Below are 115,343 nucleotides of genomic sequence, written 5' to 3' on the forward strand. Positions count from 1 at the left end.
GCCTCATGATAACCGCATCCTCTTGAGGCTCATGATAATAATTTTTTCGAATTCCTAGACTTTCAAAACCAAATTTTCTATAAAGCGCCTGAGCGACTTGATTTGAAGTCCTCACTTCTAGAAAGATTGGCTCACTACGCTCTTCTAAATACTTCATCAGCTGACTGGCATAACCACGTCCCTGATAAGCTTTTAGAACCGCAACATTGGTAACCTCAAGCTCTCCAACTAAATTTTGAAGGGCTAAAAAACCAACGACTTCTTCCTGATCATAAACATAGAAATACTCCGTAGTATCCAAAGCCAAGTCTGCTACCACTTGTTCTATCGTCCACGGAGACTTGTCATAAACATCCGACAAAATCTGGTAAATGATCTGAGCCTGTTCCTGGCAACTCAATCTAGACGCGCTTGATGTAGTTGTCACGGTTAGTCTCCTCATGTGTCTTAAGCCAGTTTTCCTCTGCCTCAACTCGCTTCAAGTAATGTGGGACAAAGGCATCCACATTAACAGGAGGCAATGATAAACCTAAACGACCAATTAACAGGGCTGACGGAAGACTTGACAAGATAGTTGCCTCTGGAAGGCTTTCCTTAATCTGATCCACAAAATTAACTACTTCACCTACAAAAGTTACCTTTTCAAACGTTTTAGCTTGCTCAAGAACATCTGTAAAAGCAGCATGACAATCAGGGACGATAGCTTGGCCGTTTTCATAAAATCCGACGTAAACATTATTACGACGGGCATCCATGATAGGAATCACAACACCGTCAACCGAAAGGTTTGTCAGCGCCTGTAGACTTGAAACTCCCACTAAATCAATGTCAAGCGCATAGGCTAATGTCTTAGCTGTTGCAACAGCCACACGAAGCCCTGTGTAGGATCCAGGTCCTTGAGCAACAACGATACGGTCTAAATCAGCTGGTTGCCAGCTCGCCTGAGCGACCAAAAAATCAATGGTGGGCATCAAACTAATACTGTGATTCTTTTTCACTGTCACGGTTGCCTCTGCCACTAAGTTCTCATCTTCCAACAAGGCTACTGATAAAGCCGTGCTAGAAGTATCAAATGCTAATATTTTCATCTTTTTTCCTTGTTTCCTTTTATGCTTTTCTATTATAACACAAGTAGTTATTTTCCAAAAACGAACATTCCCCAACTTTTTCCGCCATTTTCTTTATCTAGCCCTTATCTTATGGTACAATAATAGTAATTGTTAAACGAATCAAGGCTACTAGCTATTACTCATAAAGTGAATATCATAACGTCAAGTAAATCATAGAAAGATTAACTTGACCGGTTTTTTTATAGAATGGCAGAGCCTTTTGGAAAGAAAGGAAAACCATGATTTATAAAGTCTTTTACCAAGAAACTAAAGAGCGTAATCCACGCCGTGAACAGACAAAATCACTCTACCTAGATATCGATGCAGAAACTGAACTTGAGGGACGTATCCAAGCTCGTCAAATCATCGAAAAAAGCACTGCCTATAACATCGAATTCATCGAGCTCCTCTCAGAAAAAGCCCTTGAATACGAAAAAGAAACAGGCGTTTTTGAAGTAACGGAGTTCTAAGACTATGGCATCAAAAATCAATCTAAAACCTGAAGAAGTTGGGGTTTATGCGATTGGTGGTTTGGGGGAAATCGGTAAAAACACCTATGGTATTGAATACCAAGATGAGATTATCATCGTCGATGCAGGTATTAAATTCCCTGAGGATGATCTTCTCGGTATCGATTATGTCATTCCGGACTATTCTTACATCGTTGAAAACGTTGACCGTGTTAAAGCTCTTGTCATTACTCACGGTCACGAAGACCATATTGGTGGTATTCCCTTCCTTCTTAAGCAGGCAAACATCCCAATCTACGCAGGACCGCTTGCCCTTGCTCTCATCAAAGGAAAATTGGAAGAACACGGGCTACTTCGTGACGCACAACTCTATGAAATTAATGCTAATACAGAGCTTACTTTCAAAAATATGAGCGTGACCTTCTTCCGCACAACTCACTCAATTCCAGAACCTCTCGGAATTGTCATCCATACACCACAAGGTAAAATTGTTTGTACCGGTGACTTTAAGTTTGACTTCACTCCAGTAGGTGAGCCAGCAGACCTTCATCGTATGGCTGCACTCGGTGAAGAAGGGGTTCTTTGCCTCCTCTCAGACTCAACCAATGCTGAAGTCCCAACTTTCACTAATTCCGAGAAGGTCGTTGGACAATCCATCATGAAAATTATTGAAGGCATTCACGGACGTATTATCTTCGCCTCATTTGCCTCAAATATTTTCCGTCTGCAACAAGCTGCCGAAGCTGCTGTAAAAACCGGTCGTAAGATTGTTGTCTTTGGACGTTCTATGGAAAAAGCCATTGTTAATGGGGTTGAACTAGGCTACATCAAGGTTCCAAAAGGAACTATTATTGACCCTAGTGAGATGAAAAACTACCATTCCAGTGAGATTCTTATCATGTGTACTGGTTCTCAAGGAGAGCCTATGGCAGCCCTTGCACGTATCGCTAACGGGATGCACCGCCAAGTGACACTGCAACCTGGTGACACTGTTATTTTCTCATCTAGCCCTATCCCAGGAAATACAACCAGCGTTAACCGCTTGATTAATACTATTCAAGAAGCTGGCGTCGATGTTATCCACGGTAAAATCAACAATATTCATACCTCTGGACACGGTGGTCAACAAGAGCAAAAACTCATGCTTCGTTTGATCAAACCAAAATTCTTCATGCCTGTTCACGGTGAATACCGCATGCAGAAAGTCCACGCAGGTCTCGCTGTTGATTGTGGTGTTCCAAAAGATAATATCTTTATCATGGAAAATGGTGATGTCCTAGCCCTAACAAAAGATTCTGCTCGTCGTGCAGGTCATTTCAATGCTCAAGACATCTATGTCGATGGTAATGGTATCGGTGATATCGGGGCGGCCGTTCTTCGTGACCGTCGTGATCTTTCTGAAGACGGTGTCGTCCTTGCTGTCGCAACTGTTGATTTCAAGTCTAAGATGATTCTAGCTGGTCCAGATATTCTCAGTCGTGGCTTTATCTATATGCGTGAATCTGGTGATCTTATTCGTGATAGCCAACGCATTCTGTTCAACGCTATTCGTATTGCTCTTAAAAATAAAGACGCCAGCATTCAATCCGTTAACGGAGCTATCGTCAATGCATTACGACCATTCCTATATGAAAAAACAGAACGTGAGCCAATCATCATTCCAATGATTCTCACACCTGATAACTAAAAAATGGTAGCCTAACAGCTACCATTTTTTAGTCCGATACAAATCTTCAGTAAATAATAAAGTTCCATAAACGCTGCTTCTCCTTTTATGCACCTGGATAAATGTAAGATACCGCCCCTGGTGTTGTTGAATTTTATAAATTAAACCAAGCATGATAGTTATCAATGTGTTGCTAATTGTTATAGTTCGACTCCAAGATTTGAATCTAACCAACTTGTTTAACATAACCAACGTATCCATATCCACCATCAGTCCAACGTACAATCGAACGAGCAGCAGATATCGAACCAACAGCATAAGCCTTGGCTAGCAATTGAGAAGAACAAGTCTCCATTTTGAACAGTATAAGAATCAGCATCAGTTGTTTGAGCGACTGTAAGACCCGAGCAATAATGTACTTGGGACTATTGCTAAGGCAGCTGTTTTGTTGTTTTTATATTCCCCCCTGAATAAGATTGATATAAAATTAGTTTAACATCTTGATATTTTTATGTAATTAAGAGAGAAAAAAGAAATATGACAAAAGCAAACAAATCTGTTAAAGGTACATAATCTATCCAAGAACTTAATAAACTCCTTTTTAAACAAAAAGAAAACCAGGTAACCCTGATCTTCAAATTATTTTATTAATACAGATCTAAGTAGTTATCAATTTCCCATTGTGAAACGAAAGTAGCATAGCTTGCCCATTCCATACGTTTCGCATCAAGGAAGTTTGTATAGATATGATTACCCAATGCTTGACGAACCACTTCATCCGTTTCCAATGCTTTAAGAGCATTACGTAGTGTTGATGGCAAATCAATGATACCAGCCTCTTTACGTTCTTCTGGAGACATTGAATAGATGTTTGTTTCAACTGGATCTGGTGCTTCAATCTTGTTAAGAATACCATCAAGACCTGCTTCCAAAAGAACAGCAAGTGCCAAGTATGGGTTTGCCATTGGGTCTACTGAACGCAATTCCAAACGTGTACCCATACCACGAGAAGCAGGGACGCGAATCAATGGTGAACGGTTGCTACCTGCCCATGCAATATATACAGGTGCTTCGTAACCTGGTACCAAACGTTTATAAGAGTTAACCGTTGGATTAATAATTGCAGTATAGTTATAGGCATGTTTCATCAATCCACCAAGGAAGTAATAGGCATCTTGAGATAATTGCATACCACGTGGATCTTCTGGATCGAAGAAAGCATTTCCTTCATCAGTGAAGAGAGACATGTTACAGTGCATACCACTACCAGCAATACCGTATTTAGGTTTCGCCATAAATGTAGCATAGAGACCATGTTTACGAGCAATTGTCTTAACAACTAGCTTAAACATTTGAATATTATCACATGCTTTCAAAACATCAGCATATTTAAAATCGATTTCGTGTTGTCCAACCGCAACCTCATGGTGAGATGCTTCAACTTCAAATCCCATTTCTGTCAACACATTAACAATTTCACGACGTGTGTTGTCGGCAAGGTCAGTTGGTGCAAGGTCAAAATAACCACCTTTATCGTTAACTTCAAGCGTAGGATTACCTTGTTCATCTAATTTGAAAAGGAAAAATTCTGGCTCTGGTCCAAGATTAAATGATTTATAACCAACTTCTTCCATATGACGCAAAGCTTTTTTCAAGTTACCACGTGGGTCTCCTGCAAATGGTTCACCTGCCGAAGTATAGATATCACAAATAAGACCAGCGACTGCCCCATTTTCATCACCCCAAGGGAAGACTGTCCAAGTATCAAGGTCTGGGTAAAGATACATATCAGATTCATTGATACGAACAAAACCTTCGATTGATGAACCATCAAACATAGCTTTATTTGAAAGTACCTTATCCAACTGTTCATCTGTCGCAGGAATTTCAACATTCTTCATAACACCAAGGATGTCAGAGAACATTAAACGCAAAAAAGTAACATTCTTCTCTTTGACTTCGCGACGAATATCAGCTGCTGTGATTGCCATAATAGGGGTCTCCTTTATAAAAACCAAAAATAAAAGTTCAAAGCGTAATTAAATACGCAAGTTACCAAATCGTTGTGATGGGGTCGTAAAACGGCCTTGCTGAAGGAGTTCATCATGCAAGATACGTCGAACGTCCGCATCAGTTAAAGCTACTTGTTTTTGTTGCGCACGAACTTTACGTTCCTCATACTCATGCTTAATTGCTGCAATATTGTAACCGTCATTCAAAAAATCTTTGATTTCCAATAAACTATCCATATCATTTAATGAGTACATACGACGATTTCCAGCTGTACGTTCAGGTTGAATCAACCCCTGATCTTCATAGTAACGAATTTGACGAGCAGTTAAATCCGTTAACTTCATAACTGTGCCAATCGGAAAAACAGCCAAAGAACGTCTTAGTTCTTTTTCTCTTGCCATGATCATCCTCCTTTCCTAACAATTATATTCTGAATGTTACTACATGTCAACAGATAATGTTACTTTTTCTTACACAATAAGAAAATCCCGAACATTGTATTGATTATTACCTTATATTCAAGGATTTTATTTTAAAAACCATAAAAAAAGAGCTCAAAAGAACTCTATTATTCTTATTTTAAATGTTTAAGTAACCAGTCATAATCATAATTAACAAGGATTGCAATAAAGACTCCGCAAAACGTTTCAAATACTCTGGCTATCACATAGGTGAAGGTATTATCAGGTGGAATAGACAAAGTAATAATGAGAAGCGCAGCCACTCCTCCAATAACTCCAGAAGCATTATTAAAGGACACATTAATGACAATAGTCAACATTGTTAAAATAGGGACCAATAGCAAAGTCACCCAAACTGAATTGTCAAACCACATATTCACAAAATAGAATAAAAGCGATAAAAGACCCCCAACTGTATTCGCAAAAATACGTGACTTTCCAAATTGAACACTACGGTCAAAATTCTCACGCAAACTAAAAACAGCAGTTAAACAACCAATCTGAAGCCCTTCCCAGCCTAAAGCAGAGAACAAGCCTAAAACAAGAAAAACGGCTATCCCGGTCTTTAGTGTACGCATACCAAACTTAAATTTTTTTGATTCAAATTTCAATCCCATTCTACTATTTTACCATGATTGACTGGCTTTTGGGATATTTCACTGTATAATTAAAAAATAAAAAAGAATGTTGATATTTTACATCTTACAATTGAATAGTCTTCAATTCAACAAAAAAGAACGCCTTACAGAACGTTCTTAATTTACTAAAAATTATTTTTCAGTCAAAGCTGCAAGTCCTGGGAGTTCTTTACCTTCAAGAAGTTCCATAGAAGCTCCACCACCAGTAGAGATCCATGAGAATTTATCTGCACGTCCAAGGTTGATTGCTGCGGCAGCTGAGTCACCACCACCGATGATTGATTTAACGCCTGGTTGTTTCACGATAGCGTCCATCACACCGATTGTACCAGCTTGGAAGTCAGGGTTTTCAAATACACCCATAGGACCATTCCATACAACTGTTTTCGCACCAGTCAAGGCTTTATCGAATTCAGCAATTGATTTAGGACCGATATCCAAGCCAAGGAAACCTGGGTCTACTGCTTCACCTTCAGTGTCTTTCACTTCAGTGTAGTCAGCAAATGCATTAGCTTCTTTTGAGTCAACTGGCAAGATCAATTTACCGTTTGATTTTTCAAGAAGAGCTTTAGCAACATCAAGTTTATCTTCTTCTACAAGTGAGTTACCGATTTCGATACCTTGTGCTTTGTAGAATGTGTAAGTCATACCACCACCGATAAGAACTTTATCAGCTTTTGCAAGAAGGTTTTCGATAACACCAATCTTATCAGATACTTTAGAACCACCAAGGATAGCTACGAATGGACGTTCTGGAGTTTCAACTGCTTCTTTGATGTAAGCAATTTCATTTTCAAGAAGGAAACCAGCAACAGCTTTGTCAACGTTTGCTGAGATACCAACGTTAGATGCGTGTGCACGGTGAGCTGTACCAAATGCATCGTTTACGAAGATACCATCCCCAAGTGATGCCCAGTATTTACCAAGTTCAGGATCATTTTTAGATTCTTTCTTGCCATCAACATCTTCAAAACGAGTGTTTTCAACCAAGAGAACTTGTCCATCTTCAAGAGCATTGACAGCTGCTTCCAACTCAGCACCACGTGTAACACCTGGGATAAATTTAACGTCTTGACCCAATTTAGCAGCCAAGTCAGCAGCTACAGGAGCAAGTGATTTGCCTTCTTTATCAGCTTCTTCTTTTACGCGTCCAAGGTGAGAGAAGAGAATTGCACGTCCACCTTGTTCAAGAATGTACTTGATAGTCGGAAGGGCAGCAGTGATACGGTTGTCGTTAGTGATCACGCCATCTTTTACAGGTACGTTGAAGTCAACACGAACGAGAACTTTTTTCCCTTTCAAGTCAACATCTTTAACAGTCAATTTAGCCATTTGATCAGACTCCTTAATTTTTTAATACGTTTTCATTATATCACAAAATGCATAAAAGAGATAGCAAAATCAGAAGGATTTCTAGCTTATTACTAGTATAAGGCATTTAGCATATAATCTAAATAGAAAGGTCGAATATCCATGAAAAACAGCTAAACACGAAGCAGAAACAAGATGATCATGATCTAAATGTAATCCTTATTCTTACCCTTGTTCCTCTGCTCCTCTTTCTTACTCTTAAACCAACTCTTTTTTCATACACTAACCAAATATCAGTACCGCTATGGCTTCGATTAATCTTATTAGCTAGTTGTCAATTTGCCATCGCAGGCTTAGGAACCAGCACTGTTATGCTTTATTGCAAAGAATCTTTCAGACACTTTGGATTAATCACCAAAAATTTAGTTATCATCCTTTTTCAATCTCTTCTTGTAGCCCTACCACTTATCATATTTAAAGGAATTACTCATCAGATTCATTCCTATCTACCTCTTCAATCAATACAATTAACAAAAGAAGTAATGAGCCAATCATTTCCTAGTAATATCTTGGCATACCTATTCATCTGTCTTATTTGGGGATTCTGGGAAGGCTTTAACTATGCAGTTATCGCTGAAAAGATAGGTATACATTTTCCATCTCCTTACTCTTGGTTAGATAGTGGAGCAATAACTTGTGCGATTTTTTGCCTCCTTATCCATGGAAACATTTTTTTGATGTCTATACCCTATTTGAATCACTTACCGTTTTTATACTTATTTATGGTATGCTAGCTATACAAAAACATAATAAGAACTCCTGGAGTTGTGTCATGCCCTTTCTACTTATTTGGAATACCTTCTAGCTTATTCATAAATCACAATCCTACTGAGATTATAACAGCCTATTTATGCGACTATTTTATTATTTTGGAAAATAAAAAAAGAGCCGAAGCTCTTCTTCCTATACAATTGAATTATTTAGCGATTTTCGCGAAGTATTCAAGAGTACGTACAAGTTGTGAAGTATATGACATTTCGTTATCATACCAAGCAACAGTTTTAACCAATTGATGTCCATCAACAGTTTGAACTTTAGTTTGAGTTGCGTCAAACAATGAACCGAATGACATACCAACAACGTCAGAAGATACGATTGGATCTTCAGTGTAACCGTAAGATTCGTTAGCAGCTGCTTTCATTGCTGCGTTAACTTCATCAACAGTTACTTCTTTGTTAAGGACTGAAACCAATTCAGTTACAGAACCTGTTGGAATTGGAACACGTTGAGCAGCACCGTCAAGTTTACCGTTCAATTCAGGGATAACCAAACCAATAGCTTTAGCAGCACCAGTTGAATTAGGAACGATGTTAGCAGCACCAGCACGAGCACGACGCAAATCACCTTTACGGTGTGGTCCATCAAGGATCATTTGGTCTCCAGTGTAAGCGTGGATAGTAGTCATCAAACCTTGTTTAACACCAAAGTTATCTTGCAATGCTTTAGCCATTGGTGCCAAGCAGTTTGTAGTACATGAAGCACCTGAGATAACTGTTTCAGTACCGTCAAGGATATCGTGGTTAGTGTTAAATACGATTGTTTTAACATCGTTTCCACCAGGAGCAGTGATAACAACTTTCTTAGCACCACCATTAGCGTGCAAGTGTTTTTCAGCAGCTGCTTTAGTTGCAAAGAAACCAGTTGCTTCAAGAACGATTTCTACACCGTCGTTAGCCCAGTCAATTTGTTCTGGGTCACGTTCAGCAGAAACCTTAACGAATTTACCGTTAACTTCAAATCCACCTTCTTTTACTTCAACAGTTCCGTTGAAACGACCTTGAGTTGTGTCATATTTCAACAAATGTGCAAGCATTGTAGGATCTGTAAGGTCATTGATGCGAGTAACTTCAACACCTTCTACGTTTTGGATACGACGGAAAGCAAGACGACCGATACGACCGAAACCGTTAATACCAACTTTAACTACCATTAGTGATTTCCTCCTTATGAAAATCAAATAAATATAATTTTGAGAGCAAGCTCTCCCTATTGTGAAAAGATTAACTTGAGCGCTTTCATTTAACCTTTTAACATCCCTATTATATAATTTTTTTCAGGAAAATGCAAATAGAAAAAGGCACTTACTTTCATAAGCACCTTAACTTAAAAACTTCTAATTAAGCTTCACCAGAATTTTTCTTGATGATTTCTTCTTGAACTGATTTAGGAACATCTTCATAGTGGTCGAATACCATCATGAATGTACCACGTCCTTGAGTTGCAGAACGAAGTGTTGTTGCATAACCGAACATTTCAGCAAGTGGTACATAGGCACGAACGATTTGGCTGTTACCGTGTGCTTCCATACCATCAACACGTCCACGACGAGCAGTAACGTGACCCATAACATCACCAAGGTTCTCTTCTGGAACAGTGATAGTTACAAGCATCATTGGCTCAAGAATAGTTGGTTGTGCAGTCTTAGCAGCTTCTTTAAGTGCAAGAGATGCAGCAATCTTGAAGGCTGTTTCAGATGAATCGACATCGTGGTATGAACCATCATAAAGTTTAGCTTTGATGTCAACCATTGGGTATCCAGCAAGGACACCGTTAGCCATAGATTCTTCCAATCCTTTTTCTACTGCAGGGATGAATTCACGTGGAACCACACCACCGACGATAGCATTTTCGAATTCGAAACCTTTACCTTCTTCATTTGGAGTAAATTCAATCCAAACATCACCAAACTGACCTTTACCACCAGATTGACGTTTGAAGAATCCACGTGCTTGTGTAGCTGCACGGAATGTTTCACGGTATGATACTTGTGGAGCACCTACGTTTGCTTCAACTTTGTGTTCACGTTTCAAACGGTCAACAAGGACATCAAGGTGAAGTTCACCCATACCAGAGATAACTGTTTCACCAGTTTCAGGGTTAGTTTCAACACGGAATGTTGGATCTTCTTCAGCAAGTTTTTGAAGACCAATACCCATCTTATCTTGGTCAGCTTTAGTCTTAGGCTCAACCATCAATTGGATAACTGGTTCTGGAACTTCGATTGACTCAAGAATAACTTTAGCTTTTTCATCAGTCAATGAATCACCAGTTGTAGTATCTTTCAAACCGATAGCAGCGGCGATATCACCAGCGTATACTTGTTCAATTTCTTGACGGCTGTTAGCGTGCATTTGAAGGATACGTCCGATACGTTCACGTTTACCTTTAGATGTGTTCATTACGTATGAACCTGATTGAAGGATACCTGAGTAAACACGGATAAATGTCAAACGACCTACAAATGGGTCAGTCATGATCTTGAAGGCAAGAGCTGCAAATGGCTCATCATCAGATGCTGGACGAGTTTCTTCTTCGTCTGTATCTGGGTTGATACCTTTAATTGCAGGGATATCAAGTGGGCTTGGAAGGTAATCGATAACCGCATCAAGCATCAATTGAACACCTTTGTTCTTGAAGGCAGAACCACAAAGAACTGGGAAGAATTCAACGTTGATTGTTGCACGACGGATAGCTGCTTTCAATTCCTCGTTAGTGATTTCTTCACCTTCAAGGTATTTCATCATCAAATCTTCGTCAGTTTCAGCAACTGCTTCGATCAATTTTTCACGGTATTCGTTTGCTTGATCAACGTAATCAGCTGGAATATCTTCTTCAAGAATATCTGTACCAAGGTCATTAGTATAGATTTCAGCTTTCATTTTAATCAAGTCAATGATACCACGGAAATCATCTTCAGCACCGATTGGCAATTGGATTGGGTGTGCGTTTGCTTGAAGACGATCGTGAAGTGTGCTTACTGAGTAAAGGAAGTCTGCACCGATTTTATCCATTTTGTTGGCAAATACGATACGTGGAACACCATACTCAGTTGCTTGACGCCAAACTGTTTCAGTTTGAGGTTCTACACCTGATTGTGAGTCAAGAACGGTTACCGCACCATCCAATACACGGAGTGAACGCTGTACTTCGATAGTGAAGTCCACGTGCCCTGGTGTATCGATGATGTTAACACGGTGGCCATTCCATTGTGCTGTTGTAGCGGCAGAAGTGATTGTGATACCACGTTCTTGCTCTTGCTCCATCCAGTCCATTTGTGATGCACCTTCGTGAGTTTCACCGATCTTGTGAATTTTACCAGTGTAGTAAAGGATACGCTCTGTTGTAGTTGTTTTACCGGCATCGACGTGGGCCATGATACCGATATTACGAGTTTTTGCAAGTGAAAATTCGCGTGCCATTAGGTTTATTCTCCTATAAATATTTTAGTTTACTTATTTATTATAACATTATTGTCAAAAAACGGATAGGCAGGACCTACCCGTTTTTTCACTAATATTTAACTGGTTTTCAAATGATATGAATTATATTATTTGAATTCAGAGTCAGCCTATTACAAATCCATAATCTTAGCTTATGAATATATGACTGTAATTCAGCTTGAAACTTATGATTACCAGCGGAAGTGTGCAAAGGCACGGTTTGCTTCAGCCATTTTGTGAGTATCTTCACGTTTCTTAACTGATGCACCAGTGTTGTTTGCAGCATCCATGATTTCTTTTGCAAGACGATCTTTCATAGTGTGTTCACCACGCGCACGTGATGCGTTAACCAACCAACGAAGACCAAGAGTTGTACGACGTTCTGGACGAACTTCAACTGGGACTTGGTAGTTTGAACCACCGACACGACGTGCACGTACTTCAAGTACAGGCATGATGTTGTCCATAGCTGTTTCAAATACTTCAAGAGCATCGTTTCCAGTTGCTTCTTTGATTTGCTCGAAAGCATCGTATACGATTGTTGCAGCAGTACCACGTTTACCGTCAAGCATTACACGGTTGATAAGACGTGTAACGATTTTTGAATTGTACAATGGATCTGCCAATACTTCGCGTTTAGGCGCTCTATTCTTACGACTCATTTTATCTTATCTCCCTTCTTATCCTTTAGGACGTTTAGCACCGTATTTAGAACGGCTTTGTTTACGATCAGCTACACCTGCAGTATCAAGTGCACCACGGACGATGTGGTAACGTACCCCTGGAAGGTCTTTTACACGTCCACCACGGATAAGAACAACGCTGTGTTCTTGGAGGTTGTGTCCGATACCTGGGATGTAAGCAGTAACTTCGATAAGGTTGCTCAAACGTACACGAGCGAATTTACGAAGGGCTGAGTTAGGTTTTTTAGGTGTCATTGTTCCAACACGTGTTGCAACACCACGTTTTTGTGGTGAAGATACGTTAGTTTGAACTTTTTTGTGGCTGTTGTAACCAACGTTCAAAGCTGGTGATTTAGATTTAACAACTTTTGATTGACGTGGTTTACGAACCAATTGGTTAATTGTAGGCATCTACATTCTCCTGTGTTTTTTTATTTTTGGTTGATATGGCACTTGGTGACAGCCCATATCTGTGTGTACTTTTGCAACTTATGTCAGCACGTCTCTGTACACTTTTGAGAGACCAAAAGTAAAAAGTACCGTCTAATATAGTATCATTTTTTGATAATTATTGTCAAGACTTTCTTGTTAAAAAGAAAAATTCCTAATCATCAAATTAGGAATTACGTTTTAAGCTTTTGATTTATCGAAAATATTACCTACTTCAACTTCTACTTTTTGTGCTTTTACATCGATGTCAGAAACAGTAAGTAATGATTTATATTCATGGATATCACGATCGCCTTTAGCATTTTCTGCAAATACAGCTACACCTACTAACTCACTATCAAATTCTGAAAGCAAGCTAATCATACCCGTAATGGTACCACCACCTTTAAGAAAATCATCAACAATAAGGACGCGGCTATTAGGTTTCAAACTACGTTTGGAAAGGAACATTTTTTCAATACGATCACTTGAACCACTAACGTAGTTTACCGATACGGTTGAACCTTCTGTGATTTTCAGGTCACGACGAACAATAACAAATGGAATGTTCAAGACATCTGCTACTGCATTTGCTAAAGGAACTCCTTTAGTTGCAACAGTCATTACAGCATCAATTTTTTGCCCTTTAAAAGCACTAGCAATAATACGACCAACATTTTTCAAAATCGAGGGTGTACTCAGTAAATCAGATAGGTAGAGATAACCACCTGGTAAGATACGATCACTCTCGGAAAGACGCTTACAAAGATCTTCAACCAGACTTCTCGCATCTTCATCAGAAATAGTCGGTGTAAACATAACACCGCCAGATGCACCAGTTACTGTTTCGATTTCTCCTATTTGACTTTCCTCAAAAGCTTTTTTAATGATAGCAACATCTTCTGAGATTGAAGACTTTGCAGCTTCATAACGCTCTGCAAAGGTGTTGAGGCTTGTCAATTGATAAGGATTATTAATCAGGTAGTTTGAAATCACTACCATACGCTCACTTCGTTTTAATTTCATATGTTACCTATATTTTCTGTACTTTTTAACTATTATACCATAATACAGCAAAAAACGAACATTTTCATATGAAATGCTCGCTTAATTTCGATTTCAATCAAATTTTGGCTTGTAGAAGGAACGATTATCCATAGCAAAGAGACGATTTGTCATTTCTCCTGGTCCTACTAGGTTAAGGGCTGTCGTCATCATCATCATACTGGCATCAAGATTATCAATCATATGAATAATCTCTGCTTCCATAATACGGGGGCGCACTGGACTACCGTACTCTAGTTGTCCGTGATGGCTGAGAATGACATGACGCAAAACAACGACATCCTCACGCGTATCATCAATATTCAGCTCAACAAGAACTTTGGTGATTTCTTCATCAATCAAAGCAATATGACCAATCAAGTTTCCACGAACCGTATACTCAGTATGTTCAGGACCAGTAAGTTCAATGACCTTAGCTAGGTCATGGAGCATAATTCCTGCAAAGAGCAGATTCTTATTTAGCTCTGGATAAATATCTCCAATGCTATCCGCTAGGCGAACCATAGTAGCTGTATGATAGGCTAGTCCACTTTCAAAGGCATGGTGATTTGTTTTAGCAGCTGGAAAAGTGAAAAACTCTTTATTATACTTACGATAAAGGGCACGAACAACACGCTGCCAAGTTGCTTCCTCAATCTTGAAAATCATTTGCTCTAGGTATTCACGTACTTCGGAAGGATTTACTGGTGGTTTCTCTTTGAAATCAGCTGGATCATTTGGCTCACCAAATGAAGGGAGTCGCAAGGTAATTTGATTGACCTGAGGAGTATTATTATAAACCTCTCGGCGTCCTTCCATATGAACTACCTTACCAGCAGTAAATTCTTCAACATTATATGGCTGAGCGTCCCATAAATTTCCTGAAATCTCACCGGAATCATCCTGGAAGGTAAAGGCAATATAGTCCTTTCCCGCTCTTGTCTTACGTACCTCTGCACGCTTAATCAGATAAAAGCCTTCAAAATACTCGTCTTTTTTCATTTGATTAATCTTCATGCTTGTCCTCGTTTTCTAATCGTGGTAAATCCAACAAACTTTGTGTCGCACTGTCTTGATAGGTTTCAATTGTATCAAGAGCTCTAACAATTGCCCTACTCCTTGTGTTAAGAAGACTATCGACTGTTTTACTTGCCGTATTCAATTGTTTCTGAGCCTTAGCAAGCATGTCTCCAAACTTACCAAACTCTAACTTGACGTTGCCTAAAATTTTACTAATATCATCCGCATTCTTTTGAATATTCAAAGTTCTAAATCCTACAGACAATGAATTTAAAAGTGCTGATAAGGTTGACGGACCTGCGATAACAATATTCTCCTCGCGACGAAGGGCATCAAAGAAGGCTGGTTGGCGTACTACCTCAGCATAAAGTCCTTCCGTCGGCAAAAACAATATGCCAAAATTTGTGGTTTCAGGTGGGTTAAGATACTTCTTGTTAATATCCTTTGCAAATCGCTTAATACTAGTCAAAAGTGACTTACGGTGATTCTCAATTTCCTCTTTATTACCAGATTCATAAGCATCTTCCAGACGATAGTAATCTTCCAAAGGAAACTTAGAATCAATGGGAAGGTAGATATATTCATCTTTATGGTTTCCTGGCATTTTGATTGCATATTCAACTCGTTCACTTGAACCTGATACCGTAGGAAATTCTCGCTCGTACTGATTAACAGTCAATATATCTTCAATAATTTGTCCTAATTGAAGCTCACCCAAAATACCTCGTGTTTTTGTATTTGAAAGAACCTTGTTAAGACTTCCAACATCCTTGGCTACATTTTTCATTTCCCCCAAGCCCTGGTTAACCGACTCTAATTGTCTTGAAACCGTCTCAAAAGAGGCTTGTAAACGTGTTTGTAAGGTTTGCTCAAGTTTCTCTTCAACTGTCTGACGCATTTGTTCCAAACGTTTCTCATTGGAATCCTGCATATCTTTAACAGCTTTGGTTAAGCTTTGGTTTATTTGCTCAAGGCGTTGGTCAGAACGGTCTCGATTATCAGACAAATTTTGATGTAAAACCTCTCGGATATCTGTCAACTGTTGATATAGTTCCATCTGCAATTGGTTCAATTGCTTTGTCGTTTCCAATTGGTTTGTCTTAGCAAAACTTTCCAATTGAAACGAAACTTGATCTGAAAGATTATCTGCATTTTCTTCCAAACTCTTATTAATCTGTTCTTTTAACTCCATATTCTTCAAGAAAAGAGAAATAAGAATCCCCAAGCTTAATAAAGTTAAAAGTGTAAGTAGATAGATCATACTAACTCCTATCTTTAGTCTGGATGACAATCACATATCCATTTGGCACAATCACTTGAATTGGACCATCAACGAATTCATTGCTAGAATAGATTTTCTTCTGGAAATAATTCATATTAGTTAATTCGTATTTTGCTCCCAAAATCGTCAGTTTTCCATCACCTTCATGTAAAAAAGAAACATATGTCATTCCGGGTTCTGGTAAAACTTTATAACTTCCTTCTGGATAATAAGTAATCTTATTTTGCTTATCTCGCAAACAGATACATCTCATAAAAGGAGCTAATTCAGGATCGCCGACCAAAAATATATTTGATAACATATGATCAATTCTGCCACCAAAAGCACCGAAAATAGTTACTTCCGCCTCAGGATATAATTGAAATATAATTTTTAGAGCTAACTCTGTATCCGTATCATCCTTTTCAGCTGGAGCAATCATACAATCTTTGGCAGCTGATTGAATCATCTCTAACTCTGACCGAGATACTGAATCAAAGTCTCCGACAGCTAAATCAATAGGTAAACCTAACTCCAACAAACGTAAGCACGCGCGATCCACCCCAACAAAATAATCAAAATCGGTAGTGAACCACTCTAGCTCACCACCGACAAATAAAGCTATTTTAGGCATCGATAGCATCACGAAGCGTTTGAACTTGCGCTGTCAAATCAGGATTTTTGAAGAGGTAAGAGCCTGCTACAAAAACATTAGCTCCCGCCTTGGCACACGCTGCAATAGTATTATTATCTACACCACCATCAACTTCAATATCGAATGAATAGCCACCTTTTTCACGAAGCTCCACAACACGCTCTACTTTAGACATCATTTCTGGAATGAACGCTTGACCACCAAAACCTGGATTTACAGTCATGATAAGTACTTGATCTACTAAATCAAGTACAGGAATAAGTGCCTCGACTGGGGTTCCAGGATTAATCACAACACCTGCTTTCATACCAGCAGCTTTGATTTTCTGGAGGGCACCATGGATATGTTTAGTGGCTTCAACATGAATAGTCATGATATCTGCTCCTGCTTGTGCATAGGCATCCACATAACGCTCAGGATCAACAACCATAAGGTGGCAATCAAAAACCAACTTGCTATGTTTACGCATGCTAGCGACCACATCTGCTCCCCAACTGATATTAGGGACAAATTGACCATCCATAATATCAATGTGAACATATTCCGCACCTGATGCATCAATACGAGCTAGTTCTGAAGCAAAATTAGCATAGTCAGCAGCTAGGATAGACGGAGCAATTTTATAAGACATGAGAGACCTACTTTCTTTTTACAGTTTTTTTATATGTTTCACGACGGTTTTCAATTTCACTTAAAAATTGAAGGTAATTATCATAACGGACTTGCCATATTTGGCCATCTTCAACCTCATCCTTAACAGCACAAGAAGGCTCATGGGTATGAGTACAAGAACGGAATTTACAGCCATGACTAGCTTGACGGATTTCTGGAAAAGCTTCACTCAAGTCCTCGGCATTATCCACTTCATAATCTAGCGAAGAGAATCCTGGTGTATCAGCAATCTTCCCTCCATGAACATCATAAAGACTTACAGCCCTTGTAGTATGACGTCCACGACCTAAACTGTCTGAAATCTCACCTGTTTCCAACTTCAACTCTGGGGCAATACGGTTCAACAAGGTTGATTTTCCAACACCTGTCTGTCCCATAAAGACTGTTATTTTGTCAGTCAAGAGCGACAATAGTTCTTCCAAACTGAAGACAAAATCAAAACCAATTTTTTGATACTGTTTTTGAATGGCCTTCATTTCTGAATCATCTTCAACCAAATCCATCTTAGAAATATAAATTACAGGTTTTATATTCTTATGCTCTAGTAAAACCAAAAAACGGTCCAGAAGATTACTATTGAAATCCGGTTCCTTAGCAGACATAATGACCACAGCCTGATCTATATTGACAATGGGTGGACGCACTAAACTATTGATTCGTTGACCAATTTTAAGGATATAACCTTCTGAATTTTCCTCTGCTGAAAATTCGACAAAATCCCCAACGTAAGGTGTTTGTCTTTTTTTTCTAAAATTTCCTCGCGCACGCGTCTGGTATACAACACCATCATGCTCTACATAATAGAAACCTGCCAGTGCTTTGATAATTCTTCCTTGCAAGTGAACTCCTCAATCGTTTAATAGCCCTATTATATCACAAATTAAAAAGCTTTTCTGGAACAAAAAAACTGATCTTCCATTTCCCATGAGCCTCCTTGCATTTTCAATAGATTGCAGTATAATAGGCATATCATCTGCGGAGGTGGTGGAATGGCAGACACGCATGCTTCAGGCGCATGTGCTTTTTCAAGCGTGAGGGTTCAACTCCCTTTCTCCGCATAGCTAAAATCCCACTGACATTCAGCGGGATTTTTGAATTATAGACCAGCTTCTCTCAAAGCATCTGAGAGACGTGCAAAATCAGAAATAGACAGCGCCTCTCCGCGAATAGAAGGTTTTATAGCTGCATTTTCCAAAGCCTGCTCAAGCTTGTTTTTAACTTCTTCAGACTTACCAAAATGACTTGTCAGATTATTCCAAAGCGTCTTGCGACGATGCACAAAACTAGCCTTTGATACACGGAAAAAGAAATCTTCGTCTTTAACTTCAACTAAAGGTTGCTTACGGCGTGTCATCTTCAAAATAGCCGAGTCAACATTAGGTGCTGGCACAAAAACTGTACGAGGGACAACGAATGCCACCTTAGCAGTCATATAATATTGCACAGCGATGGATAACGAACCATAGGCCTTTGTATTGGGCTCAGCAGAAATACGATCTGCAACTTCTTTTTGCATCATAACAACAAATTCTGCAAAAGGAATCTTACTCTCAATCAAATGCATTAAAATTGGTGTCGTAATATAGTATGGTAGATTGGCTACAACCTTGATTGGTAGATTTGGATTTTCAAATTCTTTGACACGTGTCTGTAAATCTGCCTTGAGAACGTCTTCATTAATCACTTTAACATTATCATGATCACGCAGAGTATCTTCCAAAATCGGAACCAATCGCTCATCAATTTCAAATGCCATAACTTCCGCAGCATTTTCAGTTAGGAATTCTGTTAATGCTCCAATACCAGGCCCAATTTCGATAACATTGACATTTTTGTCAATCTCGGCCGTATCAACAATCTTTTGTAAAATATTTGTATCTGTTAAGAAGTTCTGTCCAAAAGACTTCTTAAAGGTAAAACCATGACGTTCAAGAACAGCCTTGGTCACGCTATAATCTGCAATTCTCATTTATTCTCTTTTCTTATTTTAATATCAGGATTCTTGTTACTTTAATTCAAAATTAAATCAGATTCTTAATTATCTTAACTGCTAAAAGAAACTATTTAGCAGCAACTTTAGCGACTTCTTAATTTCTAAGAGCACTAATAACCCTAGTATTTCGCCATGACCTCTTCAAGTTCTTCTAAAGTAATTCCAAACAATTCCAAACGTTTTAAAAGCTGCTTTCCATTGCAATAACCAATGCGAAACGCTTCCCCCAAATATTCTCGACGTTTACGGCTATCCGATCCCATCAAAAGTCCTAACTTCATGAGATCTGATTTACTGATATCAAACTGATTATCATCATCGTAACTACCTAGAACTCCAGCCAGTGCCTTCTGAATATCTTCAAAATTTGCATGCTCAACTCCCAAGGAACGACCTCTTGTCTTAGATTTTGGACTTGCTTCACCACGGTTCAAAAAAGCATGCTTTGCTGTCGGAACAGCTTCCATGATGATTTTCCGAATACGTTCTCCATTATAATCTGGATCTGTGAAAACAATCACTCCTCGTAATTCATTAAGCTTATCGATACGCTCTAAGTCATCCTCATTAATAGCAGAGCCCCTAGTCTCATAGGTATCCACCTCATAAAAACGTCTCAAATTTGCCGTATCATCCTTGCCTTCTACGACGATAACTTCTTGAATTTTTATTTTACTCATTCAGACCAAAAATCCTCATCGCATTGTCATAAGTAACTCTTGCAACCTCTTCACTTGTTAAACCACGAAGCTCTGCAATCTTATCCACCACGTAACGTGTATACCCTGTACGATTTTCACGACCACGTTTTGGCACAGGTGCTAGATACGGTGCATCTGTTTCAACTAAAATCTTATCTAAAGGTAAGTACTGAGCAGCTTCTTGGACATCCAAAGCCTTCTTAAAAGTTACAACACCTGAAAATGAAATCATCATACCGAGCTCAACAAATTTTTGAGCCATCTCCAGGGACCCTGAGTATGAGTGCATAATCCCACCACAAGGACCAACCCCAACTTTTTTAATAACCTCGTAAGTATCCTCTAGTGCGTCACGTGTGTGTACAACGAAAGGCAAATTATATTCCTTTGACAAGGCTATTTGACGCTTAAAGACCTCAATCTGAACCTCCTTAGAATCTTCCATCCAATAATAGTCCAAACCAATCTCGCCAAGTGCCACTACGTTCGGATTTCCCAATTGTGACACAATCATATCCTCAATTTCCTGAGAATATGATCCTGCTTCTGTAGGATGCCATCCGATTGTACTATATAGCTGGTCGTATTGCTCTGACAGCGCTAAAGACTTCTTAATTGTCGCTTTATCAAAACCAACAATATTCATTTTAACAACACCAAGTTCAGCTGCAAAATCTACTTCTTCTTGTTCTTTTCCTGCAAAATTATCCACATTAAGATGGGTATGTGTATCAAAAATTTTAATCATAGGTCTATTATAACAAAAAGGAGCGAGCTTAGCTCACTCACCTTTTCATTTTATTAAACAAAGAGTCGCATATATTCTATCTTTGTACAGCGATTCATTACAATATCCTGTCTATTAGCCTGACGAAGAATAGTCTCTGCCTCTTCATTTTCAAGACCGATTTGACTCCAAAAAACTTTGTCCTTCGTTTCAAGAAAATCATAAGCAACATCTGGTAAATACTCACTGCGTCTAAAAACATCAACAATATCTACCGAAAACGGGATGTCCTTAAGATAAGCATAAACATGCTCTCCTAGAAGCTCCTGACCTTCTAGTTTAGGATTTACTGGTATGATACGATAACCAGCAGCTTGTAGGAAATGCGCAACTTGATAAGATGCTGCCTCCTTACGATGAGATAGACCAACGATTGCGATAGTCTTTGCTGATTTTAAATAAGATTCTATAACCTCAGCACTAGGGTTTTGAAATGAATAAGACATTTGACTCTCCTCATCGTTCGAAAAAACTAAACTCTCCCTAAATGGGATTGCGATGATTACTTAGCTAAGCTCAGCAACGATAGCTTTAATTTGTTCTTTTGTATGAACACCTGCAACTTGCTTAACAACCTCCCCATCTTTTTTGAATAACAAAGTTGGGATAGACATAATTCCAAATTTTTGTGCTGTTTCTGGATTCTCATCAACATCAATCTTCACAATCTTTAGTTCATCTTCTGAAATCTCTTCAGAAAGTTGCTCAAGAATTGGTGCTTGCATCAAGCAAGGCCCACACCAAGTTGCCCAAAAATCAATCAAGACGAGTCCTTCAGCTGTTTCTTGTTCAAATGTAGAATCTGTTACTACTTGTGTCATTTAATTATCCTCCTAGATATTATAAAACTTTTGTAGACCTATTCTATATGATTCTAAAGGCCATTGCAAGAATTTGATACATACATAAGAATTTCTTATCAAATATTAGTCATTTCCTATCATGGACATCACTTGCCCATAGAATACCTTGAGAGTATAATAATAAATAAACCAAAAAAATAGAAAAGAGTAAACATGGATAAAGATGCAATGATTACCTATCTCATAGGTGAACTCAAAAAAGAAAATCTAGAATTACATGATTTGATTGTTCCAGAAGAGCTCGAAGAAAAGCAGAAACTCCTAAGAGCACTCTTTAATACACGTAAACCAATGGCAGCATCAACACAATTCTTGACCATCCAAGACCTTTACCTACAAGTTAGAAAAGGTGAACGAGGAATAGTACAACTCAACTCTCTCCAGTCTATTCCTCAAGATGAGAGAATCTATCTATGGAAAGGTGATATTACAAGACTAGAGGTAGATGCAATTGTAAATGCAGCAAATAAAACCTTACTTGGATGTATGAAACCACTCCATAATTGTGTTGATAATGCTATTCATACATATGCAGGTGTCCAGTTACGTCAAGCTTGTTTCGAACTCATCTTAGAACAAGGATATGAAGAACCAGTAGGAATGGCTAAAATAACCCCAGCTTATAATCTCCCTTCTGCCTTTGTTATACATACAGTTGGTCCAAAAATTGAAAACCAACTAACACCAATTGATGAAGATCTTTTGGTTAAATCGTATCTTTCAGTATTAGCACTAGCGGAAAAAAACAATATAGAATCAATATCCATACCATGTATATCAACTGGCGATTTCAAATTTCCAAAACAAAAAGCAGCAGAGATCGCAATCAAAACTGTAAAATCCTTTATTGATCACTCTGAAATTGTTAAAAAAGTTATTTTTAATGTCTTTGATGATGAAAATTTAAATATTTATCAAGATCTCCTTGCAGAATAAAAAAGAAAATCAAAATTGATTTTTTCAGATTGAAGACAAAGTCCTCAGAAGTTATACTTCTGGGGATTTTTCTTGCTTTGAAGGAGTATAATAAAAGAAAAAAGGTATTTGGTGAGGTGCTCCTACGTTTCACACCCCCCCTGAATACAATCGACGTCAAGTAGGATTCTATACGCTTGATGAACTTGTGCCTAAAGACCATTTTCTAAGAAAAGTAGAGGAAACGATTGATTTTTCTTTTATTTATGATCTTGTCGAAGATAGTTATTCCTCGGATAATGGTCGCCCTAGTCTAGACCCTGTTTTATTAGTTAAAATTCCGTTGATTCAATGTTTTTATGGCATTCGTTCTATGCGCCAAACCATCAAAAATATTGAGGTGAATACGGCTTACCGGTGATTTCTTGGCTTATCTCTGGACGATAAGGTACCACATTTTACAACTTACGGTAAGAACTATAGCCGACGCTTTCAAAACAAAGAAGTTTTAGCACACATTTTTAGTCATGTGCTTCATCATGTTTTGGAAGCAGGGCTCATTGATCCCTCAGAAATCTTCATTGATGGGACTCATATCAAGGCAACTGCTAATAATCATAACTACAAAACTGTTGTTGATCAAAAAGCTAAATTCATGAGTGAACAACTGGAGACTGAAATTAATTTAGATAGGAGAAAACACGTAAAAAAGTTCTTAAAGCCCGCAAAAAAAGGCGAGGCTAAACCTAAGAAACAATCAACGACGAACCCAGACAGTGGTTTGTTTCATAAGGAGGGAACATAAGGAAGTCTTCGCTTATAATACTCAGGTAGCTTGTGATAAACATGGTTGGGTCTTGGCTTATACAGTTGAATCAGGAAATATCCATGATAGTCAGGGCTTCCCTGGCCTTTTTGCCAAACTAGAAGCCTTCTCACCTGAATTCATTATTGCGGATTCAAGCTATAAAACACCTAGTATTGCCAAGTTTCTTCTAGAAAAAGGAATTACACCAGTTTTCCCTTACACTAGACCAAGAGGTAAGAAAAATTTTTTACGTCCAAAAGACTTTGTCTATGACGAGCATTTTTATTATTATCTTTGTCCAGAGAATTAGGTATTATCTTATCGTACAACTACACGTGAAGGCTATAGAGAATATAAAAGCAATCCTAAAATTTGTAAGACCTGTCCCTTGTTAGCGATTTGTACAGAAAGTCGCCAGCACCAAAAAGTTGTTGTGCGTCACATTTGGAAAGATGCCTTGGAAGTCTGTGAAGATATTCGCCATCAAAGTGGTATGAAAGAACGGTATCAACACCGTAAAGAAACGATAGAACGGTTATTCAGAACAGCTAAAGAATATCATAACTTACGTTATACCAGAAAAAAGGAAAGTCCAAAATGGAAGATAAGGTTGCGCTTACTTTAGCATGTCTAAATATCAAAAAATTGGTAAAAATGATAGCAGGAAAGACCTATAATTATACCCAAATATCTCAATATTATTGGATTATAGGAGAATTAGGTAAGAATATAAAAAAGACAAACATCAAAAACGATGTTTGTCTTCATTCTCAGAAAATCAAAATTGATTTTCTTTTTTATTATAAAATTGATTGTTCTTTCAAAAATTTAAAGAATGCAGGGTAATCATTTTTTAGATTAACAAAACTACCTTCTTTCGACAAAAAACTATGTTCTGAAAGACCTGTACAAACTAGAACACCATCTTGATTTAGCATTCTATACAGAAAAAAGTTTAGCAGATTTAACACTTTTTACAGAAATTTCTATAGAAATCTGATCTAAGAAAGTCGTTGAAGCTTTATATTAACACGAATGCGTTGGCTCGAAACCAGCTAACCCGGTTATACTTTGCCGGAGTGGCGGAATTGGCAGACTCGCTGGACTCAAAATCCAGTGTTCGCATAGAAATAACAGGAGAAATAATTCCCTCCTCAGAAAAAAAGTTCTAGCCTCTTCCATCCATCGAACATAATTGAATAATGAGTAATGCCCATTCAATCTGTTACATAATACTGGACCTCTTGTTTAGAAATAAACATAAGAACCTCCAAAAAATAACTTAAGAAATAAAATCCAAAATGTCTTCCTCAGAGAGCGAAGAGTCACAAACAACCTTCGCAGCACCTTTTTCTGAAACAAACAGTGCAGGTACAGTCGCAATACCATAGCGTTTACGTAAAGCCTGAATCTCTCCCAGTTCATCACTATTTTCACTATTAATATAAAAAATATTAAATTCAAATTTACGAGCAACATTTGATAATTTAGGCTCAAAACGCTGACAATACGGACACGAAGAACGACCAATAAACAAAATAAATTTTTCAGCTGAAGCAATATTCTCCTTAGCCGAAGAGACAGAAATGGGCGTAAAAGCCGATGCAAAAATTGACATAATAATACCTCTCGAATAAAAAAATCTATTCATATAATATCTAAAAAATTGGTAATTAACAAGAAAATAAACCAAAAAAGCTAGACAATATCTAGCTTAAAAAACTATACTCCGCCAGTAGGACTCGAACCTACGACATCATGATTAACAGTCATGCGCTACTACCAACTGAGCTATGGCGGATAAAGGCTAAGCAACTACCGTATCTAACAGGGGGCAACCCCCAACTACATCAGGCGTACTAGGGCTTAACTTCTGTGTTCGGCATGGGAACAGGTGTATCTCCTAGGCTATCGTCACTTAACTCTGAGTATTCTCAACTCAAAATTGAATATCTATACTGTATCAAGAAACCAAATCGTTGTCAATATGTCTCAGTTACTTTCTTTGGATAAGTCCTCGAGCTATTAGTATTAGTCCGCTACATGTGTCACCACACTTCCACTTCTAACCTATCAACCTGATCATCTCTCAGGGCTCTTACTGATATAAAATCATGGGAAATCTCATCTTGAGGTGGGCTTCACACTTAGATGCTTTCAGCGTTTATCCCTTCCCTACATAGCTACCCAGCGATGCTCTTGGCAGAACAACTGGTACACCAGCGGTAAGTCCACTCTGGTCCTCTCGTACTAGGAGCAGATCCTCTCAAATTTCCTACGCCCGCGACGGATAGGGACCGAACTGTCTCACGACGTTCTGAACCCAGCTCGCGTGCCGCTTTAATGGGCGAACAGCCCAACCCTTGGGACCGACTACAGCCCCAGGATGCGACGAGCCGACATCGAGGTGCCAAACCTCCCCGTCGATGTGAACTCTTGGGGGAGATAAGCCTGTTATCCCCAGGGTAGCTTTTATCCGTTGAGCGATGGCCCTTCCATACGGAACCACCGGATCACTAAGCCCGACTTTCGTCCCTGCTCGAGTTGTAGCTCTCGCAGTCAAGCTCCCTTATACCTTTACACTCTGCGAATGATTTCCAACCATTCTGAGGGAACCTTTGGGCGCCTCCGTTACCTTTTAGGAGGCGACCGCCCCAGTCAAACTGCCCGTCAGACACTGTCTCCGATAGGGATAACCTATCTGGGTTAGAGTAGCCATAACACAAGGGTAGTATCCCAACAACGCCTCACTCGAAACTGGCGTCCCGAGGTCATAGGCTCCTACCTATCCTGTACATGTGGTACAGATACTCAATATCAAACTGCAGTAAAGCTCCATGGGGTCTTTCCGTCCTGTCGCGGGTAACCTGCATCTTCACAGGTACTAAAATTTCACCGAGTCTCTCGTTGAGACAGTGCCCAAATCATTACGCCTTTCGTGCGGGTCGGAACTTACCCGACAAGGAATTTCGCTACCTTAGGACCGTTATAGTTACGGCCGCCGTTTACTGGGGCTTCAATTCATACCTTCGCTTACGCTAAGCACTCCTCTTAACCTTCCAGCACCGGGCAGGCGTCACCCCCTATACATCATCTTACGATTTAGCAGAGAGCTGTGTTTTTGATAAACAGTTGCTTGGGCCTATTCACTGCGGCTGACCATCAGTCAGCGCCCCTTCTCCCGAAGTTACGGGGCCATTTTGCCGAGTTCCTTAACGAGAGTTCTCTCGCTCACCTGAGGCTACTCGCCTCGACTACCTGTGTCGGTTTGCGGTACGGGTAGAGTATAATTAACGCTAGAAGCTTTTCTCGGCAGTGTGACATCACTAACTTCGCTACTAAACTTCGCTCCCCATCACAGCTCAATGTTAGAGATATAAGCATTTGACTCATATCACACCTCACTGCTTGGCCAGACACTTCCAATCGTCTGGTTTAGTTAGCCTACTGCGTCCCTCCATCACTATATACTCTAGTACAGGAATATCAACCTGTTGTCCATCGGATACACCTTTCGGTCTCTCCTTAGGTCCCGACTAACCCAGGGCGGACGAGCCTTCCCCTGGAAACCTTAGTCTTACGGTGGACAGGATTCTCACCTGTCTTTCGCTACTCATACCGGCATTCTCACTTCTATGCGCTCCAGCACTCCTCACGGTACACCTTCTTCGCACATAGAACGCTCTCCTACCATACCTATAAAGGTATCCACAGCTTCGGTAATATGTTTTAGCCCCGGTACATTTTCGGCGCAGGGTCACTCGACTAGTGAGCTATTACGCACTCTTTGAATGAATAGCTGCTTCTAAGCTAACATCCTAGTTGTCTGTGCAACCCCACATCCTTTTCCACTTAACATATATTTTGGGACCTTAGCTGGTGGTCTGGGCTGTTTCCCTTTCGACTACGGATCTTAGCACTCGCAGTCTGACTGCCGATTATATCTCATTGGCATTCGGAGTTTATCTGAGATTGGTAATCCGGGATGGACCCCTCACCCAAACAGTGCTCTACCTCCAAGAGACTTAACATCGACGCTAGCCCTAAAGCTATTTCGGAGAGAACCAGCTATCTCCAAGTTCGTTTGGAATTTCTCCGCTACCCACAAGTCATCCAAGCACTTTTCAACGTGCCCTGGTTCGGTCCTCCAGTGAGTTTTACCTCACCTTCAACCTGCTCATGGGTAGGTCACATGGTTTCGGGTCTACGACATGATACTAATGCGCCCTATTAAGACTCGGTTTCCCTACGGCTCCGTCTCTTCAACTTAACCTCGCATCATATCGTAACTCGCCGGTTCATTCTACAAAAGGCACGCTCTCACCCATTAACGGGCTCGAACTTGTTGTAGGCACACGGTTTCAGGTTCTATTTCACTCCCCTCCCGGGGTGCTTTTCACCTTTCCCTCACGGTACTGGTTCACTATCGGTCACTAGAGAGTATTTAGGGTTGGGAGATGGTCCTCCCAGATTCCGACGAGATTTCTCGTGTCTCGCCGTACTCAGGATACTGCTAGGTATAAAGACTATTTCGAATACGAGGCTATTACTCTCTTTGGCCTACCTTCCCAGGTAGTTCTTCTATAATCTTTAAGTCCACGTTGCAGTCCTACAACCCCGAAGAGTAAACTCTTCGGTTTGCCCTCTTGCCGTTTCGCTCGCCGCTACTAAGGCAATCGCTTTTGCTTTCTCTTCCTGCAGCTACTTAGATGTTTCAGTTCACTGCGTCTTCCTCTACATTACCTTAACAGTAATGAGTGACAGGCATTACCTGCCGGGTTCCCCCATTCGGACATCTCTGGATCATTGCTCACTTACAGCTCCCCAAAGCATTTCGTTGTTAGTCACGTCCTTCATCGGCTTCTAGTGCCAAGGCATCCACCGTGCGCCCTTATTAACTTAACCTTATTTTGGCCTTTCGACCTAACTCATTAAATATTCACAGCGTTTCGGTTTATTTTCTTGTTACTATCTATATGTAATTACTTACATATGGAATTTGATATAGATATTCAATTTTCAATGGACAATACTTGAATCTTTCGATTCAATGGAGCCTAGCGGGATCGAACCGCTGACCTCCTGCGTGCAAAGCAGGCGCTCTCCCAGCTGAGCTAAGGCCCCACAAGACCTCTCAAAACTAAATAAGAAACTCAAGTACATTCCGTTTTTCCTTAGAAAGGAGGTGATCCAGCCGCACCTTCCGATACGGCTACCTTGTTACGACTTCACCCCAATCATCTATCCCACCTTAGGCGGCTGGCTCCAAAAGGTTACCTCACCGACTTCGGGTGTTACAAACTCTCGTGGTGTGACGGGCGGTGTGTACAAGGCCCGGGAACGTATTCACCGCGGCGTGCTGATCCGCGATTACTAGCGATTCCGACTTCATGTAGGCGAGTTGCAGCCTACAATCCGAACTGAGATTGGCTTTAAGAGATTAGCTTGCCGTCACCGACTCGCAACTCGTTGTACCAACCATTGTAGCACGTGTGTAGCCCAGGTCATAAGGGGCATGATGATTTGACGTCATCCCCACCTTCCTCCGGTTTATTACCGGCAGTCTCGCTAGAGTGCCCAACTGAATGATGGCAACTAACAATAGGGGTTGCGCTCGTTGCGGGACTTAACCCAACATCTCACGACACGAGCTGACGACAACCATGCACCACCTGTCACCGATGTACCGAAGTAACTTTCTATCTCTAGAAATAGCATCGGGATGTCAAGACCTGGTAAGGTTCTTCGCGTTGCTTCGAATTAAACCACATGCTCCACCGCTTGTGCGGGCCCCCGTCAATTCCTTTGAGTTTCAACCTTGCGGTCGTACTCCCCAGGCGGAGTGCTTAATGCGTTAGCTGCGGCACTGAATCCCGGAAAGGATCCAACACCTAGCACTCATCGTTTACGGCGTGGACTACCAGGGTATCTAATCCTGTTCGCTCCCCACGCTTTCGAGCCTCAGCGTCAGTTACAGACCAGAGAGCCGCTTTCGCCACCGGTGTTCCTCCATATATCTACGCATTTCACCGCTACACATGGAATTCCACTCTCCCCTTCTGCACTCAAGTTTGACAGTTTCCAAAGCGAACTATGGTTGAGCCACAGCCTTTAACTTCAGACTTATCAAACCGCCTGCGCTCGCTTTACGCCCAATAAATCCGGACAACGCTCGGGACCTACGTATTACCGCGGCTGCTGGCACGTAGTTAGCCGTCCCTTTCTGGTAAGCTACCGTCACAGTGTGAACTTTCCACTCTCACACTCGTTCTTGACTTACAACAGAGCTTTACGATCCGAAAACCTTCTTCACTCACGCGGCGTTGCTCGGTCAGGGTTGCCCCCATTGCCGAAGATTCCCTACTGCTGCCTCCCGTAGGAGTCTGGGCCGTGTCTCAGTCCCAGTGTGGCCGATCACCCTCTCAGGTCGGCTATGTATCGTCGCCTAGGTGAGCCGTTACCTCACCTACTAGCTAATACAACGCAGGTCCATCTTGTAGTGGAGCAATTGCCCCTTTCAAATAAATGACATGTGTCACCCATTGTTATGCGGTATTAGCTATCGTTTCCAATAGTTATCCCCCGCTACAAGGCAGGTTACCTACGCGTTACTCACCCGTTCGCAACTCATTCAAGAAGAGCAAGCTCCTCTCTTCAGCGTTCTACTTGCATGTATTAGGCACGCCGCCAGCGTTCGTCCTGAGCCAGGATCAAACTCTCATTAAAATCTTTAATAATTGTTCGAGCGTTAACTCATTACCGTCGTCTGACGATTTATTCTTGTAAATTGACAGGTTATAATTCTTCTATCATAACCCTGCACTTGGTTTCTTATTCAGTTCTCAAAGGTCTTTGTCTCTCTTGAGACAACTTCTATATTCTAGCAAAGATAGAATATCTTGTCAACACCTTTTTTAAAGTTTTTTTCACTTCTTGGCGTTTGCCGTCCCTTTCGAAATAGCTTATTTATAATATCATCTCTGCTTAAACTTGTCAATAACTTTTTTAAAGTTTTGGAACCTTTACGAGTTAGAGACAAATCACTTAAGACAACTTTTATATCTTAGCACCCTTTTGGATAGCTGTCAAGAGGGTTTTTAACTTGAATATACAATACAAGTGATAAGTACACAATAAAAACTCATAAGATTTTCTTGTAAAATAGAATTGAATGAACTCGTTACGAAGGGAAATCTTATGAGCTACCATCATTTTGTTAAGTCACTTCATCGTTATCCGTCTAGTATTAGTCGTGAGTGGAAGGGACATCTAAAAGAAGGAAGCTATTCTCCAAGTCATGCACAGAAATCTTACCATATGGCTAAATCACACTGTGGGCGGAAACGTATGCTTGAAAGAGATCACAATTTAAGCAATACCGTCAAACATTTATTTCTCGATTACCAATAGTCTCCTGAAGAAATAGAAGGTCAGTTGAGATTAGAGTATGGGAAAACTGTTATTAGTTATCAAACAATCTATCGAGCCATTTACAGAGGGCATTTTGATGATAACTCACTATCTCATCGTGCTCGTGGTGGTATTCGTAAGCACCGCCATCGTGGAAAGACAAGTCATCAGACTATTCAGCTGCAGGAAAACAAACTTAATAATAGGCCACGAAATGAAGTATTCTATGGGGAAAGTATGCACTTAATTTGACAATTCAAGAAGGAAAAAAGCAGTACATTCAATACTGCTAAATAAATTATTTAAAAATTTCTGTTACTCGCATTATATCCATATTTTTCAATAAAGTCTTGACGAAACTCAAGTAAGTTGTCATCAACAATAGCTTGACGCACCTTGGCCATCAAATTTACTAGGAAATAAAGATTATGATAACTTGTCAAACGAATTCCAAACGTCTCATCTGCTTTCAACAAGTGTCTCACATATGCACGTGTGTAATTTTTACACGTGTAACAATCACACTCTGGATCAATTGAGCTAAAGTCTTCTGCATAGGCAGCGTTTTTAACCACTAGACGTCCATTGCTAGTCATACACGTCCCATTTCGAGCAATCCTTGTCGGCAAAACACAGTCGTACATATCGACTCCACGGATAACACCATCGATCAAACTATCTGGCGCCCCTACTCCCATAAGGTAACGCGGTTTGTTTTCAGGAAGTAGAGGTACAGTAAAATCTAGTACGGCATTCATCTCTTCATGAGTTTCTCCAACCGCAAGACCACCAATAGAATACCCTGGAAAATCCATAGAAACCAAATCATGCGCAGATTGTCTGCGAAGGTCTTCGAAACCAGCTCCTTGTACAATACCAAAGAGCCCTTGATCGTGTGGCCGACGATGTGCTTTTAGTCCACGCTCTGCCCAACGACTTGTACGTTCGATAGATTTTTTGACATAATCGTATGGCTGGTAAAATTGCGGACATTCGTCAAAGCTCATCATAATATCTGAGCCGAGATTATTCTGAATTGAGATAGCTTTTTCAGGAGAAAGAAACATCTTACTTCCATTAAGGTGATTTTTAAAGGTTACACCTTCCTCTGAAATGTTTCGCTTTTCCGCCAATGAGTAAACCTGGAATCCTCCACTATCTGTAAGAATGGCTTGGTCCCAATTCATAAACTTATGGAGTCCACCAGCTTTAGCAACAAGCTCATCACCAGGTCTCAGCCATAGATGATAGGTATTTGCCAAAATAATTCCTGAACCCATCTGCTTTAATTCTTCAGGGGATTGCGTTTTTACAGTAGCTTGGGTACCGACAGGCATAAACATCGGTGTTGGAAAGGTGCCATGAGGCGTTATAATTTCTCCCAGGCGTGCTCCTGTGTATTTTTCTTTCTTTATTAGACGATATTTAATAGGAAAATCAGTCATTTATACTCCTTACGTTAGGAAAAACAATCCTAAGTATTTTTTAACAAGCGAACATTATCCACAACTGCTTTAGTGTATCAAATTTTATAAGAATTGTCAGCTCTCTATTTTCAAACTGTCGATTCAAACTCTTTAAAGCCCATCGCCTAACATTTTCAGCAAGTCAAAATCACCCGTACATTTATTTTGTACGACTAAACTTAAAAACAAACACTATTGTTAGGTATTTAAGCTGTCTACTTGACAGGGGCCATATCAGAACGGGCGGCTTGCTCTTCAGCTGAAAGACTCTGCTTCCGACCGATGTCTAGAGGCCTACCGAATGGTTTCCCTTCAGCACCACCTTTGCTAGCTGCCCCGTCTAGTGGGAATCTTTAGGATTACTTTCTTTGATTCTTCTCACCTGTAAACGGATCATATTCCTCGAAAAGATTGAACTGATCTGCTATCATGTCCTCTTGTAATGGATTACGAATATATTCTTCAATTCGCTTCTGATTTTGCCCAACCGTATCAACATAAAAGCCTCGACACCAAAATTTGCGATTCCCATATTTATATTTTAAATTGGCGTGTCGGTCAAATACCATTAAGCTACTCTCACCCTTTAAATATCCAATAAATGAAGAGATACCTAATTTAAATGGTATACTCACCAACGTGTGAATATGATCTGAGCAAGCTGCTGCTTCATGAATTTCAACGCCTTTTCTTTCACATATTAACCGTAAAATTTGACTAATACTTGCTTTGTATTTCCCATAAATTATCTGACGTCAATATTTGGGTGCGAACTCAATATGGTACATAGAATTCCATGTAGTATGTGCTAAACTATTATTCTGTCTCAACAAAAATCCTCCTTTAATATATTAATTAGTGGTCGGGAAACCTTATCTAATAAAACACTTTAGTAGGAGGACTATTTGATACATCGCTAAAAGCTTTACGGAACCACTAGCACAGATAATGGTTCCGTAAAGACAACAAAAAAGCAACAGTCTCGAGCACTATTGCTTTTTTGTTGTCTTAAGCTGAAAGAACTTTACGTCCTTTACGACGACGAGCTGCAAGAACGCGACGTCCGTTTTTAGTTGACATACGGTGACGGAATCCGTGTTTACGTTGACGACGGATTTTACTTGGTTGATAAGTACGTTTCACGTTGAATACCTCCTGATAAATTTTCGTATTCGTTTAGCCGGCTATTTTTGATCAGTTACTAAACATACCATATTATTTTATAGTAATAGCATGCTCTTGTCAAGAAATACTTAGAGATTATTTTCACCATATCTTGAAGTACTAAAAGATTCATTAATAAAAAGAACAGACCAATAACCGTAGTAGAGGGGGTTTAAAAATCTAGTATATATCACCCCTTAGCTATTTTTGCAATTTTTTTGAGCTTTGTTTTTTCGCTTTTGCTCACTCATATATTCAACACGCGCAAACTAAGTGACTTTGACTAGTTTAATGCCACAAGTTGTTTAGGATTTGATATTTTAAAACTTTAGTGTGGTCTTGCGCAAAAGGAAAAAATCTTTGGTGTATTATGTGTAGTAATGATCCGCACCGTATCACCAAGTCTACCTTTTAAACCGCGTACTGTATTATCATAAGCAAAACCAGCAACAAAAACTCGTTCAATATATCCTTTTAAGATTGCTGGCATCCCACTCCTCCAAGTTAGAAATATAAAAATCAAATGAACTGTCCAAATCAACAAGTCTCTATAGACTTTCATATCTATATCATGGGCTAAGTCTCTTCTCCTATACATGGCATCGAATCGTAAAACAGGATCATCTTTGTACAAATTAAAGATTCTAATGCCTTTTAGGAGTGATAAATTCTTTTTTCAGTCTCTAGTATAGAGACATTGTAGCTATTGTTGTTTGGATATGCGTAGATAATCGAGATCTCCATTGTTTAGCTCCTTCCATATAGATATCTAGCATGGTACTCACGTTCTCCTGGATAGCCTTCTCGTTAAAATTATCGCCAATTCGTATAGATAGTTGTTCGATACCTTTTGCTCTTATCTCTCCCGATTCCAGTTGTGATTAACTTTTCCTTTAGTTTGGTAGTATTACGTCTCATTTTGACCCTGTTTTTACTTTGTTAGACAGAGACTACTTTTCATTGTCAAAAAAAAACTAGCCTTAAAATAGGCACTGCACCCATGAAATGAGACACAAGAAAACACTCCTGTTGAAATCTGGTAAACTAGAAACAGTAGTGTAAGAATTCTCAGAAAAGAGACGACATAGCAGACAAAATCACTCTGTATAGAAAATCACTTTATTTATGGCTATCGAACCATCACTCGCTTGCTCAAGAAAATTCATAGTCCTGTCGTTAATCAGAAGAAAGTTTATCGTATCATGAAGGAGAGTGGATGGCTCTGTCGGACACGTCCCAAGAAAGTACCAAATCTAGGTAAAACTTACCACGTAACAGACAATAAGCTAGATCGTGATTTTCAGGTAGACAAGCCTATGGAGAAGCTTGTCACAGACATCACCTACCTTTACTTTGGAAACTGTAGACTTTATCTATCTTCAACCGTGGATCTCTATAATCGTGAAATAGTAGCTTATACCATCTCCGAGTGCCAAGATACGGACTTTGTGCCCGACACTCTTAATCAACTTGAGATACCTCAAGGGGTACTTTTACACAGCGATCCGGGATCTGTCTACACCTCAAAAGCCTACTATCAGGCTTGTATAGAAAAAGGTATCACCCGCTCCATGTCCCGAAAAGAAACACCAGCAGATAATGCCTGTATCGAATGGTTCCATCCTGTTCTCAAGTCTGAAATCTTCTATCTCCATAAATGGAGAAACTTAACCAAAGATAATATAACAGATATTGTTAAAAATTACATCATATTTTATAATGAAACTAGAATTCAACAAAAATTAAATGACCAGTCTCCTGTAGAGTACAGAAAACTGGTCGTATAAGAGGTTTTTTGCTTGTCCCATTATTGGGGTGCAGCACCATAAGACTAGTTTTTGTAAGCAATAAACTCTATTCTAATTATACTTTTGTCACCACAACATAACGATTAGGATCATCACCTTCTGAGTGACTTTCTACACCTTCAATTTGAGAGAGAGACTTATGAATGATTTTACGTTCGCTGTTGGTCATTGGATCCATCACATACTCTCTCCCTGTTTCTTTTACTTTGGCTGCTATTTTTTCTGCTAAGTCAATCAGAGTCTCTGTACGTTGCTCTAAATAATCACGAACATTAAGAACAACACTAGAGCGTTTAGAATGACGGTCGTGCAAATAATTTTGTGCTAAAAGTTGTAAAGACTTAAGAACCTTACCGTGATAGCCAATAACACGTCCTGGCTGGTCTGTCTCAATCTGTATAATGATATTACGACGATTGTGACTAACCTCCAGACTAGCATCAACATCCATTTCATAGATGATTTTTTCAAGGTAAGATAAAACGTCATCTGCAGCTGCTTGAACTTCTTCTAAATTGCTTTCAGAAGATTCATCTGAACTAAACTCAGATGCCACAAAAGAGCTGAAATCATCTTCTGATTCTGAAGTTTCTACAGTCTGAAGTTGAGCAACAGGTTCTAATTTGGGCGCAAGAGAAGTAACCTCAGGTTCTGTAGCATCCTCTTCTGATGACTCGCGCTTAACAGATAAAGGAATGACTGTCGCCTTTGGTTGCTCCTGTATTTTACCAGGCAACTCTTCCCCAAAGGTCTCAGTAGCCACTGGTTGCGTTAAGATTTCCTGTGACTCTTCCTTATTATCTGAAACCGTAACAAGCTTTGTCACTTTCTTGGAAGCAATAGTTTCTTCTTTGGAACTTGTAACAAAATCATCCGGATGTTTTACAGCATCAGGAGCCACTTTAACGGTGTTTTGATCTGCTTCATGAGCTATCTTTTCATTTATTGGTTCAACGCTAACTCGAGCTGGCTTCTTTCCGAACCCTAAAAAACCTTTTTTCTCACGAGAAATAACCTTAATATGAGCCTTCATACGGGATAAATTAAGATCTTTCAAACCTTTTTCGATAGCTTGTTCGACTGTTCGTCCAGAATAGACAACCATAATAAGCCTCCTTATTTACGTTTATGCGCCTTTTTCTTGGCACGACGAATCTTAGCTTCACGTTCTTTTTCTTCTGCTTCCAAACGATTACGTTCTTCAATGATTTTAAACGGATTATTAAAAGCCAAAATCTGAACAACTTGGAAGGCGTTTGAAACTGCCCAGTAAAGTGCTACCCCTGAAGAAATCTGAGTTCCAAACCAGAAAATAAAGATTGGAAGCATGATATTCATAACAAGAAGCATTGCACTACGATCTTTAGCCGCCTTATTTGTCAACCAAGTTGAAAGGAAAGTGAAAGCAGCCGCCAAAATCGGAAGAATAAAGTAAGGGTCTTTCTGACCTAGATCAACCCAGAGAAATGTTCCTTCTCGCAATTCTGGCACTCGCGTGAGAGCTCCGTAAAGAGCCATCAAAATAGGAAACTGAATTATAAGAGGAAGGTGACTTGCGTAAGGATTTACACCATGCTCTTTATAAAGTTCTTGTTGTGCATAAGCAAGAGCTTCACGATTCTCGCGTCCAGGATACTCACTCTGCAAGCGACGTAACTCTGGCTGCAACTCTTGTAGTTCACGGCTTGACTTAATTTGGCGATTATACAGAGGAATCATTACCGCACGAATTAAAATCGTGAAAATAATAATACCTAATCCAATAGAACCACCAAATGAAAGCCCTTGAATAGCCTTCCCAAACATTAAAATAAGACGTTCCCAAAGGCCTGTAGAGTGACTTGTAACATCACTTCGTCCACACGCGGACAAAAGCAAGAGAGCTCCTGCACCTAAAACAGATATATTAAGTTTTTTCTTCACTAAAAACTCCTTTTTAATACGATAAAGAACTGCTTCGCTTCCATTCATTAAGAGTATCTCAAAAATCAGGAGTGATTTTAGTTTATCCTACAATGTAAAGAAGCAAAATAATTTTTTAGCCCTTATACAACTTTGCTATTTTTAAGACATGAACGAGATTGCTATAAATGTCTTGGTAACTTAGGTCTTCAACACCTTTACGAGCAATAACGACAAAATCTTGATGTTCTAACTGAGATGACATGTCCATCAGTGCATGTCGTAGACGACGTTTTACCCGATTCCGAGTAACCGCATTACCAAGACGCTTACTGACCGACAAACCTACTCTAAAATGAGGCAGATCACGATTCAGACTGTAGACAACAAATTTTCGATTAGCAACACTGTGTCCTGCATCAAATAATGCTTTAAAGTCTTTCTCTTTCTTAACGCGATAAGATTTTTTCAAAATGCGACTCCAAACTCAAAATTAGTACTATTATATCATAAATAGCAAAAAAGCCCAAAACCTTATGGTTAGGGCCTTAGAGACTTATTTTTTTAGAGCTTTTTGAGCTTCTTTGATTTGCCATTTAACCTGGTCAAAACCAGTTCCACCAAGGGAATGACGACGCTCAACAGCTGTATGAGATTTGAGTGTCTCATAGATGTCCTCTTCAATTAAATCTGAAACTTCTTGATAACGTTCGAGAGGAACATCCTGAAGATAATAGCCAGCTTTGGTACACTCAAGGACAAGTTTTCCAACAATCTCATGTGCTTCACGAAATGGAAGTCCTTTAGACGCAAGATAATCAGCCAACTCTGTAGCATTTGAAAAATCTTTCTCTGTTGAATCTGCCATATGTTTATCGTTAACAGTCATAGTGTTGAGCATCCCTGCGATGATGTCAATAGCGACAGTAATCGTTTCTACCGTATCAAACATACCTTCTTTATCTTCTTGTAGGTCTTTATTATAAGCCAAAGGTAGTGATTTCATCACAGTCAACAGTCCAATCAGATTACCATAAACACGACCTGATTTTCCACGAATAAGCTCCGCCATATCTGGATTTTTCTTTTGAGGCATAATGGAAGAGCCTGTTGAAAAAGTATCAGATAGAGTTACAAACTTAAACTCGTTAGAACACCAGTTAATGATTTCTTCACAAATACGTGTCATATGCATCATGAGAATACTTGAGTTTGACAAGAATTCGAGAATAAAGTCACGATCGGAAACAGCATCCAAGGAATTGCTATATGGCTTTGCGAAGCCCATTAAGTCAGATGTCATATTACGATCAATAGGGAAAGTTGTCCCTGCTAGAGCGGCAGCACCAAGTGGGGAAATATCGGTATGCTTGATATTAAATTCAAAACGTTCAGAATCACGTGTGAACATGTTGTAGTAAGCCATCAAGTGGTGACCAAAAGAAATCGGCTGAGCATGCTGTAAGTGGGTGTAACCTGGCATAATTGTGTAGGTATGTTTGTCTGCTAGACTTACCAAGGTATTACGTAAATTATCAAGTTTCTCAATAACTTCCACTAATTTGGCTTTCAGATATAAGTGCATATCTGTCGCTACTTGGTCGTTACGTGAACGTGCTGTATGAAGCTTTCCTGCCACAGGTCCAATTTTAGCCGTTAAAAGACTTTCCATATTCATATGAATATCTTCGTTAGAAACATCGAATTCTAGCTTACCAGCCTTATATTCCTCCAGAAGCTCTTCCAAGCCTTGTTTAATTTGTAAAGACTCCTCCTTGGTAATAATTCCTGTCTCACCCAGCATGGTTACATGGGCAATAGATCCTTTCAAATCAAACTCTGCCATCTTTTGGTCAAATGAGATTGAAGCACCAAATTCTTCTACCCATTTTTCAAGACTAGCTTCGAACCGACCGCCCCATAGTTTATGATTTTCTGCCATAGTTTTATGTTGAAGATTGCCCCACGCTGGGATAATCTTCCATCCTTTCTTAATACTTATAACAAGCAACAACCTCTTTGGTCACAATAACTTAAATGAAAAAAGCTAGATAGTATTTGTCTAGCTTAATTTGTCTCTCTGGACACTTGTTTTCCTAAAACCCGATCTCTGTCGTATTTTATTTAGGCTCGTGACGCCTCTCAGAACGTCTTCACGAGAATAATATAAGTTATAAGAAAAGAGTATCAGATGCGTCTCCCTGTCCACTTTTATCTGATATTAAGAATTTTTCTTCTCATATCCTACTTTTCTTATGAAATCTGTCATTAATTGTCAAACGGATGGTTAACTTGTGAATTAACCTGAGTTGGAAGACCCCAAAGCTTGATAAATCCAATCGCAGCATCCTGATCAAAGCTGTCAGCTGATGTGTAAGTAGCCAAGTTTTCATCGTACAATGAATTAGCTGATTGACGTGCTACTACTTGAGCATGCCCTTTGTAAAGTTTAACTTTAGCGATACCATTAACAACTTTTTGTGTTTCCTTAATATAAGCAATGATAGCTTGTGTTGCTGGGCTAAACCACAAAGCATTGTAGATAAGGTTTGACAATTCATTTTCAAGAATTGGTTTAAAATGAGAAACTTCACGTACCAAAGTTAAGTCCTCAATTTCTTTATGAGCTGTCAAAAGGGCAATAGCTCCTGGACATTCATAAATTTCACGAGATTTGATACCTACAAGACGATTTTCAACGTGGTCAATACGTCCTACACCATGCTTACCAGCGATAACATTCATTTCTTGGATAAGGTCAGCCAATTTCATTTCTTTACCGTTAAGAGCAACTGGCTTCCCTTCTTTGAAAGTAACATCGACATATTCAGCTTCATCTGGCGCAAACTCTGGTGAATTGGTAATTCCAAAAGCCTCTTCTGGAGCTTGATTCCAAGGATTTTCAAGAACACCACACTCATTGGCACGTCCCCAAAGGTTTTGGTCGACTGAGTAAGGATTATCAAGGTCTGCCGGAACTGGAACACCATTGGCCTTAGCATACTCAATTTCTTCCTCACGAGACCATTTCCACTTACGCACTGGTGCTACTACTTTAAGATCTGGATCTAGAGCAGCGATGGCAACTTCAAAACGAACTTGGTCATTACCTTTACCAGTACAACCGTGAGCGATAGTTGTTGCACCTGTTTTATGAGCAATTTCAACTAATTTTTTAGAAATAATTGGACGGCTAAGGGCTGAAACTAAAGGATATTTTTGTTCATAGTAAGCGTGAGCTTGAAGTGCTGGAAGCACATAATCTTCCGCAAACTCATCTTTAACATCAAGCACGTATGACTCAACAGCTCCAACTGTCAAAGCTTTATCATGGATAAACTCAAGATTTTTACCTTCACCGACATCCATACAAACGGCGATAACATCGTAATCTTTTTTAAGCCATGTAATAGCGACTGAGGTATCAAGACCTCCCGAATAGGCAAGAATAACTTTCTCTTTTGACATAATATTTTTCTCTTTTCTTATATTTTCTTAGGGTTGCTATCTCTATCAACCTTACGAGATTAATTATATTGCATATTTATTCACTTGTCAATACTTTTTTGTTATTTTTTTATATTTATTTCGTTTTATTTGTTTTTATTTATTCTTTTGACCTAAAAAGTGCTTAAATATTAATTTTTATTCAATTTTATGCAAAAGGTGATGAAAAATAAAAAAATACTTTTGAAACTATACAAATAGATTCAAAAGCATCTTTAACTATTTATCTTCTAAAATGCCAAAAGGCCTGTACAAAGTACAGACCTTTTGAACAACAGCATCATCGGTAGAGAATCCAACAGCAATTTTAGATAGAATGAATGTCGTTTTTTATCCTGAACTGCAATTTCTTAATCTATTTTTTATAAATTTCATCACTAAAAGCCATCTATTTAGTATTTTTACAGAAATTAGTTACTTATAAGATAATCATATACTTTTTTAGACCGATAAATTGCAAAATATAGTGCAACAAAAAACTCATAGCCTTTCATTGGTGTAAACTGTAAGTAACGAAACAAACAGAAGCCGAGAAAAAACTATGAGTTGCCCTCCATCCTACCATAACCGATTGAATAAAGATAGAAACCGACTTGAAATTAGGTTTGAAACCTTGCCAAATTGCAAGTAAACTTGGCGTCCATAAGTCTACCATTTCAAGAGAATTAAGACGATGCCAAAATGGTTATTCCGCAGCCTTAGCACAGGAACAGTATGACCACAGGGCTAAACAAAAAGGTCGGAAGTCTTGTTTGACACCAGAGTTGAAAAAGGAAATTGAGGACAGTTTAAAATCCTCCTGTCGCCTGAACAGATTTGTGGCCGCTATCAGTTTGAACAAGAGCCAATGGTAGCTTTTAAAACCATCTATAACTGGCTCTATGATGGTTTGATTGATCTGGATTTGAGCGTCCTTCGTCGTAAAGGAAAAAGTCGACAGCCCAAAGAAACACGTGGAAGATTTAGAATTGGTACGCCAATTGCCAAACGTCCCAAAGAGGTCTAGAATCGTGAAACTTTTGGCCACTGGAAACTTGATACTGTGGTGTCTTCCAGAGGCAAAAGTAAGAGGTGTTTAGCGACCTTTCTAGAGCGAAAAACTTGTTTTTACTTAGCTTTCAAGATAGCGGACGCCTATTCATCTTGGCAGAAAGGAAGCGATGAGAACGCAAATGGCTTACCAAGAGAATACTTCCCAAAGAAAACGGATTTAGCCACTATCTCTGATAAGGCTTTGAACAAGGCCCTATATGATATCAATCACCGACACGAAAATGTTTAGCTTACAGAACCGCTTGTGAAGCACTATTAGATGAGTTAGAGTAAATGTTGCACTTATTCTTGCAATTTATCCTAAGAAAAGGTAGAAAAGCAGATGTGCTAAAAGCCATCCCGTAATGCCTCCTACAAATAAGCAAGAGACTCCCAACGATAAACCAACATTTACTCTTCCAAGCTTTGAGCAAACCTGACATATCACGACTAACAATTAAAAGAGCCAATAGACGTGGAACCGTAAACAAAACGATCATCTCTAGACTCCCACTTTTCCTTTCAAAAATTAACCTACTTTATTGTAAGATAAATATATAATTTAGCGTCATTCCTATTAGAAAAAACTAAAAATATAAAAAAGAGCCTAGATACCTCAAGCTCTTTAACTGACTGATAACCTCAATTTATGGATACATGTCAATGGCGTAGTAGAAACACCAACCAAATCTTAACTTCTCTCTACTTTTTATTACAAATCTATTATAAAAACACTCTTAACTAAAATCATATGATTGCTGACATACTGCTTATACACCCCAACAAATGTTGGGTTAGTTTTTTTATAGTGTTGCAAGAACTTGATCAATATGTTTAATAGATTTTTCACGACCGAGCAAGAAAATAGTGTCTGGCAATTCTGGACCGTGCATTTCTCCTGAAACAGCAATACGGATTGGCATGAAAAGGTTTTTCCCTTTAATTCCTGTTTCTTTTTGAACAGCCTTAATCTGAGGGAAAATGTTTTCAACAACAAACTCATCATCAGACATAGCTTCGAGTTTGGCTTTAAAGGCCTCAAGTACTGTTGGTACTGTTTCACCAGCCATAACTTCTTTTTCAGCCTCTGTCAATTCTGGGAAATCTTCAAAGAAGAGATCTGTAAGAGGAACAATTTCTTCTGCAGCTGTCATCTGTGGTTTGTAGAGTTCCACTAATTTTTCAGCTTTATCTGTTAAACGACCAGCTTCTTCCAAGAAAGGTTTGCAAAGAGCAAAGATCTTATCGAAATCAGCATTCTTGATGTAGTCATTACTCATCCAATCCAGTTTCTTCTGGTCAAAGGCCGCTGGAGACTTGCTTAGACGGTTTTCATCAAAGAGTTTGATAAGTTCTTCGCGAGAGAAGATTTCGTCCTCGCCACCAGGATTCCAACCTAGAAGAGCAATAAAGTTGAAGACCGCTTCTGGAAGGTAACCTTTTTTACGGTAATCTTCGATAAATTGAAGGGTATTAGTATCACGTTTAGACAACTTCTTACCAGTTTCAGAATTGATGATAAGGGTCATATGTCCAAACTCAGGCGCTTCCCAACCAAGAGCTTCATAAACCATAAGCTGTTTTGGTGTATTGGCAATGTGGTCATCTCCACGGATAACGTGTGAAATTTGCATATCGTGGTCATCAACAACAACCGCAAAGTTGTAAGTTGGGTAACCATCCTTCTTCTGGATAACCCAATCACCACCGATATTGCCACCTTCAAATTCGATATCTCCTTTAACGATATCATGCCATTTATAGATTCCTGACTCATTAACAGCCAAACGAACTGTAGGAATAATGCCAGCCGCTTCACGTTCTGCGATGTAAGCAGCTTTTTCTTCTTCAGTCATACCAAGGAACTCGTTAATATAACGAGGTGTTTCACCTGCTGCTTCTTGACGTTCACGTTCTGTAGCCAATTCTTCTTCAGTTACATATGACTTGTAAGCCTTACCTTCTGCCAAAAGTTGATCAATATATTTTTGGTAAAGTGGCAAACGCTCTGATTGACGGTAATTTTCATGTGTTTCAGGGCTTTCATCCCAATCAATTCCCAACCAACGCAAGTTATCAAGCTGTGAACGTTCACCATCTTCAACGTGACGCTTACGGTCAGTATCTTCAATACGGATAATGAAAGTACCGCCATGATGACGTGCATAGAGGTAGTTAAACAATGCCGTACGGGCATTACCAATGTGTAGTAGCCCTGTTGGACTTGGTGCGTAACGAACGCGGATATCTTTAGCCAAGATAAATCTCCTTTTTATGTTTTATTCTTCAGTCTTTGGATACCTGGTTAGCTTGAAGGCTCTCCCCAAGCTTAAGCATAAGCTTATAAGTACCAATCCCTCTTATTATAACACAATCTAAAGGTGGTTCGAGGAATTTTGTCAAAAAAACGACTACCTAAAGGTAGACGTTTTCGATAGTTTACTTAACGTGTTTTGCAAGATCTTTTTGAGCTTTGTCATTAGATTTTGCTTTCTCTTTAAGCCAATCTTTATAAGCTGAATCATATTGTTTCTTAGTTACAATATCATCTTGAGATTTAATATACTTGAAGTAGTAAGTAGAACCTTTATCACCAGCTTGAGCGTAAGCTCCTGAGAATGGCTGGATGCGAGAAACTACCGTTGCCGCACCACTGTAAGCGGTAGTTGGAAGATAGAGGGCACTATCTGTCAACCATGCTTGAGCTTTAGCATATTTTTCATAACGACGTGTCAAATCTGTAGTTTCCTTAGAAGCATCTTCAACTAATTGGTCATATTCTTTAAGACCTACTTTTTCCACAGCTTGACTATTTGGATTGTCGTAACCCATAAAGGACTTAGTGTTTTCGCTACTAGTCGTTTTCAAAACATCAAGATATGTAGATGGATCGAGGTAATCAGGCTCCCAAGCAACACCAACCGACAAGTCCCAATCCTCTGCTGCTGCATTCGAAGCATAGTAAGTAATATTGTAGAAATCGTCAGCTGACAATTGATGGATATCAATTACAACATTCTCTTTTCCAAGTGTAGCTTCAATAGACTGTTTGAGAGATTGCACTTGATTCACAAAAATTTTACTTGTTTGGTTTACTGGAACGTCCAAATGAATTGGGAACTGAACTCCTTCTGCTTGAAGAGCTTCCTTAGCTTTCGCGAACTCAGCCTTAGCTTTTTCTGGATTGTAAAGACCATCCTGACTATCTGCAAGATTCACACCAGACCACTCATCACCATAAGCTGGAAGTTGATCCATTACCATTGTTCCGAAATCTTTACCATCTGCCTGAACAAAGTCTGGTTTAACAAAGATATTACGAACAGCTGTATTAGCACTTTCTTTACCATTCAACTGAGCCGCATAATTTGTACGATCAATGGCAAATCCTAATGATTGACGGAAATCCTTATTAAGAAGTGCTGCTTTAGTTGATGATTTCTGTTGGTCATTTTCTTTAGAGGTATTATTGTAAGTTTGGCGATCAATATTAATACCAACCCCCTCTACTGATGCTGCTGGTTGAGTAGTATAGATATTATCTTTATACTTTTTAGAAACCTTAGAATAATTTGAGCTATTAGGGAAGAGTCGAGCTAATGTGTAGACACCATCAGTGAACTTACGTTCCAAAGACTCTTGATCTGATCCATCATCATAAGTTAATTTGATATTGTCAAAGTAGACATTATCCTTATCCCAATAATTTTCATTCTTGGTGAACTCAATAGACGATTTAGTTGTCAAAGCTTTAAGAAGGTATGGTCCGTTATAAAGAATAGACGTTGGATCCGTTGACTTACCAAAATCTTTTCCTTTAGATTTCAAAAATCCTGCGTTAACAGGCCAAGTGACAGAGTAAGTCAATTTTGAGTTCCAGTAAGGTTCTGGTTGACTAAGCGTATATTGCAAAGTGTAATCATCAACTGCTTTGATACCTACATTTGAGAAGTCCTTGTTGGCACCTGAAAGGTAATCATTCAAGCCCTTAACTGAGTTTTGTAGCAAATAAATCGCTTCAGAATTAGTATCAGCAGCATGCTTAAGACCTGTTACAAAGTCTTTAGCTGTTACATTGGCATATTCTTCGCCGTCTGAAGTGTACCATTTGACACCCTTACGAATCTTGTAAGTATAAGTCAAACCATCTTGAGAAACAGACCAGTTTTCAGCGACAGAAGGTTTTAGATTCCCGTATTGGTCATTTTCAAACAAACCATCAACACCATTACTAACGGCTGTTGTCATATTTTTCTTATTTGTAGAAACATAGTCTAGGGTTGCAGGATCGCCACCGTAAACATAATTATAAGTCTTCCCAGACGTCTTACTTGATGACGAGCAAGCCGTTAATACACCTACAGATAACAGGCCTACGGCTACCAGTAAAAATACCTTACTCTTTTTCATTCATTACCTCCTTAAATTGTAACGTAAAAAGTTTTAAATCAAAAATTATGTGTATACGCGTAAATTATACCATAACCTCCAACAATCAACACTACTTTCTGAAGATTTTTTATTTTCTACTCAAGTATTCCTATCTAGCTCAATTAAAAAAACCTATCCGAAGATAGGTTTTTACTATTCTTACAATGAGTTAGGATCAACTTTGATACCAGCACCTTGTGTAGTAGTGATTGAAAGGTTTGTGATATAAGTACCTTTCGCTGTAGCTGGTTTAGCTTTTTGAATAGCATCGTTAAATGCTTTAAAGTTTTCAACCAATTTTTCAGATTCGAATGAAACTTTACCGATGATAGCTTGTACGTTACCTGCTTTATCAGCACGGTAAGTGATTTTACCACCTTTAGACTCTTCAACTGCTTTAGCAACGTCCATAGTTACTGTACCAGTTTTAGGGTTTGGCATCAAGTTACGTGGTCCAAGGACACGTCCAAGACGACCAACGATTGCCATCATGTCTGGTGTTGCAACAACAACGTCAAAGTCAAGCCATCCACCGTTGATTTTAGCAACGAGTTCGTCTTCACCAACGAAGTCAGCACCTGCTGCTTTAGCTTCTTCAGCTTTAGCACCACGGGCAAATACAAGAACACGTTGAGTTTTACCAGTACCGTTTGGCAATACCATTGCTCCACGGATTTGTTGGTCAGCTTTCTTAACATCAATGTTAAGATTGTATGATACTTCAACAGTAGCATCGAATTTTGCGAAGTTAGTTTCTTGTGCAAGAGCTACAGCTTCTTCTACGCTGTAAGCTTTTGTGCTGTCGATTTTCTCAAGAGCAGCACGCATTTGTTTGCTTTTTTTAGCCATGTTAATTATTTCTCCTTGTGTAATGTGGTCATAACGACTTTCATCTTCCACGTCACTCAGCGAAGTGAGACGACGTCTGTGGTTTTCTTGTTAACTGAATTAGTCAGTAACAGTGAATCCCATTGAACGTGCAGTACCTTCGATCATACGCATAGCTGATTCGATGTTTGCAGCGTTCAAGTCAGGCATTTTAGTTTCAGCAATTTCTTGTACTTGTGCACGAGTTACTGAAGCAACTTTAACTGAGTTTGGAGTACCTGAACCTTTTTCAACACCTGCAGCTTTTTTCAAAAGAACAGCAGCTGGTGGTGTTTTAGTGATGAAATCAAATGATTTATCTTCATACACAGAGATAACAACTGGGATAATCATACCAGCTTGATCAGCTGTACGAGCGTTAAACTCTTTAGTGAATCCCATGATGTTGATTCCGGCTTGACCAAGAGCTGGTCCAACTGGTGGAGCTGGAGTCGCTTTACCAGCAGGAATCTGAAGTTTTACGATGTTTTCGACTTTTTTAGCCATTTTGTAATTTCCTCCTATTGTGGTTTTGGCGGTAAGTAAGTTTTGTTACCTCCCACAAGTATGTTTTTACATACCCTATCTATTATACAGAAATTCTTTTTAGATGCAAGAATTTCTTATTAAGTTTAGGAAAAAATTTACATAAAGGCCTTTTCGAGGTAAAATAGACTTATGATTCTATATAAATTCTTTGCTATAGCATTTTTGATTTTAACACCTATCTTTGCTTTTATTATCCACCGCTTCTTCAGTTTAAAATATCTCGGGCTTAATTTCGCTGACCTTACCTTCCCACTTTATTTTATTGAAGTGGTTGCTGTATCAGCCCGTTTCTTTACCCATAGTTTTTTGCCTTACATCACCATCTTATTATCCTTGGTGGCTATCATTATCACGATTCAGATGCTAAGAAAAGCACAATCTTTCAAGCTTAAACGTTTTCTTAAGTTGTTCTGGCGTATAAGCTTTTTTATCACTAGTCTTTTCTATTTGGGGACCGTGATTCTCATTTTTATCGTTTCTTAAAAACTAGATTAACTCAGCATTTATATTGTGTGCTGAGTTTTTTTTCATTGAATTATAAAAAAGCAGGCAATCACGCCTGCTCAATTTTTCGATATTAAGGGAGGACCTGAGTCATTCGACCAGTATCTACATCATAAACCGCACCGGAGATGATAACATCCTCAGGAATAAGCGGTGACTGACGAAGAATAGCCATATCTTCACGAACACTCTCTTCTACATCTGTGAATGGAAGAAAATCTTGATCAGAAACATCAACACCAAGTTCTTTATTGAGATAGGCGGTAAACTCATCGTTCTTAAAGGTCTGAGCACCACAATCTGTATGGTGGAGAACTACAATTTCTCGTGTCCCCATCTGCTGTTGAGAAATGACCAAAGAACGAATCATATCTTCCGTCACACGACCACCCGCATTACGTAAAATATGAGCGTCACCTAGGGCCAACCCCAAGGCCTGGGCAACGTGAAGGCGTGAATCCATACAAGTCACAATAGCCACCTTAGTCTTTGGTTTCAAGGGAAGATGGGCTGTCCCGTGGAGGTCAACATAGGCTTTGTTGGCATTGAGAAAGTTTTCAAAATAAGACATAATAACTCACTTTCTAATGAAGAAAATAATTTGACTATCAAATTATTTATACACTATCTTATCATCTTTTTCTTAACTTGTCAGCTATTGAGTTCGCAACATAAAAAGGAGAATGGATGCTTGTTAGCATCCATTCTCCTTCAATTCATATTATGAACGTTTTGGCAAGTATCTATTAAGCAAGCCTGCAAAGGTTTGAAGATTGAGACTTTGAACATAAATTTCACCTGTTCCTCTAAAGGTATTAACAACACCCTCTCCTGTTCCAATAGACTGCCAGAAACCATTTTCCAAGTGAATATTATAATCAAGTGTCTGACTCCAGGCAACGACATGAGCATTATCAATAGTCACTTCTTGATTGTTTAGCTCAATTTTTTTAATAGAACCGTAGGCATTTGCCAAGAGGGTTCCTTGGCCTTGAGTCGTCATGACGAAGAAACCACCCTGACCACCAAAAAGAGCCTTACCAACAGACTGGAGCTCCATTGTATAGTAAGCTGTGCCATCAAGTGCTAGAAAGGCACCGTCGTTTAGTCGGTACTGTTTTTCACCTAAATAAAGTGGCATCACTTGACCTGGAGAATCAGGGGCCAAGGCTATATAACCGTTATTGGACTGTGAGATAACCTGAGTAATAAAGCTACTTTCACCCGAAACCATTGAACGCCCAACGGCTTTTACAAAGCGACCTAGACCTGATCCACTGGCATTTAATTTGGTACTCAGTGTCACATTTGGTGTGTGATATACCATACTACCACGCTGGATAAAGACTGTTTCACCTTGATTAAGAGACAACTCTACTAAAGGGAATTGCATGTTGCTGTCTGTGAAAAATTGCATAATAAATACCTCCCTATCCTTATGAAAAGTATAGCATTGGAGGTATATTTTTGCAAACGTTTCCAAAAAAAGCGGATTTTTTGTTATCTTAAGAAAAAACTTTTTTGAGTACTTCTCCTACCGTCGTGACCCCAATGACCTGGATACCTTCTGGAATCTTCATGCCATGAAGCGAATTTTTAGGAGCATAAATCTTAGTAAAACCTAGTTTAGCGGCTTCATTGATACGCTGCTCAATACGAGTCACACGACGAATCTCTCCGGTCAAGCCAATTTCTCCTATAAAGGCTTCTTGTGGATTGGTTGGAAGCTCCTTGTAACTAGAGGAGATAGCAACGGCAACTGCAAGGTCAATAGCTGGCTCGTCCAACTTGACACCACCAGCTGATTTGAGATAGGCATCTTGATTTTGGAGAAGAAGGCCGCAACGTTTCTCTAAGACAGCCATGATAAGGCTGACACGGTTAAAGTCCAGTCCCGTCGTTGTCCGCTTTGCATTACCAAAGACGGTCGGTGTCACCAAAGCTTGAACCTCAGCTAGGATAGGTCGACTCCCCTCCATTGTGACAACAATAGCAGAACCTGTGGCACCGTCTAGGCGTTCTTCTAAGAAAACTTGGCTAGGGTTTAGTACCTCGACCAGACCACCTGACTGCATTTCAAAAATCCCAATTTCATTGGTTGAACCAAAACGGTTTTTAACTGCCCGCAGAATACGGAAGGTATGATGACGTTCCCCCTCAAAATAGAGCACCGTATCCACCATGTGCTCCAACATACGTGGTCCAGCCAGCTGTCCCTCCTTGGTCACATGCCCAACAATAAAAGTGGCAATGTTATTGGTTTTGGCAATCTGCATGAGTTCGGCAGTTACTTCACGAACCTGGGAAACAGATCCTTGAACGCCAGAAATCTCTGGGATCATGATGGTCTGAATTGAGTCGATAATAAGGAAATCAGGTTTGATAGCCTCGACTTGGCTACGTACTGCTTGCATATTAGTCTCAGCATACAGATAAAATTCGTTATCAATATCACCTAAACGTTCACTCCGCAATTTAATTTGCTCGGCTGATTCTTCCCCAGAAACATAGAGGACCGTTCCCTTGTTAGCCAGCTGTGTTGACACCTGTAAGAGGAGGGTCGATTTCCCTATCCCTGGATCTCCTCCAATAAGAACCAAACTCCCCGGAACCACACCGCCACCTAAAACACGGTTAAACTCGTCCATATCAGTTTTTATGCGGGCGTAATTAATTGAAGAGACTTCTTTTAACTTAGTAGGTTTGGACTTTTCACCCGTCAAACTGACACGGGCATTTTTAACCTCCTGCACCTCAACTTCTTCCTCAAAAGAGGACCAAGAAGAACAATTGGGACAGCGTCCTAGATATTTGGGTGAATTGTAGCCACATTCTCTACAAACAAAAGTTGATTTTTTCTTAGCTATGATTCTAATCCTTTCCTTTCATGATAAACTCAGACATTGCCATCTACCCCTATAAGCTCTAGCTTTTAATACCATTTCTCTAGAAAAACTCTTTTAAATCCAGATTGGTTAAGCAATAAGCCCTATGCTTCTCAAAGATACGAGAAGATATAACCAGCAAGCCGGCCGCAAATTTCTTCTATTTTCCAGTTGACCCGAACCCACCAGTTCGAACGCCATCTGCTTCGTCCCCATCTGCGATTAAGAAAGGTGCGAAGACAGCCTGAACCATGCGTTCGCCAACTTCAAGAGTCACGGGCTGATCAGTAATATTTTTCATCTGGGCGAAGATGTGACCTTCATTCCCAGGATTTCCATAGTAATCGCCATCAATAACTCCAACTGAGTTGATTAAGACCAGACCTTTTTTACGAGGGTTAGAGGAACGGTCATAGAGATAGAGAACCTCACCAGGTTGCATGTAAGCCTTAACACCTGTTGGTACGAGAACAATTTCCCCAGGAGCAATTACAGTATTCTCCGCAACCTTTAAATCATAGCCAGCCGCATGGGCAGTCTCCCGCTTTGGAAGTAAGTCCTGATTGTTATAGGTTGATACAAGTTCAAATCCACGAATTTTAGTCATTATTTTTCCTTTCAATACATCAGTTAACTAATTCTTGTAAAATCAGCTACACTGAACTTAAGAAGAATATTTCTTAAATCTATCCTATTATAATCTATTCGAAATAAGATGACAAAAGTAATAGTCTAATCGTATTCTCATCAAACGAAGATTGACTTTTGCCTAGGAAAACGCTAACATGATACTAGATATAATACTTTTAAGGAGAATTGTCATGAAATTCATCGGACTTGTTGGTACGAATTCAAAACGTTCAACTAATAGACAATTATTGCAATATATTCAGAAGCATTTTGCAGATAAGGCAGAAATTGAACTTGTAGAAATCAAAGATCTTCCTGTCTTTAACAAACCTGCCAATAAGCAATTGCCAGAAAGTGCACTAGAAATCGCTAAAAAAATCGATGAAGCTGATGGTGTTATCATTGGAACACCTGAGTATGACCACTCAATTCCGGCTGTTCTCATGAATGCTTTGGCCTGGCTCTCATACGGTGTTTTCCCTCTTTTGAATAAGCCTGTTATGATTACAGGGGCATCTTATGGAACCCTAGGAGCTTCTCGTGCACAGCTACAACTTCGTCAAATTTTGAATGCTCCAGAAATCAAAGCTAATGTGCTTCCAGACGAATTCTTGCTCTCACATTCCCTTCAAGCTTTTGATAGCAACGGCGATTTAGTTGACCTTGATGTCATCAAAAAATTAGATGCTATTTTCGATGACTTCCGTCTCTACGTCAAAATTACTGGTAAACTCTCACATGCTACAGAGTTGCTACATAAAGAAGCTGAAGACTTCGACTGGGAAAGCCTATAAGACAGGAGAATATAAACTATGAAATTTGTTGGACTCGTTGGAGCAAATTATGATCAATCATATAACCGTAAACTGCTCGAATTTATCAGAAGACATTTTAAAATTAAATTTGAACTTGAAGTTTTAGAAATTGATGAAGTCCCTATGTTTAATCAAGATGAAAAATGGGATGAAAGTTTCCAACTTCGCTTACTTAATAACAAAATTACACGCGCTGATGGTGTTATCATTGCTACACCTGAGCACAACCACACTATCTCTGCAGCACTTAAATCAGTTTTAGAGTGGCTCTCATTCGAAGTGCACCCATTTGAAAACAAGCCTGTAATGATTGTTGGTGCTTCTTATTACGATCAAGGGACTTCACGTGCCCAAGTGCATTTGCGTAAAATCCTTGAAGCGCCTGGTGTTAATGCTTATACACTTCCAGGTAATGAATTCTTGCTTGGAAAGGCTAAAGAAGCTTTTGACCTTGAGGGGAACATTACTAACGAAGGTACTATTAACTTCCTTGAACAATGCTTAGATAATTTCATCCAATATGTAGGAGTGGTTTCTAAATTGAAAAAACCAAAACCAATCGAACCCGAAGACTTGGATTGTAACAACCCAATCGCTACAACTGTTACTGAGGTCGACCCTGATGATCCTGAATGGGTAGAAAAAGTAGCTGAAATCACTGGTGCGGTATCTGGTGATACCTACGTGAAATTGGACCACGGTATTTTGACGGTTAATCAAATTGACATGTTCCTCAAGGCTATGCCATTTGAATTGACCTATGCTGATGATAACAACCAGTTCCTCTACTACAATAACGCCCATCAAGATCCTGATACTATGTTCGCCAAACGTGTACCGCCTCAATCAGGTAGCCGTATATCAACAGTTCACGGTTCACTTCCACCAGCTCGTATGAAGAATGTGGAATGGGTTATCGGTACCCTTCGTAACGGCAACCAAGAATATGTTCGTACGATTGTTCCAGGGTCACCTGAAGGAGTTATCAATACGCATAACTATCAGGCTATGTACTATGATGATGGTTCTTATGCAGGAATCAATGAAATCGTCTTTAACTTTAAACCATGGCTTGACTGGTATCTCGAAACAACTGGTCAACGCCTTGTCGGAGGAAGCGGTCCTTTTGCACCGGCTGCAGCTAGTCATGGCGGTAGCGACGCAACATCCGGAGCGTCAGACGCTGGTGGTCACGGTGGCGATGTAGCTCCAGCCGCAGATGCTACATCTGGAGCATCCTCATACTAAGACTTGGAAAAGTTGGGGCAACTGTCCTGACTTTTTTCATGGTCATCTTAGATTCATTTTCACTCGAGCTTGCGCATTTGCCATGCTCCAAGCCACACATTTTAGAGGTAAACCTATGTCTCAATTTCAAGAAAAAGTTTTCGCTGCTTGCGCTAAAAAAGAAGCTCTCTTTGACGAAAGTCTGGGGCGCTACGCCTTGCGTTCTATGCTTGCAGGAGCTTATCTTACCATGTCAACTGCCGTAGGAATTATTGGCGCGGATGTTATCGCTACGGGTATTCCAGTCCTTTCCCGCTTCGTCTTTGCCTTTATCTTTGCTATCGGATTGGTCTTCGTTCTCATTTTCAATGGGGAGTTGGCTACTTCAAACATGATGTTCCTGACCAGTGGTGCCTATTATGGTAAAATCAAATGGAGCAAGATATGTACCATCCTCCTCTACTGTACCTTTTTTAATTTTGTCGGTGCCCTTATCTTGGCCTGGTTCTTCAACCAATCCTTCTCTTTCCAACATTTGACTGACAAGAGTTTCCTAGTTACTGCTGTCTCAACCAAGCTTGGAAAAACAGATTGGATGAACTTTACAGAAGGTATTACAGCTAATATGTTCGTTAATATTGCCATCTTTGGCTACATGCTCCTCAAAGAAGAATCTGCTAAAATTTTCATTGCGCTATCAGCTATCTTTATGTTTGTCTTTTTGATTAATGAACACTTGATTGCGAACTTTGCTTCTTTCATGTTGCTCGGTTTCAACGGTGTGCGTGACGCTGTAGATAATTTCACTTTGGCAAATATTCTACGTCAGTGGATAGTCGTTTTCTTCGGTAACTGGATTGGCGGAGGTATTTTCATTGGTTTGGCATACTCTTGGCTCAATAAAACTAAAACACCTCACATTGATTAGGAGACCACATGCGTCAAAAAACGTTCATCAAACAAACCAGCCTAGCTATTCTACTCTATTTTATTTGCCTAGCCCTTGCAGTTGCCATTGATTTAATCTTTTTTAAAGTCAAAAATATGTATCATACGCCTGCCTTAGCGGCTATCTTTGCAGGCTGGGTCTACTTGGGGCTTATCAGAAAGACAAAACAATTTGGAGCGATTACCTGTCTGGGTATCTTTATGTCCATCTTCTTCTTTGCCTCTGGGCACTTTGTTCTAGCCTTTCTTCCTAGCTTTTTAGCTGGCTTTGTCGCTGATTTTCTAGCTAAGAAAGGGAACTATGAGAATAATAAACTAAATCTACTCTCCTATATGATCTTTTCCCTAGGAAACTTAGCACCCATTATCACCATGTGGCTTGCACCCAAAGCCTATATCGCACAGCTCCTAGCCAAAGGGAAAACTCAAGATTATGTAAATCAAGTTATGGTTCCCTTTACAAGCAGTCATATCTTAATCCTGATTGGAGGAACGCTCATGGCTGCCCTCATTGGAGGCTACATTGCCCAAAATTGGCTGAAAAAATAAATGGCCATCAGCCTTCCTAACAGAGCTTACAAGACAAACACGCTTTTCTTATGTTATAATGAGAAAGAATATAGTCTTTTTCTACTTTGTTAGAAAGGACCTAAAGGGAGACCTAATGATGAAAAAACAAAAAATCGCTGTCTTGGGCCCTGGTTCATGGGGAACTGCCCTTGCTCAGGTACTCAACGACAACGGACACGAGGTCCGTATTTGGGGAAACATCCCTGAACAAATTGATGAAATTAACGAGAAACACACCAACACCCGCTACTTCAAGGATGTGGTTTTGGATGAAAACATTAAAGCCTATAAGGGACTGTCTGAAGCCCTTGATAGTGTTGACGCTGTTCTCTTTGTTGTTCCGACCAAAGTTACTCGCTTAGTTGCTAAACAAGTTGCCGAACTTTTGGACCACAAGGTTGTTGTCATGCATGCTTCAAAAGGATTGGAACCTGGAACACACGAACGTCTTTCAACAATCCTTGAAGAAGAGATTCCTAAGGAACTTCGTAGTGAAATTGTTGTCGTATCTGGCCCAAGCCACGCTGAAGAAACTATCGTTCGCGACATCACTTTGATTACAGCAGCATCTAAGGATCTTGAAGTGGCACGCTATGTCCAAGGCATTTTCAGTAATAACTACTTCCGCCTCTACACCAATTCAGATGTGATTGGTGTTGAAACAGCTGGTGCTCTTAAAAACATTATCGCGGTAGGTGCTGGTGCCCTCCACGGTATGGGTTATGGGGACAATGCTAAGGCAGCCGTTATTACTCGTGGACTTGCGGAAATTACTCGTCTTGGTGTGAAACTTGGGGCTGATCCTTTGACTTACAGCGGTCTATCTGGGGTTGGGGACCTTATTGTTACAGGAACTTCTATCCATTCACGTAACTGGCGTGCTGGGGATGCGCTTGGTCGTGGAGAAAAGCTAGAAGACATTGAACGTAACATGGGAATGGTTATCGAAGGTATTTCAACCACAAAGGTTGCCTACGAAATCGCCCAAGAACTTGGCGTCTACATGCCAATTACAACAGCAATCTACAAATCTATCTATGAAGGTGCTGATATCAAGGAATCTATTCTCAATATGATGTCCAATGAATTGCGCTCTGAAAATGAATGGGATAAAAAATAAAAATCTAAGGAGTTCTCATGAAAAATCAAAAAGTTAGAAAAGCTATCATCCCCGCTGCAGGACTCGGAACACGCTTTTTACCAGCTACTAAGGCCTTGGCCAAAGAAATGTTGCCTATCGTTGACAAACCAACCATCCAATTTATCGTTGAAGAAGCCCTCAAATCAGGTATCGAAGATATCTTGGTGGTTACTGGTAAGTCAAAACGTTCTATCGAAGACCACTTTGATTCAAACTTCGAGTTAGAATACAACTTGGAACAAAAAGGTAAGACAGACCTGTTGAAATTGGTTAATGACACCACTGCTATCAACCTCCACTTTATTCGTCAAAGCCATCCACGTGGTCTCGGAGATGCTGTTCTTCAAGCCAAAGCATTTGTCGGAAATGAGCCATTTGTTGTTATGCTTGGTGATGACCTTATGGATATCACTAACGACAAAGCAGTACCTTTGACTAAGCAGCTCATTAACGACTATGAGGAAACACACGCATCAACCATTGCAGTTATGCCTGTACCTCACGAAGAAGTTTCTTCTTATGGTGTCATCGCCCCTCAAGGAAAAGGCGAAAATGGACGTTATAGCGTTGAAACTTTCGTTGAAAAACCAAATCCAGAGGATGCACCAAGTGATCTTGCTATCATCGGTCGTTACCTTCTAACACCTGAAATTTTCGGTATTTTGGAAACTCAAGAACCAGGTGCTGGAAATGAAGTCCAATTGACTGATGCTATCGATACACTTAACAAGACACAACGCGTCTTTGCTCGCGAATTTACTGGAGACCGTTATGATGTCGGTGACAAATTCGGATTCATGAAAACGTCTATCGATTACGCTCTTAAACATCCTCAAGTTAAAGATGACCTCAAGCAATACCTCATTGACTTGGGACACAAACTTGAAGGCAAACCAGCTAAAAAAGACTAATATAAAATCCATCGAACATGACATTCGATGGATTTTTCATTTAATTTAAAGATAAGTAAAGCCTAGAACAATTAGCAAGAGTGTAACGTAAGTTAAAAGGGCAGTGGAACGCCACCCCTTGCTAAAAAGGCGACTTTCAACCTTGTTGGCCAAAAAGATAGCTGCCAGAGCACCCCCAACTAAACCACCGAGATGACCTGTAATCCCAACACTAGGTGTAAATAGGTTGAAGATTAAGTTTATGACAATCAAAGCCAAGTAATTGCGACCTAACTGATTAAGCAAAGGACTATGACTATAGTAGCCAAGAATCACAACAGCCGCAAAAAGTCCAAACAAGGATGTCGAGGCACCAGCTGCAATAACATTAGGCGTAAAAAGTAAGGTAAAGGCATTTCCCATAACACCAGCCAACAAATAGAGCCCTAGAAAACGTAGAGTCCCAAAAATCTGCTCAGCCATTTTCCCCATAAAGTAAAGGGCAAGCATATTAAATAGAAAATGCTCAACACCTATATGCACAAAAATTGGTGTTACAAGACGCCAAAGGTTCAGTGGGCTGTACTGAACAAAAGCACCATACATAGCTCCCATCTTAAAGAGGCTCAAAGGCGAAGTCGCTTGAAAGCTATTTAAAAGATATTGACAGATAAAAGTCAACGTCGTAAGCCCCAACAATAGATAGGTTGCTGGGTATTTTTTCCACTCATTTACTGGCATGTGACGACCTCCTTAACAGGAATATCATAGCTGTCTGGTTGAAAATCATGTTTCTGGCAAGGATAAACCGTACTAACTGTCTCCCCTTCAAAATCAGACAAATAGCGATCATAGTAACCTGCTCCGTAACCAATGCGATAGCCTTCAGCATTGAAAACTACTCCTGGCACATGAATCAAATCAATCTCTGATTTTTCCACAGCCAAATCAGACGCAGGTTCCATCAAGCCAAAAGAGGTAGCAACAAGATTATCTGGATTATAATCCACAAAAATCATTCGACCTTGTTTATATGTTTTAGGAATCAAAAGTCGTTTACCATCCTTTAAAGCCTGCTTGATTAAAAGACTGGTATCATATTCATGAGGAAAAGACAAATAAGTCGCAATCACTTGGGCATCTTTATAAGCAGGTAAGGCAATCAATTGCTCCAAAAGATATTTATCTATCTTAGCCTTAGTCTCAGGATCTTGTGAAGTTAACTGAGCCAAGACTGTTTTTCTAAGTTCATTTTTCATAGGTTTATCATATCAAAAAAGCTACCAAAAGTCAGACTTGGTAGATTTTTTAGCTTTATCGACTCTGATTAGGCTTCTGCCTTGTGTTTAAGGAATTTTCCAATTTCAGCCACTGCAAAAGCAAGGGCATCTTCGTTTGGACTCATCTTAGGATGGTGAAGTGCATATGGCGTGTCGATTCCCAACCAGAACATGACACCAGGAACCTTACTAAGCAAATAACCAAAATCCTCTCCAGTCATAGCTGGTGGACAATCAATCAGGTTGACCTCTGGGCTAGCATCAAAGAAGCTCATCAACTCTTTGGCCAAGGCTGGATTATTTTCCACAGGAAGATAACCACCTTGTTTCAACATGATATCCACTTCCATACCAAAGCTAGCTGCTACGCCTTCTGCAATCTGGCGCACGCGCTTCTGGATAAGGAGATTCATTTCCTGAGTAAGGGTACGAATAGTTCCATAAACCTCTGCAGTTTCAGCGATAACATTGTTAGTAGTTCCCGCATGGAAAGAACCAAAGGTAACTACCCCACCCTGGATAGGGTCAACATTACGACTGACAATCGTTTGCACCTGAGTAATAAAGTAAGAAGCTGCTACAAGGGCATCATTGGCCTCATGTGGAAAGGCCGCATGGCCACCTTTCCCCTTGAAAGTAACGAGAACTTCACAAGTCCCAGCAAAAAGGGTGCTTGTGTTAGTCGCAATATCACCTACCTTGAAATCTGGACGAACGTGGAGGCCATAGAACTCATCTGGCAACCAGTCTCCAAAGGCACCATCCTCATACATAAGCATACCACCCGCTTCATTTTCTTCGGCCGGCTGGAAGAGGAAGAGCATGTTATTTTTAGGTTGTACTTGAAGCATCTGATCCAAGAGACCAAGCGCTGTCGTCATATGAATATCGTGTCCACAAGCATGCATACGACCTTCATGAGTAGACTTGAAGTCAAGACCTGTTTCCTCTACGATTGGGAGACCATCAATATCTGTACGCCAACCAATAGTTTTTTCAGGAGCATGCCCGTGAAGATAGACAAGAATCCCTGTACGCCAAGTACGTTGCTCCACAAAGTCCTTACCTTCAGTCATTTCAGCAATACGCTCTAAGAGATAAGCCTGAGTTTTAAATTCTTCCAAACCAATTTCAGGAATTTGGTGAAGGTCCCGTCTGATTTTAATTAAATCAAGTGTCATGTTTTTATCCTTTTTATTTGTCTTATTTTATAGAGAATCTAGAAATAGAGGCCTTACAGGCCTCTACTATCAATATGTTACAAGTTACGCAAAGCGTCTTCGAGTGCTGTTTTTTGTTGTGTTTTTTCATCAATTTCCTTGATGATGCGAGCCGGAACACCTGCTACAACCACATTTTCAGGGACATCTTGAGTAACGATAGCGCCAGCGGCAACGACTGAACCGTTACCTACTTGAACACCTTCAATCACAACAGCATTAGCACCAACAAGAACATTATCACCGATACGTACTGGCTCTGCTGAAGCTGGTTCAATCACGCCAGCAAGGACTGCACCCGCACCAATGTGGCTGTTTTTACCAACAGTAGCACGACCACCAAGGATAGCACCCATATCAATCATAGTACCTGCACCGATTTCCGCCCCGATATTGATTACAGCACCCATCATAACGACAGCATTGTCTTCAATCGTTACTTGATCACGGATAATGGCACCTGGCTCGATACGGGCATTAAGGTGACGCTTATCAAGCAATGGAACAGCTGAGTTACGGCCATCTTGTTCCACAACGTAGTCCTTATTTTCCGTCAAGTTGGCAAGAAGCGGCTCGATATCTTTCCAGTCACCGAAAAGAACATTGCCAAGCTTAGTGACAGAAGTTGGAACAGCAGTTGCCAATTCCCCTTCAAAAGTTACTTTAACATTTGTTTTCTTTTCTGCATTACCGATAAAAGCGATAATTTCTTGTGCAGACATTTTTTGTGCAGTCATGAGATTCTCCATTCACATAAAGTTAGGAATTATTATACCAAAAATTCTGATAATTGTCTTTGCTTTTGCCAAATAGAGTGTATTTTTATGTAAATTCTGGCTTTAGAGATTCTATATCAGTAATCACTCGGTCTGGCTTGATTGGGGAATTCTCCAGTTCTCGACGAGAATACGGGAAGGTATTGAGCAAGATACCATCGATCCCAACTGCTTCAGCCACAGCAATATCAGTCGTCAAGTCATTTCCCACCATGACAGTCTCAGATGGCTTTAACCGATGATCATCCAAAACTTGCTTTAAAAATTCAGGTTGAGGCTTACAGATACCGGCATCCGAAGACAAGTAAATGGCATCAAAGTAAGGTCTTAACGCCATTAAGTCAATCTCAGCATTAGTAAAGGCTGCTTGAGCATTAGACAAGAGATAGAGACGACAGTCCTGCTCTTTTAGAAAGGCTAGAACCTCCTTAGTATGAGGATAAGCTGTCAAATATTTTCGAGATAGGACGCGAAAGACCATGGCTATCAAATTTCCCCAATCGTCCAGCTGATTAGAGTTACTAGACTGAGGCCGAGCATCTACATAAAGCTGGTTAAAAATGTGAGCTAAATCAATTTCTGGATAAGCAACTCCTTTGAGCTCTATTAACTCCTTACGGGCCTGATCCACGCGCTTAACATAAGCCTTTTTAAGAGTCTAGCCCTCATAAGCCGCTCCATAAGCTTGATATAGTTGGCCTAGTTTATCCCATAACACAGGATCCTTCTCATCGGTTAGGATATCAACCAAAGTACCATAAAAATCAAAAATGTAGTTCTTATAGACTCTATTTTTCATCGCTTTTTACCCATTACTGAAACTTTCTTACTTATTGCTCTCATCATACACCTTTTAGGAAGACCAAACAAGCTAACTGAGATATTTTCCCATCAAAAAATCCCAACGACTGTTAGGATTGCTTATCATCTCTAATACGGCCAATCAGCAGTTCTCCTGAAACAGTTAATTGCGTCACTGAAGTCAAGTCCAAAGTATCCTTATTGGCATGGAAGAAAAGAGGTGTCATCTCAGCAAATGTTTGAACATGCTCTGATGGCATAGACCAAGTCTTAGTAACCGTCACACGCTCCAAAAGCTCACAGGACTCCTGGAAATGTTCCAAAACATCCTGGTTAGAATAAGCTTGCACCTCCGGTAACAGTTGGCGAAACTCTTTAAGATGATCTTCGTGAGGAATAACCTTAAAAATCAAGCCCTGATCAGACAAAAGTCTTCCAAATTCTTGATAATTAGCTGGTGAAAAGATATCTAAAATGACATCGATACCGTGTTCACGTAAGGGCAATTGAGCCAAATCACCAACAAACCAAGCTACATTTTTCTGAGGATTTTGACGTGCCGCAAGAAGGATAGAATCCTTAGACAAGTCAAAGGCCATGAAATCCTTGTCAAACTCTTGAGCCAACTGACGGCTATAGTAGCCCTCACCACAGGCAACATCTAGAACATGCGAATGTTTAGGAAGATCACGCAAGCGCTCTGAAATCACCTCCAGGATAGGATCATAATAGCCTGCTGCTAAAATCTGGCTCCTCTTTTCAAAAGAAGCCATATCATAGTGCTTATCTCCCTTAGTCTGTCTCAAAAAATTGACAAAGCCCTGCTTGGCAATATTAAAGGTATGCCTATTCTGACAAACCAAGCTAGACAAATCCAAATGCATTGGCGCCTGACAGATAGGACAAGCAAAAAGACTCTCTTGATCTTTAAAAACACTAAATTTGGCCATAAATCCTCCTTAACACAAAAAAAGAGCACACACCTGAAATCGCTTAGGGCTGCTGGATTCCTCCCCTGACCCGCTTCACGCACAGATGTTGCTCCGAAAAATATTATACCATAAATTAAAGTGATTGCAAGTAGGGAACTTAAGACAAGACTAGCAATGCCATAGTGGCATAAATGTCACTACTTTTTATTTCTCTTCACCTTATAATAAATCCATAGCTTGAGGAAAGTACCAAAAGCCAGTGATATAACTGACTTTATTGAAAGGAGAAGTCATACTTAGGGTATCTCTTAGCACGTGGTTAGGGGGCTAAAAGATTTTAAAACTAATCAAGAATAAAAAGAGGAGAATGACAATGATTAACAAAGAAATGAAGGCAGCTGAGCTAGCCTCAGTAACAGGAGGCGGATGGAAAACAAATCTTGCCGTTGGAGTTGGAGGTCTCTGTCTTGCTTCAGGACCTATTGGAACACTTATATGTATTGGTTCCTACAACGGCTACATGGATACTGCTCGATAAGAAGAAAGGACAATAAGAACAATGACTAAAACAACAACCGTAAGAAAATGACTACTCAAGAACTCGAAATCGTATCAGGTGGTACTGTTCCTTGGGTTGCTATTTCAGTAGGAATTGTTGGCTCAAAACTGACTTATGATCTAAGCTATGCTGCGGGTAAATCTTTCTACAATCACGCACACTAATAAAAGAACTTAACTTCAACTGACATCTCAAAGATTTTGAGGATGATAACTTATGAAGTTTACAAAAAATCAAACAAATGATACTACTGCTAATCAATCACCTAAAATGAACAACTATTTACTCGTAAAAATCGCTTTAGCTGGAATTATCAGTAGCCTATTTCTCATACTCCTAATCAACCTTATCTTTCATGTACGATTAGGAACACCAATTATTGACACTAATTTGAAATCCGCTTTTGGTACACTTATCCTCTTCATGCCTATTTTTCTTTTGACAAGAGAACAAGAAAAACATAAGACTAGGGAAGAGTGACTTAAAGAGCCTTCAATAAAACAAGACTCCCTCTAATATCCCATTGAAAAATGCAAGCTCTTTTGGCTTGCATTTTGTCTTTACATATCTTGCACAACTTCTAATTTAGCCAATCGTTTGGCTTCTTTTTTGCGTTCACGGCTCTGGCGGAAAAAGTCTTGCATAATCTTAGCACACTCTTCCTCCATGACACCAGTCTCTACTTCTACGCGATGATTGAGACGCTCATCTCTTAGGATATCATAAAGGCTACCTGCACCACCAAATTTTTGATTGCATGCTCCATAGATAACTTTAGGAATACGAGCTAGGCCAATGGCGCCACTACACATGACACAGGGTTCAATAGTCACAAAAAGGGTGCAGTCTAACAAACGCCAGTTGCCCACTGTCCTATTGGCCTCCTGAATGGCCATGACCTCCGCATGCATAATAGCTTGGTTAAGCTCCTCACGCGCATTATGCCCACGACCAACGATTTCTCTATCCTTAACAATAACACAACCAATTGGAATTTCTGCTTTATCTAGAGATTTTTGGGCCTCCTTAAGAGCCTCAGACATAAAGAACTCTTTCTCTTCTTGGCTATAGTCAAGCATTTGTCTTACTCCTGTTCCAAGATTAACGAGATACCGTCTCGCTTAGTCCCTCTATTATAGCATAAGAAAAACATTCCCTTTCCAAAAGGCACAAAAAAAGCTAAGACGAATCATCCTAGCTTCAAACACATTAGTTTGGTGAGTCTTAGGAATCACACTAATGTTGTTCCCCCAAGGCTAGACGAAAAGTCAACGACCGCTTAACATCCTAATTTATATGTCAGTCAGAGTGTGTCATAGTCAATTGTCTGTGAAATCTTTGAATCAGCCTATGGCCTCACAACAATAAACAAAAATGCAACTGTCTCAAACAATTACAAGGATAGTGTTATAGTTGTGATACTTCACACTTTCCTTCCAAACAAGTAATGCCTACTATAGTTTATCACGAAACCTCTATCATTTAATTTAAAAAAGAGAATTGTTAATTGTGTCTACTATTTTGGCTAATCCACCAAACAGCAAAAACATGTTATAACTGCATTTAAAGGTTTTTCGAATAAATTTCTCTACTCTATCTATACTTTTAAACACCTATCATCCTAAGACTTATCTAATTTTACTATTTATTAGTCTAACGAGTGTTTAATATTTCGTCTCCAACAATTCTTTAAAACAAGGTATGGAACAAGATAATGATTTTTTTGGAGTGATTGCTTCAAAGATAGAAGACTTAAATAGCTAGTACAAAGGATAAACTAAAAGGGAAGTTCTTCTTCTAAAATCAGATCAGCCAAGTCATTGTCAGGATTATTTTCCCTAACAGCACGCTGAGCACGACTCTCCAGAAGTTGGAAAGAGGAACAAAGCACTTCAGTAACGTAATGAGTTTGACCATCCTTATCATACTTACGAGTGCGAATCTCACCATCAAGAGAAATTAAACTTCCCTTGCTAGCATAAGATGCCAAGGTCTCAGCTAAACGGCCCCAAACCACTACTGTGATAAAGTCAGCCTCACGCTCACCATTTTGCGTCTTATAGCGACGATTAACCGCAACTGTGACACGTGTAAAAGACCTGTCGCTAGCAGTCTTAACTATTTCAGGTGTTGCTGTCAAACGTCCAATTAAAATTACTTTGTTATACATTTTTTACCTCCACCTATCTATTCGTAAGAGGGAGTAAAAAAGTGGTTTATTTTAAATAGTTTTACAAATTTTTTCGAGAGGATCCTCTCTAATACTCGAATCCCTCTACTACTCGAAGAATATTATGTTTCTAGAAATAGTACTCCATAAAATATTTTCATTACAAAAATTGATCTTTAAATATTCCCGACTCGCTTAGCTAACTCAACGTTTTTGAACCACAATTTCCCAAGAAGCAGGACCAATTCGGTCAAAGCGAGTTACAGGATAATCATTATCTGCAGCCCAGTTTGGAATACTTTCCGTTGCTTGCGTACAATCGAAAGCAATCAACAACTCATCTCCAACAGCTAATTCAGCTATTTTTTTCTTCGCATCAATCAATGGAAATGGACATACCAGTCCACCAGTTTCAAGTTTTACCAAAGTCATATTATATTCTCCTCTTAATTTTTATTTGGTTTTACAAAGATAATATAGGAAGCCGTCCAAACACCTAAAATAGTCACTGGCAAAGCAATCCATCCCTTACTAGAAAAAATTGCTGTAGCTGTTAAACCATTACCAATCGTACAGCCACCAGCCCATGAAGCACCGATTCCCATAAAAATCCCCCCTAGTGTGCTCTTACCGATGGTTGACAAGTCTGGCAAGCGCCAACGAAACTCTAGAGACACCTTTGCAGCAAGAAAGGAACCAAGAAAAATCCCCAATACAAGAAAAACACCCCAACCAAGCTGTTTACTATCACCTGTAATAATATAACTAATTAGATGTGCTGAGGGAGTTGTAATACCTAACCCTCCAACACGACCTGTCAACTGACTGGCAGGCCAAGCAATTAAAGCAACAAGACCTATTAGAAGTCCTGCAAAATATTTATGGTAAGTTTTCTCAAAAAGATAGTGTCTCACTCCCTTATATTTTGATGGAAGCGTAGCAATCTGACGTCTGGGCTTACGTAACTCTCGAATGACGACAAAACTTGTTATAGCTACTAATAAAACAAGAAAATACCAAACCGGAATTCCTAATTGACCAGCTAAATCATCATTAATTACCCATCGCTTGGCTATTAATTGATTCAAAGGAACAAGAAATCCTGATTTCATAGCTGCTGCACTTATCATATAAAAGAATAGTGCAACCCAACTACCTAGGAGCCCTTCACCTGCACGATACCACGTTCCTGTGGCACATCCCCCTGCAAGAACAATTCCAATACCAAATAGATAGGAACCCACAATTGCTCCTAACACGGAGAAGTCTTCATAGGGATTTCCAACAATACCTAATTTAATCAGGGAAAGCACTCCTATACTTTCTACTGTGATTGCAATAAGGAAAGCGTAAAATAAGGTATTATTACGAGCAATATACATGTCTCGGAAACCACCAGTCAAGCAGAAACGAGTTCGTTGCAAAATGAATCCAAATATTAGACCAATGAGCCCACCAGAAAGAACAGTCGTAAGCATAAGTACCTCCTAAAGTAAATATTGATTACATTTTAAGAAAAATATTACAACTTGCATAATCTTTCTTTTTTATGATTAGCTATAAACTTTCTTTATGACAAACAAAAAAGCGGCTTACTTACCGCTTCTTGTCTTATTTACCCTTTCCAGTGTTTGGCTGGATCAAAAGTCTCACCGACTACTGCTGAATCATCAAGTTCAATAATACCACGTTTTTGTGGGGCATTTGGAAGTGCCAACTCACGTGGGGAACACATCATACCATAACTATCTTCACCACGAAGTTTTCCTGGGAAGATAAGGGCACCGCTAGGCATCATAGCACCGGGAAGAGCTACGATAGTTTTAAGACCAAGCGCTGCGTTTGGTGCTCCTGCAACAATTTGGACCTTCTTATCACCAATGTTCACTTGGCAGATGTTAAGGTGGTCACTGTCTGGATGTGGAACCATTTCTTCAATTTGTCCAACCACAAAGACTGGTCCTTGTGTGTTTTCCAAACGCTCTTCAAAGCCCTCTTTAGCCAATTCCTCGTTCAAAACAGCTACATCTTGGTCTGACAAGAAAACTTGACCGTTACCTTTGATATCAATGAGGCTTGACGCTTCAAAAATATTCCAAGCAAGAGTCTTGCCTGTTTCATCAGCTGTGACACGCGCCACTTTACCTTTACGTTCTACGCTACGTTTGACGTCTTTAGTATCTTCCAAAATAACCAACAAAACGTCGCCAACTTGTTCCTTATTGTATGCAAAAATCATGGGTTCTCCTTATACTGTTGCCAAAAAGGCAGTGATTTCTTCTTTAGTTTTACGAGCTTTATTGACCAAGCGTCCCAATTCCTGACCTTTCTGAGTCACAACAAAACTTGGGATACCAAAAATATTCCAAGTTTGTGCCAAAGCCATATAATCATCACGATTAACACGCACAAAGGTCATATCTGGATGGAGGGCTTCGATTTCAGGCATAACGGGATAGATGAACTGACAGTCTGGACACCAATCGGCAGTGAAAAAGAAAACCACCTTTTGATCACTTTCGACATAGCTTGCCAGTTCTTCAAGATTCTTAGGAATAATCATGCCTGCTCCTCCTCATAGGTCAAGATATCCTCTGCATAAACAAAGCTATAGGCACGTCCATCCTCTAAGACGATACCTCCTGTAAGCCCTGGATTTTCCTTATCAGTGGGATTTGTATAAAGGACTGCGATAGTCCCCAAGTGAGATAATTCTTGTCTAATATCTTGGATTAATGCAGCCTTCTTCATTTCTGCACGTGACTGTCTATACTTCTCTGCCATTGCCAAGAGACCTAAAGCTCCTACGCCTCCAGCAAACAAGGCCAATGTTTTACGTTTCATAAGAAACATTTTACCATAATTTTAGAGGAATGGGGAGAGGCTACCTATCTCTTAAGAATCGTGCTAAAATAGTAGCAAGTACTACTCAAGGAGGATTTTATGACTACCCTATTTGACAAAATTAAAGAAGTAACCGAGCTCAGTGCTACTTCAGGCTTTGAAGCTCCTGTACGCGACTACCTTCGCAACAATATCACCCCACTTGTAGATGAGGTCCAAATAGATGGTCTCGGTGGTATTTTCGGTATCAAGCATAGCCGGGCAGAAAATACCCCTAAGGTGCTTGTGGCTGCCCACATGGACGAAGTTGGGTTTATGATTAAAGAAATCAAGGCAGACGGAACTTTCCGTGTCGTCGAACTTGGTGGTTGGAACCCACTGGTTGTCAGCTCACAACGCTTCACCCTACACACTCGTGATGGCCGTATCTATCCTGTCATCTCAGGTTCGGTACCACCTCATTTCTTACGTGCCAGCGGTGGGGCTCCAAGTCTTCCTAGTGTTTCTGATATCGTCTTTGATGCTGGTTTTTCCAACCAAGAAGAGGCTAATGCCTACGGTGTTTTTCCAGGTGATGTCATCATTCCTGAATCAGAAACGATCCTCACAGCCAATCAAAAGAATGTCATTTCTAAAGCTTGGGATAACCGTTATGGTGTTCTCATGATTCGCGAACTCTTGGAAAACGTTAAAGATCAAGAACTCAATAATACTCTAATTGCTGGTGCCAATGTTCAAGAAGAAGTTGGTTTACGTGGTGCCCATGTTTCTACCACTAAATTTGATCCTGAAGTTTTCTTTGCAGTGGACTGTTCTCCTGCAGGTGATATTTATGGTAATCAAGGTAAGGTAGGTGATGGTACCCTTATTCGTTTCTTCGACCCAGGTCACATCATGTTGCCAAATATGAAAGATTTCCTTTTGACTACAGCTGAAGAAGCTGGTATCAAATACCAATACTACTGTGCTGCGGGCGGAACAGATGCTGGTGCCGCTCACTTGAAGAATGCTGGTGTTCCATCAACAACTATCGGTGTTTGTGCCCGCTACATTCACTCGCACCAAACCCTTTATGCGATGGATGACTTCCTAGAAGCACAGGCTTTCTTACAAGCTATTGTTAAGAAGTTGAATCGCTCAACAGTAGATTTGATTAAAAACTATTAAGATAAGGAGTAACCCATGATTATAGGTTTTATCGGTGTCGGAAAAATGGCAACAGCTATTATCAACGGCCTAAATACAAGCTCACATCGTATCATTATTTCAGGGTCTTCCTTGGCTCGTTCGCGCCAAATTGCAGAGGAACTAGAGGTTGAAGCTGCTGCTTCCCATCAGGAATTGTTGGATAAGGCTGACCTGGTCATACTAGGTATCAAACCTCAAATGTTTGATAAGGTACTAGCTGGTCTCAACTTCCATCAACCTATCATGAGTATGGCTGCTGGAGTAACCTTGGAACGCCTCGCTTCACTCACCAGCCCAGACCTTCCTCTTATTCGTATCATGCCGAACCTTAATGCTCAGATTCTTAAGAGTACTACCGGTCTTTGCACTAATGATAAAGTATCCGAGGGCCTTTTGGCAGTTGCCAAGGAAATCACAGATAGTTTTGGAACTACTGTTGAATTGGCCGAGAAGGACTTTGATACCTTCACTGCCCTAGCTGGCTCTAGTCCGGCCTACATCGCCCTCTTTATCGAGGCTCTGGCTAAAGCTGGTGTCAAAAATGGCCTAAGTAAGCAAGTTGCTTTGACCATTGCCACACAGACCGTTCTAGCTACTGCTGAAAATCTCAGTCTAGGTAGCGACAGTCCACATGATCTTATTGACAAGGTATGTAGCCCTGGTGGCACTACTATCGCCGGTCTCATGGACCTTGAGCGTACAGGCCTTACCCATAGTGTGGCTTCAAGTATTGATACAACCATTGGTAAAGCTCAAAAACTATAAAAAAGAAAAAGCTCGGAAAATTCCGAGCTTTATTTGATATATGGTGCTAAAAATTGTAAAAGTAACATCATTGAAACCACAATACTATTGTTAATCATATGGGCTATGATACAGTACTCTAACTTTTGACACTTACGATATACTACCCCAAGGGTAAACCCCATACCTGCATATATAATCCAGACACCGATACTATTAGGCATATGAACAAGGCCAAAGAGTAAACTACTTAGAGTCAACCCAACAATAGAATCTGGATTAAAGACACGTCCCATGAGGAGCCCTCTAAAAATCAACTCTTCCACAATCGGTGCCATAATCACCGTAACTGTTATGAGAACAAAGGGATTCATATGGGCATTTTCTATGGCTGCCTGATTGGCGCTATTACTAACACCCTCCATTTGCATGACCATCCCACCTACCCTAGTAACAATGTAAATACCTAGGTAGGTCAAGCCAATCATACCCCATGCCTTTAAGGAAGAAAGTGTCTTGAACCCCTCAAGAAGCCCCATGCGTTTTCCTAAGAAAAGAGCTCCTGCACTAATGAGTAGCATAACCAAAATTAGGAGACTCACTGCCCTCACGTCTTTAACACGAACAAATATGGTTGGAGCTTGTTCAATACACAAAATTAGGAAAGCCAGTAAGAAATAAAGAAAGCGTTTTAAAATGGACTCTTTGTTCATAAGAAGCTACCTCTTTTCATTGTTATTTTGTACCTTTATTATAATACAAATCTACTGTTTTGACAAGCCACTATGAAATAGAGGGATAATTAAGGAATCTTATACGATTTTAGATAGGATGAGACGAATAAAGACAAATCCTACAACTAAGCCATAGAGCAAGACAGATAAGACTGTAACATATGGCAACTGAATACTGACAAAGGCATATAGGGCAATCAAAGCAAAGATAAGCAAAAATTCTAGAATCAGAGTTGCGACCGCTGTCACCTGCAAAATCTGTTTATTTCGCTCATCGTAGGCGGCAATATACATCCGGTGAAGGCGTTTAGGATGACTAAGCGCTGCAAAATAATAAATCGACAGAGCATAACTCCCAATGGTAACCCCCACTACTAATCCTAGTGCATAATCACTAAGACTATTAGAGCAAACAATAAATAATCCCAAAATACCCAAAGAAAAGAAAGAACATGATACTCGGACTATGTATCTTTTATACTCTGATTCTGCTTTTTTCTTTCCTAACGTCTTTAATAACCTATCTTGATACTCCTTAATCTTCCTCAAAAATAAAGACTTCTTCAATAGTCTTTCCAAAATACCTAGCAATTTTAAAAGCCAGCTCCAAGGACGCATTATAGCGACCTTTTTCGAGTGAAATGATGGTCTGCCTGGTGACCCCCATTTCATCTGCTAACTCTGCCTGACTAATCTTATTAGCCTTGCGAAGTTCCTGAATTTTTGTTTCCATATGATACCTCAACCTTATAGTTTATTCTCAAATCGTTAAACTCCTTACTTTTATTTGTTAAGTTAACTTTACATCAATAGTATAGTTTACTTTACATTTTTTGTAAAGTTTTCTTTACTTATTGAATTACACATATATGGACATAGGCGAATGATTCTTTTAAAGCATTCAAAAAAGCTGGCCAATTGCTCAGCCAACTTTTCTGGTCTTATCTAATTTTTGATAACTTATTTAGTTTTAAGGCGCTCAACATCACGCGCAATCACCAACTCTTCATCTGTTGGGATAACAAATACTTTAACAGCTGACTCTGCTGTTGTAATGTCGCCTACATGTCCAAAGACATTCTTTTCAGGATCCACTTCAATACCAAACCAAGTGAGACCATCCAAAACTGAAGCACGAACTTCTGCAGAGTTTTCACCAATACCTGCTGTAAAGACGATAGCATCCGCTCCGTTCAGCACACCGAAGTATTGAGCGATGTATTTACGCAAACGATCCACATAAAGATCATAGGCCAAGGCACATTTTTCATCACCAGCATTCTTACCAGCAATGATATCACGCATATCACTTGATTTTTCAGAAATACCAAGAAGACCTGATTCCTTATTAAAGACGTGACGGATACGCTCAGCATCTGCCATTTCAGGCTCACGGTCAATAACAAATGGAATAATCGCAGGGTCAAGATCCCCAGTACGTGTTCCCATCATAACGCCACCAAGTGGTGTCAACCCCATTGATGTGTCTACTGATTTACCACCATCAACGGCAGTAATAGAAACACCATTTCCCACATGGGCTGTGATAATCTTAGTTTCTTCAATTGGCTTACCTAACAACTTAGCTGCTTCTTGAGAAACATATTGGTGACTAGTTCCGTGTGCTCCATACTTACGGACTTGGTAGTCTGTATAGTAACGATTAGGCACTGGATAACGGTAGGCCACTTCCGGCATAGATGTATGAAAAGCTGTATCAAAAACAGCAACACTTGTAATATCTGGGAGGAGCTCCTTAAAGGCACGAATCCCTGAGGCTGCACCTGGATTATGTAACGGTGCCAAGGCTGACAATTCTTCAATCTTAGCCAAGGCATCTTCATCCACCAAGCTTGATTCTTTGAAATATTCTCCACCAGCAACTACACGGTGACCAACACCTGTAATTTCATCATAGCTCTTGATAATATCGAAACGAATCAAGTCATCAAGCAAGATTTTTACCGCTTGAACATGGTCAGCAATATCTAAGGTTTGCGATTCAGAACAGTCAGCAAATTTTACTGTTGAAACAGAATCTTTCAAGCCGATACGTTCAATCAAACCCTTAGCAAGAATAACTTCATCTGGCATCTCATATAGTTGCCATTTCAAGCTTGAGCTTCCTGCATTAATTGCTATTGTTTTTGTCATAAGCCACCTCTTTGTAAAACGCTTTCAATAATATAGTCCTATTCTAACATGTTTTGCTAGAAAATGGAATTATCTGATTTCCATTTTTGGAAATTCTCTGTAAAATCTTTGAGGACCTCTGGATTTTGCAAATCGCTAAGTGGATAAACGAAAGTCTCAGGAGCATTTTCAGTTTGTTTTTTAAGCACAAAGATAGACTTCATGTTATGTTTATTGCCAAAAGCTGCTTCTGGAAGAGTGATAACAGCAATAATATCAGCATATCCTGATAGCCATTTCTTAAGCAAGTCACTTTGTGGGCTTGTCAAAAGATTAGTTGGTGCTAAAATAATAGCAATACCATCTTTCTTCAGGTACTTGAGTGATTGCTCCATGAGAAGATGATGGGCATAGGTGTGTTCACCAGTTGCTGCAACCTTGAAACGACTCGCAATCTCATCATTAGGGTAGTAACCAACAGGTAGGTCACTGATAATAACATCACTCTCTTTGAGAATGTGTGGTCGAACAGCATCTTCTTGGATGTAAACTGCACTCGAATTCACCACATCAGCAATACTAGCTGACAAATCGATAAGGAGATCGTCAACTTCCATTCCCATATAATTAAGGGTTTTCTGACTATTATTTAGAAGAGTTTCAGCCAAGTTTCCTGTCCCCGAACCAATCTCCAAAACATCTAATTGGTCGTCCTTGGTCAAACCTTCGAGTAGGTAGAGGATGATAAAGCCAATAGCATCAGGTGTAAACTGGTGATTGGCCTGTAAGGCTTCCAATTGCCCTAGCTTGATAAACAAGAACTGAAAAGCACGACGCCACTCCTCTTTACTTAGATCAAGAGCACGTAATTTCTCGTTGTTTTTGATAATGACTTCATTAGCTACCTCAGCCCCCAAATAATAGGAATTTTGCTCAATAAGCGCATCGTAAGCATGGGTTCCAAGATCACTTTCAATGGTTTGGACATTTTCTAACAACAGCTCAAAGGCTGTCTCAATTGCTTCAAAATTCATGATTTCCTCCGTCCTTCTATCATATCAAAAAGGAAAGAGAATTTCTATTTCTGCTCCTGTTTCTTCACATAACGATAGGTCTTAATTTGGCCTTTACTGACAACTCGAACAATCACTTGTTTATCCTTAACCTCGTAAGTCGTAGTACCCTGAGAAAAACTAAAAGCACCTGCTTCCTTATCCACCAAATCCATGGTCATCTCTGCCATGAGACGACTTTGACTGGTCACTATTTGTGCTTGGTTTTGTCTAGAGCTAGCAACCACCCGTTCCAGATAAACATGAAGAAGGAGTGTGAAAATGCCAGCCATAAAAAGAGCGTAGAGGAGAACGCCTCCCCTAACCTGTTTTTTCAAAAGCATAAATAAAACTCCTTTGTAGTCCATTTTTAAGAGTCACTTGAATAGTAACTATCTGGTTCTTTTGACTTACCGTACTAGATTTGACATCGAAAAGCATTGGTTGATAGCCTCGACCGTCAGCATTTGTTTTTCGAAAATCAGTAGCACTTGAAAGTCCAAAAGCCAGGTCTTGATTATCCTGCTTGACATAGAGTTTGTTCCCCTCTACCTTTACCAACTGACAACCTTCTAATTCTGCCTCCATTTGTTGGACAAATAGAAGCCAGTCTTGGTTTTCTTGTTGTCTTACCTGTTTGACATTGCCCACCAGAACGGTGGTTAAGCCCTGATATACTTGGACAGAACCAGCTATAACCAGTAAGGCTACCAGACATTCCAAAAGGGTAAAGGCGCGAACCTTACTATTTAGAGACATGAGTAATTTCCTTTCCTGATTCATAAACTGTGATGCCTTGCTTGCTACGTTTTACTGTCACTGTGATACCATTTAAGGTCAACTGATCCTGTTTGGTCTGAACTGCCATGGTAGCCACACTCAAGACCTCCTGTTGGTGGAGATTCCTAGCCATTAGCCTACGATTGGTATTGATCTGATCCAAGATAAGACCACTGACGAGTACTAAAACAGCCATTGCTATCAGGCTTTCGATAAGAATATAGCCTCTAAGAGACCGTCTTTTTATATTTACCGCTGCCCATGTTAAGCTGATAGGTCACCACCTCCTTATCACTTGAAAAACGAATCTTCGTGAGGCTAGAGTTACCTCCTTTGGCATTAAACACTAGCGTCTGCCCCTTATCCAGATGAATATTTTTAGGAATCACCAGACTGGATTTTCCGTTACTGATTTTATCCTTGGTCAACTGCAATTCAACATTGGCCCCTTTCGCCGCTGCCAATCGCTGACTATCTCGGTATAGGTACTCAAAGCGCAGATAAAAAAGATTAGTCTCAACCTGCTGAAAAATACCTGTGACTGAGCCTGACAAACTCAGAGTGAGAAAGGCAACCACTGCTAGAGTCACCAGACTCTCCAACAAGGTAAAGGCTCTAATTGGCCACTGAGCGGCTTTCGCCACCATGTTTCGCATAATAATCATTGTATGAATCTGCCTGTTTTTGCGTGATTTGACCTTCTGAAACAAGAGCGGCTAAGCTAGCTGTCTTGTTATTCTTCATTTCATAAAGTTCTGCTTGAGAATCCACGACCTTGACCACAGCCGCATTTCCAGTCTCTTTAACAGAATCCTTCTGCTTGCTCAAGTTAGGTACAAAGAGCAAAAGGAGAATACTGATAATGAGAAGCACGACCAACATTTCAATCAGTGTAAAAGCTCGTAGTTTAACGGCATTCAATTTTTTTAACATCATTTTCATGACATCATTCCTTCCATATTTTGATACATTGGTAATAGCATGGCTGCATAGATCATTACAATCACGACAGCAACAATAATAAAAATGAGGGGTTGCACAAAGGTTGTTGCCTTATTAAGACGGTTAAAGAAAGCCTGCCAAACCTCTTCAGCATAGACTTCTAACTCATAGCCCAACCTAGCATTAGCCTCTCCATAAGCAATAATCAAGGATAGCTCCTTAGTGAAGAAAGGGTGACTAGCAATACGATCAGGAAAACTCTGTCCTAGCATCAAGGCCTCTTCTAAATCAGCCCCCAGCTCACGAAAGAGCTTGGACTTTTGCTCTTGCATAAGAGAAACCAAGTCTAACAGGTCAATCCCTTGTCCTAAGAGATTTCCCCATTCCCTAGCATAATAGGCGGTCGTATATAGCCTGATAGTTTGGCCTATAAAAGGGATTTTTGCCATTCGTCGATAAAAGACAAGGGCTGGCTGGCGTTTGACCCATAGATAGAGAATTAAGCTTAATACAAGAAGTCCGCACAAAGTCACAAAAAAGAGCTGGGGAAAAATCTGAACCAACTGTACAGCCCAATTCTCCTTACCATCCCCCTCTAACAATTGAGGTAAAAGATAATTTTTAAGTCCTAACATAATCAGAATCAGGAAACCCAGAAGTAGGATAGGGTAGGTCGCTACCTCCATGAGTTTCTTACGAACCTTGGTCATACGAAGCATGTAGGCTTCAATCTTGGTTAAACTTCCTAGAAGATTACCATGCTTATCAGCAAGGGCAATCTGAGTAACAATATTGTCCGAAAAACCCACTGACGCAAACATCTTGTCTAGCCTGTCGCCTCGCATTAAGCTTGCTTTCATAAGAGATAATGACGATTCTTTCAACAAGTGACTTCGCTCCAAAAAGGCTACGATTTCAGTTAAGGTAAAACCGGCCTTTAGAAGTTGTTTGAAGAGCTGGATAACCTTGACTTGCTGATTAATCTTTAATTTTTTCCCCTTGGATATCCCCTTCAGTGAGATATCCTTGTTTAACCAAGCCTTCCAACTGTTGGTTCCAGCTGGTTGACGAATGGCTTTGGAAATTTTCACTGGCAAAATCAATCACACCTCCTCCCTTAATCAAACGCATATAGGCAATCCCTTGAAGAGCATTATCCAACTCAGACTTATCTACACCGAGGTCCAGAAGACGCTCATAAACACCTGCCACACTCTTTGCGTGAATAGTTGAAAGAACAGTCACTCCTGTCAGACTAGCTCTAATAACCGCTCGAGCAGTCTCCTTATCTCGAATTTCTCCAATAATCAAAACATCCGGGCGGTGACGTAGTGATAGCTTAATCAAATTATCATAGGTCATGTCAATTGCCTGATTTACCTGGAGTTGCAAGACATTATCCTGTTTAATTTCCACAGGATCTTCAATAGAAATCACCTGCTGTCCCTTAAAACGCTCCTGAACCAATTCATGCATAAGTGTGGTCTTCCCAGAACCTACGGGACCCGCAAAGAGATACAGTCCTCGATAATCCAATGCATCCTTAATAGGCTGAATTCCTTGATTCCAGTAAGTTAGCTCTCTTCGTTCAGAATGAAGAACACGAATAACCAAGCTCTCCAAACCTCGATAGTCTCCAACAGTTGATAAACGCAGAGAAACCAAGTGACCGTCACCACAATCATAGTCACAAGAGCCCAATTGACTCCTACGCTTCTCACCTACCATCATTCCCGCCACAAATTTAAAGTGACCAATAAGACTAGCCATGAAATCAGGCCGATATACATCAATCAATCTCCTCTCTTGCCCAACTCGCATATAGAGCTCATAATTATCCTGACGTGGAATGACATAGATGTCTTGAGCCCCACAACTATCAGCATTTTTGATTATTTCCTTAGCAAATTCTGTTATCATAAGGACCTCCTCATAAACCTATTCGTAAAAAGTTTAAAAAAATCATAACCACCCGTCTAACGGGTGGTTTGATCAAGGGCTATAAGCCCATAATACCAGCCAGCGCCTAAAGACGCTGGCTTTCACTTTGTTCAAGCCTTATTGCTTTTGACTCGTCACAAGCCTCTCAAAGAGGCATTCGCATTACTTACCGTTATCCCTAAAGGGATTTTCATATTCTTTCACGCTTAATTTATCTAAAGCGATATCATGCTTCTCTTGTTCCTGAATATATTTCTTAATTGTGGCTTCATTAAGTCCTACCGTACTTACATAATAACCTTCTGCCCAAAAATGTCTGTTCCCAAATTTATATTTTAAATTGGCGTGTTTATCAAACATCATTAATGCACTTTTACCTTTCAAATATCCCATAAAACTAGCTACACTCATTCGTGGTGGAATACTTACTAACATATGGACATGATCTGGCATTAAGTGGCCTTCTATTATTTCAACGCCTTTATATTGGCATAGTCTATGAAAAATCTCTCCCAAACTACTCCTATATTGATTATAGATTATTTTTCGTCTATACTTAGGTGTAAATACAATGTGGTACTTACACATCCATTTTGTATGTGATAAACTGTGAGCTTTTTGCGCCATAGTCTTAACTCCTTCCGCTTTACAATTGGCTTGAACACCTATATTGTAACTCGTTTGGAGTTTTTTTGTTATGACGGTATAACCTTCGATGCGCACCCGCATAGCGGGTGGTTTATCTGTTTCGCACCTTCGGAGCGAAACGGACTTAAAGTCACATAAATGAAAAGAAGCTCGAAAAAATTCGAGCTTCTGCATTGTTTAACGTTTAATTTTACAGTGGGCATGACTTGGAAGGTCATTTCGCTTTTCATATCCCGGACGGTGTTTTTCCTCAGGAATTTCCTGCCAATCATCTAAAAGTGCAATCGATCGATAGACCTGCAAGTATTCGTCACACTCCTCACACCAGTGTTTATCCTCTTGGTCCCAAAAAGCAGTCATGACACTACTACGACTGATGTAACTTGGCAAGATTTCTTCCATGGCAAACCAAAGTTTTTTATAGTACTTGAGGGCATCGTAAAAATTTTCAAATTCCTTAGTACTTATAATATCCTCCTGCCAACCTTCCAAGAACCACCACGGTTCCAAATCCCCTTTCATTTCAACTACTTGGTACATTTTTCTTTCTCACTTCATCTTTGGTGTCCTTATTATACAAAATTTTCTGGAAAAGATAAAAAATATGGTCTTATTTTTCACATATAGCAAGAATCTAGCAAGAATCGAAGAGTTTTTGATTTTATAAATCGGTAGTGTACAATCTCATACAATCAACCTATTATTCAAATATCTAAAATAAACTTTCACTATATATTTTTTTATAAGTTTCGCTGTAGTTTAATAGATGTTGATGTGTTCCAAAATGAGTTACTGTACCATCATTTTCTAATACAATAATTAAATCAGATTCAATAATAGTTTTTAAACGATGAGCAATAACAATGGTAGTTATAGTTCCTTTTATCTCTAACAAAGTATTGATAATAAGGCTTTCAGTCATTGTGTCTAGATTTGCTGTTGCTTCATCCATTAATAAAATCTTAGGATTACTTATTAAAGCTCTGGCAATATTTAATCTTTGTTTTTGTCCCTCAGAAAGTTCTACTCCACCCTCGCCAATAATTGTATCTAAACCATTAGAAAAGTGATTAACAAAATCATATGCTCCTGACTTTTTCAAAGCACTTTCAATACTCATATCATCTACGTTACTATTTTTTCCATACAGCAAATTAGATTTAATAGTTCCCGAAAAGAAACCACTTTCTTGAAAAACACAAGAAATTTGTTTTCGAATAGTATCTGTAGAAATATTTTTTAGTGGCACACCGTCTATCAAAATATCTCCGTCATATTCATTAAAAAATTTCAATAATAAGGAAAATAAGGTCGTTTTACCTGACCCACTTGGACCAACTATAGCAATAAATTTTTTTGAAGGTAACTCTATATTGATATTATTTAAAACTTTTGTAACACCATCATAGCTAAAAGATAAATTATTTAGAGAAATATTTCCTTTTGAAATATTAAAATCTATCGAATCTGGTGAATCGTTTTCAATATTAATAGCTAAAATATCTGTAATACGTCTTAAAGTCCCTTTAACTTCAAAAAATTCTGATATGCTAGAAAAAATACTCGTGATTGGACTAATAACTTGAATAATATATAAGATAAAAGTCACCATCTCACCAATAGATAATAAACCTTGATTCACTTGCCAACTAGTATATAACAAAAAACTAAGTACCAAAAGGATTAATAAACCAGATGTCAAAGTATTAAGAATAGAGGCTGTAGCGACCATACGAACAAAATTATAGTAAATCTTATTAAATTTACCTTTAAATGTACTTACTTCTTGTTTTGCTCCTAAATAAGACTTTACCAACTTATTATTTAAAACCTTTTGAGTAAAGCTTCCACTAACATCACCTAAATATGTCTGGTGTAAATTATAAAGTCGCTCTAATTTCCTATTAAAAGGCATGACAAGCAAACTAGCTAATGCTGTTGCTAAAAAGGCTATAACAGTAAGACGAAAATTTATTGATACAAGTATAACGCTCGTTCCTAAAACGATAATAGCATTTATTATTAGTTGAGGAATAGTCGTAGTAACAATTTTGGCTGTTTCTGATATATCGTTTGTTAAACGACTTGTAAGGTCTCCTGCTGAAAATCTATTTAACTGATAAATAGGTAGATTCAAGCAATGATTAACAAACTCATTCTCCATATTCTTAATAACCCTAGCTCCAACCTTGCCTAACAAAAATGCAGCTAATCCTTGAATAATATAAATTATAAAGATAGCAATCATTCCTAAAAAGATTATAGATTTATGTAATAAAATAAAATTCATTCTATCACGGTCTGCCAGAGTACCCATAATCAAAGGCAAAGCGAGCGTAGACAAAGCACCGATAATACTTAGAACCAATCCAATTATAAATAAAAATCGTTCAGGTATAAGAAAATATCTAATTTGAAATAATATTGAAGAACTTTTTTTACTCTTCATAAGAGTACCTCAACCCACTAATACTCAAGTCTACTATAAAAATATAAAGAAGCAATATACAAAATTGCATAGTAGACTACAAATAATAACATAATAAGTAATATACTACTATTAAAAGACATATGACCTAACACATTAACATAACCGTTCGGAAACACATATTTTAGCGAAGCAAGATGTGGAGCTATAAAAGAAAAAGATGCAAAAATAATTCCTACAAGCATAGTGAATCCATTTGTCAAGATAATTGATGCCAAACTGGCAACTAATAAACACAACAAAAACACCAAAATAGTCCCTAAAATACTAATTACCGTATACTGTACATCATCAATTTGGGAAGGCCAAAGCTTACCTGACGTATATGGTTGATGAACCAAATAGACATAATAAGTAAACAATGATGAAAAGAAAGTTATTACTATATACAATATTTGAAACAATAAAATCGCTCCTAGCTTTGCATTTAAAATAACTTTTCTACTAATATCTTTGTAAAGATACATAATACCACTTGTAATTTCATCTCTAAAAATCGTACTTACAATATAAATAAAAACTACTAATGGCAAGGTCATTTGGTACTGAGTAAATAAAACTGCACTAAAAAACTCAAAAAAGCTTAGTGACCCAACTGGGGCGCTCAATTGCATAAAATTGGTATTAAATAATCCTACAACAATTAATAGCATTGGGAAAAAGCTAAAAGCTAACGCAATTTTTGATTCTTTTTTCTTCAACAATGCTTTAAAAAAAGGTAATGTTAAGTAATTCATTCCTATTCCTCCACAAATAATCTTTCTAAACTATCCTTTTTTGATAAAACATTATTAATTAGCTTAGCAACTGCAAGTTGTTCCAAGATACTATTTAATGCTTCATTATTTACAGAATTATCAATTTCAATATTATTTTCACTATACTTTAAGCTATATTTTTTCACAAGATTCTCTATCAAATGATTATCTTCATCTCTGAAAATCTCATTCAGCTCTATTATAATACTATTTTGCTCCGTACTGATTTTATCATCAATTATCCCTGATTCAATGAAAAGATAACGTGTACACAAGTCTTCTAATTCTGCTAACTGATGACTAGATATTATCATTGATGTTTTATTAACTTTTGACCATTGTTTTAAAATTTCCAATAAATTTTTAACACCAATAGGATCTAAACCCACAAAAGGCTCATCTAATAACACAAATTGAGGTTCCGTAACAAGAGCCAATGCTAAAGCAGTTCTTTGTTTCATACCAAAAGAAAAATCTATAGGTTTTCTATCTTTAGCTTCCCAAAGTCCGACTAATTTCAGTATTTTTTCGATATTATCTTGATACTGTTCTTTCTTATGAATTTTAAGATATAACTTTAAGTTTTCTTCAACACTAATTTGTGGAAAGAATACAGGTTCTATCATGATTCCAAAATCTTTAAGAATATTATCTTCTTTAAAAATGTCCCTACCATTGAAAAAAACAGTCCCTTCTGTAGGATTTTGAGATTTTGCTAATATTTTGAGCAAAGTACTCTTCCCTGAACCATTTTTACCTACTAAACCTATAATATCTCCCTCTTCAATCGTAAAATTAGCATTTTCTAAAGAATAAAAATCATTACCTTTATATTTTTTTCCTAACCCTTTTACTTCAATTATTGCCATTTTTCTTCACCATACGTTCTAAAATTTTTAAAATAATATATTCCACCAAAAAGTATAATAGAACAACAAATATAATTTGAGATGGTTCAATTAAACTAGTATTTATCTTGATATACATCTCCCCGCTTGTAATTGTATTGTGCTCAATAAATTTAGTCCATGAGCTTGAGTTTTCCAAAAAAACTCCTATAATAATATAAGTAAGTAAAGAAATTGTTGGAAAAACCAAGCAATAAAGTGATTTTTTTTCTTTTTTAAAACTGCTGAAGCGGAAAGTGCCGAATTTAATATTAGCGGGAAAAGATAAATAATAAAAATAAATCCTAAAATGGTTAAACTTAATAAAAATTTTGTCCCAATAATAACTAAAAGTATATTTAATATACTCGCAATGATAATATAAAACAACATGACATCTCCTCCTTACCCAAAAATACTCCCAACACAAATATTATAAAACCAATGAAATGCAATTGAACTTTGTAATCCAAAATAATCTGCTAAAATATATAAAATAATACTAGCAGGAAACTTCACCACAAAATTTAACAAAAAATCACCATTTAAATGTAAAAGAATTGCAAATACTAGAGAACCTAAAATAAAAGCCTCTCGTTTTGTAAAACAAGACAATAATACACTTAAAATAATTCCTCTGAATAAAAATTCCTCACAAGTTGCTATAATTAATGCATGTATTGTTTCTCCTGATTTAAAAACAAAAATAGAAATAAACAGAATAACAATCAATAAAATAATAGCAAAAACAATATTAAACTTAGGCTTAATAAATTTAAATCCTAAAAGGTGTAAAAATAATAACGGTATTGCTATAAAACCTACTGAAGATGAAAAAGCCAAAATACAATTAATAATCATTTGATTGTCTACACTCCAAAAAAGAGCAAAGACATTACCAATATTAACAAATAAACCTGCTAATACCACCATACCAATTGAAATGATTATTGCTTCAAATTTACTATGAGATTCTTTCATAAACATAAATTAAACTTTTAACAAAAATAAAAACAGTTGAGAGAATCAGCTACCTTCCTCTCAACTGCAGTTATGATCAGCTACTCCAAAACAATCTGCACACAAGGGTATACCTTACCAGTGCCATTTTTTACCAGAGTATCCAAAAGATACGATACCCAAGTTAATCTCATTACGTGAGAATAATTTTTTTAAAAATCCCATGATGCAACCTCCCAACGTTAATTATTCAGCTAACGTTAACCTCTTTACAATCACATTATGAAGAAACCGCTTTCTTTTGTCAAGCTTTTTTTATTTTTTGTTGCGAAACATAAATTCTTTTAAAATATAAAGATACTAAAATCGCATAAAATCAATAAAAATCCTTTACTCTATATGTATAAATCTCTATAAACTACCTGTAGGGGGCATCTAAAAATAAGAAAAAAACTTGATTTCAAGGTTTCAGATTGAAGACAAAGTCCTCAGAAGTTATACTTCTGGGGACTTTTCTTACTTTGAAGGAGTATAATAAAAAGGTATTTGAAGAGGTGCTTCTATGTTTCACAAAGAAAACCTTGAGTATAATCGACATCAAGTAGGCTTCTATACGCTTGATGAACTTGTGCCTAAAGACCATTTTCTAAGAAAAGTTGACAAAGAGCCGCTTTTCGTCACCCACTACAGTTGACAAAGAGCCATAAATACGAAAAGAACCCACAATTCATTGTGAGCTCTTTTGCTTTCATTTTAGTCTTCAGATGTTTCCACAATTGCTTCATCAACAGCAATGTTTTCAATAACTTCAACTTCGTTAACTGAAAGTGGTTCAATGTTACGGTAACGAGCCATGCCTGTACCAGCAGGGATAGTCTTACCAATAATAACATTTTCTTTAAGACCAAGGAGATGGTCTTTCTTACCACGGATAGCTGCATCTGTAAGGACACGTGTTGTTTCTTGGAAGGAAGCCGCTGATAAGAATGAATTTGTTTCAAGTGAGGCTTTCGTAATACCAAGAAGGACTGGACGAGATGTTGCAGGAACACCACCAGAGATAACAATATCCTTGTTAGCATCTGTGAAGTCAGAAATGTCCATAAGTGTACCTGGAAGGAGGTCTGTATCACCTGGATCCATAACGCATACTTTACGAAGCATTTGACGAACCATTACTTCGACGTGTTTGTCACCGATTTCTACCCCTTGGCTACGGTAAACTTTTTGCACTTCTGCAAGAAGATAAGTTTCAACTGACAAGGTATCACGTACTTCAAGGAGACGTTTAGGTTGGATTGACCCTTCTGTCAAGGCCGCACCACGGTGTACTTCGTCACCAACTTCTACTTTCATACGAGCTGTAAATGGAACGACGTACTCACCCATTCCAGTCTTACCTTGAACAAAGACTTTCTTAGTACGTGTCGCAGCATCTTCTTCGATTTCAATAACAGTACCCTTAACTTCAGTGATAACCGCTTCCCCTTTAGGGTTACGTGCTTCAAAGATTTCCTGGATACGTGGAAGACCCTGTGTGATATCGGTGTTTGAGGCTACCCCACCGGTGTGGAAGGTACGCATGGTAAGCTGTGTACCAGGTTCCCCGATAGATTGGGCAGCGATAGTACCAACTGCTTCACCAACTTCAACCGCATCACCTGTCGCCAAGTTGATACCGTAACAGTGACGGCAGACACCGTGACGTGTGTTACATGTAAAGACTGAACGGATAGTTACTTCTTCAACACCAGCATTGACAATAGCTGCAGCCATGTCTTCAGTAATCAAAGTATCTGGACCTACGATTACTTCACCTGTTGTAGGGTTCTTAACTGATTTCTTAGTATAACGCCCTTGAAGACGTTCTTCAAGTGTTTCCGTAACTTCTTTACCGTCAGTAATAGCACGGATGAGAAGACCACGATCTGTTCCACAGTCATCTTCACGAATAATAACATCTTGAGCAACATCAACCAGACGACGAGTAAGGTAACCTGAGTCAGCTGTCTTAAGGGCCGTATCGGTCATACCTTTACGCGCACCGTGAGTAGAGAAGAACATTTCCAAAACACTCAAACCTTCACGGAAGTTTGAAAGGATAGGCAATTCCATGATACGTCCGTTAGGAGCAGCCATCAAACCACGCATACCGGCAAGTTGAGAGAAGTTAGAGATGTTACCACGAGCTCCCGAGTCCATCATCATAACGATTGGGTTCTTAGGATCTTGTGTCTCAATCAGACGTTTTTCAAGTGCTTCTTTCGCTTCACGCCATGTTGTTGTAACAGCAACATAGCGGTCATCTTCTGTCATCAAACCACGACGGAAAGCTTTGTTAATTTCTTCAACACGGTGGTGAGCAGCATCGATAATTTCTTGTTTGTTATCGATAACTGGGATATCGGCGATACCCACTGTCAATCCAGCAAGTGTTGAGTGGTAGTAACCAAGGTCTTTCAAACGGTCAAGGAAGGCTGATGTTTCAGTCGTACGAAGACGTTTGAAGGTTTCAGCGATGATGTTACCAAGATTTTTCTTCTTGAATGGCGCATTAATTTCCAAACTATCAATAACTGTTTGGATATCTTGACCTGGTTCAAGGAAGTACTTATCTGGTGTACTATCTGTCAAGTTCTCATTTGTTGTTTCTTGAAGATATGGAATTTCTGCTGGAATGATTGAGTTAAAGAGAATCTTACCAACAGTTGTAACGAAAATCTTGTGAAGTTGGTTTTCTTTCCAAGGTTTATCAGGCATGCTGTCTACTGCGATACCGACACGGCTATGCAAGTGAACATAACCATTACGATAAGCCATAACTGCCTCATCAATATCCTTGAAGACCATACCTTCACCCTCACGGCCTTCTTCTTCCATAGTCAAGTAGTAGTTACCAAGAACCATATCCTGAGATGGCGTTACGACCGGTTTACCGTCTTTAGGGTTAAGGATGTGTTCAGCCGCAAGAAGGAGCAAACGTGCTTCAGCTTGAGCTTCTTCAGACAATGGAACGTGGATGGCCATTTGGTCACCGTCAAAGTCGGCATTGTAGGCCTCACATACCAATGGGTGAAGACGAAGGGCCTTACCATCAATCAAGACAGGTTCGAAGGCTTGGATACCCAAACGGTGGAGGGTAGGTGCGCGGTTAAGAAGTACTGGGTGTTCCTTGATAACATCTTCAAGAATATCCCAAATACGTTCGTCACCACGTTCAACCATACGTTTAGCAGCTTTCACGTTACCTGCGTATTCACGCGCAACGATTTCACGCATAACAAATGGTTTGAAAAGTTCGATGGCCATCAAACGGGGAACACCACATTGATACATTTTAAGTGTTGGACCAACGGCAATAACGGAACGTCCAGAGAAGTCGACACGTTTACCAAGTAAGTTTTGACGGAAACGGCCTTGTTTACCTTTAAGCATGTGACTCAAAGATTTAAGTGGACGACTACCTGGTCCAGTAATTGGACGACCACGACGTCCATTATCAATAAGAGCGTCAACCGCTTCTTGCAACATACGTTTTTCGTTTTGCACGATGATACCTGGAGCACTCAACTCAAGCAAACGAGCCAAACGGTTGTTACGGTTGATCACACGACGGTAGAGGTCGTTCAAGTCAGATGCTGCAAAACGACCACCGTCCAATTGAACCATCGGACGAAGATCTGGTGGCAATACTGGCAAGATGTTAAGTACCATCCATTCTGGTTTATTACCAGACTTGTAGAAGGCATCAAGAACGTCCAAACGACGAACTGCTTTAACACGTTTTTGACCAGTTGCTGTCTTCAACTCTTCTTTGAGTTCAGCAATTTCCACTTCCAAATCTACTTGTTTCAAGAGATCTTGTATTGCTTCTGCACCCATTTTAGCGACAAATGAACCATGACCATACTCTTGCAATTTTTCACGATATTCACGTTCAGTCAAGAGAGATTTTGGCTCAAGTGGCGTTTCCTTTGGATCGATAACCACGTAAGCTGCGAAGTAAATAACTTCTTCAAGCGCACGAGGACTCATATCCAAAGTCAATCCCATACGAGAAGGGATTCCCTTGAAGTACCAGATATGTGATACTGGTGCTTTCAACTCGATGTGACCCATACGTTCGCGACGAACCTTAGCACGTGTTACTTCAACACCACAGCGGTCACAAACAATACCTTTATAACGGATACGTTTGTATTTCCCACACGCACATTCCCAGTCTTTAGTAGGACCAAAGATCACTTCGTCGAAGAGACCTTCGCGTTCTGGTTTGAGCGTACGGTAGTTGATTGTTTCAGGTTTCTTAACTTCACCATAAGACCATGAACGGACCTTGGTTGGTGAAGCTAGTGTGATTTGCATACTTTTAAATCGATTTACGTCAACCACTAGTATTACCTTTCTTTTGTTCTATTGACAATAGCAGCGCTATTCTAACCTTTATCAGCTACCTTAGCAGAGAGATTTAACTCCCTCTCTAAAGCTTATTTTATTCTGTTTTATCTGAAGCTTCTTCTTTATCTTTTTCTAATTCAGTAGCTTCTTGGGCTTGTTGTACACGTGCTTTTTCAAGATCATCAACGTGCATGACGTCGTCATCTTCACCTTCATCAAGATCACGCAATTCAACTTCATGATCGTCTTCATCAAGGACACGCATATCAAGACCGAGTGATTGCAATTCTTTAACAAGTACTCGGAATGATTCTGGTACACCTGGTTTTGGAATTGGTTTACCTTTAGTGATAGCTTCATAGGCTTTCAAACGTCCATTAACGTCATCAGACTTGTAAGTCAAGATTTCTTGAAGAATGTTTGATGCACCGTAAGCTTCAAGGGCCCAAACCTCCATCTCACCGAAACGTTGTCCACCAAATTGTGCTTTACCACCAAGAGGTTGTTGAGTAACAAGTGAGTAAGGACCAACTGAACGGGCGTGAAGTTTATCATCAACCATGTGGTGAAGTTTGATCATGTACATGACACCAACTGACACACGATTATCAAACGGCTCACCTGTACGGCCATCGTAAAGGATTGTCTTAGCATCGCTGTCCATACCAGCTTCACGAACAGTATCCCAGAGATCTTCTGAGCTTGCCCCATCAAAGACTGGTGTTGCGATGTGGATACCCAAGTTACGAGCAGCCATACCAAGGTGAAGTTCCATAACCTGACCAATGTTCATACGTGATGGCACCCCAAGAGGGTTCAACATGATATCAACTGGTGTACCGTCTGGAAGGTAAGGCATGTCTTCAACAGGAACAATACGAGAAACAACCCCTTTGTTACCGTGACGACCGGCCATCTTATCTCCGACCTTGATTTTACGTTTTTGAGCGATGTAAACACGAACAAGCATGTTAACACCTGATTGCAATTCATCACCGTTTGCACGTGTAAAGATTTTAACATCACGAACGACACCATCACCACCGTGAGGTACACGGAGTGATGTATCACGTACTTCACGAGATTTATCACCAAAGATAGCATGGAGAAGACGTTCTTCAGCAGAAAGGTCTTTTTCACCCTTAGGTGTTACCTTACCAACAAGAATATCACCTTCTTTAACCTCAGCACCAATACGGATAATACCCATTTCGTCAAGGTCTTTAAGGGCTTCTTCACCAACGTTTGGCAATTCACGTGTGATTTCTTCAGGTCCAAGCTTTGTATCACGTGTTTCTGATTCGAATTCTTCCAAGTGAACAGATGTATAAACATCGTCTTTCACGAGGCGTTCACTCATGATAACGGCATCCTCGAAGTTGTAACCTTCCCATGTCATGTATGCGACAATAGGGTTTTGACCGAGGGCCATTTCGCCACCTTCCATAGATGGACCGTCAGCGATAAAGTCTCCTTTTTCAACAATATCACCAACCTTAACCAAAGTACGTTGGTTGTAGGCAGTACCTGAGTTTGAACGACGGAATTTTTGAATAGTATAAACATCAAGAGAACCATCTTCACGACGAACTTCAACCTTATCGGCGTCAGAATAAACAACTTTACCGTCGTGTTGAGCGATAACTGCAGCACCTGAATCGTGGGCAGCTTGATATTCCATACCAGTACCAACATAAGGTGCTTTTGGATCAATCAAAGGCACAGCCTGACGTTGCATGTTGGCACCCATGAGGGCACGGTTAGAGTCATCGTTTTCCAAGAAAGGAATACATGCTGTCGCAACGGCAACTACCTGTTTAGGAGAAACATCCACGAAATCTACAAGGTGTGATGGGTATTCTTGGTTATTACCTTGGTGACGACCCATGACAATTTCTTCTGCAAATGTTCCATCTTCGTTCAACTTAGAGTTGGCCTGAGCAACTGTGTACTCATCTTCTTCGTCAGCAGTCAACCAAACCACTTCGTTGGTTACTTTACCAGTTGCACGGTCAACTTTACGGTATGGTGTTTGAATGAAACCGTACTTGTTAAGGTGTCCATATGAAGACAAGTTATTGATCAAACCGATGTTAGGTCCTTCAGGTGTTTCAATTGGACACATACGACCGTAGTGCGTGTAGTGCACGTCACGAACTTCATATCCGGCACGGTCACGTGTCAAACCACCAGGTCCCAAGGCTGACAAACGACGTTTGTGTGACAACTCTGACAATGGGTTGTGCTGGTCCATGAACTGTGACAACTGTGAAGAACCGAAGAATTCTTTAACAGCTGCAGTTACAGGACGAATATTGATGATTTGTTGTGGTGTCAAGACTTCATTATCTTGAACTGACATACGTTCACGCACGTTACGTTCCATACGAGCCAAACCAATACGGAATTGGTTAGCAAGCAATTCACCAACAGCACGGATACGACGGTTACCAAGGTGGTCGATATCGTCTACTTTACCGATACCTTCAGCAAGGTTGAGGAAGTAGCTCATTTCAGCCAAGATATCCGCTGTTGTCAAAGCACGAACTTTATCATCTGGGTTGGCATTACCAACAATTGTAACCACACGATCTGGATCATTTGGTGCAACAACCTTGAATTTTTGAAGAACAACAGGTTCTGTAACCACCGCATAATCGTTTGGTGTGTATACAAATTTGTTCAAATCACCATCCAAGTGTTCTGCGATTGAATCAATCACATCACGTGTCATTTCAGTACCAGCTTCAAGAAGGATTTCACCTGTTTCAGGATCTACTAAGTTTTCAGCAATTGTTTGTCCCAAAAGACGTGTCTTGATGTTAAGTTTTTTGTTAACTTTGTAACGACCAACAGCAGCCAAGTCGTAACGACGTGGGTCGAAGAAGCGAGCTACAAGCAAGCTACGTGAGCTGTCAGCAGTTTTGGGTTCACCTGGACGAAGTCGTTCATAAATTTCTTTAAGTGCTTCATCAGTGCGCGAATCTGCTGGATTTTTGTGGATATCTTTTTCAACAGTGTTACGAACCAACTCGCTATCACCAAAGATATCAACAATTTCGTCATCACCTGAGAATCCAAGCGCACGCACAAGCGTTGTGAATGGGATCTTACGTGTACGGTCGATACGAGTGTAGGCGATATCTTTTGAATCTGTTTCAAGCTCAAGCCATGCCCCACGGTTAGGAATAACTGTTGATCCGTAACCCACTTTGCCGTTTTTATCAACCTTATCGTTAAAGTAAACACCAGGTGAACGCACCAACTGAGAAACGATAATACGTTCACCACCATTGATGATGAAAGTACCCATCTCAGTCATAATTGGAAAATCTCCGAAGAAGACTTCCTGAGTTTTGATTTCACCAGTTTCTTTGTTAATAAGGCGGAAAGTCACAAAGATTGGTGCTGAGTATGATGCATCGTGGATACGAGCTTCCTCAAGTGTATACTTAGGTTCCTTCAATTCGTAACCAACAAATTCCAATTCCATGGTGTCTGTGAAGTTTGAAATGGGAAGTACATCCTCAAAAACCTCTTTAAGACCAGTATCTAAGAATTCTTTGAATGAATCCGTTTGGATTTCAATCAAGTTTGGTAAATCAAGAACTTCTTTGATTCTTGAAAAACTACGACGGGTACGATGCTTCCCGTATTGAACGTCATGTCCTGCCAAGTCTTCTACTCCTTTTCTACATTCGAGACCTGCTTTGCAAGTCGTGCACTTTAAATATTTGTCTCCTGCCTTTTTCAGTTGCTTGTCCCGCTAACAAGTGATTAGATACTAACATCCACTTATCCGATTAACGATAAGCGAAAACTTTAATCTGTGAATTTTTAGAACCTTTAAATATGTATTACAATAACCAAAAATCCTAAAAATAAGCACAAAAATAGCAGCTAAATCTGACCGAAAAAACGTTGATTTAACTGCTGTATCTCTTGATTGGACAATATTTCAACCAAATAAGACGACAAATAGTTGTCTATATTATACCTAATTTTTTGCTTTTTTGCAAGTTTTCTTGGTAATTCCTAATGTCCTTCAAGAATGCTAGACCAGGCTTTTTGATAGTCACTGTCAGTTCCACCAATAGCAAATTTGTAGGTTGTATCCCCAGGCCCATTTTTAGCCCAATAAGTATCAACCATTTCACCACTTACAGAAACATTACGACCATTGACAGACACTGTTGCTGGTTTAAGGCCTGTTGATTTGAGCACACTTGCCTTAATGGCACTTGAATCGATATTAAACTTATCTCCCGTTTTAAAAATACTCGGATTAGCATTGTAGATGGCGGAAGTTAAACGAGCCATATATTGCGCATTGTAGGTGTAACCCGTTTTAGAATTGGTAGGTGCATTGTCATCATAACCAGCCCAACCTCCAAGGGTAATACCAGGCGTCGATACTATCAACCAAGCATCCGCAAAGTTATCTGTCGTTCCTGTTTTACCCATCCAGTCAGCTGAGGCTGCTGCACCATTGACATTTTTCAACTCAGAATAAAATTGGGTTGTCGCTCCTTTAACCACAACTTCCTTGAGCAGGTTATCCATAATGCTAGCCGTAGCTCTTGAAAAGACCCGAACCCCTTCAGATTTATGCTGATAGATAACTTCGCCAGTCCGGTCAGTAATACTATCAATCATATGGCCCTTCTCATAGACACCACCATTTGAAAGCATTTGATAGGCATTTACCTGTTGGGCAACCGTGGTTTCAATCCCTCCACCAAGAGGTAGACTCTCGATATTGTAGTTAGCAATCTTATAACCCATCTTGGTCATATAGCCCTCAACGTCAACATCATGACGTTGAAGCATTTGATAAGTCCAAAAGGCTGGAATGTTCCATGAGGTATTGAGTGCTTCTTGAAGATTCATCATAGCTGTACCCTTATCACCATCATGGAGAATAGGCGTTCCACCCGTAAAATTAGTTGGGTAGTTAGAAAGGATACTTGAGCTACCCATCAAACCTTGATCAATAGCAATTCCATAAGCGATAATAGGCTTAATAGAAGATCCAGGAGAACGAGCAGTATCAAAGGCATGGTTATTCTGGTTATTCTCATAATTACGACCACCGACAAATCCTAAGATTGCTCCAGTCGCATTATCCATGAGCACATTTCCGACTTCAACTCCACTATTTCCACCTTGGTCGAGGAGGCCACCATATTGAGTCGCAGTATCTTGCATCGCATTATAGACAGCATTGTCAATAGTTGTCTTAACGCTGTAGCCACCAGTTTGTAGCTCTTGTAGGGCCCTCTCACGGTAGGCTTCCTTGGTCTTATCATTTTTTAAATCTTGACTCGACACCTTGTCACGTTTAACGAGATAATCATACATGACATCCTGAGCCTCAGACATGACAGAATAGTACAAATAGTCATGACTTACAGCATCAGACTTCTCACCAGCCTTGAAATCTTTAGTGATATCATAATCCTTATAGCTTTCATACTGCGACTTATCTAGATAGCCACCGCGATAAAGATTGTAGAGTACATCTTGTTGACGTGCCAAGCCATAAGAAAGATCCTCTGCGTTTTTTAATTGTCCATCAGCTGTATAAGGTGAGTAGACAATCGGGCTCTGTGGCAAACCTGCCAGATAGGCCGCCTGAGGAACTGTCAAACCCGCAGCAGAGACCCCAAAAATCCCTTGTGCAGCCTCTTCAATACCAGCAATATTTTTCCCCTTGTTGTTACGACCAAAAGGAGAAACATTCAGATAATCAGTTAAAATTTCATTTTTGGAAGCGCGACGCTCCAATTGTAAAGCATAGATAATCTCTGCCGCCTTACGTTTGAAGGTTGGTGCATCTCCTGTTACCTGTTGCTTGATTAACTGTTGAGTCAGAGTTGAACCACCACTTGAAGAGCCAACTCCCAAAACTGATGATACCAACGCCCTAAAAACTGCCTTTGGTACAACACCCTTATGCTTTTTAAAATTTTCATCCTCAGTCGCAATGATGGCATTTTTGACATTGTTAGAAATCGCATCACTCTCAATAGGTGTTCTCAGCAAGTCAGTGTCAATATCCGCAATCTTCTTGGAATCGGAATAGCTCATCGAAGATACCAAACTAACCTCACTAATCTGATTCAACAAGGTTTTGTCCTTAATCGATGGAACAGACTCAATTTGACTCCCCAGATAACCCAAACCAATTCCTGCACCGAATAGGGTAAGGACGATAATAACCACATAAAAGAAATCAGACAAGAGCTTTAATGTCTTTAAAAAAACATCAGCCATGTCTAAGAGTGTCATTCCATCCTCAGGCGACTTCCGTGCTTGCTTACGATTCCACTTAGATCCAGTCGTAGCTTTCCTTTCTTTAAAAGATTTATCCCCTCTTTTAGACCTAGAACCAGCGAACTTTGTACGAATAGTCTGCCCTAGTCGCCTAAAATAATTTATTATTTTTTCAAAATTCATAGAAATACCTCAAAGCCTATTATAACAAACTTTGACAAAGCTTGCATAGGGTTGCTTTCTTTTGGTATAATGGTGCAGAATATACTTTACTGGAGAATATCATGACAATTTTTGAAGAACTAAAAGCACGTGGCTTGATTTTTCAAACCACTGATGAAGAAGCCCTTGTAAAAGCCTTTGAAGAGGGACCAGTCTCATACTACACTGGTTATGACCCAACAGCAGACAGTCTCCACCTTGGACACCTTGTCGCTATCCTTACTAGTCGTCGCCTTCAATTGGCTGGCCACAAACCTTACGCCCTTGTTGGGGGTGCGACAGGTTTGATTGGTGACCCATCATTTAAAGATGCTGAGCGTAGCCTCCAAACCAAAGAAACCGTTGAAGGTTGGGTAGAAAAAATCCAAGGCCAACTCTCTCGCTTCCTTGATTTTGAAAATGGTGACAACAAAGCCGTTATGGTCAACAACTATGACTGGTTTGGTTCAGTTAGCTTCATCGATTTCTTGCGTGATGTCGGTAAATACTTCACAGTTAACTACATGATGAGCAAGGAATCTGTTAAGAAACGTATCGAAACAGGTATCTCTTACACTGAGTTCGCTTACCAAATTATGCAAGGTTACGACTTCTATGAACTCAATGATAAATATGGCGTAACCCTCCAAATTGGTGGTTCTGACCAATGGGGTAACATGACAGCAGGTACTGAGCTATTGCGTCGTAAAGCGGACAAATCTGGACACGTTATCACAGTTCCACTTATCACAGATTCAACCGGTAAAAAATTCGGTAAATCTGAAGGTAACGCTGTCTGGCTTGACGCTACTAAGACAACACCTTACGAAATGTACCAATTCTGGCTTAACGTTATGGACGATGACGCCGTTCGTTTCTTGAAAATTTTCACTTTCTTGTCACTTGAAGAAATCGAAGAAATCGGTAAAGAATTTGACCAAGCTCGTCACCAACGTTTAGCACAAAAGGTTCTGGCTCGCGAAGTTGTTACTTTGGTTCACGGTAAAGAAGCCTATGAACAAGCTGTTCACATCACTGAACAACTCTTCGCTGGTAACCTTAAAGCTCTCTCAGCACGTGACCTTAAAGTTGCCCTTAACGGTGTCCCAACATATGAAATTTCAGCAGATGAAAATCTGAACATCGTTGAACTTCTCGTCAATGCAAAAATTTCACCATCTAAACGTCAAGCACGTGAAGATGTCCAAAACGGCGCTATCTACATCAACGGTGAACGTGTACAAGACCTGGATTACACTCTCTCAGATACAGATAAAATTGATAATGAAATTACTGTTATCCGTCGTGGTAAGAAGAAAAACTTTGTCTTGACTTACTAATTTATAGCTATTCTCACTCCTTAATGGAGTGAGTTTTTTATCCAAAAAAAGCAGTCGGATTCCCAACTACTCTCTTCAGAACACAAAAAACCAGTACTAGACTGGTTTTTGAGACTATCACATTAGTTATAGATTTTGAATGCGTCATCGTCATTTTGACCAACGAATGGCATTGCTTTACGCAATTCAGCACCAATCTTTTCAATTTCAAGCTCTTCAGCTTCTTTACGGTAAGCTTTCAAACGTGGGAAGCCAGCATCATGGTCTTCAACGAATTCACGTGCAAATTTACCTGATTGGATATCCGCAAGGGCAGCTTTCATGTTTTCTTTGACTTCTGGACCGATGACACGTGGACCAGTTACAAAGTCACCAAATTCTGCAGTATTTGAACATGATTGACGCATTTTCTTGAATCCACCTTCGTAGATCAAGTCAACGATCAATTTCATTTCGTGAAGCACTTCAAAGTAAGCCAATTGTGGTGCATAGCCTGCTTCAGTCAAGACTTCAAAACCAGCTTCAATAAGATGTGTCAACCCACCCATAAGAACCGCTTGCTCACCAAACAAATCTTCTTCAGTTTCTTCTTTAAATGTTGTTACAAGTAATCCAACACGTGCAGAACCAATACCTTTAGCCCAGTCCATAGCGATGTCTTTAGCATTGCCTGTAGCATCTTGGTATACTGCGTAAAGTGCTGGAACACCAAAGCCTTCTGTATATGTACGGCGTACCAAGTGACCTGGTCCTTTAGGAGCAACCATAAAGACATCAACATCTTTAGGAACCTTGATGAATTCGAAGTGGATGTTAAATCCGTGTGCAAAACCAAGAGCTTTGCCTGCACTCAAGTTTGGCTCAATTTCATCTTTATAGATATCTTTTTGAATTTCATCTGGTGCCAAAACCATAATGATATCAGCCAATTTAGTTGCTTCTGCTACTGTGTAAGTATCAAAACCATCTTCTTTAGCTTTATCAAATGATTTACCTGGACGAACACCGATGATCACATCGTGACCTGAATCACGCAAGTTTTGTGCATGTGCATGACCTTGTGAACCGTAACCGATAACGGCGATTTTTTTACCGTCAAGTGCTGCTACTTTTACGTCTTTTTCATATTCCATTTGAACTGCCATAGTAATATGTCTCTTTTCTAAAAAAATATTTTATTGCCTTTTTAAGGCTGGGTTAACAAATTTAGGTTGGATTTTTTAATCACGGGTAAATCCAGTAGCACCCGTACGAGCGATATTCTTGATTCCGTAAGGACGAATAACTCGTAGAAGCGCCTCGCTCTTTTCAGCATCACCTGTCATCTGGATAGTGATAGAGCTTGGTGCTACATCAACCACCGAAGCACGGAAAGGTTGAATAATCGCCAAGATTTCAGCACGCTTAGAGGTTGGTGCTGATACCTTAACTAGGATAACTTCACGTTCCAAGTGTGGCTGATCCGTGATATCACGGATACGAATCACATCAATCTGACGATTAAGCTGTTTGATGATTTGTTCCACTTCATTTTGAGAATTCACATCAATAATAATCGTAATACGTGAAACGTTAGGATCCTCAGAAGCCCCTACAGAGATACTTTCAATATTAACTTGACGTCGTGAAAGAACACCTGTGAAGCGGTTAAGGACACCCGAACGGTTCTGAAGTTTAGCTGTTAACATTCTACGCATTGAACTTCACCCCCAACATTTCGTGATTACTCTTACCAGCCGGAACGATTGGCAAGACATGCTCTTTACGAGAGATATCCACCTCGATAAACATTGGCACGTCTTCCTTGATAACTTCCAAATCCTGATCAATTGTCTCTGGATTATCAAACTTGTAAGACTTAATGCCGTAAGCTTGAGCCATCAATTGGAAATCCGGAAGAGTATCAAAGACAGACTCTGATGTACGCCCTTCGTAGAAGGACTCTTGCCATTGACGTACCATACCAAGCGAGTGATTGTTCAACATAACAACCTTGATTGGCACCTTGTAAATATTTAAGATAGCCAATTCTTGGTTCGTCATTTGGAAACCACCATCACCAACAAAGAGGATAACTTCTTTATCAGGATTAGCAATTTTGGCACCAATTGCTGCTGGGACACCGAATCCCATTGTTCCAAGACCACCTGAGGTCACCAATTGACGCTCATTTTGGTATGGATAATACTGAGCTGTCCACATTTGATGTTGACCAACGTCAGTAACAACAACGGCGTCACCCTTAGTCAATTCACCAATACGCTCGATAACTGACTGAGGCTGTACCATACGTTCTTTCTTATCGTAAGAACGTACACGCTCTTTGTCTTTTGTAACTTTTTCAATCCATTTTTCAGTGTTATTCTGAACTACCGGTTCTGCTAAGAGCATTTCAAGGGCTTGTTTAGCATCACCAACAACCGGAAGGTCCACTGCAATAATTTTACCAATCTCAGCTGGATCTACATCAATATGGACAACCTTAGCATTTTTAGCAAATGTTTTAGGATTACCTGTCAAACGATCATCAAAACGACAACCAATGGCAATCATAAAGTCAGCATCGGTCATAGCAATGTTAGCCGCATATGAACCGTGCATACCACCCATCCCCAAGAAAAGGGGATGACTAGTAGCAATTGTCCCTTGTCCTAGAAGACTTGTAACAACTGGGATTTGGTAGCGCTCTGCAAAAGCAACTAGCTCCTTAGCAGATTCAGAATAAGACACCCCACCTCCAGCTACAATAACCGGCTTTTTAGCTTTCCCCAACTGCTTCAAGATTTTCTTGATTTGCATTTCGTTTGGTCTTAGCGTCGGTTGGTAACTTGGAAGATTAATTTCAGGATCATTGATGAAGGCTGTTTCCTTAGCTACGACATCTTTAGGGAGGTCGATAACAACTGGACCAGGACGACCAGTTGTTGCGATATGAACCGCTTCTCGAATAATACGAGGAATATCAGCCGTATCACGAATCTGGTAGTTGTATTTGGTAATTGGCATGGTAATTCCGACAATGTCAGCCTCTTGGAAGGCATCCTTACCAATACCTGATGTTGCTACCTGACCTGTAAAGACCAGGAGAGGTACACTATCACTCATAGCATCTGCAATCCCGGTAATAGCATTCGTTGCACCGGGACCACTCGTTACAAGAGCAACACCAAGTTTACCAGTTGATTTAGCATAACCTTCAGCTTCGTGCAGACTTCCTTGCTCATGACGAGACAAAATATGATTAATCTCTTCATTTTTGTAAATAGCATCATACAAAGGAAGAACCGCTCCGCCAGGATACCCAAAAATAGTTGAAATCCCAAGTTCAAGAAGTGTATCAAGAATCAAATCAGCACCAGAGCGTGCTTCTTCAAGTTCAATTTTCTCCACATGGACCTCCTTTAGCAATTGTTTTTTTCGAATTGTCTAAAAATTCAAAACCTTGTATACTATAATAACATTTTTAACTAAATTTGCAAGGGTTTCAGAGAAAAATATCACAAACTCTTCGGAAATAATATTCTTAGTTTTTTTCTTGTGCTTTACGTTCTGCTTTACGTTCTTCAAATTCTTCATCACTCATCAGAGTTCCACCGACATTAGCTGATTTAGCAAAAGCAGTGTAACGGTGCAACCATCCACTTGAGATCTTAGATTTGAAAGGTTTCAAATGTTTACGGCGTGCTTCAAGTGTCGCATCATCTACGAGCAAATCAATGGTACGGTTGGGAAGATCAATCACAATTTCATCCCCATCTTCAATCAGAGCGATATTGCCACCTTCCGCAGCTTCTGGAGATACGTGACCAATAGCAATACCACGAGTTGCTCCTGAGAAACGACCATCAGTAATCAGAGCAACATCCTTACCAAGACCGCGGCCTACAATCTTAGAGGTTGGCGCTAACATCTCTGGCATACCAGGACCACCCTGAGGGCCTTCGTAACGAATGACAACAACATGGCCCTTCTTAACCGTTCCATTATCAATCAATTCAAGGGCTTGAGCTTGTGAATCACAACAAATGGCTTTACCACGGAAAGTTTTAACGGATGGATCTACACCACCAACCTTGATAACAGCCCCATCCTGAGCAATATTTCCATAAAGGATAGACAAACCGCCAACCGGTGAAATAGGTTGCTCGATTGGATGGATAATTTCTTCATTTTTGATTTCAGCACCAGCTACATTTTCTTTTAAGGTTTTACCAGTAACCGTAATACGATCACCCTTAATGGCACCTTTCTTAATCAACTGATTAATAATTGCTGGAACACCACCTGCTTCATGTACATCATGCATGGTATAGATGCTGGAAGGAGCAATTTTAGAGAGATAAGGTGTCTTCTTAGCAATCTCATTGATGTCCTTAAGGTCATAGTCAATACCAGCCTCACGCGCAATAGCAAGGGTATGAAGAACGGTATTGGTTGAACCACCCATGGCCATATCTAGAGCAAAAGCATCATCGATGGCTTCTTTGGTCACAATATCACGTGGGCGAACATTATTTTTGATGTTATCCATTAATTTTGTGGCTGCTTGACGAACCAATTCACGACGTTCGTCTGAAACGGCTAGGATAGTACCGTTACCTGGAAGGGCAAGACCCAAAACTTCCATCAAACAGTTCATTGAATTGGCAGTAAACATTCCTGAACATGAACCACAAGTCGGACAGGCATTTTTCTCTAAATAATCAAGCTCTTCTTTGCTCATATCTCCAGCCTGATAAGTACCTACAGCTTCAAACAAGCTTGATAAAGTAGCCTGATGACCAGTCATATCAACTCCACCCTTCATAGGTCCACCTGAACAGAATACCGCTGGCACATTAGTACGCATGGCTGCCAAAATCATTCCTGGTGTAATCTTATCACAGTTTGGGATATAGAACACACCGTCAAACCAGTGGGCATTAATAACAGTCTCTGCAGCATCAGCAATTAATTCTCGTGAAGGAAGGCTGTAACGCATCCCAATATGTCCCATGGCAATCCCGTCATCTACACCAATGGTATTAAACTCAAAAGGAATACCACCAGCTTCACGGATAGCCTCCTTGGCAATATCCGCTAATTCACGTAGGTGGACATGTCCTGGAACAATATCAATATAAGAATTACAAATAGCAATAAAGGGCTTTTGCATATCCTTAGAAGATTTAACCTGTCCAGTCGCATACAAAAGTCCACGTGCAGGTGCTTTATCAACACCAACTTTGATCATATCACTTCTCATGACCTTACCTTCAATCTATAAAATTTCTTACAACATATGTTACCACTTTGGAAAGTAATGTCAAGGAATTTTCAGAATATTTCTGTAATTCCGAAAAAATGGCTTTACAGTATCGAAACGATCTAAATAAAAAGGAAGCCCTAAGACTTCCTAAATGATTATTTTTAAATTATTCAACGCTAAAGAGGTATGGATACACAGGTTGGTCCCCTTGGAAGATTTCAACTTCAATATCTTCGTGAGCCTCTTCCAATTTTTCCGCAAGTGCTTGAGCTTGTTCTTGATTACCTTCTTCGCCGACGTAAATCATAACAATTTCACTGTCTTCGTCAATCATCTTGTCAAAGGTATCAAGAAGGGCTTGATCCATATCTGGTGTGGATACAAGAATCTTACCGTCTACCATACCAAGGATATCATTTTCATGAATCTCAAGACCATCAATAGTTGTGTCACGTACTGCCAAAGTCACGCTACCACTTGTTACATCTGAAAGACTAACTGTCATAGCTTCAACATTAGCTTCGATACTTTGGCTAGGATCAAAAGCAAGCAAGCTTGTAAAGCCTTGTGGAACTGTACGTGTTTCAACAACAGCCGCATTAACATCCACTACTTCAGCAGCTGATTGTGCTGCCATAAAGATGTTTTTATTATTTGGCAAGATGATAACATTCTTGGCATTAACCTGCTCAATGGCCTTAACGATATCCTCCGTCGATGGGTTCATTGTTTGACCACCTGAAATCACATAGTCAACACCTTGTGATTTGAAGATATCTGCAAGTCCATCTCCGGCAACAACTGCAATAAGGGCAAAGTCTTTAGGAGTAGAAGGCGCAGTTTGAATGGCTTCTGCTTTTTGAACTTGTGCATCGTGTTGATTACGCATGTTGTCAACCTTAACTTTGACAAGAGCACCATATTTAAGACCTTCTTGCATGACAAGACCTGGATCCTCTGTATGGACGTGAACTTTTACAATTTCATCGTCGTTAACAACAAGGAGAGAATCCCCAAGATTACTCAAATAATTTTGGAACTCTTCATAATCAAAGTCTTTCACATAAGTTGGACCTTGTTTGAGACCAACCATGATTTCCGTACAGTACCCGAAGGTAATATCTTCTGTTGCAACATGACCTGCAACTGACTTATGATGTTCTGCATTGATCATCTCTGTCATAGTAGCAGGTGTCGCTTGGAAGTCCTCTGAAGCGATATACTCACCTGTGAGGGCTGACAAGAAACCTTCATAAATAAAGACCAAACCTTGACCACCTGAGTCTACTACACCAACTTCTTTCAAAACTGGAAGCATCTCTGGTGTCTTAGCCAAGGCAGCCTTAGCCCCATCAAGAGCTGCACGCATAACCTCAACAGCATCATTAGTAGATTCAGATTTCTTAACCGCTGCTGAAGCTGCACCACGTGATACTGTAAGGATTGTTCCTTCGACAGGTTTCATAACAGCTTTATACGCAACTTCAACACCTGATTGGAAGGCGTGAGCTAGATCTTGGCCGTCAAGTTCCGTTTTATCCTTGATGCTTTGACCAAAACCACGGAACAATTGTGACGTAATAACACCTGAGTTACCGCGGGCACCCATCAAGAGACCTTTAGACAAAATCTGACCAACTTCACCAACTGTTGAAGCTGTTTGATCTGCGACAGCCTTGGCTCCGTTATCCATAGTCATTCCCATGTTTGTTCCAGTATCTCCATCTGGTACTGGGAAGACATTGAGTGAATTCACATATTCTGCTTGCTTACCTAGACGTGTTGCTGCCGCTTGGACCATCTCCTGAAGCAAGCTTGTTGTAATTTTAGACACTAGTTTTCTCCTACGACTTTGATATTTTGAACGTAAACATTTACTGTTTCAGTCTTGATACCGAGTTGATTCTCAAGATTAAATTTCACACGTTCTTGAATATTTTTTGAAACCTCACTAATCTTAACACCGTAACTCATAACAGTGTAAACATCCACAGTGATACCTGCATCAGTAGATTTCACGACAACTCCTTTTGCGTAGTTTTCTTTTCCAAGAAGTGCTTGAAAATTATCTCGGATAGCACTCTTACTTGCCATACCGACAACGCCAAAAATTTCTGTTGCTGAACCGCCAACTACTGTTGCGATGACATCATCTGACAATTCGATTTGACCATCTTTTGTATTGATTTTTACAGTCATAATTACTACCTCAAAAAGTTTTTATCAGCTTATTTTACCATATTCGAGCTTACTTGTAAAAAATAAGAAGAAGATACCCTTTGAATAAAAGTATCTCCTCAATATTTATCATTAAAACTTTCTCTTTATGAGATAACGACGGTACATCACATAGAGGAAGACCGCACGCCATACATTATCAACAACGGTTGCAATCCAAACACCTGCCAGGCCCATTCCCAAACTCACTCCTAGGAAGTAGCCTGAGAAAATTCGGATTAGCCACATCCCAATAGTTGTCGCATAGAAAGGTATCTTAGCCTTACCCAGACCTTGCCAAACTGCTGTGTAGACTAAAGTCGCCGAAGTCACGGGATTTCCTAGGAACGAATAAAGAATAACGACCTGACTAGCAGCAATAGCTGCTTTATTATCTGTAAAGAAGCTTGACAATCCTTGGCCAAAAAATAAGATGCTTCCGGAAACCAAAACCATCAAGAAGGTTGAAATCCAATAAGACTCTCGTATTATACGCTTCATCTGCGCCTTATCCCCTCGCCCCAGACTATTGGCAACCAAGATAACTGTAGCCGTGGCGACTCCCATACCAGGCATATAGTTAAACTGAGTGAGGTTTTCACCAATGGCGTTACCACCGACAACGGCTGTACCAAAGGTAACAATAATAGCCACAATGACCACATCTCCAGCACGCATCATCAGTCGTTCACCTGCTGCTGGCAGAGCAATTCCCAACAACTCCTTGTTAAAAGGTTTGGTAACTTCAAACTGTTTCACATCCAATTTCATTGCAGTCCATAGTATGGCTGTCCCAACTAGGCGAGAACAAACCGTAGCTGTAGCTACCCCAATAATCCCCCAATGTCCAACAAAAATAGCCAAAGAAGATAGAAGAGCGTTAAGAAGATTGGTCAGAAGACTGACGACCATGGAAATACGAGGACGTCCCTTGGCTCGTAGTATATTACCAAAGGTAGTCATCAAAGCTAGAAATACCACACCTCCACCGACTAGAGCCAAATAGAGACTGCCAGCCTGGGTCACAGATTGCTCAGTGCCCAGAAGATTGAGAATGGATCCACCAACAAAAATGGAGAGTAGACCCAAGACGATACTAAGAGCAAGGGTAATAATAATAGCATCCCAGGTATCTCTGTTAGTCGCTTTAACGTCTCCTTTTCCTAAGCTTCTAGCAATGACACTGGCACTCGAAGCTCCCAGCGCAATGAAGATAGCCTGATAAATCGTAATGATATTATTGGCCACGGAAACCCCCGATATAGCAACAATACCAACCTGAGCTACTAGGTAAGAATCGACAACCCCCATCAACATTTGTAAGAGGTTTTCAGCCATAGCCGGTAAGGCTATGTTTAAAATTTTCTTTGTTTCTGTCATAACATTTTCTTTTATATTGATAAAAATAGGGCTGATTTCTCAGCTCCTATTTTTTTATTCTTATACACCAAGATAGCTTTCAACTGCTTTTTGCATATCAGCTGCCGCAACAACTGTTTTATGGCGAACTTCTGCATGTTCAAGTCCATCTACAGCAGCTGGGATAGCTACACCTGAAAGTTGGTGCAAATCTTCTACTGCTTTGAAATCATCCCCACTGTCTTTACCAGTGACAGCTGAAACAGCCACACGTGGGAATTTGTAAGGGCTAGCTGTTGAAGCGATAACTGTTGGTGTGTGGTCATCTGTCTTTTGAACGTATGCTTCGTAAACAGCTGAGGCAACTGCTGTATGAGGATCTTCGATATATTTGTCTTCATCATAGACACGCTTGATTTCAGCAGCTGTTTCATCCTCAGTTGCAAAACCTGCTGCAAACAAATCAAGAATTTCTTTATCTGCATCAGCCAAAGTATACTCACCCTTAGTCACAAGTGCATCCATAAGCTCTTTAGTCTTAGTAGCATCATTACCAAGAAGGTGGAAAATCAAGCGTTCTAGGTTAGAAGATACCAAAATGTCCATAGAAGGACTTGTTGTTACCTTGAAATCGCGTTTCTTGTCATAAGTACCTGTTGCAAAGAAGTCTGTAAGGACATTATTTTCGTTAGAAGCACAGATTAATTTACCAACTGGGACACCAATTTGACGTGCATAGTAAGCTGCCAAGATGTTACCAAAGTTTCCTGTTGGTACTGTGAAGTTAACCTTATCTCCGTTTTGGATATGACCTGCCTTAACCAACTGCGCATAGGCATACACATAGTAAACCACTTGTGGTACCAAACGACCAACGTTCATTGAGTTAGCTGATGAGAATTGCGTATGATGAGCTAACAATTTCTCACGTAAATCAACATCGTTAAACATACGTTTCACATCTGTTTGGGCATCATCAAAGTTACCATCAATGGCAATAACGTGCGTATTAGCTCCTGTTTGAGTGGTCATTTGCAATTCTTGGATTTTTGAAACACCGTCTTTTGGATAAAAGACAATGATTTCAGTTCCAGGGACATCTGCAAAACCAGCCATGGCAGCTTTACCAGTATCACCTGATGTCGCTGTCAAAATAACAATCTTGTTATCAACACCTTGTTTCTTCGCTGATGTTGTTAGCAAATAAGGCAAGATTGAAAGCGCCATATCTTTGAAAGCAATGGTAGAACCATGAAAGAGCTCAAGGTTGTAATGGTTTTGAAGTTTGACCACTGGTGCAATAGCAGCTGTATCAAACTTGTCGTCATAAGCATTTGTGATACAGTAATCCAATTCTTCTTCAGTAAAATCATCCAAGAAAGCAGACAAGACTAATTTAGCAACTTCTTGGTAAGAAGCATCTTTCAATCGGTCAAATTCCAAAGTAACTTCAGGTGTTGTTAATGGGGTGAACAAGCCACCATCTGTTGCCAGTCCTTGAAGAATAGCCTGACTAGCTGTTACTTTATTATTTTCGTCACGTGTTGATTGGTATACAAGTGTCATGGTAAATCCTCTTTTTAGATAGTGTGTGGCTTTATTGTAGCATAATTGTCAGAATATTTCTACACGTATTGTGACTTGTGAGAGAATCATTCGGATTTCACTTGTTTAATTTCATTTAAATACCAGAAAAAATCCGGAATTTCTATCCCAGATTTTCTTTTAAAATTTATCTTTGGTGTCATTCTTAGTTGAAAAAGTGACATCTTTTGATTTACCCTCACCGCAATATTCTTTGAGGTTACTGGGTACCTTGATTCTTTTAATTTTTGACCAGGATTGAAGTAAACAGTTACCATCCTATCAGCTTATTATAACAATTCTTAAAGCGTTTTTCTATCTTATTCAGGAAAGTCCTTTATTTTTAGTTTGGATAAACACTCTAATATAGTAGCTTTTAGTAAAAAAGTAGCCCTCATAGAGCTACTTTATACTATCACTTAACCTTTGTAGTCAAAGGCAACTTCGATAATTTCTTTCAATTCTGAAATAAGTGGTTCTTTCGGATTAGCTGTTGTACATTGGTCTTCATAAGCATGTTCAGCCAAAGTATAGACAGTGTCTTGAAGAAGTTTCTTAGTAACACCTTGTCCCTTCCAGTTCATGTCAATACCAACGGCAATACCCAATTCGTATACTTTTTGTGCCAAAACTTCAACCAATTCAGCATCTGATTGTTTGTCAGTACCCCATCCCATGAAACGAGCGATGTCTGCGTAATCCTTGTCTGCACGGAAGTAGTCATATTTAGGGAACATAGCGTGTTTTTGAGGATCACGACCATTGTAACGGATTACGTGAGGCATCAAAATCGCATTGGTACGTCCGTGTGGAATGTCAAACATAGGACCAACCTTGTGAGCTAGTGAGTGGTTGATCCCAAGGAAGGCATTGGCAAAGGCCATACCAGCCATTGTAGACGCATTATGCATTTTTTCACGTGATTCTTCATCACCAAAGCGATAAGAATGTTCAAGATTTTCAAACACAAGTTTAATGGCTTGAAGTGAAAGCCCACGTGTATAGTCGCTAGCCATGACTGATACATAAGATTCAATGGCGTGAGTCAAAACGTCCATACCTGTATCTGCTGTAACGCTAGCAGGCACACTCATAACCAAAGCAGGGTCAACGATGGCAATATCTGGAGTCAAAGCGTAATCTGCCAATGGATACTTGATGTGAGTTTCACTATCAGTGATAACCGCAAATGACGTTACTTCTGAACCTGTCCCTGAAGTTGTTGGGATACAGATAAAGGTTGTCTTCTGAGCGTAAGGAATCTTGTAAGTACGTTTACGGATATCTAAGAATTTTTGTTTAGCGCCGAAGAAGCTTACATCTGGGTGTTCAAAGAACATCCACATAGCCTTAGCAGCGTCCATTGCAGAACCACCACCAAGAGCGATGATAACATCTGGTTGGAAGTCTACAAAGCGTTCTAAACCTTTGTAAACCGTATTCGTAGATGGATTTGGCTCAACATCTGAGAAAACATCTACTGCTGGTTTATGGCGGTTAAGTTCCAATTGGCGTTTAACCAAGTCAGCGTAACCAAACTGAACCATACCAGGGTCACAAACCAACATCACGCGGTCAGCTTCAATGTGACGCAAGTAAGTTATTGAATCTTTTTCGAAAAAGATTTTTGGTGGAACGCGAAACCATTGCATGTTATTGCGACGCTTTGACAATGTCTTTACATTCAAGAGATCAAATGAGCTAACATTGTGTGAAACTGAGTTATGACCGTATGAACCACAACCAAGAGTCAATGATGGAATCATGTTGTTGTAGATATTACCAATACCACCTTCAGCCGATGGGCTATTCACCAAGACACGGCAAGCTTTCATACGGATACCGTATTGAAGTTGGAGCTCTTCATTTTCAGTGTGGATAACAGCTGTATGTCCAAGACCTCCCAAATTGAGCATGCCTTCTGCTTTTTTGAATCCATCCTCAACGCCATCAGATTTGATAAGGGCAAGTACTGGAGACAATTTTTCCAAGGCAAGTGGGTGTTCCATTGTTGCATCTGGAATTTCTGCCAAAAGCATTTTCGTACCTGCAGGTACTTTAAGACCAGCTTTTTCAGCAATTTCCATAGCTGAGTGACCTACAATAGCACCGTTTACAGCTGTACGCGCCTCATTAAGAACGACTTTTTCTAATTTAGCAATATCAGCTTTTTTAGAAATGATGACACATTGATGTGCCTCAAATTCTGCCTTAACTTCATCATAAATAGCTGCATCGACGATAGCTGCTTGTTCAGAAGCGCAAATCATACCATTGTCAAAAGTTTTTGAAACGATGATATCGTTGACAGCACGTTTAATCTTAGCATCAGCAGCAATATAAGATGGTACATTCCCAGCTCCTACACCAAGAGCAGGTTTACCAGTTGAATAAGCTGCCTTAACCATACCAGGCCCACCAGTCGCAAGTACTGTGGCAATCTTAGGATGGTTCATCAAAAGACCAGTTGCTTCGATAGATGGCTCTTCAATCCACTGAATACAGTTCTTAGGGGCACCCGCTTCAATAGCTGCATCACGGACGATACGAGCTGCCTCTGCAGATGATTTTTGAGCTGATGGGTGGAAGGCAAAGACGATAGAGTTACGAGTCTTAAGAGCGATAAGGGCTTTGAAAATCGTTGTTGAAGTTGGGTTAGTTGTTGGTGTCACCCCACAGATAACGCCGACTGGCTCAGCGATAGAAACCAAACCTTGTTCTTTATCTTCAGCGATAACGCCTACTGTCCTGTCATATTTAATACTATTCCAAATGTATTCAGAAGCATACATGTTTTTGATGGCTTTATCTTCATAAATACCACGGCCTGTTTCATCAACAGCCAATTTTGCCAAATACATATGTTTATCAAGGGCAGCAATCGCAGCTTGGTGAACAATGTGGTCCACTTGCTCCTGCGTAAAGTTAGACATGGCATCAAGGGCTTCAACCCCTTTTGTTGCCAATTCATCTATTATTGTTTGAACATCTTTAGTTTGTTTAGTCATATGAAACTCCTTTGGATACTTGTTAAAAACTTCACAAGCTTTAACACAAATCTATTATAGCGTTTTCTACACATTATGTAAACCCTTACATCAATAAAAAATAAAGAAATCCGTCCATTTTTGGACAGATTTCATCACTTTTTACCAAATAATCACGCGATCTTCTGGGGCACGCCACATACCGTCGCCCTCTTTGACATCAAATTCCTTATGAAATTCGTCAAAATTGCTCACGATAACATTGGTACGCCATTTAGCAGGAGCGTGGACATCCACGCTAGCCAACATTTGCATGTATTCTTCACGTGCCTTCATACGCCAAATCGTCGCAAAGTTAACAAAGAATTCTCGAACCGAAAAATCTTCATCACGTTTAGCTGCTTCTAAGGCACAGGCCACACCACCAAGGTCTGCCACGTTCTCAGAAACAGTCAGTTTGCCGTTGACCTTAGCACCGTAAGAGTCCAAACCGTCAAACTGGTCCACAATCTTGTCAGTACGTTCCTTAAAGGCTGCGTAATCTTCTTCAGTCCACCAGTTCTTAAGACTACCGTTTTCGTCGAAGGAAGCACCATTAGTATCAAAGGCATGGGAAATCTCGTGAGCAATAACAGCCCCAATACCACCATAGTTGGCTGATGAGCTTTGTGCAATATCATAGAAAGGTGCTTGCAGGATAGCTGCTGGGAAAACAATTTGGTTCTGCTGCGGATCATAGTAAGCATTAACCATGTGGGCAGGCATATGCCACTCACTTCGATCAACAGGTTGATTCCACTTGCTCCAACTATGTGCAACTGAAATTTCGACTAACTTCTGTGCATTCTCAACAAGTGACAAGTTCTCATCAATAATCTTCTTATCATATGTCTCAGGTAGTTTTTCTGGATAACCGATATGAGGTGTAATGACATTCAGTTTCGTAATAGCCTTTTCACGTGTCTCAGGTGCCAACCAATCCGCTTTTTGAAGGCGTAATTTATAAACATCAATCATGGTTGCTACTTTGGCTTCGACATCTGCTTTTGCTTCTGGTGAGAATTTTTCACCTGCATACCAAAGTCCTAGAGCCTGATTGTAAGGCCCTTGTGCCAAATAGAAGGCAGCCTTTTTCTTTTCCATGGCTTGTGGTGTTCCTGAGAGCGCACGACCATATTTTCCAGCCAAGATACGAAGCTCGTCTGTCAAATAGGCATTCCAAGATGTAGCAGCATCGATAAGTAAGTCCGCCTTAAGCAACTCCCAATTTGCTTCTGAGTAATATTCCGCCGCAAACTCTGTCCAGAAGCGTTCTTCAGGAACGATAATTTTATCAGGGACTTGACCCAAGATTTTTGTGAAGATGTTATCAAGTGGGAGTTCTGGCGCCAGCTTAGTAAAGTCTGCCCAATCATATGGATGGTAGAGTTCTACATACTCGGAAGATTCTTCACTCGAAAGGACATACTTAGCTAACTTAGCATCAAGAGCGATAACCTTGTCCAAGATATCTTTGATTTCTTCAGCTGTGAAGCCATATTTCTCAAGGAGTTCTTCCTGCATCTCACGCCAAATTCCCAAAAGCTCCTTGCCCTTTTCATTATCCTCAGTGTAATAGGTTGTATCAGGTAAAATAATACGTGGCGCTTCAGCCCAAAGAACATTTAATTGGGCATTCATAAAGTCTGGAGACACACCAAACGGGAACGCATTAGGCTTAACAGCCATCTCGTACTCAGCAATTTTCGAAGCAAACTCTGAAAATGACGAGAGTTGCTTGTATTCTTCAATCAAAGGCTTAACAGGCTCGATACCAACTGCCTCACGTTTGTCAAAGTCCGTAGCCATACGGTGAAACTTAATGAAGTTTTGTAGAACAGCATTGTCAGGAACATTCTCTCCTGTCAACCACTGATCAGTTGTTTCAAGCATGAGGTCTTCAATTTCATCTGCTAAATCTGAGAAACCACCTGTACGTGGTTTGTCATCCGGAATCACAGCTGTCTTTTCCCACTCACCATTAATCGCATGGTAAAAATCATCTTGTAAGCGTGTCATTACACTTCCTCCATCAACATTAAAAGTGCTTTCATTATAACAAAATTCCCCAGCAAAAGCATTTGCCGAGGAAAAATTGGCTTATTTAACTAGGATTGCCAAGGTTTGATATGGTTTAAGAACTACCTTTTCAGCAAGCTCCGCATCGTCATAGTTGGACAAGAGCACGCGCCCTGACTTATATTCTGCTGGAATCGCCACTTCGACTTCACTTCCATAGAAATGATTGAGTACCAAGAGTTTTTGACCGTCTAAGTGACGTTCAAAGGCGTAGACCTTCTTGCTATCTTCAAATGCTGGCTGATAGCTTCCTTCTGAAATGATAGCCATTTATTTACGCAAGCGAATCAATTCTTTATAGAATTTAAAGATTGGTCCATTAATCTCATTTTCAACGTTAATGTCTTTGTAAGATTTACCAGCTTTCAACCATGGAGTACCTGTTGAAAAGCCTGCATTCTCAGAAGCATCCCATTGCATTGGCGTACGAGAATTATCACGTGACTTAGCTTGGATAATCTTGAAGGCTTGCTCAGGAGATTTACCTTGGTCCAAGAGCATTTGGTAAGCATTGATGGATTCCACATCTACGTAATCTGCCATGGAATCATAGTCTGGATCAATCATTCCAATCTCTTCACCCATGTAGATGTAAGGTGTTCCACGTGACAAGTGAATGCTAGCGGCTAGCATGGTCGCTCCTTCATTACGGAAGTTCTTGATATCCACAAAACGATTCAAGGCACGAGGTTGGTCGTGGTTATTCCAGAAGAGGGCACTCCATCCACCACGATCGCTCATTTCCTTGCCCCAGGTGTGGTAGAGACGCTTAAGTTCTTCAAAATCAAAGGGAGCAATAGTCCATTTTTGTCCATCTTCATAGTCCACTTTTAAATGGTGGAAGTTAAAGGCCATAGACAACTCGTGACGCTCCGGTGCTGAATAGAGAACACAGTTGTCAATAGTTGTTGAAGACATCTCCCCAACTGTCATAAAACTATCGTCAGAACCAAAGGTCGCTTCATTCATCATGTGAAGATAATCATGCACGATTGGTTTATCCGTATAGGCAGGTTTCCCTTCATTTTTCGGACAATCTACTAAAACCTCGTCCTTACCAATCAAGTTAATCACATCAAAACGAAAACCCTTGACACCTTTGTCTAGCCAGAAGTTGACTACCTTGAACAACTCCTTGCGGACATTAGGATTCCGCCAATTGAGGTCTGCCTGTGTTTCATCAAAGAGGTGAAGATAGTATTTTCCTGTATCTCCAAAAGGAGCCCAGGCAGAACCACCAAATTTAGACAACCAATCAGTTGGTTGATACTGAATGAAGAAGAAATCTTGGTAATACTTGTCACCAGCCAATGCTTTTTGGAACCACTCATGCTCCGTTGAGCAATGGTTAAGCACCATGTCTAGCATGAAGTCAATCTTGTGCTCTTTAGCGACACGAACCATTTCTTCAAAATCAGCCATATCCCCAAAGACAGGGTTGACGGCTGTGTAGTCTGAAATATCGTAACCATTGTCACGTTGTGGGCTTGGATAGAAAGGATTGAGCCAAACCATATCCACGCCCAACTCTGCTAGATAAGGAATCTTTTCAATGATTCCTCTGAAATCACCGATTCCATTTCCTGTAGTGTTATTATATGATTTTGGATAAATTTGGTATACAACCTTTGTTTTATCTAATGCCCTGTAATTTTTCCTCTTTTGTTCTTTATATGAAGAGGTGGAACCGTGACGTCTCCACCCCTTAGCTTATTTTGTTCGATGAGCAATCATGAGAACATCGCCGCGTTTGATATCACGTGGAAGATTCCCTTCAACATCTGCTTGGAAATCATCTTGATTTGTAATGATAACTGGAGTCTCAGTGACCAAACCAGCTTCTTTGATAACATCCATATCAAAGCTAATCAATTGTTGACCAACAACAACTTTATCACCTTGTTTAATATGTGATTCAAAGCCTTTTCCGTCAAGGCTAACCGTATCCATACCAATGTGCATTAGCATTTCAACACCTTCTTCAGAAACGATACCTACTGCGTGCTTAGTTGGGAAGAGTACTGTCACTGTACCATTCACTGGTGAAACCAATTCCCCTTGACTTGGTTCGATGACAACACCTTGTCCCATTACACCTGATGAAAAGACTGGGTCTGTGGCTTGGCTAAGTGGTTTAACTTGGCCAGCAAATGGGCTAACAACCTCTGCTGATTCAGCAAGAGCCGTTGGTTGTACAAAACCTTCTGAAGCTTCTTGTGCGTGCCCATATTCCTCTGTTTTCGTTAAAAATCCAGTTTTGTGGAAGAAGAATGTCAATACCATAGCAACTACAATATCAACAACCATGATAATCGCAAAAATTGCCCAATATTGAGGTTCAATAGAGAGAATAGCTGGAAGACCACCAATACCGATAGAGTTTGCTTGAACACCAAAGACTGTTGAAAGCAATCCTGATAAGGCAGAAGCAGACATTCCTGCTACTAATGGATAGACATACTTAACGTTAACACCAAATAGTGCTGGTTCAGTGACACCAAGATAAGCTGAAATAGTTGCTGGAAGTGAAATCTGTGCTTCACGTTCATCATGACGTTTAATAAAGTAGTAAGCAAATACTGCTGAACCCTGCGCAATATTAGAGAAGGCAATCATTGGCCATAAACCAGTACCACCTGCCGTACGCACCAATTCAAGATCAATAGCATTAGTCATATGGTGAAGACCAGTGATAACGAAAGGCGTTAACCTTACTCGTTGAAGAAGGATTGGTCAAAAAGATTCATGGCTCTGGCTCCCAGGTTATTAACCAAGAACAAATCAACTTTCCTGTGTCTGACCTTACTAGTTACCAAGAACTAATAGAACAACAAGGCCTTAATTCGCAAACCAATGTTATTTCTCTGGATAAAATCATTGTTGATTCAAAACTCTCAGAAAGAACTGGTTTTTCTAATAGCCGACAGGTTTGGCGTGTTGTTCGTCAAAGAGTCGTTGATAGCTGTGCCTCTGTTATAGATATTGATTACCTAGATGCCAGCCTTGTTCCGCAACTAAACCGTAGTATTGCTGAATACTCTATTTACGACTACATTGAGAATCAGCTCAACCTTAGCATTTCCCACGCCTTTAAAGAAATCACTATCGATAATGCTATCGATCAGGATAAGATTCTCATTGACCTAGGTAAGGACCAGCACGTTGTCTGTGTCCGTTCAAAAGTTTATTTAAACAATGGAAAACAGTTCCAATTTACGGAAAGTCGCCACAAACTTGAAAAATTCAAATTTGTCGATTATGCCAAGCGTCATCATTGAAAGAAAGGGCTCTGCTAATAGAAAAAGTATCGGACAAGAATGTCCGATACTTTTTAGTTTTTACGGATAGGATCTGCTAGATACTCTGCACGAGCTCCACCAATTAACTTAGGACGACTAGCCAAAGCAGTCACATGAGCACCACCTAATTCTGGAGTAATAGGACGAAGAGGAACTTGGACCCTCTTCACATGCATACCAATAGAGGTGTCCCCAATATCAATACCAGCCTGAGCGACAATTTCCTCCACCTCAACAGGATCCTTCATGTAGTCGAAAGCAGCCAGCTGACCACTTCCACCAGCGTGCAAGGTCGGAAGAACATTCACAATTTCCAAATCTTTAGCCATGGCAAGCTCACGCTCGACAACCAAAGCACGATTCAAATGTTCACAGCCCTGAACAGCCAAGTAAATCCCTTTAGGTTCCAAAACCTCAAGAATAGTTTTCACAATTCGTTGACCGATTTCGCGGCTAGAGGCTTTGCCGATAGTCCCACCAGCAACCTCACTGGAAGACAGTCCCAAGACAAAGATAGCTCCTCTCCCAATAGCTGAACGTTCAACAATATCTTCTAGCAGAACACGTGTCTTCTCTTCTAAATCTAGCAACATCACAACATCCCTCCTTTAGACAACAGCTGTATTCAGGATTCGCACAATAAGATAGTACAGAATCACAAAAAAGACAAGGAAAAATGCCCCTAATAATAATAACTGCCTACGGCGTTTCTTACTTAGGTCCCAGGAGAAACCAAATCCCATCAAAAAAGGACCAACACTATAACTTAGCATAAACCATAAATCTACACGTGCTATATGCCAAAAAGAAGAAATAAAGGCCGCCAAACCTATTAAGGATAGACTCCAGGAAAAGTCCCAACGATTTGATTTAGCAAAAGCCAAACCTATTAAGAAGCAACCCAAGGCAGGCATGATAATAAATGATAGGGTCATAAAATAAAACATGCCATTA

At 39.8% G+C, this 115,343-nt stretch carries 103 protein-coding genes, 3 tRNA genes, 3 rRNA genes, 1 other RNA gene and 9 pseudogenes (1 of these 119 only partly in view); 22 read left to right on the plus strand and 97 right to left on the minus strand.

The window, feature by feature from the left end; all coding sequences use genetic code 11:
- A protein-coding gene (gene rimI, locus EL076_RS08680; RefSeq protein ID WP_117646778.1) for a ribosomal protein S18-alanine N-acetyltransferase crosses the window boundary here: on the minus strand, positions 1 to 442 show its 5' portion. It extends 14 nt beyond the left edge of the window; 442 of the gene's 456 nt are visible here — the first part of the coding sequence; it begins with the start codon at positions 440 to 442; its stop codon lies beyond the left edge, outside the window.
- Entirely contained in the window at positions 402 to 1,088 is a 687-nt protein-coding gene (gene tsaB, locus EL076_RS08685) for a tRNA (adenosine(37)-N6)-threonylcarbamoyltransferase complex dimerization subunit type 1 TsaB (protein WP_003093512.1), read from the minus strand. Before tsaB ends, rimI begins: the two co-directional genes overlap by 41 nt.
- A 260-nt stretch (positions 1,089 to 1,348) precedes the next feature.
- Here tsaB and EL076_RS08690 point away from each other — a divergent pair, with 260 nt between their 5' ends.
- Together EL076_RS08690 and rnjA are read left to right on the plus strand one after the other, a co-directional pair.
- The gene (locus EL076_RS08690) at positions 1,349 to 1,579 is read left to right on the plus strand and encodes a DNA-dependent RNA polymerase subunit epsilon (protein ID WP_003093927.1); all 231 of its coding nucleotides are present in this window, start codon (positions 1,349 to 1,351) and stop codon (positions 1,577 to 1,579) included.
- Positions 1,580 to 1,583: 4 nt separating this feature from the next.
- Entirely contained in the window at positions 1,584 to 3,266 is a 1,683-nt protein-coding gene (rnjA, locus tag EL076_RS08695; RefSeq protein WP_003093738.1) for a ribonuclease J1, read from the plus strand.
- Between the two features lie 205 nt (positions 3,267 to 3,471).
- Here rnjA and EL076_RS10435 read toward each other — a convergent pair whose 3' ends face one another.
- The 15 genes from EL076_RS10435 to rsgA all read right to left on the minus strand — a co-directional run bounded on the left by EL076_RS10435 (position 3,472) and on the right by rsgA (position 18,551).
- Entirely contained in the window at positions 3,472 to 3,600 is a 129-nt protein-coding gene (locus tag EL076_RS10435) for a hypothetical protein (protein WP_269148166.1), read from the minus strand.
- Between the two features lie 292 nt (positions 3,601 to 3,892).
- The gene (gene glnA, locus EL076_RS08705; protein WP_003094158.1) at positions 3,893 to 5,236 is read right to left on the minus strand and encodes a type I glutamate--ammonia ligase; all 1,344 of its coding nucleotides are present in this window, start codon (positions 5,234 to 5,236) and stop codon (positions 3,893 to 3,895) included.
- Positions 5,237 to 5,284: 48 nt separating this feature from the next.
- Positions 5,285 to 5,659 (minus strand): MerR family transcriptional regulator, encoded by a 375-nt coding sequence (locus EL076_RS08710; RefSeq protein WP_003094812.1) that lies wholly within the window; start codon positions 5,657 to 5,659, stop codon positions 5,285 to 5,287.
- A gap of 173 nt (positions 5,660 to 5,832) precedes the next feature.
- Positions 5,833 to 6,336 (minus strand): FUSC family protein, encoded by a 504-nt coding sequence (locus tag EL076_RS08715; RefSeq protein WP_003093868.1) that lies wholly within the window; start codon positions 6,334 to 6,336, stop codon positions 5,833 to 5,835.
- Between the two features lie 153 nt (positions 6,337 to 6,489).
- Positions 6,490 to 7,689 (minus strand): phosphoglycerate kinase, encoded by a 1,200-nt coding sequence (locus EL076_RS08720; RefSeq protein WP_003093539.1) that lies wholly within the window; start codon positions 7,687 to 7,689, stop codon positions 6,490 to 6,492.
- 955 nt (positions 7,690 to 8,644) lie between these two features.
- The gene (gene gap / locus EL076_RS08730; RefSeq protein ID WP_003094404.1) at positions 8,645 to 9,658 is read right to left on the minus strand and encodes a type I glyceraldehyde-3-phosphate dehydrogenase; all 1,014 of its coding nucleotides are present in this window, start codon (positions 9,656 to 9,658) and stop codon (positions 8,645 to 8,647) included.
- A 187-nt stretch (positions 9,659 to 9,845) separates the two neighbouring features.
- A complete protein-coding gene (gene fusA, locus EL076_RS08735; protein ID WP_003094680.1) occupies positions 9,846 to 11,927 on the minus strand; it encodes an elongation factor G in 2,082 nt (693 codons plus the stop codon).
- Between the two features lie 212 nt (positions 11,928 to 12,139).
- Positions 12,140 to 12,610: a 30S ribosomal protein S7 gene (rpsG, locus tag EL076_RS08740; protein ID WP_002884746.1), complete on the minus strand. Its 471-nt coding sequence runs from the start codon at positions 12,608 to 12,610 to the stop codon at positions 12,140 to 12,142.
- 18 nt (positions 12,611 to 12,628) lie between these two features.
- The gene (gene rpsL, locus EL076_RS08745; RefSeq protein WP_002884809.1) at positions 12,629 to 13,042 is read right to left on the minus strand and encodes a 30S ribosomal protein S12; all 414 of its coding nucleotides are present in this window, start codon (positions 13,040 to 13,042) and stop codon (positions 12,629 to 12,631) included.
- 219 nt (positions 13,043 to 13,261) lie between these two features.
- Positions 13,262 to 14,086, minus strand: a complete 825-nt coding sequence (gene purR / locus EL076_RS08750) for a pur operon repressor (protein ID WP_003094366.1) — start codon at positions 14,084 to 14,086, stop codon at positions 13,262 to 13,264.
- Positions 14,087 to 14,179: 93 nt separating this feature from the next.
- Entirely contained in the window at positions 14,180 to 15,121 is a 942-nt protein-coding gene (locus tag EL076_RS08755; RefSeq protein ID WP_126430049.1) for a 3'-5' exoribonuclease YhaM family protein, read from the minus strand.
- The gene (locus EL076_RS08760) at positions 15,111 to 16,385 is read right to left on the minus strand and encodes a DNA recombination protein RmuC (RefSeq protein WP_048787898.1); all 1,275 of its coding nucleotides are present in this window, start codon (positions 16,383 to 16,385) and stop codon (positions 15,111 to 15,113) included. Before EL076_RS08760 ends, EL076_RS08755 begins: the two co-directional genes overlap by 11 nt.
- A gap of 1 nt (position 16,386) precedes the next feature.
- Entirely contained in the window at positions 16,387 to 17,019 is a 633-nt protein-coding gene (locus EL076_RS08765) for a thiamine diphosphokinase (RefSeq protein WP_126430051.1), read from the minus strand.
- Positions 17,012 to 17,671: a ribulose-phosphate 3-epimerase gene (rpe, locus tag EL076_RS08770; protein WP_002884311.1), complete on the minus strand. Its 660-nt coding sequence runs from the start codon at positions 17,669 to 17,671 to the stop codon at positions 17,012 to 17,014. Before rpe ends, EL076_RS08765 begins: the two co-directional genes overlap by 8 nt.
- Before the next feature lie 7 nt (positions 17,672 to 17,678).
- Entirely contained in the window at positions 17,679 to 18,551 is an 873-nt protein-coding gene (rsgA, locus tag EL076_RS08775; RefSeq protein WP_003093300.1) for a ribosome small subunit-dependent GTPase A, read from the minus strand.
- Positions 18,552 to 18,687: 136 nt separating this feature from the next.
- Between rsgA and EL076_RS08780 the strand changes: the two genes are divergently transcribed.
- Positions 18,688 to 18,770: transfer RNA gene (locus EL076_RS08780), tRNA-Leu, on the plus strand.
- A gap of 38 nt (positions 18,771 to 18,808) precedes the next feature.
- Here EL076_RS08780 and rsmA read toward each other — a convergent pair.
- From rsmA to trxA, 5 genes are all read right to left on the minus strand, one after another.
- Positions 18,809 to 19,681, minus strand: a complete 873-nt coding sequence (gene rsmA, locus EL076_RS08785) for a 16S rRNA (adenine(1518)-N(6)/adenine(1519)-N(6))-dimethyltransferase RsmA (RefSeq protein WP_048787899.1) — start codon at positions 19,679 to 19,681, stop codon at positions 18,809 to 18,811.
- Between the two features lie 143 nt (positions 19,682 to 19,824).
- Complete coding sequence (gene rnmV / locus EL076_RS08790; protein WP_048787900.1) at positions 19,825 to 20,385, minus strand: ribonuclease M5; 561 nt, start codon at positions 20,383 to 20,385, stop codon at positions 19,825 to 19,827.
- Positions 20,378 to 21,154: a TatD family hydrolase gene (locus EL076_RS08795; protein ID WP_048787901.1), complete on the minus strand. Its 777-nt coding sequence runs from the start codon at positions 21,152 to 21,154 to the stop codon at positions 20,378 to 20,380. The genes rnmV and EL076_RS08795 overlap by 8 nt, the downstream gene beginning before the upstream one ends.
- Before the next feature lie 53 nt (positions 21,155 to 21,207).
- Complete coding sequence (locus EL076_RS08800) at positions 21,208 to 21,639, minus strand: CoA-binding protein (RefSeq protein ID WP_003094764.1); 432 nt, start codon at positions 21,637 to 21,639, stop codon at positions 21,208 to 21,210.
- 60 nt (positions 21,640 to 21,699) lie between these two features.
- Complete coding sequence (gene trxA, locus EL076_RS08805; RefSeq protein WP_048787902.1) at positions 21,700 to 22,014, minus strand: thioredoxin; 315 nt, start codon at positions 22,012 to 22,014, stop codon at positions 21,700 to 21,702.
- Positions 22,015 to 22,209: 195 nt separating this feature from the next.
- Between trxA and EL076_RS08810 the strand changes: the two genes are divergently transcribed.
- Both EL076_RS08810 and EL076_RS08815 read left to right on the plus strand, forming a co-directional pair.
- A complete protein-coding gene (locus EL076_RS08810; protein ID WP_048787903.1) occupies positions 22,210 to 22,992 on the plus strand; it encodes a protein-ADP-ribose hydrolase in 783 nt (260 codons plus the stop codon).
- A gap of 139 nt (positions 22,993 to 23,131) precedes the next feature.
- Positions 23,132 to 24,625, plus strand: a pseudogene (locus EL076_RS08815) (IS1182 family transposase); the annotation flags it as partial.
- On the opposite strand, the pseudogene EL076_RS10370 reads toward EL076_RS08815, so the two are convergent.
- From EL076_RS10370 to EL076_RS08845, 7 genes and pseudogenes are all read right to left on the minus strand, one after another.
- Positions 24,580 to 24,996: pseudogene (locus tag EL076_RS10370) on the minus strand (acyl-CoA thioesterase). The pseudogenes EL076_RS08815 and EL076_RS10370 sit on opposite strands and share 46 nt — an antisense overlap.
- A gap of 65 nt (positions 24,997 to 25,061) precedes the next feature.
- Positions 25,062 to 25,397, minus strand: a complete 336-nt coding sequence (traF, locus tag EL076_RS08820; protein WP_126430053.1) for a conjugal transfer protein TraF — start codon at positions 25,395 to 25,397, stop codon at positions 25,062 to 25,064.
- Positions 25,398 to 25,506: 109 nt separating this feature from the next.
- Positions 25,507 to 25,580, minus strand: a tRNA-Asn gene (locus EL076_RS08825).
- 5 nt (positions 25,581 to 25,585) lie between these two features.
- Positions 25,586 to 25,701: ribosomal RNA gene (gene rrf / locus EL076_RS08830) — 5S ribosomal RNA — on the minus strand.
- An 83-nt stretch (positions 25,702 to 25,784) separates the two neighbouring features.
- Positions 25,785 to 28,684: ribosomal RNA gene (locus EL076_RS08835) — 23S ribosomal RNA — on the minus strand.
- Positions 28,685 to 28,830: 146 nt separating this feature from the next.
- Positions 28,831 to 28,903 (minus strand) — tRNA-Ala (locus tag EL076_RS08840).
- Positions 28,904 to 28,957: 54 nt separating this feature from the next.
- A 16S ribosomal RNA gene (locus EL076_RS08845) occupies positions 28,958 to 30,505 on the minus strand.
- The 16S, 23S and 5S rRNA genes sit together here with 2 tRNA genes alongside, the layout of an rRNA operon.
- 471 nt (positions 30,506 to 30,976) lie before the next feature.
- On the opposite strand from EL076_RS08845, the pseudogene EL076_RS10630 reads away from it, so the two are divergent.
- Positions 30,977 to 31,357 (plus strand): annotated as a pseudogene (locus tag EL076_RS10630) (IS30 family transposase); the annotation flags it as partial.
- 134 nt (positions 31,358 to 31,491) lie between these two features.
- Here EL076_RS10630 and tgt read toward each other — a convergent pair.
- From tgt to EL076_RS10590, 4 genes and pseudogenes are all read right to left on the minus strand, one after another.
- Complete coding sequence (gene tgt / locus EL076_RS08855; protein ID WP_048788161.1) at positions 31,492 to 32,634, minus strand: tRNA guanosine(34) transglycosylase Tgt; 1,143 nt, start codon at positions 32,632 to 32,634, stop codon at positions 31,492 to 31,494.
- 380 nt (positions 32,635 to 33,014) lie between these two features.
- Positions 33,015 to 33,443 (minus strand): annotated as a pseudogene (gene tnpA / locus EL076_RS08860) (IS200/IS605 family transposase).
- 220 nt (positions 33,444 to 33,663) lie between these two features.
- Positions 33,664 to 33,798 carry a 50S ribosomal protein L34 gene (rpmH, locus tag EL076_RS08865; RefSeq protein ID WP_002885866.1) on the minus strand — a complete coding sequence of 45 codons (135 nt, stop codon included), beginning with the start codon at positions 33,796 to 33,798 and terminating at the stop codon, positions 33,664 to 33,666.
- A gap of 349 nt (positions 33,799 to 34,147) precedes the next feature.
- Positions 34,148 to 34,417 carry an NAD(P)H-dependent oxidoreductase gene (locus tag EL076_RS10590; RefSeq protein WP_232009699.1) on the minus strand — a complete coding sequence of 90 codons (270 nt, stop codon included), beginning with the start codon at positions 34,415 to 34,417 and terminating at the stop codon, positions 34,148 to 34,150.
- Between the two features lie 508 nt (positions 34,418 to 34,925).
- Between EL076_RS10590 and EL076_RS08875 the strand changes: the two genes are divergently transcribed.
- A complete protein-coding gene (locus tag EL076_RS08875) occupies positions 34,926 to 35,606 on the plus strand; it encodes an IS3 family transposase (protein WP_117646788.1) in 681 nt (226 codons plus the stop codon).
- A 76-nt stretch (positions 35,607 to 35,682) separates the two neighbouring features.
- On the opposite strand, the gene jag is transcribed toward EL076_RS08875, so the two are convergent.
- The 5 genes from jag to EL076_RS08900 all read right to left on the minus strand — a co-directional run bounded on the left by jag (position 35,683) and on the right by EL076_RS08900 (position 40,997).
- Entirely contained in the window at positions 35,683 to 36,732 is a 1,050-nt protein-coding gene (jag, locus tag EL076_RS08880; RefSeq protein ID WP_064520020.1) for an RNA-binding cell elongation regulator Jag/EloR, read from the minus strand.
- A gap of 11 nt (positions 36,733 to 36,743) precedes the next feature.
- Positions 36,744 to 37,550 carry a membrane protein insertase YidC gene (locus EL076_RS08885; RefSeq protein WP_048788604.1) on the minus strand — a complete coding sequence of 269 codons (807 nt, stop codon included), beginning with the start codon at positions 37,548 to 37,550 and terminating at the stop codon, positions 36,744 to 36,746.
- A gap of 115 nt (positions 37,551 to 37,665) precedes the next feature.
- On the minus strand, positions 37,666 to 38,001 hold the full coding sequence (gene rnpA / locus EL076_RS08890; protein WP_003095974.1) for a ribonuclease P protein component: 336 nt from the start codon (positions 37,999 to 38,001) through the stop codon (positions 37,666 to 37,668).
- Positions 38,002 to 38,085: 84 nt separating this feature from the next.
- A complete protein-coding gene (gene argH, locus EL076_RS08895) occupies positions 38,086 to 39,471 on the minus strand; it encodes an argininosuccinate lyase (protein ID WP_048788607.1) in 1,386 nt (461 codons plus the stop codon).
- 326 nt (positions 39,472 to 39,797) lie between these two features.
- Positions 39,798 to 40,997 (minus strand): argininosuccinate synthase, encoded by a 1,200-nt coding sequence (locus EL076_RS08900; RefSeq protein WP_126430055.1) that lies wholly within the window; start codon positions 40,995 to 40,997, stop codon positions 39,798 to 39,800.
- Between the two features lie 614 nt (positions 40,998 to 41,611).
- Between EL076_RS08900 and EL076_RS08905 the strand changes: the two are divergent.
- Positions 41,612 to 42,362 (plus strand): annotated as a pseudogene (locus EL076_RS08905) (IS30 family transposase).
- A 509-nt stretch (positions 42,363 to 42,871) separates the two neighbouring features.
- Here EL076_RS08905 and gltX read toward each other — a convergent pair.
- From gltX to rplK, 4 genes are all read right to left on the minus strand, one after another.
- A complete protein-coding gene (gene gltX / locus EL076_RS08915; protein ID WP_003091903.1) occupies positions 42,872 to 44,326 on the minus strand; it encodes a glutamate--tRNA ligase in 1,455 nt (484 codons plus the stop codon).
- A gap of 181 nt (positions 44,327 to 44,507) precedes the next feature.
- Complete coding sequence (locus tag EL076_RS08920) at positions 44,508 to 46,478, minus strand: peptide ABC transporter substrate-binding protein (RefSeq protein WP_003092023.1); 1,971 nt, start codon at positions 46,476 to 46,478, stop codon at positions 44,508 to 44,510.
- A gap of 180 nt (positions 46,479 to 46,658) precedes the next feature.
- On the minus strand, positions 46,659 to 47,348 hold the full coding sequence (gene rplA / locus EL076_RS08925; protein ID WP_037621255.1) for a 50S ribosomal protein L1: 690 nt from the start codon (positions 47,346 to 47,348) through the stop codon (positions 46,659 to 46,661).
- Positions 47,349 to 47,447: 99 nt separating this feature from the next.
- Entirely contained in the window at positions 47,448 to 47,873 is a 426-nt protein-coding gene (rplK, locus tag EL076_RS08930) for a 50S ribosomal protein L11 (protein ID WP_002885648.1), read from the minus strand.
- 171 nt (positions 47,874 to 48,044) lie between these two features.
- Here rplK and EL076_RS08935 point away from each other — a divergent pair, with 171 nt between their 5' ends.
- The gene (locus EL076_RS08935; protein WP_003095949.1) at positions 48,045 to 48,398 is read left to right on the plus strand and encodes a DUF3397 domain-containing protein; all 354 of its coding nucleotides are present in this window, start codon (positions 48,045 to 48,047) and stop codon (positions 48,396 to 48,398) included.
- A gap of 94 nt (positions 48,399 to 48,492) precedes the next feature.
- Here EL076_RS08935 and EL076_RS08940 read toward each other — a convergent pair whose 3' ends face one another.
- The 4 genes from EL076_RS08940 to EL076_RS08955 form a co-directional block, all read right to left on the minus strand.
- The gene (locus EL076_RS08940) at positions 48,493 to 48,990 is read right to left on the minus strand and encodes a beta-class carbonic anhydrase (protein ID WP_003092048.1); all 498 of its coding nucleotides are present in this window, start codon (positions 48,988 to 48,990) and stop codon (positions 48,493 to 48,495) included.
- Between the two features lie 150 nt (positions 48,991 to 49,140).
- Complete coding sequence (locus tag EL076_RS08945) at positions 49,141 to 49,836, minus strand: TIGR00266 family protein (RefSeq protein WP_064520018.1); 696 nt, start codon at positions 49,834 to 49,836, stop codon at positions 49,141 to 49,143.
- Between the two features lie 88 nt (positions 49,837 to 49,924).
- Complete coding sequence (gene radA / locus EL076_RS08950; protein ID WP_126430057.1) at positions 49,925 to 51,286, minus strand: DNA repair protein RadA; 1,362 nt, start codon at positions 51,284 to 51,286, stop codon at positions 49,925 to 49,927.
- Positions 51,287 to 51,464: 178 nt separating this feature from the next.
- Positions 51,465 to 51,911: a dUTP diphosphatase gene (locus EL076_RS08955; RefSeq protein ID WP_064520016.1), complete on the minus strand. Its 447-nt coding sequence runs from the start codon at positions 51,909 to 51,911 to the stop codon at positions 51,465 to 51,467.
- A gap of 214 nt (positions 51,912 to 52,125) precedes the next feature.
- Between EL076_RS08955 and EL076_RS08960 the strand changes: the two genes are divergently transcribed.
- The 6 genes from EL076_RS08960 (at position 52,126) to galU (ending at position 57,546) form a co-directional block, all read left to right on the plus strand.
- Complete coding sequence (locus EL076_RS08960; protein WP_003092087.1) at positions 52,126 to 52,728, plus strand: NADPH-dependent FMN reductase; 603 nt, start codon at positions 52,126 to 52,128, stop codon at positions 52,726 to 52,728.
- A gap of 18 nt (positions 52,729 to 52,746) precedes the next feature.
- The gene (locus tag EL076_RS08965) at positions 52,747 to 53,997 is read left to right on the plus strand and encodes an NAD(P)H-dependent oxidoreductase (protein WP_126430059.1); all 1,251 of its coding nucleotides are present in this window, start codon (positions 52,747 to 52,749) and stop codon (positions 53,995 to 53,997) included.
- Positions 53,998 to 54,112: 115 nt separating this feature from the next.
- Positions 54,113 to 54,904, plus strand: coding sequence for a formate/nitrite transporter family protein (locus EL076_RS08970; RefSeq protein ID WP_126430061.1), 792 nt, complete (start codon positions 54,113 to 54,115; stop codon positions 54,902 to 54,904).
- A gap of 8 nt (positions 54,905 to 54,912) precedes the next feature.
- Positions 54,913 to 55,473 (plus strand): MptD family putative ECF transporter S component, encoded by a 561-nt coding sequence (locus EL076_RS08975; RefSeq protein ID WP_126430063.1) that lies wholly within the window; start codon positions 54,913 to 54,915, stop codon positions 55,471 to 55,473.
- Between the two features lie 118 nt (positions 55,474 to 55,591).
- Complete coding sequence (locus EL076_RS08980; RefSeq protein WP_126430159.1) at positions 55,592 to 56,614, plus strand: NAD(P)H-dependent glycerol-3-phosphate dehydrogenase; 1,023 nt, start codon at positions 55,592 to 55,594, stop codon at positions 56,612 to 56,614.
- Positions 56,615 to 56,631: 17 nt separating this feature from the next.
- Positions 56,632 to 57,546 carry a UTP--glucose-1-phosphate uridylyltransferase GalU gene (gene galU, locus EL076_RS08985; protein ID WP_126430065.1) on the plus strand — a complete coding sequence of 305 codons (915 nt, stop codon included), beginning with the start codon at positions 56,632 to 56,634 and terminating at the stop codon, positions 57,544 to 57,546.
- Positions 57,547 to 57,591: 45 nt separating this feature from the next.
- On the opposite strand, the gene EL076_RS08990 is transcribed toward galU, so the two are convergent.
- From EL076_RS08990 to ffs, 7 genes and pseudogenes are all read right to left on the minus strand, one after another.
- Positions 57,592 to 58,266, minus strand: a complete 675-nt coding sequence (locus EL076_RS08990; RefSeq protein WP_126430067.1) for a rhomboid family intramembrane serine protease — start codon at positions 58,264 to 58,266, stop codon at positions 57,592 to 57,594.
- The gene (locus EL076_RS08995; protein ID WP_126430069.1) at positions 58,257 to 58,784 is read right to left on the minus strand and encodes a 5-formyltetrahydrofolate cyclo-ligase; all 528 of its coding nucleotides are present in this window, start codon (positions 58,782 to 58,784) and stop codon (positions 58,257 to 58,259) included. Before EL076_RS08995 ends, EL076_RS08990 begins: the two co-directional genes overlap by 10 nt.
- A 68-nt stretch (positions 58,785 to 58,852) precedes the next feature.
- Positions 58,853 to 59,986: an N-acetyldiaminopimelate deacetylase gene (locus EL076_RS09000; RefSeq protein WP_126430071.1), complete on the minus strand. Its 1,134-nt coding sequence runs from the start codon at positions 59,984 to 59,986 to the stop codon at positions 58,853 to 58,855.
- A 77-nt stretch (positions 59,987 to 60,063) separates the two neighbouring features.
- Positions 60,064 to 60,762, minus strand: coding sequence for a 2,3,4,5-tetrahydropyridine-2,6-dicarboxylate N-acetyltransferase (gene dapD, locus EL076_RS09005; RefSeq protein WP_037621250.1), 699 nt, complete (start codon positions 60,760 to 60,762; stop codon positions 60,064 to 60,066).
- Between the two features lie 85 nt (positions 60,763 to 60,847).
- Positions 60,848 to 61,600: pseudogene (locus tag EL076_RS09010) on the minus strand (HAD family hydrolase).
- 112 nt (positions 61,601 to 61,712) lie between these two features.
- Entirely contained in the window at positions 61,713 to 62,552 is an 840-nt protein-coding gene (locus tag EL076_RS09015) for a methyltransferase domain-containing protein (protein WP_126430073.1), read from the minus strand.
- A 14-nt stretch (positions 62,553 to 62,566) separates the two neighbouring features.
- An RNA gene (gene ffs / locus EL076_RS09020) (signal recognition particle sRNA small type) lies at positions 62,567 to 62,652 on the minus strand.
- Positions 62,653 to 62,907: 255 nt separating this feature from the next.
- Between ffs and EL076_RS09025 the strand changes: the two genes are divergently transcribed.
- The 3 genes from EL076_RS09025 to EL076_RS09035 are packed head-to-tail and all read left to right on the plus strand — an operon-like array spanning position 62,908 to position 63,573.
- A complete protein-coding gene (locus EL076_RS09025) occupies positions 62,908 to 63,072 on the plus strand; it encodes a class IIb bacteriocin, lactobin A/cerein 7B family (RefSeq protein ID WP_003091944.1) in 165 nt (54 codons plus the stop codon).
- A gap of 47 nt (positions 63,073 to 63,119) precedes the next feature.
- On the plus strand, positions 63,120 to 63,257 hold the full coding sequence (locus tag EL076_RS09030) for a class IIb bacteriocin, lactobin A/cerein 7B family (RefSeq protein WP_003092077.1): 138 nt from the start codon (positions 63,120 to 63,122) through the stop codon (positions 63,255 to 63,257).
- 52 nt (positions 63,258 to 63,309) lie between these two features.
- A complete protein-coding gene (locus EL076_RS09035; RefSeq protein WP_003091993.1) occupies positions 63,310 to 63,573 on the plus strand; it encodes a hypothetical protein in 264 nt (87 codons plus the stop codon).
- 80 nt (positions 63,574 to 63,653) lie between these two features.
- Here EL076_RS09035 and tadA read toward each other — a convergent pair whose 3' ends face one another.
- The 7 genes from tadA to EL076_RS09070 form a co-directional block, all read right to left on the minus strand.
- Positions 63,654 to 64,172, minus strand: a complete 519-nt coding sequence (gene tadA / locus EL076_RS09040; protein WP_003091914.1) for a tRNA adenosine(34) deaminase TadA — start codon at positions 64,170 to 64,172, stop codon at positions 63,654 to 63,656.
- Between the two features lie 698 nt (positions 64,173 to 64,870).
- Positions 64,871 to 65,263 (minus strand): single-stranded DNA-binding protein, encoded by a 393-nt coding sequence (locus tag EL076_RS09045; protein WP_003092010.1) that lies wholly within the window; start codon positions 65,261 to 65,263, stop codon positions 64,871 to 64,873.
- A gap of 204 nt (positions 65,264 to 65,467) precedes the next feature.
- Positions 65,468 to 65,695, minus strand: a complete 228-nt coding sequence (locus EL076_RS09050; RefSeq protein WP_064520013.1) for a sulfurtransferase TusA family protein — start codon at positions 65,693 to 65,695, stop codon at positions 65,468 to 65,470.
- Between the two features lie 14 nt (positions 65,696 to 65,709).
- Positions 65,710 to 66,741, minus strand: coding sequence for a YeeE/YedE family protein (locus tag EL076_RS09055; protein WP_003091956.1), 1,032 nt, complete (start codon positions 66,739 to 66,741; stop codon positions 65,710 to 65,712).
- Positions 66,742 to 66,878: 137 nt separating this feature from the next.
- Positions 66,879 to 67,502, minus strand: coding sequence for a YtpR family tRNA-binding protein (gene ytpR, locus EL076_RS09060; RefSeq protein ID WP_003092102.1), 624 nt, complete (start codon positions 67,500 to 67,502; stop codon positions 66,879 to 66,881).
- A 9-nt stretch (positions 67,503 to 67,511) separates the two neighbouring features.
- Positions 67,512 to 67,826 carry a thioredoxin family protein gene (locus EL076_RS09065; RefSeq protein WP_064520012.1) on the minus strand — a complete coding sequence of 105 codons (315 nt, stop codon included), beginning with the start codon at positions 67,824 to 67,826 and terminating at the stop codon, positions 67,512 to 67,514.
- Positions 67,823 to 68,107, minus strand: a complete 285-nt coding sequence (locus EL076_RS09070) for a DUF4651 domain-containing protein (protein WP_003091918.1) — start codon at positions 68,105 to 68,107, stop codon at positions 67,823 to 67,825. The genes EL076_RS09065 and EL076_RS09070 overlap by 4 nt, the downstream gene beginning before the upstream one ends.
- Before the next feature lie 99 nt (positions 68,108 to 68,206).
- On the opposite strand from EL076_RS09070, the gene pepA reads away from it, so the two are divergent.
- Both pepA and proC read left to right on the plus strand, forming a co-directional pair.
- Entirely contained in the window at positions 68,207 to 69,274 is a 1,068-nt protein-coding gene (gene pepA, locus EL076_RS09075; RefSeq protein ID WP_048788014.1) for a glutamyl aminopeptidase, read from the plus strand.
- A 15-nt stretch (positions 69,275 to 69,289) separates the two neighbouring features.
- Positions 69,290 to 70,060, plus strand: coding sequence for a pyrroline-5-carboxylate reductase (gene proC / locus EL076_RS09080; protein WP_064520010.1), 771 nt, complete (start codon positions 69,290 to 69,292; stop codon positions 70,058 to 70,060).
- 29 nt (positions 70,061 to 70,089) lie between these two features.
- On the opposite strand, the gene EL076_RS09085 is transcribed toward proC, so the two are convergent.
- From EL076_RS09085 to pbp1b, 23 genes are all read right to left on the minus strand, one after another.
- On the minus strand, positions 70,090 to 70,752 hold the full coding sequence (locus EL076_RS09085; protein WP_003095899.1) for a CPBP family intramembrane glutamic endopeptidase: 663 nt from the start codon (positions 70,750 to 70,752) through the stop codon (positions 70,090 to 70,092).
- A 99-nt stretch (positions 70,753 to 70,851) separates the two neighbouring features.
- Complete coding sequence (locus tag EL076_RS10515; RefSeq protein ID WP_082901122.1) at positions 70,852 to 71,322, minus strand: CAAX protease; 471 nt, start codon at positions 71,320 to 71,322, stop codon at positions 70,852 to 70,854.
- Positions 71,309 to 71,506 carry a helix-turn-helix transcriptional regulator gene (locus tag EL076_RS09095; RefSeq protein ID WP_002885716.1) on the minus strand — a complete coding sequence of 66 codons (198 nt, stop codon included), beginning with the start codon at positions 71,504 to 71,506 and terminating at the stop codon, positions 71,309 to 71,311. Before EL076_RS09095 ends, EL076_RS10515 begins: the two co-directional genes overlap by 14 nt.
- A gap of 227 nt (positions 71,507 to 71,733) precedes the next feature.
- Positions 71,734 to 72,927: an acetate kinase gene (locus EL076_RS09100; RefSeq protein ID WP_064520007.1), complete on the minus strand. Its 1,194-nt coding sequence runs from the start codon at positions 72,925 to 72,927 to the stop codon at positions 71,734 to 71,736.
- A gap of 56 nt (positions 72,928 to 72,983) precedes the next feature.
- Positions 72,984 to 73,940 (minus strand): class I SAM-dependent methyltransferase, encoded by a 957-nt coding sequence (locus EL076_RS09105; protein ID WP_126430075.1) that lies wholly within the window; start codon positions 73,938 to 73,940, stop codon positions 72,984 to 72,986.
- Positions 73,941 to 73,984: 44 nt separating this feature from the next.
- A complete protein-coding gene (gene comGG, locus EL076_RS09110) occupies positions 73,985 to 74,302 on the minus strand; it encodes a competence type IV pilus minor pilin ComGG (protein ID WP_003092009.1) in 318 nt (105 codons plus the stop codon).
- On the minus strand, positions 74,280 to 74,717 hold the full coding sequence (gene comGF / locus EL076_RS09115) for a competence type IV pilus minor pilin ComGF (RefSeq protein WP_003091908.1): 438 nt from the start codon (positions 74,715 to 74,717) through the stop codon (positions 74,280 to 74,282). The genes comGG and comGF overlap by 23 nt, the downstream gene beginning before the upstream one ends.
- Complete coding sequence (gene comGE, locus EL076_RS09120) at positions 74,704 to 74,934, minus strand: competence type IV pilus minor pilin ComGE (RefSeq protein ID WP_003095891.1); 231 nt, start codon at positions 74,932 to 74,934, stop codon at positions 74,704 to 74,706. The genes comGF and comGE overlap by 14 nt, the downstream gene beginning before the upstream one ends.
- Before the next feature lie 31 nt (positions 74,935 to 74,965).
- Complete coding sequence (gene comGD, locus EL076_RS09125) at positions 74,966 to 75,394, minus strand: competence type IV pilus minor pilin ComGD (RefSeq protein ID WP_253665936.1); 429 nt, start codon at positions 75,392 to 75,394, stop codon at positions 74,966 to 74,968.
- Entirely contained in the window at positions 75,354 to 75,680 is a 327-nt protein-coding gene (gene comGC, locus EL076_RS09130; protein ID WP_002885815.1) for a competence type IV pilus major pilin ComGC, read from the minus strand. The genes comGD and comGC overlap by 41 nt, the downstream gene beginning before the upstream one ends.
- The gene (comGB, locus tag EL076_RS09135) at positions 75,677 to 76,777 is read right to left on the minus strand and encodes a competence type IV pilus assembly protein ComGB (protein ID WP_126430077.1); all 1,101 of its coding nucleotides are present in this window, start codon (positions 76,775 to 76,777) and stop codon (positions 75,677 to 75,679) included. The genes comGC and comGB overlap by 4 nt, the downstream gene beginning before the upstream one ends.
- Positions 76,659 to 77,600, minus strand: a complete 942-nt coding sequence (gene comGA, locus EL076_RS09140; RefSeq protein ID WP_126430079.1) for a competence type IV pilus ATPase ComGA — start codon at positions 77,598 to 77,600, stop codon at positions 76,659 to 76,661. The genes comGB and comGA overlap by 119 nt, the downstream gene beginning before the upstream one ends.
- A 183-nt stretch (positions 77,601 to 77,783) precedes the next feature.
- Positions 77,784 to 78,248, minus strand: coding sequence for an IS200/IS605 family transposase (gene tnpA, locus EL076_RS09145; RefSeq protein ID WP_002883780.1), 465 nt, complete (start codon positions 78,246 to 78,248; stop codon positions 77,784 to 77,786).
- A 198-nt stretch (positions 78,249 to 78,446) separates the two neighbouring features.
- Positions 78,447 to 78,809, minus strand: a complete 363-nt coding sequence (locus EL076_RS09150; protein WP_126430081.1) for a DUF1033 family protein — start codon at positions 78,807 to 78,809, stop codon at positions 78,447 to 78,449.
- A gap of 172 nt (positions 78,810 to 78,981) precedes the next feature.
- Positions 78,982 to 80,718, minus strand: a complete 1,737-nt coding sequence (locus EL076_RS09155) for an ABC transporter ATP-binding protein (RefSeq protein ID WP_126430083.1) — start codon at positions 80,716 to 80,718, stop codon at positions 78,982 to 78,984.
- Between the two features lie 17 nt (positions 80,719 to 80,735).
- Entirely contained in the window at positions 80,736 to 81,494 is a 759-nt protein-coding gene (locus EL076_RS09160) for a hypothetical protein (protein WP_126430085.1), read from the minus strand.
- A gap of 2 nt (positions 81,495 to 81,496) precedes the next feature.
- Positions 81,497 to 82,378 (minus strand): ABC transporter ATP-binding protein, encoded by an 882-nt coding sequence (locus tag EL076_RS09165; RefSeq protein ID WP_126430160.1) that lies wholly within the window; start codon positions 82,376 to 82,378, stop codon positions 81,497 to 81,499.
- Positions 82,371 to 82,673, minus strand: coding sequence for an Msa family membrane protein (locus tag EL076_RS10595; RefSeq protein ID WP_408055274.1), 303 nt, complete (start codon positions 82,671 to 82,673; stop codon positions 82,371 to 82,373). Before EL076_RS10595 ends, EL076_RS09165 begins: the two co-directional genes overlap by 8 nt.
- The gene (locus EL076_RS09170; RefSeq protein WP_126430087.1) at positions 82,571 to 82,795 is read right to left on the minus strand and encodes a hypothetical protein; all 225 of its coding nucleotides are present in this window, start codon (positions 82,793 to 82,795) and stop codon (positions 82,571 to 82,573) included. The genes EL076_RS10595 and EL076_RS09170 overlap by 103 nt, the downstream gene beginning before the upstream one ends.
- A 12-nt stretch (positions 82,796 to 82,807) precedes the next feature.
- Positions 82,808 to 83,389, minus strand: a complete 582-nt coding sequence (locus EL076_RS09175) for a CPBP family intramembrane glutamic endopeptidase (protein WP_126430089.1) — start codon at positions 83,387 to 83,389, stop codon at positions 82,808 to 82,810.
- Positions 83,390 to 84,115: 726 nt separating this feature from the next.
- Positions 84,116 to 87,754: a DNA-directed RNA polymerase subunit beta' gene (gene rpoC, locus EL076_RS09180; protein WP_126430090.1), complete on the minus strand. Its 3,639-nt coding sequence runs from the start codon at positions 87,752 to 87,754 to the stop codon at positions 84,116 to 84,118.
- Between the two features lie 100 nt (positions 87,755 to 87,854).
- The gene (gene rpoB / locus EL076_RS09185) at positions 87,855 to 91,436 is read right to left on the minus strand and encodes a DNA-directed RNA polymerase subunit beta (protein WP_126430091.1); all 3,582 of its coding nucleotides are present in this window, start codon (positions 91,434 to 91,436) and stop codon (positions 87,855 to 87,857) included.
- A gap of 359 nt (positions 91,437 to 91,795) precedes the next feature.
- Positions 91,796 to 94,219, minus strand: coding sequence for a penicillin-binding protein PBP1B (gene pbp1b / locus EL076_RS09190; RefSeq protein ID WP_126430092.1), 2,424 nt, complete (start codon positions 94,217 to 94,219; stop codon positions 91,796 to 91,798).
- Positions 94,220 to 94,320: 101 nt separating this feature from the next.
- Between pbp1b and tyrS the strand changes: the two genes are divergently transcribed.
- On the plus strand, positions 94,321 to 95,577 hold the full coding sequence (gene tyrS, locus EL076_RS09195) for a tyrosine--tRNA ligase (protein WP_003092098.1): 1,257 nt from the start codon (positions 94,321 to 94,323) through the stop codon (positions 95,575 to 95,577).
- A gap of 122 nt (positions 95,578 to 95,699) precedes the next feature.
- Here tyrS and ilvC read toward each other — a convergent pair whose 3' ends face one another.
- The 12 genes and pseudogenes from ilvC to EL076_RS09255 form a co-directional block, all read right to left on the minus strand.
- Complete coding sequence (gene ilvC / locus EL076_RS09200) at positions 95,700 to 96,722, minus strand: ketol-acid reductoisomerase (RefSeq protein ID WP_002887024.1); 1,023 nt, start codon at positions 96,720 to 96,722, stop codon at positions 95,700 to 95,702.
- A gap of 75 nt (positions 96,723 to 96,797) precedes the next feature.
- Positions 96,798 to 97,274: an acetolactate synthase small subunit gene (ilvN, locus tag EL076_RS09205; protein ID WP_002887025.1), complete on the minus strand. Its 477-nt coding sequence runs from the start codon at positions 97,272 to 97,274 to the stop codon at positions 96,798 to 96,800.
- Positions 97,267 to 98,967 carry an acetolactate synthase large subunit gene (locus EL076_RS09210; RefSeq protein WP_117646821.1) on the minus strand — a complete coding sequence of 567 codons (1,701 nt, stop codon included), beginning with the start codon at positions 98,965 to 98,967 and terminating at the stop codon, positions 97,267 to 97,269. Before EL076_RS09210 ends, ilvN begins: the two co-directional genes overlap by 8 nt.
- Positions 98,968 to 99,100: 133 nt before the next feature.
- The gene (gene ilvD / locus EL076_RS09215; protein WP_126430093.1) at positions 99,101 to 100,822 is read right to left on the minus strand and encodes a dihydroxy-acid dehydratase; all 1,722 of its coding nucleotides are present in this window, start codon (positions 100,820 to 100,822) and stop codon (positions 99,101 to 99,103) included.
- Between the two features lie 169 nt (positions 100,823 to 100,991).
- Positions 100,992 to 102,659 carry a DAK2 domain-containing protein gene (locus EL076_RS09220; protein WP_003091966.1) on the minus strand — a complete coding sequence of 556 codons (1,668 nt, stop codon included), beginning with the start codon at positions 102,657 to 102,659 and terminating at the stop codon, positions 100,992 to 100,994.
- Positions 102,659 to 103,024, minus strand: a complete 366-nt coding sequence (locus tag EL076_RS09225) for an Asp23/Gls24 family envelope stress response protein (protein ID WP_003092032.1) — start codon at positions 103,022 to 103,024, stop codon at positions 102,659 to 102,661. The genes EL076_RS09220 and EL076_RS09225 overlap by 1 nt, the downstream gene beginning before the upstream one ends.
- A gap of 111 nt (positions 103,025 to 103,135) precedes the next feature.
- Entirely contained in the window at positions 103,136 to 104,422 is a 1,287-nt protein-coding gene (locus tag EL076_RS09230; RefSeq protein ID WP_003091866.1) for an MATE family efflux transporter, read from the minus strand.
- A gap of 60 nt (positions 104,423 to 104,482) precedes the next feature.
- A complete protein-coding gene (gene thrC, locus EL076_RS09235; RefSeq protein WP_003092008.1) occupies positions 104,483 to 105,967 on the minus strand; it encodes a threonine synthase in 1,485 nt (494 codons plus the stop codon).
- 437 nt (positions 105,968 to 106,404) lie between these two features.
- Positions 106,405 to 108,993 carry a bifunctional acetaldehyde-CoA/alcohol dehydrogenase gene (gene adhE, locus EL076_RS09240; RefSeq protein ID WP_126430094.1) on the minus strand — a complete coding sequence of 863 codons (2,589 nt, stop codon included), beginning with the start codon at positions 108,991 to 108,993 and terminating at the stop codon, positions 106,405 to 106,407.
- Between the two features lie 141 nt (positions 108,994 to 109,134).
- Positions 109,135 to 111,030: a M13 family metallopeptidase gene (locus tag EL076_RS09245; RefSeq protein ID WP_126430095.1), complete on the minus strand. Its 1,896-nt coding sequence runs from the start codon at positions 111,028 to 111,030 to the stop codon at positions 109,135 to 109,137.
- A gap of 81 nt (positions 111,031 to 111,111) precedes the next feature.
- Positions 111,112 to 112,731: pseudogene (gene treC, locus EL076_RS09250) on the minus strand (alpha,alpha-phosphotrehalase); the annotation flags it as partial.
- A 69-nt stretch (positions 112,732 to 112,800) separates the two neighbouring features.
- Positions 112,801 to 113,793: pseudogene (locus EL076_RS09255) on the minus strand (glucose PTS transporter subunit IIA); the annotation flags it as partial.
- On the opposite strand from EL076_RS09255, the pseudogene treR reads away from it, so the two are divergent.
- Positions 113,787 to 114,368 (plus strand): annotated as a pseudogene (gene treR, locus EL076_RS09260) (trehalose operon repressor); the annotation flags it as partial. The pseudogenes EL076_RS09255 and treR sit on opposite strands and share 7 nt — an antisense overlap.
- Before the next feature lie 53 nt (positions 114,369 to 114,421).
- Here the strand turns inward: treR and EL076_RS09265 are convergent.
- Both EL076_RS09265 and EL076_RS09270 read right to left on the minus strand, forming a co-directional pair.
- Positions 114,422 to 114,982 carry a TIGR01440 family protein gene (locus tag EL076_RS09265; RefSeq protein ID WP_126430162.1) on the minus strand — a complete coding sequence of 187 codons (561 nt, stop codon included), beginning with the start codon at positions 114,980 to 114,982 and terminating at the stop codon, positions 114,422 to 114,424.
- A 15-nt stretch (positions 114,983 to 114,997) separates the two neighbouring features.
- Positions 114,998 to 115,336 carry a hypothetical protein gene (locus EL076_RS09270; protein WP_081448729.1) on the minus strand — a complete coding sequence of 113 codons (339 nt, stop codon included), beginning with the start codon at positions 115,334 to 115,336 and terminating at the stop codon, positions 114,998 to 115,000.
- Positions 115,337 to 115,343 lie beyond the last annotated feature (7 nt).

Source organism: Streptococcus vestibularis (genome assembly GCF_900636445.1).
In the GTDB taxonomy this organism is placed as follows: domain Bacteria; phylum Bacillota; class Bacilli; order Lactobacillales; family Streptococcaceae; genus Streptococcus; species Streptococcus vestibularis.

Coding starts and splice junctions, on each gene's coding strand:
- EL076_RS09000 (WP_126430071.1), bottom strand. CDS start 59,986: ATGACACTTGATTTAATTAAAATCAGACGGGACCTTCACCAAATTCCT.
- EL076_RS08940 (WP_003092048.1), bottom strand. CDS start 48,990: ATGTCTTATTTTGAAAACTTTCTCAATGCCAACAAAGCCTATGTTGAC.
- ilvN (WP_002887025.1), bottom strand. CDS start 97,274: ATGCGTAGAATGTTAACAGCTAAACTTCAGAACCGTTCGGGTGTCCTT.
- EL076_RS09050 (WP_064520013.1), bottom strand. CDS start 65,695: ATGACTTTGGTAAAACTTGAAACTGGTGGACTGGTATGTCCATTTCCA.
- trxA (WP_048787902.1), bottom strand. CDS start 22,014: ATGACACAAGTAGTAACAGATTCTACATTTGAACAAGAAACAGCTGAA.
- EL076_RS08935 (WP_003095949.1), top strand. CDS start 48,045: ATGATTCTATATAAATTCTTTGCTATAGCATTTTTGATTTTAACACCT.
- EL076_RS08795 (WP_048787901.1), bottom strand. CDS start 21,154: ATGATTAAAATTTTTGATACACATACCCATCTTAATGTGGATAATTTT.
- EL076_RS10435 (WP_269148166.1), bottom strand. CDS start 3,600: ATGGAGACTTGTTCTTCTCAATTGCTAGCCAAGGCTTATGCTGTTGGT.
- purR (WP_003094366.1), bottom strand. CDS start 14,086: ATGAAATTAAAACGAAGTGAGCGTATGGTAGTGATTTCAAACTACCTG.
- EL076_RS08995 (WP_126430069.1), bottom strand. CDS start 58,784: ATGAAAAATGAACTTAGAAAAACAGTCTTGGCTCAGTTAACTTCACAA.
- EL076_RS09270 (WP_081448729.1), bottom strand. CDS start 115,336: ATGTTTTATTTTATGACCCTATCATTTATTATCATGCCTGCCTTGGGT.
- rpsG (WP_002884746.1), bottom strand. CDS start 12,610: ATGAGTCGTAAGAATAGAGCGCCTAAACGCGAAGTATTGGCAGATCCA.
- tnpA (WP_002883780.1), bottom strand. CDS start 78,248: ATGGCGCAAAAAGCTCACAGTTTATCACATACAAAATGGATGTGTAAG.
- EL076_RS08710 (WP_003094812.1), bottom strand. CDS start 5,659: ATGGCAAGAGAAAAAGAACTAAGACGTTCTTTGGCTGTTTTTCCGATT.
- rplK (WP_002885648.1), bottom strand. CDS start 47,873: ATGGCTAAAAAAGTCGAAAACATCGTAAAACTTCAGATTCCTGCTGGT.
- EL076_RS08920 (WP_003092023.1), bottom strand. CDS start 46,478: ATGAAAAAGAGTAAGGTATTTTTACTGGTAGCCGTAGGCCTGTTATCT.
- EL076_RS09095 (WP_002885716.1), bottom strand. CDS start 71,506: ATGGAAACAAAAATTCAGGAACTTCGCAAGGCTAATAAGATTAGTCAG.
- galU (WP_126430065.1), top strand. CDS start 56,632: ATGAAAAATCAAAAAGTTAGAAAAGCTATCATCCCCGCTGCAGGACTC.
- fusA (WP_003094680.1), bottom strand. CDS start 11,927: ATGGCACGCGAATTTTCACTTGCAAAAACTCGTAATATCGGTATCATG.
- ytpR (WP_003092102.1), bottom strand. CDS start 67,502: ATGATTTTTGCATACAATAAGGAACAAGTTGGCGACGTTTTGTTGGTT.
- jag (WP_064520020.1), bottom strand. CDS start 36,732: ATGGTTGTCTATTCTGGACGAACAGTCGAACAAGCTATCGAAAAAGGT.
- EL076_RS10590 (WP_232009699.1), bottom strand. CDS start 34,417: ATGTATAGGAGAAGAGACTTAGCCCATGATATAGATATGAAAGTCTAT.
- rplA (WP_037621255.1), bottom strand. CDS start 47,348: ATGGCTAAAAAAAGCAAACAAATGCGTGCTGCTCTTGAGAAAATCGAC.
- comGC (WP_002885815.1), bottom strand. CDS start 75,680: ATGAAAATGATGTTAAAAAAATTGAATGCCGTTAAACTACGAGCTTTT.
- EL076_RS08715 (WP_003093868.1), bottom strand. CDS start 6,336: ATGGGATTGAAATTTGAATCAAAAAAATTTAAGTTTGGTATGCGTACA.
- argH (WP_048788607.1), bottom strand. CDS start 39,471: ATGGCAGAAAATCATAAACTATGGGGCGGTCGGTTCGAAGCTAGTCTT.
- EL076_RS08720 (WP_003093539.1), bottom strand. CDS start 7,689: ATGGCTAAATTGACTGTTAAAGATGTTGACTTGAAAGGGAAAAAAGTT.
- EL076_RS09265 (WP_126430162.1), bottom strand. CDS start 114,982: ATGTTGCTAGATTTAGAAGAGAAGACACGTGTTCTGCTAGAAGATATT.
- EL076_RS08810 (WP_048787903.1), top strand. CDS start 22,210: ATGGATAAAGATGCAATGATTACCTATCTCATAGGTGAACTCAAAAAA.
- tgt (WP_048788161.1), bottom strand. CDS start 32,634: ATGACTGATTTTCCTATTAAATATCGTCTAATAAAGAAAGAAAAATAC.
- EL076_RS08970 (WP_126430061.1), top strand. CDS start 54,113: ATGTCTCAATTTCAAGAAAAAGTTTTCGCTGCTTGCGCTAAAAAAGAA.
- EL076_RS09035 (WP_003091993.1), top strand. CDS start 63,310: ATGAAGTTTACAAAAAATCAAACAAATGATACTACTGCTAATCAATCA.
- EL076_RS08690 (WP_003093927.1), top strand. CDS start 1,349: ATGATTTATAAAGTCTTTTACCAAGAAACTAAAGAGCGTAATCCACGC.
- EL076_RS08965 (WP_126430059.1), top strand. CDS start 52,747: ATGAAATTTGTTGGACTCGTTGGAGCAAATTATGATCAATCATATAAC.
- EL076_RS09070 (WP_003091918.1), bottom strand. CDS start 68,107: ATGAAACGTAAAACATTGGCCTTGTTTGCTGGAGGCGTAGGAGCTTTA.
- gap (WP_003094404.1), bottom strand. CDS start 9,658: ATGGTAGTTAAAGTTGGTATTAACGGTTTCGGTCGTATCGGTCGTCTT.
- EL076_RS09045 (WP_003092010.1), bottom strand. CDS start 65,263: ATGTATAACAAAGTAATTTTAATTGGACGTTTGACAGCAACACCTGAA.
- thrC (WP_003092008.1), bottom strand. CDS start 105,967: ATGACACTTGTATACCAATCAACACGTGACGAAAATAATAAAGTAACA.
- rpe (WP_002884311.1), bottom strand. CDS start 17,671: ATGTCTTATAAAATTGCTCCGTCTATCCTAGCTGCTGACTATGCTAAT.
- comGF (WP_003091908.1), bottom strand. CDS start 74,717: ATGTCTCTAAATAGTAAGGTTCGCGCCTTTACCCTTTTGGAATGTCTG.
- rnjA (WP_003093738.1), top strand. CDS start 1,584: ATGGCATCAAAAATCAATCTAAAACCTGAAGAAGTTGGGGTTTATGCG.
- EL076_RS08760 (WP_048787898.1), bottom strand. CDS start 16,385: ATGATCTATCTACTTACACTTTTAACTTTATTAAGCTTGGGGATTCTT.
- EL076_RS08945 (WP_064520018.1), bottom strand. CDS start 49,836: ATGCAATTTTTCACAGACAGCAACATGCAATTCCCTTTAGTAGAGTTG.
- comGG (WP_003092009.1), bottom strand. CDS start 74,302: ATGCTTTTGAAAAAACAGGTTAGGGGAGGCGTTCTCCTCTACGCTCTT.
- EL076_RS09100 (WP_064520007.1), bottom strand. CDS start 72,927: ATGACAAAAACAATAGCAATTAATGCAGGAAGCTCAAGCTTGAAATGG.
- EL076_RS09175 (WP_126430089.1), bottom strand. CDS start 83,389: ATGTTTATGAAAGAATCTCATAGTAAATTTGAAGCAATAATCATTTCA.
- EL076_RS08765 (WP_126430051.1), bottom strand. CDS start 17,019: ATGCCTAAAATAGCTTTATTTGTCGGTGGTGAGCTAGAGTGGTTCACT.
- EL076_RS08755 (WP_126430049.1), bottom strand. CDS start 15,121: ATGAAGATTAATCAAATGAAAAAAGACGAGTATTTTGAAGGCTTTTAT.
- ilvC (WP_002887024.1), bottom strand. CDS start 96,722: ATGGCAGTTCAAATGGAATATGAAAAAGACGTAAAAGTAGCAGCACTT.
- rsmA (WP_048787899.1), bottom strand. CDS start 19,681: ATGAGAATTGCAGATTATAGCGTGACCAAGGCTGTTCTTGAACGTCAT.
- EL076_RS08975 (WP_126430063.1), top strand. CDS start 54,913: ATGCGTCAAAAAACGTTCATCAAACAAACCAGCCTAGCTATTCTACTC.
- EL076_RS08800 (WP_003094764.1), bottom strand. CDS start 21,639: ATGTCTTATTCATTTCAAAACCCTAGTGCTGAGGTTATAGAATCTTAT.
- glnA (WP_003094158.1), bottom strand. CDS start 5,236: ATGGCAATCACAGCAGCTGATATTCGTCGCGAAGTCAAAGAGAAGAAT.
- EL076_RS08990 (WP_126430067.1), bottom strand. CDS start 58,266: ATGCCAGTAAATGAGTGGAAAAAATACCCAGCAACCTATCTATTGTTG.
- adhE (WP_126430094.1), bottom strand. CDS start 108,993: ATGACTAAACAAACTAAAGATGTTCAAACAATAATAGATGAATTGGCA.
- EL076_RS09065 (WP_064520012.1), bottom strand. CDS start 67,826: ATGATTATTCCTAAGAATCTTGAAGAACTGGCAAGCTATGTCGAAAGT.
- ilvD (WP_126430093.1), bottom strand. CDS start 100,822: ATGAGAAGTGATATGATCAAAGTTGGTGTTGATAAAGCACCTGCACGT.
- tadA (WP_003091914.1), bottom strand. CDS start 64,172: ATGCTTGACTATAGCCAAGAAGAGAAAGAGTTCTTTATGTCTGAGGCT.
- EL076_RS08900 (WP_126430055.1), bottom strand. CDS start 40,997: ATGTCAAAAGAGAAAGTTATTCTTGCCTATTCGGGAGGTCTTGATACC.
- traF (WP_126430053.1), bottom strand. CDS start 25,397: ATGTCAATTTTTGCATCGGCTTTTACGCCCATTTCTGTCTCTTCGGCT.
- EL076_RS09155 (WP_126430083.1), bottom strand. CDS start 80,718: ATGAAGAGTAAAAAAAGTTCTTCAATATTATTTCAAATTAGATATTTT.
- tyrS (WP_003092098.1), top strand. CDS start 94,321: ATGACAATTTTTGAAGAACTAAAAGCACGTGGCTTGATTTTTCAAACC.
- EL076_RS09160 (WP_126430085.1), bottom strand. CDS start 81,494: ATGAATTACTTAACATTACCTTTTTTTAAAGCATTGTTGAAGAAAAAA.
- EL076_RS09225 (WP_003092032.1), bottom strand. CDS start 103,024: ATGACTGTAAAAATCAATACAAAAGATGGTCAAATCGAATTGTCAGAT.
- comGE (WP_003095891.1), bottom strand. CDS start 74,934: ATGGCTGTTTTAGTACTCGTCAGTGGTCTTATCTTGGATCAGATCAAT.
- EL076_RS09170 (WP_126430087.1), bottom strand. CDS start 82,795: ATGTTGTTTTATATTATCATTGCGAGTATATTAAATATACTTTTAGTT.
- rnmV (WP_048787900.1), bottom strand. CDS start 20,385: ATGAGTAAAATAAAAATTCAAGAAGTTATCGTCGTAGAAGGCAAGGAT.
- EL076_RS09230 (WP_003091866.1), bottom strand. CDS start 104,422: ATGACAGAAACAAAGAAAATTTTAAACATAGCCTTACCGGCTATGGCT.
- EL076_RS09085 (WP_003095899.1), bottom strand. CDS start 70,752: ATGAACAAAGAGTCCATTTTAAAACGCTTTCTTTATTTCTTACTGGCT.
- EL076_RS09105 (WP_126430075.1), bottom strand. CDS start 73,940: ATGAATTTTGAAGCAATTGAGACAGCCTTTGAGCTGTTGTTAGAAAAT.
- pbp1b (WP_126430092.1), bottom strand. CDS start 94,219: ATGAATTTTGAAAAAATAATAAATTATTTTAGGCGACTAGGGCAGACT.
- comGA (WP_126430079.1), bottom strand. CDS start 77,600: ATGATAACAGAATTTGCTAAGGAAATAATCAAAAATGCTGATAGTTGT.
- comGD (WP_253665936.1), bottom strand. CDS start 75,394: ATGCGAAACATGGTGGCGAAAGCCGCTCAGTGGCCAATTAGAGCCTTT.
- EL076_RS09150 (WP_126430081.1), bottom strand. CDS start 78,809: ATGTACCAAGTAGTTGAAATGAAAGGGGATTTGGAACCGTGGTGGTTC.
- dapD (WP_037621250.1), bottom strand. CDS start 60,762: ATGACTGCACAAAAAATGTCTGCACAAGAAATTATCGCTTTTATCGGT.
- EL076_RS09030 (WP_003092077.1), top strand. CDS start 63,120: ATGACTACTCAAGAACTCGAAATCGTATCAGGTGGTACTGTTCCTTGG.
- rpsL (WP_002884809.1), bottom strand. CDS start 13,042: ATGCCTACAATTAACCAATTGGTTCGTAAACCACGTCAATCAAAAGTT.
- proC (WP_064520010.1), top strand. CDS start 69,290: ATGATTATAGGTTTTATCGGTGTCGGAAAAATGGCAACAGCTATTATC.
- EL076_RS09055 (WP_003091956.1), bottom strand. CDS start 66,741: ATGCTTACGACTGTTCTTTCTGGTGGGCTCATTGGTCTAATATTTGGA.
- EL076_RS08980 (WP_126430159.1), top strand. CDS start 55,592: ATGAAAAAACAAAAAATCGCTGTCTTGGGCCCTGGTTCATGGGGAACT.
- tsaB (WP_003093512.1), bottom strand. CDS start 1,088: ATGAAAATATTAGCATTTGATACTTCTAGCACGGCTTTATCAGTAGCC.
- EL076_RS09015 (WP_126430073.1), bottom strand. CDS start 62,552: ATGGCCAAATTTAGTGTTTTTAAAGATCAAGAGAGTCTTTTTGCTTGT.
- EL076_RS08955 (WP_064520016.1), bottom strand. CDS start 51,911: ATGACTAAAATTCGTGGATTTGAACTTGTATCAACCTATAACAATCAG.
- EL076_RS08960 (WP_003092087.1), top strand. CDS start 52,126: ATGAAATTCATCGGACTTGTTGGTACGAATTCAAAACGTTCAACTAAT.
- EL076_RS09025 (WP_003091944.1), top strand. CDS start 62,908: ATGATTAACAAAGAAATGAAGGCAGCTGAGCTAGCCTCAGTAACAGGA.
- EL076_RS09245 (WP_126430095.1), bottom strand. CDS start 111,030: ATGACACGCTTACAAGATGATTTTTACCATGCGATTAATGGTGAGTGG.
- pepA (WP_048788014.1), top strand. CDS start 68,207: ATGACTACCCTATTTGACAAAATTAAAGAAGTAACCGAGCTCAGTGCT.